The organism is Microbulbifer maximicatervae (SeqCode), assembly GCF_052468155.1.
This window is the reverse complement of record NZ_CP174335.1, coordinates 4,787,154-4,902,496: the sequence shown is the minus strand read 5'-3', so window position 1 is coordinate 4,902,496 and position 115,343 is coordinate 4,787,154. Positions and strand designations below refer to the sequence as shown.

Below are 115,343 nucleotides of genomic sequence, written 5' to 3'. Positions count from 1 at the left end.
TATTTGTCTGAGTGTATCGAGCAGTAAGACTTATCATCGAACTGAAAATCAGCACCCCGTACTCGGTGTTGAGTATCGGCAGGACGAATACTCTTTAACTGATGAGTATTTCGAGAAAATGGGTTTGCAGGTTCGCTATTTTATGCCGCCGGATAGTGTTGCCCCTTTGGCTTTTTACTTCCAAGGTGATTTGCTTGGTGATTATACGAATCTTGAGCTTATCGGCACTATCAGCACGATGGAGACCTTCCAAAAAATATATCGGCCTGAAATATACAATGCAAATTCTGTAGCGGGGACCTGCTATCAGCCCAGCTTGAAGCACCAGGATTATTCACTGACTAAAATAGTTTATGACCGGGAAGAGCGTAGCCAGCTGGCTATAAAGCAAGGGAAGTTTACTGAAGAGCAATTTATCAAGCCATACAGAAGTATCCTTGATCAGTGGGCCGCTAATTACGCGCTTTAATTAACAAATATAGATAAGATTATTTTTCATGAATCGCCTATTGCCAACTTCAAGCGCTGGAAGCTTGCCTAAACCATCCTGGCTCGCAGAATCCGAAAAACTTTGGTCTCCCTGGAAATTACAGGGCGATCAATTACAAGAGGGTAAGCAGGATGCCTTGCGCCTGACATTACAAGAGCAACAACAAGCCGGTATCGATATTGTTAGTGACGGGGAGCAGACCCGCCAACATTTTGTGACTACATTTATTGAGCACCTCAACGGCGTTGACTTCGAGAAGCGGGAAACCGTTAAAATCCGCAATCGCTATGAAGCGAGCGTACCGACAGTTGTTGGCGAAGTATCTAGGCAACAACCAGTATTTGTTCGAGATGCCAAGTTTTTACGCAAGCAAACCAGTCAAGCTATCAAGTGGGCATTACCTGGCCCCATGACAATGATTGATACTCTCTACGATAGCCACTACAAAAGCCGCGAAAAGCTCGCTTGGGAATTTGCCAAAATCCTCAATCAGGAAGCACGTGAGCTAGAGGCTGCTGGTGTTGATATTATTCAATTTGATGAGCCTGCATTTAATGTGTTTTTTGATGAGGTAAATGACTGGGGGATTGCCACTTTAGAAAAAGCCATTGAGGGGCTGAAATGCCAAACTGCCGTACATATTTGCTATGGCTATGGTATCAAAGCCAATACAGACTGGAAGAAAACTCTGGGTTCAGAGTGGAGGCAATATGAAGAAGCATTTCCAAAACTGCAAAAATCCAATATCGATCTAATTTCGCTCGAATGCCACAACTCCCATGTTCCAATGGACCTCCTTGAGCTTATTCGTGGTAAAAAAGTGATGGTGGGCGCTATTGATGTGGCAAGCAACACGATTGAAACCCCGGAGGAAGTCGCCGATACCTTGCGAAAAGCACTCAAGTATGTGGATGCTAAGGATCTCTTTCCCTGTACGAACTGTGGTATGGCGCCGCTGTCCCGTCAAATTGCGAACGGTAAGCTCAATGCCTTAAGTGCAGGTGCAGAAATTGTCCGAAGAGAGCTCTCGGTTTAGCTGTCTACAATAATTAGGTGCTCCCATGTCACTTTCCAGTTCAGCCATAGAACCATTGCGCTTTCGCGAAGCACTAGGGCATTACGCTTCCGGTATTACCGTGATCGCATCGCACTGTGAGGGTGAGCCGATAGGCTTCACTTGCCAGTCGTTTTATAGCGTATCGACGAACCCGCCATTAGTGTCATTCAGCGTTATGTCGAGTTCGTACAGCTACCCCAAAATTCGCCAGGCAGGTCGATTTTCAGTCAATATCCTGTCGGATGATCAGGTCAAGATTTCCAACCAATTTGCTCGTCAAGGCGCAGATAAATGGAGCGAGGTTGAATGGCAGGAATCGCCGCTGGGGAACCCCATTATCGCCGGCAGCCTGCATTGGCTTGACTGCGAAATTCATGCTGAACACGCCGCCGGAGATCACCTGATTGTGATTGGTGAGGTGAAGGCGTTAAACCTACAAAAAGCTGCTGCCAGGCAGCCACTTCTGTATTTCAAAGGCCAATATCGCAACCTTACTGCAATGTCCCCAGTCGGGTAATACATTTGAGCAACGGGTTGCGGACTTGCAGCTCCATCGCCTGCTTCCAGAAGAAACCCGCATGAATTAATTCGAGGAATTTATGGAATTTCTACTCTACCTGCTGCTAGGGGCTGTGGCTGGGGTGCTGGCCGGTTTGTTTGGCGTTGGTGGTGGCATCATTATCGTACCTGTGCTGGTGTTCAGTTTTACTGCCCAGGGTATCGATCCGCATGTATTGACCCATTTGGCAGTGGGCACTTCGCTAGCGACTATTGTCTTTACTTCGATTAACTCGGTTCTGGAGCATCAGCGCAAAGGCGCGGTGCTATGGCCGACTTTTGCCTGGATGAGCCTGGGTATTCTTCTCGGTGCAAGTCTCGGCTCCTTCACAGCGGCAGCTATCCAGGGGCCGGTACTGCAAAAGATCATTGGTGTATTTGCTATCACCATTGCCATTCAAATGGGACTGGAACTCAAGCCCAAGGCCAGCCGCGCTGTTCCTGGCAAGTTGGGGCTGACAGCGGCCGGCGGGGTAACAGGCTGGGCCTCAGCCATCTTTGGCATCGGCGGCGGCACACTGACGGTACCCTTTCTAACCTGGCGCAGCGTGCCGATGCAGCAGGCAGTGGCAACTTCCTCAGCCTGTGGTTTGCCGATTGCTGCCGTTGGCGCTCTTAGTTTTATGGTTATTGGTTGGCAGCAACCTGAACTGCCCCAGTGGAGTTTTGGTTTTATCTACCTGCCAGCCATGGTCGGCATCGCCATCACCAGCATGTTCTTCGCCCGTTTTGGAGCGCGCCTGGCTCACAAGTTATCTCCGCGATTGCTTAAGCGCTTGTTTGCCTTGCTGTTGCTCTGCGTGGGTGGGAGTTTTCTACTTTGAGGCATCAGTGAATTGCAGTCTATCGATTGTTATCTCGGTGTAGGCGCAGCTGCAAAAGTGGAGGGGGGCTTCAACCCTCTTCCAAATGCGATCGGGCCCAAGTTAGGAGTATTAACTCCTTACTTTCTTTTGTGTGTCGAAATCTCTAGTCGAGCACAGGACCCTAGCGAGATGAAAATGGATTGACGTATCTGGGGGTTGCACAGTTGGTGCAATTGCTCCCGCTGACTGATGTGCGCATATCTATCCGCTGTATGGAACGAATGAAAGAGGTTCTTCCTAACCCTGTCGGGTCATTCAAGCTGTTTGTGATTGCTTTAAGTGAATGGGGGTTGCTGGGGTAGGGCGAGGCCGCGAAGAATGAATTGTGCAAAGAGCGGTTTGGCACTAGCAGTTTTACAACAAAAAAGGGCTTACGTCGTGAGACGTAAGCCCTTTTCTTTGTATGGCGCGCTCGGGAGGATTCGAACCTCCGACCGCCTGGTTCGTAGCCAGGTACTCTATCCAGCTGAGCTACGAGCGCGTCGTTATGGGTGCGAACTATAGAGAGTTGATCCGTTGCCGTCAACCTCTTTTTGGAAAAAATCCTTAAAAATCCGCAACTTATCGAGTTTCTGGGCCCCTCTGGGAGCGGTCGACCAGTCTCGACAGGGCGCGAATTCTGCCGTGCCTTTCCTCAATTTGCAAGCCTTACTTTGAAAAATACTGCCTTGAGTACCGATTGCGCCAGTTATCCGGGGGCGAGGCATTAAATTCCTCGGTGTGATTGGCGGCGAACTATACTCATTACTCTACCGGGATTCCGATGATTCGCACCTTTTCCATTGCCCATTGCCAGGCCTATCTTCCGGCGGCAGGCTTCTCCAGAGATATAGTGAGAATATATGGCGGACGAGCAGGACCAAGAGCGAAAGCTGCCGCAGGGGGAGTCTCCTTCACCGCCATCGGGAAAGCCGGTTCCGCAAGGGCCGCTGAATTGGCTTCAGTACTTCCTGTGGATTTTCCTTTTAATACTGACTGTACAGTACTGCACTAACGGACAGCTTTCTGGTAAGCGGACTGAGTTAGCTTACAGTGACTTTAAGAAAGAGGTCGCCGAAGGCAAAGTTGCCAGCGTGGTTATCGAGGGGGATAGAGTCAGCGGCACTTTTAAGCCGGAGGCGGGCAAGCTGCCGGCGTCAAACACTGGCGAGAAAGAAAAAAAGGCTCCACAGCCTGAGCACTTCACAACCATTCTACCTTCCGTTCAGGACCCCGATCTGCTCCCCCTGCTGGAAAAGGAGAAAGTGGAAATCCTGGCAGAGTCCCCGGGAGGGGGCTTTATGCAGCGGATGTTGATTCTGCTTCTGCCCTGGATACTGATTATTGGGCTCCTGGTTTGGATGGGGCGGCGAATGCAGGAAAAGATGGCCAGTGGGGCTCCCGGCAGTCCCTTCGGTTTTGCTCGATCACCAGCAAAGCGGTTTGAGCGCAGTGAGTCCCAGGTGACTTTCGATGATGTGGCCGGGTTGGCAAATGCGAAGAAGGACCTGCAAGAAGTGGCGGGGTACCTCAAGAACCCGGAGCACTATCGCAAGCTCGGAGCGAAGATCCCCCGGGGCATTTTGCTAATGGGGCCTCCCGGTACGGGCAAAACCCTGATGGCGAAAGCGCTGGCCGGTGAAAGTGAAGCGCCATTTTTCAGTATTAGTGGCTCTGAGTTTATTGAGATGTTTGTAGGGGTGGGCGCTTCCCGTGTGCGGGATATGTTTGCCGAAGCCAAGAAAGATGCTCCTTCAATTATTTTTATCGATGAGATTGACTCCGTCGGCCGGGCGCGGGGAACGGGTGTTGGTGGCGGACACGATGAGCGGGAGCAGACGCTCAATCAGATCCTTGGGGAGATGGATGGCTTTGATCCCCAGGAAGCGGTGGTGGTGGTTGCGGCAACCAACAGGCCCGACGTTCTCGATGCGGCACTGCTAAGACCGGGGCGCTTTGACCGAAAAATTACTCTGGACCTTCCAGATAAGGCCGCACGCAAGGAAATTCTTGAGATTCATTCCCGCGATGTCCCATTGCACGGCAAGGTGGATCTGGAGCGGCTCGCGGCCCTGACCGCGGGTTTTGCCGGCGCGGATCTGGAAAACCTGATTAATGAGGCCGCACTGTTGGCGGGGCGAGAAGATAAGTCCGCAGTGGATATGGATTGTTTATTGAGGGCGAGGGATAAAGTGGTTCTCGGTGGCGAGCGCGAAATGGTTATCAGTGAAGAGGATAAGCGGATTATCGCCTACCACGAAGCGGGACATGCGCTGGTAGCAACGTTATTGCCGAATGCAGACCCCTTGGAGAAGGCAACTATTATTCCCAGAGGGCACAGTCTCGGCGCTACCGAGCAGATTCCCACCGAAGAGCATCACAGTATGCAGGTCAGTTATCTCCGTGATCGTATCGGCGTAATGCTTGGAGGGAGGGTCGCTGAGCGGGTGGTATTCAAGGAGGTGAGCACTGGTGCAGAGGCAGATTTAAAGCAGGCGACGCGACTGGCCCGTCACATGGTGACGCACTGGGGGATGAGTGAAAAATTAGGCCCTGTCGCTTTCCGCCGGGGAGAGGAGCATATATTTCTGGGGCGTGAGATGGCCCAGCAGAAGGACTTCAGCGAACACACCTCAGAGATTATTGATGACGAAATTATTGCTTTGATCAGCGGAATTGAGATGAAAGTAGATCAGTTGCTGACAAAAAATCGCAAGAAATTGGATGCATTGGCTGGGGCTCTTTTGGAAAAAGAAACCCTCGATGCAGCGGAAATAAATGAAATACTTTCCCATGTGGCTGCGGGTGATGATGACACATCTATTGCGCCGAAATAGCTCCTGGCTTTAATGGAAATTTATTTTTCAGGCGGACCCATTGGTCAAATTTAATGTATTTAAATGTACCAGGTTAATTGAGTTTATTAGTTTTGAATTGCCGGTAACCTGAAATATAGAAGGGAACTTTCAGGCTGATCTAAAAGAGCTGAGAGCGCATCAATTTAAAATAGACAAAAAGTTTTGTGTTTTTTGGGTGGTTTAGATACATATTGTCATTGGCTTTTTTGAAAATAATCAATCTTCTAAGTAAAAGGGCAACTTAGGGTATCGCCCTTAAATAGTGCATAATTTTATTTTTTCCATTCCCATTAATTTTTTTCTTCAAGTTGAAAGAACTTTCCAGACTAATTGAGTTATTTTTACAGACATTTACGTTAAATAGACTTCCACACACGGTTGCGAGCCTGTAACCTGTCCATGTCACAGATTCACAACGAAATCTGTGCATCTTTATCAGCGCGGTCTTGAATCGGAGCTTCACTTAGTCGGAGCCTCTTTATAGAGGTAGAGCGGTGGGGCCAGGCAGTACCGATTGCGATAAGTCCGTTGTTGTACATAAAAAAAATAAAACAATGGAGAGAAAACATGGGAAGTCCGTCAAAACCCAAGCAGCACTCTGCTCTGCTTTCCGCCTGTTCCGTAGCAACTCTTTGGTTAGCCAGTGGTATTAGCCCCAGTTTTGCCGCAGAGGGAGCAGTCGGCACCCTTATGGAAGAAGTGCAGGTAACAGCCCGTAAGCGTGCAGACGCAGAATTACTTCAGAATGTTCCGGTAGCGGCTACCGCTTATTCCGGTGACCAACTGGAGGCTCTGCAAACTAAGGATTTACAAAGCCTTTCTTTCAAAATGCCCAATGTCCAGCTGGAGGATGTGGGTACTGTAAAAAATACGGCAAATTTCACTGTTCGAGGTCTTGGAGTGAATAGCTCTATTCCATCAATTGATCCCACTGTTGGGGTCTTTGTCGATGGTATGTACCTCGGTGTGAATGCGGGTGTTGTTACCGATGTGTTTGATCTGGAGGGTATCGAAGTTCTCCGTGGTCCCCAGGGCCTATTATTTGGCCGTAATGTTACCGGTGGTGCTGTCGTTGTTAAAACAGCGCGCCCAACCGATGAGTTCTCTGCTCGCTTCAAGGTGTCCACAACGGACAATCTGGATGTGGTGACTGCGGGTTCAATCAATGGTGCCATCTCTGACGATGTTAACGGCCGTCTGACCGTTTATTACAACGATGACCGTGGCTGGTTCGAAAATGTTGCCACCGGCAATGATAATGCCGGTGCCTCTGACAGCTGGTTTATTCGCCCAAGCTTTAGTGTTCAACTCAATGAAACGGCAGAACTGCTTGTGCGGATGGAGCACGGGCGCATGGACTCCGATGGAGTTGTCGCTCAAAACCGTGGCAATGAACCTTATGTAGTTGATACTGGAAACGGTTTTATTGCCTATCCCAGCGCGACCCAGATTGCTGAGGCTTACGGTATTCCTGATTGGGACAATAGTGAGGACTCTTTTGAGGTAGCCCAGGACGAAGAGGGTTATCAAAAAGATGAGTGGACCCAGATCATTACTGAGTTTAATAAAGATGTTGAATTCGGTGATGGTACCATCACAAATATCCTGGCTTGGCGTGAATATGAGGCGCGGGGCTTGGGGGATATTGACTCCCTGCCTTTTGTCGGTTTCCATGCGGACTCAAGCGTGGACCAGAGCCAGTTGAGTAATGAGTTGCGCTATGCCGGCCGCTTCGGTCGTACGGCCATCACTGCCGGCGTCTATTGGTTCTCCCAGGATGTAACCTACTTGGAAAATCGTTTACTGGCCGACGGTGAAGGCGGCATTTTCGATTGGACCGGTGGTGGTGTGCAGGATCACAGTACTTATGGGTTCTTTACCCAGGCTGATATCGACTTGGACGAAGCTTGGGTGCTAACGCTTGGTGGACGCTACTCGAGTGAGGAGAAAGAGGCGAAGATTGCCTCTATTCCACTGAATCTCTGTACGCTGGACGGTTGTGCTGCCTACGACTTTGAAGATAGTGAAAGCTGGAATGCCTTTACTCCCAAAGTTGGCTTGCAGTGGACTGTGTCAGACGAGACGCAGCTCTACACATTCTGGACTAAGGGATTCCGTAGTGGAGGATACAACTTCCGCAATGCAGGTATAGATCCGACTACAGGGATGCCCTACACCCCGCAGGTAACGGACCAGGAAGAGCAAAGCAGCTTTGAAGTTGGGGCCAAGGTAGATTGGCTGGATGGCCGTTTGCGCACCAATATGGCGGTATTCCACAACACTATTGATGATATGCAGCGGGAGGAGAATCTCGCTGATGCATTGTCTGGTGTGGCCCAGATTATCCGCAATACCGCTGATGCCACTATTCGCGGAGCGGAATTGGAGGCGATGGCGGCACTGAGTGACAACCTGCTATTTACCTTCAATGTGGGTTATGTGGATGGCGATTACGATAAGGTACTGGGTGACCTGAATTTTGATGGTGTTGTGGATGATAAAGACCTGGGTCTAGAGATTCCTCGCCTGGCACCTTGGACTTATGGTGTAGGGTTGGTGCATGACCTGTCCCTGGGCTCTCTCGGAACCCTGACTTCCCGCATTAACTACAATCATCGCGATGAAGCGCCATATACGGATGATAACAAGGGTATGCTGTCTGAAGTAGAAATGCTCGACTTCAGTATTGGATTTACCCCTGATAGCGGCCAATATACAGTTTCTTTATTCGGCAAAAATATGCTTGATGAAGTGAATGAGGCCAATGATACCCAGCTGCCAGTGAAACTAGGCGGTATCGGTGCCAGCTTTACCCCACTGAATAAAGGTCGTGTTATGGGGGTTGAATTTCTCTACGAACTGTAGCTACAGCTAAAAATTGCTAGCTTAAAGGGTATATTTTTAAGTTAACAAACTTCGAAACGGCCAGTTCCTTTTCACAATTAAAGGTTGTGATGGGGCTGGCCGTTTTTTATTGGGTTGCGTGTTGAGTAAAAATTGCTTGATGATTTTTGGTACTCTTGTGTAGTTGGCGTGGCAATAAAAGTGAGCCTATAAAGGGGAAAAATATGCGGTTTATTGATCTGCCTACATTTGGTGGGCCTGAAGTCATGCAATTGCAGGAGATGAATAAGCCTGCTCCCGGCGCAGACGAAGTCCTTATCCGTGTAGCCGCAGCTGGGGTTAATCGTCCTGATCTTGTGCAGCGCCAAGGGCTTTATCCGGCACCTCCCGGGGCATCGTCGGTATTGGGACTGGAAGTGGCTGGTGAGGTTGTTGAAGTCGGGGAAAAAGTTGTGTGCTGGCAGGTGGGGGATAAAGTTTGTGCCCTGACCAATGGTGGAGGCTACGCAGAGTATGCAGTAGCTCCAGAGGGACAATGCCTCCCGGTCCCCGCAGGCCTTAGTCTTGTTGAGGCAGCAGCATTGCCGGAAACTTTTTTCACCGTATGGACTAATGTATTTGACCGCGCCGGTTTAAAACCGGGCGAGGTGATTTTAATCCATGGTGGTTCCTCTGGCATTGGCACCACGGCGATCCAGCTGGCCCATCAAATGGGAGCCCGGGTTTTCACTACTGCGGGAACAGAAGATAAATGCGCAGCCTGTGTGGCTTTGGGAGCGGAGAAGGCGATTAACTATCGGGATGAAGATTTTGTTTCCGTTGTGCGCGAGAGGACAGATGATCACGGAGCTGATGTTATCTTGGATATGGTGGGCGGTAGCTATATCAATAGCAATATTCGTGTGGCCGCTAACGACGGCAGAATCGTGAATATTGCCTACCTGGCTGGCGCTAAAGTAGAAGTAAATATGATGCCGGTGATGTTGAAACGACTTACATTGACCGGCTCAACTCTGAGGGCGCGCTCGCCAGAAGTGAAAGCCGGTATTGCGAAATCGCTGGAACAAAAGGTTTGGCCGCTAATTGAAGCGGGTAAAGTGCGGCCGCAACTAGCCGCTGAGTTTCCTCTGCATCAGGCGGTTGAGGCCCATAAATTACTGGAGTCCGGCACTATCACCGGAAAAATCGTTTTAACCTTGTGAGGACTTGTGGCTGCCTAGGGCGAGGAGTAAGTGGGTATCCGCTGAATAACGCCCTCAGGCACATCCCCGGGTTCACAATAGATTTTGCCGGGCAGGCGTCGCAGAGGTGGGCGGACTGTCACATCATCGCTCATCATTTCCACATAGGCTTTGTAGAGATTGCTGATATTGCGTACATACTGCACGGGCTCGGAGCCTCTCACATAGCCGTATCTCGCCCGTTTAAAGTATTGGGGCTGGGCCAGTTTCAGCATGGCGACTTCCACATTGTCGAACCACACATTGGGATCCAGTCCCAATTCTTTAGCCAGCCGTTGGGCATCGAGTAAGTGGCCGTATCCTGCATTGTAGGAAGCGAGAGTAAACCAGAGTTTATTTACGGTTGGCAAAGCGGGATTGAAGCGATCTCGCACCCAATCCATATATTTTACCCCCGCTTTAATACCTCTTTCAGGTTCGAACAGCGGCGGAGGAAATCCCATTTCCTCGGCTGTGGCAGGCATTACCTGCATCAATCCCTGCGCGCCAACTGGAGATACGGCTTTAGGGTTGAAATTGCTCTCTTGCCACATCTGCGCGACGATCATGCGCCAATCAAAATCGTATTTAAAGGCGGATTCCTTCACCAACTCATCGTAAGGAGAGAGGTTTTCTCCCGGTATTACCCGGGAACTTACTCGCTGGGTAAATCGTTTGTTCGGCTCAAAATAAGCCTGGTATTGTTTTTGATACTGGCTCGTTTTTCTGTAATTTTTCAAGAACTTATTCAAGTTCTGTAACAGGTGCCAATTTTGTCTTAATACCATCCAGCCCTGTGGACGCGGGTCACCGATAAGAGTTCCGAGTACCAGTTGTGGCTGAACGGATGCCTCAATCTTGGCTCGACCGGAGTGGGATATAGTCGCATCTACCAGCCCGTCGGCGATTAATGAGAAGATTTGTGACTGGGAAATATCTGGCGGCGCCACACGGATATCGACATCAATACCTGCTTCTTTCAGTGTTTCAGCGGTTTCAATAAATGATGAATAGGCGCGTAGAGTTAATTTACGGCCATTAAGATCCTGAATCTGGGTAATAGGGGGGCTGCCTTTACCACTGACGATTTGGTCTGTGGATTCGACATAGGGCTTGGTGAATACCATGCCCTGGTCTTCACGGGCACTGGTAATATTGAGTTCGGCCCCGGCAAAGTCACCGCGACCCGCCCTCAACCAGTCGGCAAGGTCTTCTTCGTAGGGGACAACAATAACCTGGAGCTGGAGTTTGTGCTTATTGGCAAAAGCCTGGGCCAGGTCGTAGTCAAACCCCATTAATACCCCTTTCCATAAGAAATAGGTTGTCGGCCCATTGTAAGTGAGTAGCCTGATTACCCCCGATTTTTTAATACCCTTCCAATCGGTAATGCGTTCTTCCTGGGATTTAACCAGGTTGCGGGTCAAAAAATTATCGAGAGTGGTATGCAGGCGTTTGGAGTCTTTGCGTACGCCCCAGGCAATATTTTGTACTTCAGATACATCTGCACCAATCCGCATGTCATCGCGGTAATTGCGCAAATCCTGGGCTGAAAAATCTTCCAAAATAGCAACGCGGTTCTTTTGACCGTTAATGATATCTAACAGTGTATCCCGGTTACCATTGATATCAATTTCTTGAATAGTTAGGTTTGAGTTTGGATTTTCGGCAACAAGTTGCTCTGCAGTTTCTTTAATAGAGGAGCCGGCGGGGATAATAAATTCCAGGTCCTTTAATTTGCTCGCATCTGAAATATCTGGACCCTCTGGACCAGTGACGAGTACTAACCGCGAATGGCGAAGAGGAACCGTGAAGTCAATAATTTCTTCACGGGCGTCAGTGACAGTCAGGTTATAGGCGATTACATCTGCCTGGCCATCGATCAGCATTTGCACCGCGTCATCGGGCGTTTCAGCTTTTATCCACTTGGGTTCCAGCTTTAACTGTTTTGCCAGTTTGTTGGCCAGTTCGAAGTGACGGAGACTCACCACATCGTCACGAGGTAGCAGGTCCTCGGAAGCACCGGTTAAATTAACGAACCGAATTGTGCCGTGTTTTCTTATGTCCCTAAGGTCACCGGTTTCGATGTAGTTGACTTGCTGTTCTTTAGCGGGGGTTACTTCAGGCAGTTGCCCTGATCGCTTGTCGGCATCCTGCGCTTCGGCAGCTGACATGGTGACTGATTCGGCTACTCCAGATTCACGATCTGGTTCCGTGCAGGCCGCAAGGGCAAGCAGTAGTGCTGAAAGTAGTATCAAGGTCCACTGGTTGAGGTGGATAGCAGTAGATTCACTATCCATATATTGCTCCGAAGGCACTTTACCTCAACCATTATAGTGTCGCTTGATTTGCGCTCTTTAATTGTTAAAGAAATCAGTTTTCGATGGTTTTAACTTCTGCAGTGAAGTTCCCTTTGGCCAGCTTAACATGGACTTGCTGGTCGGTATCCAGTTCTGAACTATCGCGAATTGCGCGATTTTCTGAATCCAGAACAATGGCGTAGCCTCGCTGCAATACTGCCAGGGGACTGATGTTTTGTAGTAATTGGGCCCCGTGGGAGAGTTTGTCGCTGCCGCGCTGTAATATCAGTTGCATCGCACGCTCCAGGTTTCCCTTGAGTTGGATTAACTGCTTTCTACTGTTGTCGAGTCGGCGCGTCGGTAGGTTGTGGGCAAAAGCTCTGGAGGCGGAATCCAATTGGGATTTGCGACTTTGGATTTGCTGTTGGCAAGCTGCTACCAGGCGCATCTCCAAATGATCCAGGCGCTGGGCCTGGTTGAGGAGCTGCTCCTTGGGGTGGCGCAAACGGTTGCGTCGCAATTGAACCTGTTGAGATAAATGCTTCAGCTGGTTGTCCATGGCGCGGTGCAATCTGCGCTGGACCTGGTCAAGCCGCTGTAAAATTTCTGCAGCATTGGCGCTGGCTATTTCCGCTGCGGCAGAAGGAGTGGGTGCGCGCAGGTCTGCGGCTAAATCTGCAATAGTCGTATCGGTTTCGTGGCCGACTGCAGAAATAGTGGGAATAGGACTTGCGGCCAGTGCGCGGGCGACAATCTCTTCATTAAAAGACCACAGGTCTTCCAGGGAACCTCCGCCGCGACCGACAATTAATAAATCGTGGCGACCACTGCGGCCCGCTTTTTCAATCGCTGCCGCGATTTGCTGAGCGGCACCCTGACCTTGAACGGCTACCGGCCAGATTTCAATTTGTGCAGAAGGGTGTCTCCTGCCCAATACGTGAATCATATCCCGTATTGCCGCGCCTGTCGGCGAAGTGACAATGCCGATATTGGTTGGCAAAAACGGAAGAGAGCGTTTTCTGCTTGTTTCGAACAGGCCCTCAGCATTCAGTTTTGCTTTGAGCTGTTCCAGCTGGCGCATCAGGGCGCCAAAGCCGGCCTCCTCCATATGCTCAACGATTAACTGAAATTCTCCGCGCCCTTCGTACAGGCTCACCCTGGCCCGGATTAAAACCTCGCGACCATTTTGCGGCCGAAAGGCGACACTGCGATTGCGACCGCGAAACATGGCGCAGCGCACCTGGGCCCGCGCATCTTTAAGGCTAAAATACCAGTGCCCGGAGCTGGGTATGGAAAAATTGGAAATCTCTCCACTGATCCATAGAAGGGGTACACTGCTTTCCAGAAGATGTTTAACTTCCCGATTCAGGTCACTGACCGACAGCACGCTGCGCTTGGCATTTTGACTAGGGGGAATTGTCTGCATCGGTGAATCTCGTCGGGCGTATTGGGCGGAGCAATATTGCAGTATCGCCCTGATAGGTAAAGAGCTTTACTGTACAAATCCGTTTTTCTGCAAATTGATGTTTGCGCTTTGGGCGCGTAGAGGTATAATCGCGCCGATACCCAATCCCGCCTATTCGAGGTTTGAGTGTCAACAATGTCTGAATCCAATCTGCGCATCGCGCGCGAAGCCCTCACTTTTGACGACGTCCTACTTGTGCCCGGATATTCCGAGGTCACGGCCAAGGATGTGAGTTTAAAAACCCAACTCTCCCGCAACATTACCCTGAACATCCCCATTGTGTCCGCTGCTATGGATACAGTGACGGAAGCTCGCCTGGCCATTGCGTTGGCCCAGGAAGGGGGTATCGGCATTATTCACAAAAGTATGTCGATAGAAGAGCAAGCTCTTGCCGTTCGCGCGGTGAAGAAGTTTGAAGCCGGTGTTGTAAAAGACCCTATTACTATTGAGTCCGATGCCACTGTGCGCGAGTTGATCGCGCTGACCAGTCACCACAATATTTCCGGTGTGCCGGTAATGGATCGTGGCGATTTGGTAGGTATCGTTACCAGCCGCGACGTTCGCTTCTTAACTGATCTCGATGTCAGTGTCGCCAGCATCATGACGCCGAAAGAGCGTCTGGTGACGGCCCACGAAGATGCGAGCTCCGACGAAGTACGCGAACTGCTGCATAAACACCGTATCGAAAAGGTACTGGTGGTTAACGACAACTTTGAGTTGCGCGGCCTGATTACTGTTAAAGACTTTAACAAAGCAGAGCAGTACCCGAACTCCTGTAAGGATTCCGACGGTCGCCTGCGTGTGGGCGCGTCTGTGGGCACCAGCCCGGACACCGATGATCGCGTAGCTGCATTGGTAGAAGCCGGCGTTGATGTGCTGGTAGTAGATACCGCCCACGGTCACTCCCGCAACGTGATCGAGCGCGTGCGCCGCATTAAGGAAATGCACCCCCAGGTGGACGTGATCGGTGGCAACATTGCTACGGCTGATGCAGCGCGTGCACTGGTTGAGGCCGGTGCGGATGCGGTTAAAGTGGGTATTGGCCCGGGTTCTATCTGTACCACCCGTATCGTAACGGGTATCGGCGTACCCCAGGTGACGGCAATTGCAGAGGTTGCCACAGCCCTTAAAGAATTTGGTGTGCCCATGATCGCCGACGGTGGTATCCGTTACTCCGGCGATATCTCCAAGGCAATTGTTGCCGGCGCCTCATCAGTTATGATGGGTTCCATGTTCGCCGGTACCGAAGAGGCGCCGGGCGAAGTTGAGCTCTATCAGGGCCGTACTTACAAGTCCTATCGTGGGATGGGTTCTCTCGGTGCTATGTCTCGCACCCAGGGTTCTTCCGATCGCTATTTCCAGGATGCGAGCAAGGGCGCTGAAAAACTGGTGCCGGAAGGTATCGAAGGTCGAGTGCCTTATAAAGGCCCGCTGTCAGCCATTGTTCACCAGATGATGGGTGGTTTGCGTTCAGCCATGGGTTACACCGGCAGTGTTGATATTGAGACCATGCGCACTCGTCCTGAGTTTGTGCGGGTCACGGCAGCCGGTATGGGTGAGTCCCATGTCCACGACGTTCAAATTACCAAAGAAGCCCCCAACTACCCGGTGGGCCGACGCTAAGCCTTCGACCTTCTCCAGGTGAAAAAATTTAGACGGAACAAGCAGCAAACGGACCTTTAAGGTCCGTTTGCCGTTATTTAATCCAGTTATCGAGTAAGTCATGAGCCAAGATATCCATTCCAGCCGAATACTCATTCTCGACTTCGGGTCCCAGTACACACAATTGATTGCCCGCCGTGTCCGCGAGCTAGGCGTATTTTCTGAAATTCGCGCTTTCGATATGACCGAAGAGGAAATTCGTGAGTATCAGCCCAAGGGCATTATTCTCGCCGGCGGCCCCGAGTCGGTACCGGAGGAGGGCTCCCCGCGCGCGCCGGAAGCGGTTTATAACCTGGGCGTGCCGGTACTGGGCATTTGCTATGGCATGCAGACCATGGCCCATCAGCTTGGAGGCACCGTACAGGGCAGCGATATTCGCGAATTCGGCTATGCCCAGGTAAAAGTTGAAGGCCAATCCAACCTGTTGAGCGATATCAAAGATCATATCGCTGATGATGGCAGTTCCCTACTGGATGTTTGGATGAGTCACGGCGACAAGGTAGTGGCGATGCCTGAGGGCTTTGAACTGCTGGCTTCCACCGATTCCTGCCCAATTGCCGGTATGTACCACGCTGAGAAGAATTTCTTCGGTGTACAGTTCCACCCGGAAGTGACTCATACCCTGCAAGGCATGCGTATTTATGAGCACTTTGTGATTGATATTTGCGGGTGTGAGAAGCTCTGGACTCCCGCGAACATTATTGAAGACTCTATTGCTAAAGTCCGCGATCAGGTGGGCGAGGGCAAGGTGCTGCTCGGTTTATCCGGTGGTGTCGACAGCTCTGTGGTAGCCGCTTTGCTGCACAAGGCTATTGGCGATCAGCTGACCTGCGTATTTGTAGATAATGGCCTTCTGCGTAAAAACGAAGGCGACCAGGTAATGCAGATGTTCGCCGACAATATGGGCGTCCGCGTTATCCGTTCTGATGCGGAAGAGGATTTCCTTGGGCGCCTCCAAGGTGAAAAAGACCCTGAGGCCAAGCGCAAAATCATTGGTAATACCTTTATTGAGATTTTTGATCGCGAAGCTTCCAAGTTACAGGACGTGAAATTCCTGGCTCAGGGCACTATTTACCCAGACGTTATTGAGTCTGCCGCCGCAAAAACCGGCAAGGCCCATGTGATTAAGTCTCACCACAATGTGGGCGGTTTACCAGAGGATATGCAGTTTGAGCTGGTAGAGCCCCTGCGTGAACTGTTCAAAGACGAGGTTCGTAAGATCGGCCTGGAGCTGGGCCTGCCTTACGACATGGTTTACCGTCACCCTTTCCCGGGACCGGGTCTGGGCGTGCGGATTCTCGGTGAGGTAAAGCGGGAGTATGCCGATATTCTGCGAGAGGCAGATGCGATCTTTATCGAGGAGCTGCACAACGCCGATTGGTATCACAAGACCAGCCAGGCCTTTGCCGTATTCCTTCCGGTAAAATCTGTGGGTGTTGTCGGTGATGGCCGTCGATATGAATACGTGGTTGCTCTTCGCGCGGTAGAGACTGTGGACTTTATGACAGCGCGTTGGGCGCATCTCCCCTATGAGCTGATTGAGAAGGTTTCGAACCGCATTATCAATGAGATAGAGCACATCTCTCGTGTGGTCTACGACGTTTCCAGCAAGCCTCCCGCGACAATTGAGTGGGAGTAACTGCAGAATCGAGAGGGGGTGCTTAGCACCCCTTTCTTTTTTTGTTTTGGGCTTCGCGTCTCATTTTCCACAACGGCCCCTTCTCTCTATTCGATCTTTAATTGGTACGGATTGTCGCTAAACGCTTAGCTAAGTTTTCTCTAACTCGTTGATTTTTTGAGCGTTTCCCGGGTTGTTTATTTTTTCTTCATATTGTCACATAGACCAAATGGCGGGCCTTTGCGGCCTACTACTCTAAGTTAGTCACAGAGATATCCACAGAATCTGTGGGTAGTGGATAATCCTGGTTAGATTGGGATTGAACTCGTGGGATAAGTTGAGGGAGTGGGAGGCGGGCACCTCCCACAGGGGCAGAGTTAGATTTCTCGACGGAAGCTAATTAGTGCGGCCGTGACCGCCACATTCAAGCTTTCCACATCGTTTTGCATGGGGATACGCACCAGTTCATTGCACTGAGCTGCGACGGCATCGCTAACACCGCGGGTTTCATTGCCCAGCACAAAAATTGTGGAGACTTTACTGGAGACCTCTTTTAAGGTCGTCTGGGCGTGGGATGACAGCCCGCAAACCTGAGCCCCCGCTTCGCGGAACTCCCCCAGGGTAGCTGCCAATTTGTCACAGCGCAAAACCCGGGTTTTAAACAGGGTGCCTGTGCTGGCTTTGATAACGAGGGGGTCTATCTGTGCACAGCCTTTCTTTGGCAGGATGATTCCATCAATGCCGCCGGCACAGGCTGAGCGAATAATCATGCCCAGGTTTTGAGGGTTGGTTATGCCATCCAGGGCCAGAAGTTCATAGGTGTTTTTGTGCTCTGGGGCTGCAACCTTCTGTAAAAAGTCCTCCGCTCTGCCGTAGTGTGGCAGGGCCAGGTCGAGGGCTACACCTTGGTCCTGACGGGAATTCTTCGAAATCCGGGACAGGCCCTTGCGATCCCAGTAAGCAATTTCAATCTGACGCTCTTCCGCCAGGGTTTCCATTCGCTGGATTAGCTGGTCGCGCCGGTTGCTGCTGGCCAGATGTAATTTATGGACGGGTACAGATAAATCCTCGAGAGCCTCGAGTACAGGCTTGCGCCCATAAATTGTAAGGAGGCTATCGAAGAAGGCTTTTTTTTCCAGGTATTCGGAGGAGTCTTTCACCGCGTTGGCTCACTCAGCAGTTCGATCAATCTGGCTGCGCTCTCAGGTGAGAGCGAGCCGCGCCGCGCCAACTCTACACAGGCGAGGCCCAGATGGCGATAGCAAAGTGCCAGTTGGCTATCTACTGAAGCAAGGCTTTCCACCTGGGCACCAACGGTTTCCACATCCCCCCTGGCAATGGGGCCTGTCAGCGACCTCTCTGGTCCCAGCGTCAAATTGTTTTGCAGGGTCTGTGAAACAATCGGCGCCAGCAGGCGAAGAGCGCTGTCCCGCTCTATGCCGGCGGCTGCAAAGCTCTGTAAACTCAGGTCCATTAGGGTGGTGAGGTAGTTGGAGGCGATCACTGACCCAGCGTGGTACAGAGACTTGTTAAGGGGATCAATAGCCAGTGTTTCACAGCCAATGGCTGCAAAAGCCGCAGAAATAACCTCTACCGCATGACTATCCCCTTCGACAGCGACGCTGGTTTTGGCAAATGTTTGCAGCGAGGTTTCCGGTTCGGCAAAACTGTGGACCGGGTGGGCACTGGCAACCAGGGCGGGTCCCAAGGGGGCTAGTTCTTTAGAGCTGAGAGCGCCACTGCAGTGGAATATAATAGTGCGCTCATCGACCAGCCCGCTATCGGCAAGCCTCTGCGCAAATATAGCGATTTCACTATCGATACAACCAATCAGCCATAGGTCTGCTGACGGCATTGCTGAGAGGGAATCAACAGCATTGCCTGCACCGATAAATCGACAGGCACTTTGTCCACTCTCGAGACTGCGGTTATAAATTGACTGCACCCCAAATACACCGCTCTCCTGCCACAGCCGCCCCAGGGTTTTACCAAGGCGACCTGCGCCAATAATATTGAGGCTTTGCATCAGCTACCAGCGAGGCAGTCGACGTAGGCGTTAACGGCATTCTCCAGGCCCATGCTGATAGCATCGACAGTAAAGGCGTGGCCTATGGAGACTTCCTGCAAGCCCGGTAATGTGCGATAGCGCGGTAGGTTAACCAGGTTGAGGTCATGGCCGGCATTAATCCCCAGCCCCAACTGATGTGCGTGCTCAGCGGCGGCACAGTGGGCAGAAAAAATTGTTTCCAGCTCTGGGCTCTGTTTGGTTACGGCTTCGGCATAGGGGCCTGTGTAGAGTTCAATACGGTCAGCACCGACCTGTTTGGCCAGGCTGATTTGGTCCAGGTCTGGATCCATAAACAGACTGACACGTATTCCGGCATTTTTAAGTTGATCAATTATCGGAACTAATCGATCGCCATCTTGCTTGAGGTCAAAGCCGTGATCAGACGTGAGCTGATCATTGGTGTCGGGAACCAAAGTGCATTGGTCTGGTTTGGTTTCCAAAACCAGTGGTATGAGGCCGGGGTAGTCCCCCAGGGGAGCGGCGAAGGGGTTGCCTTCAACGTTGAATTCTATGTTCTTGCGGCTGGCGCAGAGTTCTGCCAGGTCGCGCACGTCGCCGGGGCGAATATGTCGTTGGTCTGGACGGGGGTGTACGGTCAGCCCCTGGGCTCCGGCGTCGAGGCAAGTGCGCCCGTGGGCGACCACATCGGGAAAGTTGCCTTCGCGGGAATTGCGAATTAAGGCGATTTTATTGAGGTTTACACTGAGAGCTATCACTGCTTATTCTCCCTTGCTGTGTTCAGCGACACTGTTGTCGCTGGAGGTAACTCGTTTTGCTGAAAGTATGCGGATTGGAATGTTGGGGGCCTCTGGGTGTTGGCGATAGAGGCCGCGGGGTTCCTGTTCGATTTTTTCTACGATATCCATACCCTCGATAACCTTGCCAAAAACCGCGTAGCCAGGCTTGTTCTCGCTGGCATCCAGGCGGGTGTTATCGACTAGGTTTATAAAAAACTGAGACGTGGCGCTATCGGGGTTGTTGGTCCGTGCCATGGAGAGAGTGCCGCGCAGGTTTTGCAGTCCGTTAGCTGATTCATTGGCGATAGCGTCGCGAGTTTCTTTCTTCTGGAAGTCGAAAGTGAAGCCCCCAGCCTGGACGACAAATCCTGGCACAACGCGGTGAAAAATAATGCCATCATAGAAGCCGCTATCGGTATAGGTGAGGAAATTCTCTACTGTGACAGGAGCTTTCTTGGGGAACAGCTCGACGCGAATAATGCCCAAGTCGGTCTTAAGCTCCACCTGAGGGTTTTGAGCAAATATTGGAAGACTGAACAGAGTACAAAAAAGAAAAGTGAGTAACTTACGCATCATCCGTGTCCTTTGAATGTCCGGGGTCAATCGGTTTACTACTGTGTCAGCGTATGGATAAAGAGAAAGGATAAATATTTGGGTATCGCTGCCTGCGGGGTGCTTCTCAGCACTCCCGCAGTCGTATAGTAAGCGATTTTGGTTGTAGCGAGGGAGATCAGTTGGCCCACTCGGAATTGCGTTTGCGCGGGCGCACATGGGGGGCAATCATCGCCAGAATAGCGCCTAATGCAACGGATAGGGCACCATACAATTGCCATTTGCGGGCATCGCTACCGGATAGGCGCTGAATTTCCGCTTCCGCCATGCTTTTTTCCTGTTTCAGCAACTCGTACTGATGCAGGAGCTTTTGATGGCGATCGTTGAGCGAAATTGCGTCGGCAGAAAGGGACTTCAGGCTCTTGAGTTCGGCGGCCAATTCCTGGCTCTGCTGCTGGGCAGAGGTCAGGGCGCTATTCAGTTCGCCGTTTTCTGTCTCCAACCGGCGAACTTCACCCCCCAGATTACCTTCCATTTTTTCAAAGCGGGCCAGGTTGGCTTCTGCGGTTGCCAGCTTTAGTTTTGCCACGGGCTCACTGACAAGGTATTGGCGTCTGATCCAGCCCTCAGTGCCGTTGGGGGTGCGCACTTTTGCCCAGCCGTCCGAGGCGGCATCTTCGAGCAGAGCCAGCTCGGTACCACTGGCCAGGCCGCGGTGCAGAATCCGGAATTCATTGCCTTTGCCAGAGCGCATGGGCACGTGAAGTTGGTCGGTAATATAGCGGGTCTCCGCTGCAAGTGCTGCTGGTGCTGAGTTCAACAGCGCTACAGCGAGCACACCGGACAGTAATTTCTTCATTGTGATGCAGCTTGTTAGTTAGAGTTTTTATCAGGGCAGTACAAGCTTGTAGGGCTTGACTGTAACCGATGCATAGACGCCAGCTTCGATATAGGGGTCACTGTCAGCCCAGGCTTTGGCCTCTTCCAAAGAGGGGAACTCAGCAATTACCAGGCTGCCGGTAAAGCCAGCTTCACCGGGCTCTTCGCTGTCGATGCTGGGGTTTGGGCCGGCGGCCAGGAGGCGGCCTTCATCTTTTAGAAGGTTGAGCCGGGCCAAATGACCGGCGCGGGCTTTTTTGCGTAAAGGGAGACTATCGCTAACATCTTCACTGATGATTGCGTACCACATTGTTTTTAATGCTCTTGTTAGTTTTTTTAAGGTGTTATTGCGCAACCATCACTTCTTCCAGTTTCAACCCGGTCAGCTTGCCGATACGGGAGAACAGGAAAAAGAGTGCACCCATCAGAATCAGGGTTGATGGGATCGCAATAACCAGATATCCATAGGCGGTCATTTCGCCAAGTTCGGTGTTATAGGCCTCTGTGCCCGGCGGGCTGGTAACGATCATTTTGGCGAGAATGTAATTCAGTGCCGAGGAGAAAAAGAATGACCCGGCAACGATCCACGAAGTCTGGCGCAAGGTGCGGTCGAAGGCTGGCTGGTTACCATTGGCCTGTAATGACTCGGCGATTTTTGTCGTATTCAGAATTTGATCGTTGTAAAGCAGGGTTTTGACCAGCGGCCAGCGGGTATAAACGGATAGTGCCGTGGCAACACCCAGTAGGCCAGGGATTGCAGCTTCCTTAATCGCAATATACTGCGGGTCCAGCTTGAGCAAGCTGATGCCGCCAGTGAGCAGGATGCCAATAAATCCGAGGGCTGAGAAGAAATTGACCTTGCCCAGGCGCAGCAGGTCGCGAAGGCCATAACCCAGTGGGAAGGCCAGGGCCACTATCAATGCCCAGGTTGGGCCCAACCAGTCATCCCCGGAAAGTTTGGTCAGTATCAATGTCGGAATAATGACATTGAAGGCGATATTGCTGAGAAACCCTTCCTTTTTAGGCTTCTCGGGAGATGTCGTGGTCGAATTCGTTTCGGTCATACTCAATTCCGGTGATAATGCCCGCTGGAAACTGATGGGGCTGATAGCCCGTTCAATTTCCCCGCTGACAAAACTACTGTCAGACTTCGGCCCTGGCGAGTCACCTGTGAGTGACTGCTAGTTCGGGCCTTATCCCTGAAAACGCCGAGTGCCGCATAGACAGCGCAATAGGGCGATTGTTCCTGAAAAGACGGATATGGCGATCTTTTTCATCGTCGAACTGAGTGAGAGCCTGTTGTTGAAGACCCTTTCAGCCGATTTGAATACAGACCTGGTAGATCTGCACTGCCACAGTACCGCGTCTGACGGTATTTTAAGTCCTGCGCAGCTGGTGTCGAGAGCGAAATCCCAAGGTGTGACGATGCTCGCCCTGACCGACCACGATACGGTGGATGGTGTGCCTGAGGCTCAACAGGAAGGTGACTGTTTGGGCGTAGATGTGGTGGCGGGGATTGAGTTCTCCAGTCTTTGGGGGCGCAGACCCGTACATATTGTAGGCCTGAACATCAATCCCGAATCGGGGCCTTTGCAAGAAGCCATTCAGCTGCGTGAACAGTTGCGCGAGGAGCGGGCAGAGCGTATCGCGGAGAAGCTGGAAAAACGCGGCTTTAGCGGTGCCTTGGAGGGTGGACGTGCCCTGGCGGGCGACTCGGTATTGGGTAGGCCCCATTTCGCACGATGGCTGGTGGAAGCTGGGCATATAGACAATACCGGTAAGGCGTTTAAGCGTTACCTGGGGGCTGGCAAAGTAGGAGATGTGAGAGTTGAGTGGCCCCAGTTGAGTGAGACCATCGCCACTATTCACAGTGCCGGCGGTTGTGCTGTATTGGCCCACCCGCTTAAGTACGGATTGACCCGCACCCAGTTATTGCGACTGCTGGGAGCCTTTCTTGAAAAAAATGGGGATGCGATAGAGTTGCTGTGCGGTCGGCAAAACCCGACACAGACCCGAGAGTTAAAGAAATTGTTACTCTCGGCTGCGGAAGCGGCGGGCAAATCAATGCCATATTGCTCTCTTGGCAGCGATTTTCACCAGCCGGAGCAGCCCTGGCGTGAATTGGGTTGTGTCAGGTTGCCCGCAGACGTCGAGCCGGTGTGGAATCTGTGGCACACTCTGCACCGGGAACAGCGGGGTCACGTTTCGCTGCCCTAATTCCGGCTTGTGAATTGGGGGCCATCGTCCGGCTTTAAGCCTGGTGGATGGCAGTGAGGTATTTTCAATCGGTAAGGCTTTTGGGGGGCTTTGTGGCGCAGTTTTTTCAGATTCATCCGGATAATCCTCAAGGCCGCCTGATCACTCAGGCAGCAGAGATCGTCGCCCAAGGGGGCGTTATTGTTTTTCCCACCGATTCAGCTTACGCCATAGGCTGTCGACTGGGAGAGAAGCTGGCGGTTGAGCGTATTCGAGGAGTGCGCCAGCTGGACAAGCAGCACAACTTCACATTGATGTGCCGAGACCTATCGGAGCTGGCGACCTATGCCAAGGTCGACAACCAGATGTTTAGGTTGTTAAAGAATCATACGCCGGGTTCCTATACCTTTATTATGCCGGCGACCGCCGAGGTGCCGCGCAGGTTAATTCATCCGAAGCGCAAGACCATCGGTATTCGCGTGCCGGATAATCCCATCGCCCTGGCCCTGATTGAAGAATTGGGCGAGCCGTTGATGAGCTGTAGCCTGATTATGCCCGGCGAAGAACAGCCCCTAACCGAACCTTACGATATCCGCGATACCCTGGAGCACCAGGTGGAATTGGTTATCGATGGCGGTTTCTGCGGGTTGGAGCCCACCACCGTGATCGACCTGACGGGTGATGAGCCCCAACTGATTCGTCAGGGATGTGGGGCAACTGACGAAATACTCGGCTGAAAGCTGCGGCGCCGTGTATAATCGCGCGTTTGCACGATTGAGGGTGGGGCAGGGTGTCCAGTGATGAGTTACTAGCAGAGGTCGAGGAGCAAGTGCTGGCCGAGGTTGCGGCGAGCGATGATGAAGCTTCTGCCCAGGCTGGCAATGCGGAATCGCAGGGCCAGGACTCGGATGAGGATTCCCCCCTGGCCTTGGTGCAGGGCGAAATCTTTAACGACCTCCCGCAGGATCTCTTTATTCCACCAGATGCTTTGGAAGTTGTTCTGGAGGCTTTCGAGGGGCCTCTGGATCTCCTGCTATACCTGATTCGCCGCCAAAACCTGGATATTCTCGAGATCAACGTCTCCGACATTACCCATCAATATATGGCGTATGTGGAGATGATGACGGCAATTCGCTTTGACTTGGCCGCCGAGTATCTGGTAATGGCCGCTATGTTGGCGGAAATAAAGTCGCGGATGCTGTTGCCGCGACCGCCTGAAGCGGAGGAGGAAGAAGGCGAGGACCCCCGGGCGGCTCTGATTCGCCGTTTGCAGGAGTATGAGCGTTTCAAAACTGCGGCTGAGGATCTCGATGAAATCCCCCGTGTTGGCCGGGATGTCCATCAGGCCAATGCAGAGGCTCCCGATCGCAGTATCACACGCCCCGACCCTGAAATTGACTTGAAAGAAGTCCTGGTCGCCCTGGCTGATGTGCTGCGGCGTGCGGATATGTTTGAGAGCCACCAGGTTGAGCGGGAGAAGTTGTCCACCCGCGAACGTATGACCCAGGTGCTGGATAAGATCCGCCACGGCCAGTTTGTGCCCTTTGTAAGCCTGTTTACCGTTGAGGAGGGTCGCCTCGGTGTCGTAGTGACCTTCCTGGCAGTGATGGAGCTGGTAAAAGAGTCACTGGTGGAGCTGGTGCAGAATGAAGCTTTTGGCCCGATCCACGTGCGCGCTCGCGCTGCTACCCACAGCAGTGAAAGCGAAGACGGTGCTGACAGCGAGCTTGAGGATCAGACTCTCGAAGAGGTTGAAGATCCAGAGGGCGCTGTAGAGGCCTCGGATAAAGCGTCGGAAATGTATTCGAGTTAGAAAATAGAAGATGACAATCGCCCCCGAATTACTGCGCAAAATCGTCGAAGGCGCCCTGTTGGCCGCTGGCCAGCCTCTCAGTGAAGAAAAACTGTTGTCTTTGCTGGACGAGGAAGAGCAACCCTCCAAGACTACCCTGAGAGATGTGCTTGAAGAAATCGCCCAGAGTTGTGCTGACCGAGGGTTTGAACTGAAGAAAGTCGCGAGTGGTTGGCGTTTTCAAGTGCCGGAAGACCTGGCTCCATGGGTGAATCGGCTGTGGGAGGAAAAGGCGCAACGGTATTCCCGTGCAACCTTGGAGACCCTGGCCATTATCGCTTATCGACAGCCGGTAACCCGTGGTGATATCGAGGATATCCGCGGCGTTGCGGTGAGTTCGCATATTGTTAAAACCCTGCTGGAGCGCGGTTGGATTAAAGTTGTGGGGCAGCGGGACGTGCCCGGTAAGCCGTCTCTCTACGCAACAACCCGGGAGTTTCTCGATTATTTTAATTTGAGCACCCTGGATGATTTGCCGACTCTGGCGGAGATCCGCGATATCGAGAGTCTGAACCAGATTCTGGAGCAGGAAGGTTTGCCTCCAGAGCCGGTTCCCGAGGAGGGAGAGTCCGAGGTGGACAATGGTGCTTTGGAAGATTCTGAGTCAGAGCAAGACACCGAGGCAGAATCCTCTACTGAAGCCCCTGCGGCTGAACACGAAGATATAGACGATGCCCTGGTAGAGGCTTTGGCTGAGGAAGTTGCTGCTGAAGCATCAGGCGCCGAGACCGAGACCGAGACCGAGACCGAGACCGAGACCGAGACCGAGACCGAGACCGAGACCGAGACCGAGACCGAGACCGAGACCGAGACCGAGACCGAAGTAGATGCCGATGCAGTGCCCGCCGAGATGGATGGAGAGGAAGATCCAGTGGAAACTGCGGCAGCAGAGATCCAGTGGGAAATGGAGCAAGAAGACTCTGAAGATGATTTGGAGTTGCATATAGATGTTGATCTTAGTGAAGAGAGTGAACTTCACAGTGATGAGGAAAGCAGCGCTGAATCGCTGCAAGCAGAAGAAGAGAGCGAGGACTCTCTAACGGCAACGTTACCACCCAGCAGTATGTTTGCCGAAGACGACACAGCTGAAGAGGTCGCCGAGGAGTCGGTGGAGGCAAATGCTGATGTCGATGAAGATTCCAAAGAAGTAGTACAAGTGGAAAGCACCACCCCATGAGTGATGGTACCCCGCCAGCAGGCGAGAAATTACAGAAAGTATTAGCGCGCACCGGCCTCGGTTCGCGCCGTGAAATGGAGCGCGCAATTGATGCGGGCCGCGTAACCGTAAATGGAAAAGTGGCGGAGCTCGGCGAGCGCGTAACTGACGCGGATCATATCGAGTTTGATGGTAGCCGGCTGCCTTCGGCAGAGCAGAATCGCTGCCGGGTAATACTCTACAACAAACCGGTTGGGGAAATATGCTCCCGCCACGACCCGGAGGGCCGCCCGACGGTCTACGATCGCCTGCCGAGACTGAAAACCGGCCGCTGGATTTCTGTTGGGCGCCTGGATTTCAATACCAGTGGTTTGCTGCTGTTTACCAATAGCGGAGAGCTGGCCAATAAATTAATGCATCCCTCCTCGGTAATCGACCGCGAATACTTGGTTCGAATCCAGGGTGATGTGGATGAGGAAATGAGGCGGCGTCTGCTCAAGGGCGTGTTGTTGGATGATGGGTCGGCGCGCTTTACCGACATCGTAGAGAGTGGTGGTGAAGGTAAAAACCGCTGGTTCTACTGCGTAGTGATGGAGGGCCGCAACCGCGAGGTGCGTCGTCTGTGGGAGTCCCAGGGAGTTAGAGTTAGCCGCTTGAAGCGTGTGCGCTACGGCAGCGTCTTTATTCCCTCCCATGTGCGCGTCGGGCAGTGGATTGAGATGGAGCCCCGCGAGATCGATGACCTCTGCGTAACGGCGGGAATGCCGAAGCTGGGCCAGCGCCCATTGACCCAGGGTGAGAAACAAAACCTGGAGCGCCAGCGCAGGAAGTTGCGCAAGTCACCGGCGCCAGCCGCGCGACGCAATCGACCGAAGTCGGTTTAAACAGAAAAAGCCCGCAAATTGCGGGCTTTTTTGTATTTCAGTAATCGCTACTCTTAATTGCTGAGTGTTACTGCTGGTTTTCCGGTGTTTCTCCTGCTTCCTCTTCATTCTGGTCTCGCAGTTCACTGGGGACACCCTGAGGGCCATCACCCATTGCATCATCTACATCGGATGGAATATCTGAAACTGAATCGGTGGAGGTTCCGTCGGAGGTGCTATTTTCCGGTGCTGTTTCAACCAGGTTTTTAAGTTTTTCCAACCCTTGTTCATAAGACTCTCCCACCATTTTTTTCACTGCCAGGCCCATCCAGCGTTCTCTGGGACCACCGCCGGTATCGCTGTGGAAGTTCCAGGTAAGAAGGGTGCCGCCATCCTTTGGTTCCAGCTGGAACTCTGCCGTGGCCTGGCTGCCATCACCAAAATCCAGCTTGGTGGCGACTACAGAATCTCGCTTGCTGGCGAAGATAGTTTGGCTACCGCTTCCGGCTTTGGAGTTTTCGCCGCGCCAACTCATTTTGGCGCCGACGCCTTCCTGGGGACCGCTGTACTCATAGAGTACCGAGGGGTCGATATGGCGCCATGGGGACCACTCGTTGAATTTGTGGAAATTATTAACGTAGGGAAAAACCACTTGTGGCGGTTTGTTGATAAATACGCTGCGATGAACAGTGACTTCGCGTGGGAATAAGTATCCCGCGAGCACGAGAATTACCAAGGCAATAAGAATATAAATAATCCAGCGCATAGCGGGTTCCTTTGCTATTTGCGGGTGCAAGGAAGCAACCGCCAGAAAACTCTGGCGGTAGAGATGCTTATATTAGCTGCTGCGATGCTTAATCGTCGGCAATATGTAGCAGGGGGAGCTTAATCTCAACACACAGGCCCGCATCCCGGCTGTTTTTGGCACTGATGCTTCCCTGGTGATGCAGGATGGTGCGCTGGGCGATAGCGAGTCCCAGTCCAAAGCCACCACTTTCCCGGGTGCGTGCACTATCTGTGCGGTAGAAGGGGCGGAAAATAGCCTCCAATTCCTCATCTGCCACGCCGGAACCTGAGTCGATGACTGAGATGGTGCAGGATTCTGAGGATTCTTTAATCGACACCTTGACCCGACCGTGCTCGGGACTGTACTTGATCGCGTTGCGCAGGATGTTCTCCAGGGCAGCGGTCAGGGAGCTGCCCCGGGTTGCGACAAGGAGCTCTTCCCCTTCGGAGCGAATTTCAAATGATAGGTCTTTGTCGGCAGCCTCACTGTGGAGGTCTTCCGCCAGGGCGCTTATCAGGGCATTCACTTCCACTACGTCATCCAGGGGGCGCTGTTCCTGGCTGCTAATAGGAAGTGATAGCACGTCGGCAATAATATCTTCCAGGTAGTCCGCTGCCTTGCCGATTTTATCCAATTCTGTGTCGAGCCCGTTTATTTGCTTTTGGCGGGCGATGGCCAGTGCCACTTGCAGGCGCGCTAGTGGCGAGCGCAGTTCGTGGGAGACATCCTTGATCAGGCGGCGCTGCTCGGACATCGATTCTTGAAGCTGGGCGGTCATGGAGTCGAAGTCCAGGGCCAGGTCAGTCAGTTCATCATTCCGAGACTTTAGGGACGGGGTCACGCGGTAGTCCAGTTCGCCGGCAGCGACGCGCTTGGTGGCGGCGCTCAGCTGTTCCAGTGGACGGCTCAGGTAGCGGGCCAACCAGTAGCAGGCTAGACCCGAGGCAATCATGGAGAGCAGCAACATCGGCCAGAAATTGCGCCACAGGAAGCGCAGCAATAGGCCTTCTTTGCTATCTCCAGCAACGACGACGATCCGCAGGGGGTCTCCGGTGCGCAGCGGTAGGAAGAAGCCTACAGTGGGCTTGTTATTTACCAGTTTGTGAGCTTCGCGATTGCGGTAATCAAGACTGTCGATCAACGAGCCCATATTTGATGGCACTTCGCGACCGAGGATGTCGTTGCCCTGTTGATCAACCGCATAAACCCGCCGTTTGACTTTTTTGGGGGCTTTCTCGAGCCAGTGCTGGAATTGTTCGGGACCGTGACGGCGGGCGATTCGCATATTTCGCATGACCTCGCGAAATAGGGCGGGGCCCTCCCAGCGTTCCTCTTGTCGGGGATCGCCGAATTCACCGAAGTGGGTAATGTAAATGGCGGCTACAACCATCACCATGGCGGTGATCCAGGCCCCAAAGAACATTTTCCAGAAGAGACTGCGCATCGTGGAAAACCTATTGCTTGCTCTGGGTGAGCATATATCCGGCACCTCGGATATTGATAATTAGGTCGCGGCTGGCACCTTTATCCGCGAGCTTCTTGCGAATGTTACTGACATGGACATCGATGGAGCGGTCGTAGGGCATCAGCTTACGGCCAAGGGCACTTTCAGTGAGAACCTCTTTGCCAACCACTTCGCCGGCATGCTGAACCAGTACCTTGAGCACGGCGAACTCTGCGCCGGTCAGAGCCAATGCCTGATCGTTCCAATAACCCTGATGCTCTGCAGGCAGTAGTCGAATCTGGCCGCTGCTAAGAGTGTCGTCGCTCTCTTCAGCTTCGACTCGGCCGCGGCGGAGTACTGCGCGCAGTCGGGCCGCCAATTCCCTGGGATTGCAGGGTTTGGGCAGGTAGTCGTCGGCACCCATTTCCAGGCCGACGATACGATCCACAGTGTCCCCTTTTGCAGTAAGCATCAAAACCGGTAGGGAGCGGCTTGCTGTTGAAGCCTCCTCCCTAAGTTTGCGCAGTACTTCAAAGCCATTATGAACGGGCAGCATGACGTCCAGAACCAGAGCGTCAAAGCTCTCGCTCTGAGCGAGCTCTAGTCCCCGGCCACCATCATTGGCTGCAGTTACTTGAAAACCCTCTCCGGTAAGGTACTCCCTTAGCAAGTCGGTGAGTTCGGTGTCATCGTCGATTAAAAGGATGCGGCTCATGGCGTTCTCTCAGTTTCTGTGTGGCCATTATATGCAAAGCGCTGGCGCTGGTTACCGCTGGCGATAGGGCTTTTTACCGTTCTTAACAAATGTTTACCGGTGTTTTCCCCCGTTTACACAAGCTGGGCTTACTATGTAGTCACTGAACGCGAACATGAGGACGTAGGAATGAAACACTGGAAACAAGCAATGGGAAGCTTGGCCTTGGTAGGTGTTCTGGTTGCCCCTGCGGCACTTGCTTTCGGCGGTGGTGAAGGTGGTCAGGGGCGCGGATTTGAATATATGGTCCGCCAGCTTGAGTTGACCGAAGGCCAGCAGGCACAGTTAAAGGCCAACCGGGAGAGCAACCGCGAGGCGAGAATGGCACAGCGCGAGCAAATGATCGAGCTGCGCAAGGAATTAAATGCGGCGATTGAGTCGGGCGCTGACCAGGCGACACTGGATCAATTGGGTGAAGAGCTAGGCAAGCTAAAGCTTCAGGAGATGCAGAACCGCAACGAAATGAAAGAACAGTTTAAGGCCATTCTGACTGATGAGCAGAAGGCCAAGCTAGAGCAGCTAAAGAGTGAGCGCAAAGCGCGCCAAATGAAACGGCGCGATGAAAGCTCTGCAAGCCAGGATTAAGAGTCCTAGGCCCCCCAAACCAAAGACTCCTTGTGCGATCCGCTGGGTGCACCCTTCCCCAAGGCCCAGCAGGTTCATAACCCTTAGCCCCCGCTGCCCCGGGGGCATTTTTCTTTATTCCTGCCGAAACCTGATCAGATAGGTAACTTGCTGAGCCCGGTTATTGCTGGGAGAATACGCCGCCTTGTAATTTAGTATGTAGCGGCCCGGATTGGGCGGAGAGGGTTGACTGTGAGTAAAATCGGCTTGTTCTATGGCAGTGATGAGGGTAATACCGAGTCTGTAGCTTTGCGCATCGGCGCCCGCCTTGGCGAAGACAATGTAGACCTGTTTGATATTGCCGATGTCACCCAGTTGGATATTGCTAATTATCAGTATCTTATCTTTGGAATCCCTACCTGGGATTTTGGTCAGATTCAATCTGACTGGGAAGAGTTCTGGGAGGATGTGCAGGAAATCGATTTTAGCGGAAAGACCGTCGCTTTATTTGGCCTGGGAGACCAATTTGGGTACGGCGACTATTTCTTGGATGCGATGGGCATGCTCCACGATGTTATTGTGGAAAAAGGAGCCACTATAGTCGGTCACTGGTCCACTGAAGGCTACGAGTATGAAGCCTCAAAAGCTGAAGTCGAAGGTGAAGCAAGGTTTGTCGGCCTGGCTATTGATGAAGACCAGCAGGAAGAGATGACCACAGAGCGGCTGAATCGCTGGTGTCGGCAAATAGCTGAAGAGCTTGCGCTTGACAGTGATGTTATTGAGCTGGATGACTGATTCGTTATGAAGAACTCCCTGTTGTTCAGCGAGTTTTGGCCCTGGCTGGCAGAGCATACAAATTGCATCGTCAGGGCCGGAAGTAGTGATTCGGTAGTATACGATGATGATGACTACCACTGGCGCTTCACCGCTGAAGATGCCCGCACCAAGTTGGTCCAGGTAATGCGCGGTAAACGACCCGTCGCCGAGCTGTTTATTGAGTCTGAACATATAGCCGCTGTGCGTATTTCTCCCGGGGAGCGGGGGGAGTACAACTTTGACCTGATAGCAGAAGTCCAGGGGCGCGAGCAGGTTGTTTATTACTTTGTTCTGACTCACTCACTGGAAGATGCGGATACGAAACAAAATCCCTCCTCAGCCGCTCTCCATTAAAAACATTTTGATGTTGTGGAAGTTATGCTAATCAGGCCTGTATAACTTCCGGATTAAATTTCTAACTTAAATTCTATCCCTCTCTTTTATTTCCCTTCACAACCATTAATTTGAAAATTTTTTTACAGTCGGTGCATTTTGTAAACTGTATTTATTATAAAAAGCGCTTGTTGTGAGTTCTTAACAAAGGTTTACCACAGTTATCCCCCGTTTACACGGCGCCCACTTACTATGTACTTACTGAATGCAAACGAGAGGGTTGAACGATGAAAAACTGGAAAACTGTAGTAGGTAGTTTGGCTTTGGCTGGCGTTGTAGCAGTACCAGCCGTCGGCATGGCATGTGATGGTAAAGGACGTATGGAAGGTCGCGGCCATGGACCAGAAAAAATTGCTAAAGAGCTGGACCTGACGGAAGCTCAAAAGGATCAACTGAAGGAGCTTCGCGAGTCCAACCGTGAAGGAAAAATAGCTAAGCGCGAAGAAATGCACAAAGCGTATGAAGAGTTGCGTGAAGCAATTCGTTCCGGTGCCGATCAGCAAACACTGGCAAGCCTGGGGGCGGAGATTGGCAAACTGGAAGTCGCTAAAATGCAGAGCCGCAACCAGATGCGTACTCAATTTGAGTCTGTATTAACAGATGAGCAGCTCGCCAAGCTGGAAACCCTGAAGGCTGAAAAAAAGGATCGTCATATGAAGAAGTGGAAGGCATATCGCGATCATGGTTGAGTGGGTAGTCTGCTTGAGGTGACTGAACAATTGAAAATATGTAGCCCCTAATTTACTGGGGCTACATTTTAATTGTATTCTTTACCCTTCGTTAGACTGTTTTTCGCTAGCTCCAATACCAATATGTTGATCCAGGAATTCTAATAGTTCTGTATAGAGCTTCATTCTATTTTCTTCGGTATAAAAGCCGTGTCCTTCTTTTTTTACAAATAGAGTTTTAATCGGTTTGTTTTCTTTTTTAAATTCCTTTACTAGCATTTCTGCATGCTCTATAGGGGCTCGCTCGTCCTCCTCTCCATGAATCAAGAAAACTGGCAAATTAAGTTTGCCGGCATTGTGTACAGGAGAGTTGACTTTTAGAAAGTCCTTATCTTTACTAAGTGTCTTTTTAAGGTAAGAAATGCCGCGATCTCTTCTCTTAATATCCCCTTTTGTGTACATCATCTCCAAATCGTATACGCCTACATAACCTACAGCACATTGGTATAAATCAGGGTTGCGGATAGGATTCATCAGAGCCGAATAACCCCCAAAGCTAGCGCCATAGATGCAAATTCGTTCAGGGTCCGCATATCCTTTCTCTATGGCCCAATGAACGGCGTCGGCAATATCTTGTTGAATTTTTCCTCCCCACTCCCTGAGTCCTGCTGAATAAAATCCTTGGCCATAACCAGTGGAGCCACGAAAGTTAACTTGAAGTACAAGATATCCATTTTGAGACAGAATTTGCGCATTGCGATCATACCCCCAATAATCACGTGAGTGAGGGCCGCCATGAGGTAATACAACCATTGGATTTGATTTGTTCGAGCCTTTAGGAAAGGTAAGGTAAGTCCCAACTTGTAATCCGTCTTCGGTGGTAAAGGTGTCGGCGAGCATCGGATTTAATTGCTTGGGTGGTAGCCACTCAGCTGATGATGCTAAGAAATCAACCGACTTGGTTTTCAGGTTAACAAGGTAGTAGTCACCAGGCAAACGGTCACCATACACTTTTAGCACCCCAAAAGAACTATCGGTAGTAAAGCTTGTAAATTTTATATGGAATCCATTAAAAGCTTTCTTTAAACCTCTAAATAATGGAGCAAAACCATCGCTTTCATCAAAAAAATATTCTGTTGGGTAATCAGGTTGAAGGTATACACCTAGAGGTTTATATGAGTTCGGGTAATAAATGATATCGTCAATGTCCGATCTTTCATGTTGAAAGACTGTTGAGTAGTTCTCAGATCCAGGCTTTAACTTTATCAGGGCTTCTGTTTGAGCGTTCTGACTCATACTTAAGTATGAGTCACCAGTTTCTGCGTCAAAGCCTACTGGAGTACCTAAATCTAAAGCAGGGTTCTTGACTCTATGCCATTTTCCCTTTTCCCTGAAAAATAGCTGATGGTTACCATTTTTGTCTGTGCCATCTGCATAGAGAAGGTTGCCTGCACCATCAGTGTAAGCGCGACCCTCAATTTGCGGTAACCCGATAGAACTTTTTTTCAGCCCCGTATATATGTCAAGTCTGATAACTTCACCTTTGGACTCCTGATTCCTTGCCCAAGGGAATGTAGATATAAGTATTTCCTTTTTCTTTTCAGGGAGGGGGTCGATAATAGTTGCATGTGCATAGGTTGACACAGCCTTTTTGAATCGGGTTCCAGTTTGGCGCTCGCCGGCAAGGTGCCCAAAAATATTTTTCCCTTTTGATCCGTCGTAATTAATAGCATATAGAGATCCATAATTGACAGGGGCCTCTAAAGCTGCCTTTCGTGACATTACTTCGGCGACAACTCTTTCGTTATTTGCCCAGTAGAAGTTGCCAACTTCTTCTTTGCCTCTGAAGCGTAAAAAGCCGGTGAACTCTAGGGGGGTTATAGACATAAAAACTAGTACTCGCTCACCCTCATGTAATTTCCTTATTGCAAGATGTGAACCTGTTGGAGATATTTTTACTTCTTCAATATCTGCATGTCGTATAAGACTTTCTAGTGGTACCTGACTTGAGAAAACTAAAGTAGGCCAAAGAAAAAATAAAAATAGAATTTTACGCATAATTTCATCCTTCTAATTTGCGCTACAAATTATGCGTTAGATGGGGCAGGGGAAAAAGGGCGGGCTCTATCAGCCCGCATGGAAAATTTGCTCAAGTGGTGCAAAAGTTCTAATTACTTACTAAGTCTTCACTCTCTCGTTCAGATTTATATTGACTAAACCAATAAAGAATAGAGGCAACCTTTGCCACTAACTGACTTGGCCTGGCAGCGATACTGTGGGATGCCCCCGGAATGCGAACCATGGCAGCGTCAACGTTATTAAGTTTTAGTGCTTGATAAAACTGTTCTGTTTCTGACATCGGTGTGCGGTAGTCCTCTTCCCCGGTTAAGAGCATAGTGGGAGTAGTAACGTTTCCGACATAGGTGAGCGGTGAGCGACGGCGGTATTCCTCAGGTTTCTCCCAGGGCATCCCTGAAAACCAATAGCTGGTAAAGAATCTGGAATAATCGGCAGTTAAGACAAAGCTTTCCCAGTTGATGACAGGCTTGGCGACAACAGCGGCCCTAAAACGGTCAGTTTTACCAATGATCCAGGCTGTCAACGTGCCTCCGCCACTGCCACCAGTAACAAATAACTGCTCTTCATCAATATAACCTTGAGAAATTACAGCGTCGACGCCAGAGATCAGGTCGTCGTAATCCTGGCTCGGGTAGTTATGGTGAATTAAGTTGGCAAATTCATGGCCGTAGCTGGTGGAGCCACGGGGGTTAGTGTACAGAACAACATAACCAGCAGCGGCAAATAACTGGACTTCGGCGGCAAATCTGGGGCCGTAATTAGAGAAGGGACCACCGTGAATTTCCAATAGAAGGGGATACTTCTTCTCGGGGTCGAAATTGGGTGGGTAAGCGACCCAGCCCTGAACATCTCGGCCATCAAAGCTCGATTTGTAGTTGATCTCCTCAATATTTGCCATCTCGCGCAGTGGCATCAGGTCGCCATTGAGCTCGGTGAGTGCCTGGGTTTTGCCGTTGCGCGCTAGAGCCAGTTCGGCGGGATTCTGAGGGGTCGTTTGTGTGTAGGCGATGTCCCCGCGTTTGGAGACTGCAAAATTGGCACTGGAGTATGGGCGTCCCAGTGAAAGGCCTCCAGCGTCGCTGGCCATTAGGGTTTCGCTGGAACCAATTTTCTTGATGGCAATTTTGGTGGAGCCGTGATCGTCGTAGCTATAGGCAATTCGCTTGCTATCGCCCAGCCAGTGGAAGTTGGAGATGCTGCGATCCTTGGCAGTTTTTATTTTACGGGACTTCCCGCTATTGAGATCCAGGACGCGCAGAGTATGTTGTTGGTATCCGAGCTTTTGATCCTCAAAGCCTAAATAGGCCAGCTTCGTACCATCTGGAGACATCTGCGGGTGAAGGTCGGGACCATAACGTTCGGTAATTTGCTCGATACTGCCGTTTTGTAGGCTCACCTTGTAAATTTCCGAGTTCATCAGCTCGATTTCGTGATCGGGATGACGATTGGCTGAGAAGTAAATTGCATCGTTATTTTTACTCCAGGCGAGACTGCTGTGGTGATCGTACTCGCCTTCGGTAAGTTGGCGAGGGGTACCGCCCTCTCGAGGGATCACAAAAACCTGTATATGCCCCTGCTTTAAATAGCCCATGCCATCTGAACGATAAATGCTGCTGTCGATAAACTGTGGTGGCTTAGCCCACTCTGCGCCTTCCGGGGCACTGGGGAGCTTTACTGGCAGAGGTTTGCTTTCCGGTACGAACATAGTGAAAGCTATTTGCTTACCATCCCGTGACCACTGGATATTGGAGGGGGATTTTGGCAGGTGAGTAATCTGCAGATTCTGGCCATTATCTAACCACAGCAGGTGGATCTGCGGGCTGCCACTGCGGGTGCTGATAAAAGCGATGGTCTTCCCGTCTGGGGATAGCTGTGGGGAGTAATCGGAGTAGTCTCCAGAGGTCAGAGGGCGGTGATCTTTGCCATCGGTACCGATACGCCAAAGGTTCGCGCGCTTGCCGTCTTTCATTTTGTTCATTGAGTTGCGGACGTAATAAATACTTTTCCCGTCACTGCTGAACTGAGGGCTACTCGCGTATTCGAGGTTAAATACATCCTCGTAACTAAAATTGGGTAGTTGGTTATCAGCGAGCGCAGGGCTGGCGATAAACATCGTTGCGACAATTTTTATTAGCCGGTTCATGATCTTTAGGCTCCTCCTTCTTGTTTCCTAGAGGATACCTGAGGAAGGGGGGACAAAGGGAGTGATCCGTTGACTGGTGTGCTCGACGGGATAATCTGTGATGGAGCAACAGGGTGGCTGACCTGCTACTCCGTTATTTGGCCGAATATACCTGTAAAATTTTGAATTAGTTGGTTGCCAAGTCCTCGCTTTCATTTTCTCTATCGGGTTTGTGTTGATCGAACCAGTAGAGGGTCGAAGCTACTTTAGAGATTCTCTTGCTGGGTCTATCGGAAAAGTTATGGGATGTGTTTGGAAGGCGCACCATAGCTGCCTCTACATCATTTAACTTTAGTGCTTGGTAAAACTGTTCGGTCTCAGATATTGGGGTACGATAATTGTTTTCTCCAGTCAACAGCATGGTCGGTGTAGTGACATTGCCAATATATGTGAGTGGAGAGCGGCGTCGATACTCCTCGGGGGCCTCCCAAGGCATCCCGGAAAACCAGTAGCGAGTAAATATTTTGGAGTAGTCGGCAGTTAGAACAAAGCTCTCCCAATTGATTACCGGTGCGACAACTACCGCAGCCCTAAATCGTTCAGTTTTACCGATAATCCAGGCTGTCAGTGTGCCGCCGGCACTCCCACCTGTGACAAATAATTGATCCTCATCGATATAGCCTTGGGCGATAACTGCATCGACACCTGCCATTAGGTCATCGTAATCCTGGCTAGGGAAGTTGTGATGGATCAGGTTGGCAAACTCATTGCCGTAGCTGGTAGAGCCGCGAGGGTTAGTGTAGAGCACGACATAGCCTGCGGCGGCAAATAGTTGCATTTCGGCAGAAAAGCGCGGGCCGTAGTTAGATAGTGGGCCACCGTGAATCTCAAGTAACAGGGGGTATTTATTTTGGGGGTCGAAATTTGGGGGGTAGACTATCCAGCCTTGGATATTGCGACCATCGAAGCTGGATTTATAGTTGATCTCTTCCACATGGGCCATATTGCGTAGAGGTATCAAATCACTGTTGATCGCCGTGAGAATTTTTATCTTGCCGCCACGAGAAATTGCAAGTTCTGCGGGAACTTGAGGTGTGGTTTGTGTATAAACTACGTTTCCACGTTTGGAGACAGCAAAATCTGAAAAACTATAGGGCGCGCCTAGTGTCAGTCCACCGGCGTCATCCGCTATCAAGGTTTCCTTTCCGCCAATTTTCTTAATGGCAATTTTGGTTGAGCCATGATCGTCATAGCTGTAAGCAATACGCTTACTGTCAGCGAGCCACTGAAAATCGGAAACGCTACGATCGCTGGCAGTTTTTATTAGCTGGTTTTTTCCACTAGCGAGGTCGATCACTCGCAAAGTGTTTTGGTGGTAGGAAAACCGCTGATCTTCATAGCCTAAATATGCCAGCTTTCTTCCGTCGGGTGAGATTTGAGGTTGAAAATCGGGGCCAAATCTCTCGGTTACTTGCTCAATATTTCCATCGTTGATATTTACCTTGTAAATTTCTGAATCCAGCAGTTCAATTTCATGATTTGGGTGGCGATTTGCTGAAAAGTAAATGGCCTTATTATTTTTGCCCCAGCTGAGTTGGCTGTTGTGCTCGTAGTCCCCACTAGTGAGCTGACGGGGAGTGCCTCCTTCACGGGAAATCATGAAAACCTGTGAATTACCCTGCTCTAAGTATCCCTGGCCCTCAATGCGATACAAGCTCTTGTCGATAAACTGAGGTGTTTCCTCCCACTCGCCCCCTTCTGGTGGTGTGGGAAGCTCCACTGGCAGCGGTTTGTTCTCGGGCACGAACATGGTGAAGGCTATATGCTGACCATCGTGGGACCACTGGATATTTGATGGGGCTTTGGGTAGATGGGAAATTTGCTCACTTTTACCATTGTCCAGCCACAACAAATGTATCTGGGGCTTTCCACTCCTGTCGCTGATAAAGGCAATGGTTTTTCCATCTGGAGATAGATGTAGCGAGAGGTCGTGAAAATCTCCTGAAGTTAGGGGGCGATGATCTTTGCCATCATCGCTGATATACCAGAGGTTTGCCCTTGTGGTATCTGCCATTTTGTTCAGGGAGTTGCGTACGTAATAAATATTTTTATCGTTAGTGCCAAACTGTGGGTCGCTGGCGTACTCCAGGTCGAAAATATCCTCGTAGCTAAAATTGGGTGAATGTTCATTTGTATTTGCGTGGGTGGAAAATGCCGGGCTTGCTATAACTGCCGCAGCGATAAACGTTATAAACCTATCCATGGTCCGTGAGCTCCTTTTTATTGTTGGATTCAGCATATCGAAGGGATTGTGCCAGAAGGGATAAATACGCTGAAATGCAGTATTGAGAGAATAGTCAGTTTATTTGGCGTATAAACCTTTTGGTGTTTTACTTTCCCAGTGAGGAAAGTTGGGGCAAGTCAAAAGCAAACTTTATACTTTCTCCTTTTTTGAGCCCGCAAACTAAGCCAAGTTAATCGAAATGGTAGCTCTGTTAGTACTTTCCGATAAATATCTTTGAGAGTATCAAACTGGTCGACCCCAACCATTTCGTCACACTGTGCGAATAGTAGTTTTTCGGGTTCTAATTCGGTAACCACAATTCTGGTGGGCACGGTACTAATGGGATCTGGGTGTGTATTGGGCTAATGGCACAAAGGGCGACCTACCCCTACGATAATAGCGGCTGTATTGAAAAGGAGGTGAGCTACGGTACTTGGTGGCTTTAGGTTTCACTCTGCCATGTGTTGGCCGTTTCCTCTACGAAACTTCGATAGCTTCGCGGACCTTGCGGCAAAAGTGCGGCTTGAGCCTCGAGATCTTCCTGATGGATTGGGTGGCCGTTTGTTTTGAACCAGCGATGCATGACCAGAAGATCGAAATTCAGCCACGGAGGCACCATGGTTTCGATGCTGTTGGCAAAGTCTTCCGGCGTTAGGTCAGGGTAGATGACGGCGCGACCAAGTGCTATGGACCAGAGTGCAGCGGTTTCATTGCCGTTAGGGGCATCCAAACTCGACAAAAGAAATACTTCGTTCTTCGCCCTTATGTCTAAGAGTGCTGTAGCTGCTGCGAGCGCAACATCACGGGTATCGATGCGTGCAACCGGGTGGGGCCCCAACGGCGTTGCATAAGCACCTGCAGTGATCACATCCTTCTGAACAAGATCATTCTGAGCGAAGTAGGTGGGCCGTAGTATCGTGTGCGCGATCCCACTTGCTCGCAGCGCTGTTTCAATGGCGAATTTTCCACCCGCATGGGGAATCATCGGTGCGCGAACTGCAAGATCGCTCGATAGATAAACGATGTGCCTGGGGGGTGATTCAGCGGCGATCGCCAGTGTGGAGAGGCCTTGATGAGTCTCCTTGGGACTATTTGCGATGAGAAGAAAGACACTCTCAACTCCCTTAAATGCGGACCTCAGGGTGGAAGGATCGTCCATATCGGCAATGACTGTATCAATATCATCGGGGAGACTTGCGGCATAGGCAGTCGATCGTGTGGCGACCCGGATCTTTGCTCCACTCGCATATAAGATCGGAATGAGGGCCCGGCCGACGTTTCCTGAGCCGCCAAAGATGAGGACAGTCATCGATGTGATCCATTGATGCTCAGGGCCAGACTGCGCAAAAGAATGCGCGAAAAGGTTTGTCGGCGTGCCACCCTACCGGGGCATTCAATGGTGCGAAGAAGCTGTCGCCGGCGTGGAAGGCCTCCTCGCCGTTTGACGTTGTGACCCGTACCGACCCCTCCAGCATACATATCAGCTCGCTCCGACTGAAATCTGTGATATCGCAACGACAAGGGCCGGATATTAATGTGCCGACCTGGATCCTGCCATCACCAGACTCGTATGCCAGATGCCGGGCTTGGTGTGGCTCTAGAGTGCTGAGACTGGTCTCTTTGCAGTCGTCTTCTGAAATGTTTGGAAGCGGGCGCACGACTCTCAGCTTAGACGGATCAGTCTCTGCAGGATACTCATCATTGAATAAATTGATAAAGTACTTGCGGTAGTATACCGGCATGTCCCATGCGCAATTAAGGCCTTGCGGGAGGAAAAACGGCTCTCCAGCAGAGATAACTTCTTTGTGTCCTGTTTCGTCGATAATGCCGACGTGGCCCTCGATCAGAAGCATGAACTCAAAGAGTGGATAGGGATTGAGCCCTGTGCTGCTTCCGCCAGAGCAATCCCAGGTCCCAGTGCAGAGGCCGTTGCGCTCAAAGGCTTTATACCCTCGCTGGATAGGTGTCGGGCCGGTAAGAAAAGAGGGAGGGATGACAGCCCAGGACTCAAGGCCTTCGCCACTTGGGTTGTGCGGGTCCAACTTGATTACGCTTTTCATGGCGTCTTTCTCGAGGGCTCGAGTTGGTGGCAGGAGCCGCGCGACTCGAGAATCAGTGAGCGGTTGGTGGTCGTCGGCGCGATTCACTAAGTATCTCTGCCGCAACTCATTTAGTAGTCTAATCCAACTTGGCGATAGATGTTGCTCTCGATAAATTGTGTCGGCCCGAGCCACCCTGCACGGTCTGGAGCAATGGGATGTTGTATTGGCAGAGTTGGCAAATACGCTGAATAGTAATATTCAAGAGGTAGCCAGTTTTTGGCAAGATAAACCTACTGGAGTTTTACTGCCCCAGCCATGAAAGCCGGGGCCTCTCAAAAGAATACTTTGAGCTTTCGCCCTTATGAGCCTCTAGGTTGAGTCGGATTAATTTAAGTGAGTAACTCTTTTAAGACTTCCCGATAAATATCTTTAAGGATATCCAAGTGGTCGGCCTCAACCCTTTCGTCCACTTTATGGATAGTGGCATTTACTGGTCCCAGTTCTACGACCTGGGCTCCGGTAGGGGCAATAAAGCGGCCATCGGAAGTGCCGCCGGCGGTCGATAGCTCCGTTTTTTCCCCGGTGATGGTGAGAATTGCCTGCTGGGTTGCCTGAACCAGTGGGCCTGCGGCAGTGAGAAAAGGCAATCCGGATAATTTATAGTTCGCTTCATACTTGAGGTTGTGCTTATCCAGGATTGCGCGGGCCCGGGTCTCAAGATCTTCGGCGGTTAATTCAGTGGAAAAACGCCAATTGCAGAGTAAATCCACTTCGCCGGGAATAACATTGGTTGCACCGGTGCCGCCATTGATATTGGAAACCTGGAAGCTGGTTGCGGGGAAGAATTCATTCCCCAGGTCCCACTCTTCGGCAGCGAGTTCAGCGAGAGCAGGGGCCAGGGTATGTATCGGGTTCTCGGCCAGGTGAGGGTAGGCTACATGGCCCTGGGTGCCGAGAACTTTTAGTTCCAGACCGAGTGAGCCCCTGCGCCCATTTTTGATGATATCGCCAACCCGCTCACTACTGGATGGCTCGCCGACGATACAGCAGTCAATCTTTTCTCTCTGCTCCTCGAGCCACTCGACAACCTTAACGGTGCCGTTTGTTGCGGGGCCCTCTTCGTCGCTGGTGATCAGAAATGCTATGCGACCACTGTGGTCTGGGTGTGCCGCAACGAACTCCTCACAGGCAACCACCATGGCTGCCAGGGAACCCTTCATGTCCGCCGCACCGCGGCCATATAGAAAACCGTCGCGAATTTCAGGCTCGAAGGGCGGGCAGCTCCAGTTTTCTTCTGGGCCTGTGGGTACCACATCGGTGTGTCCGGCAAAGGCGAGTAGGGAGCCTTCACTAGAGCCATCGCGTACAGCCCAAAAATTATCGGTGTCGTCTCTGCGCAATTTTGTTACCTGGAATCCTATTTTTTCCAGGCGCTGGATCATAAGGTCCATACACCCCGCATCTTCTGGGGTAACAGAGCGGCGGCGAATCAGGTCGAAAGCGAGTTGGAGGGTGGGAGTCACTTGGGCTTTCCTTGTATAGGGAGATGGGCCGCAAAGAAGCGGCTAGAGGGGTGGGGTGCATCGGTGCGGAACTGAAGTTCCGCACCGTGCAATTTTAATTGCTGTGTAGAGCTTCATTGAGCTCGATAGCACTCTTGTTGGTGAGACATTCCACTGCACCATTAGTGGAGTTGCGGCGGAATAGTAAATCGGATTTTCCGGCCAGGTCTCTGGCCTTGATGTGCTCTACCAGCTTGCCGCTGTCATCGAGCAGGGCGATTTTAGTTCCAGCGGTAATGTAGAGCCCCGCTTCTACTGTGCAGCGGTCGCCAAGGGGAATGCCGATGCCGGCATTAGCGCCGAGTAGGCAGTTATCGCCTACCGAGATAACGATATTCCCGCCGCCGGAAAGCGTGCCCATGGTGGAGCTGCTGCCACCGAGATCGGAACCGGCGCCGACAAATACCCCGGCGGAAATACGGCCTTCAATCATACCGGGCCCTTCGGTGCCAGCATTAAAGTTAACAAAGCCCTCGTGCATGATTGTGGTGCCTTCCCCAAGGTATGCGCCCAGGCGCACTCGAGCGGTGTGTGCGATACGAACCCCAGCCGGTACTACGTAGTTGGTCATTTTGGGGAATTTATCCACGCAGGAGACATCCAGGTATTCACCTTTGAGTCTTGCATCCAGTTGTCGCTGCGGTAATTCCTCGAGATCAATGACTCCCTGGTTGGTCCAAGCGACATTAACCAGCTTGCCAAAAATACCGTCGAGTTTGGTCTCGTGGGGTTTTACCAGGCGGTGGGAGAGAAGATGTAGCTTTAGGTAGGCCTCCGGCACGGACTGCGGGGCTTCGTCAGTAGCCAAAATAACTACTGCGAGTGGTCTTTGGGAATTGGCGAATTGCTGCAGGATTTCCGCCTGGTCAGCGGCGCCTGCACTGTGGAGAGCATCGGCTAATTTCTGTAGTTGGGTGGAGTCCAGAGGCAGACTGTGATTTCCCTCTGCCACGCCGAGAGTTTCAGTAACCGCGTTAGCGATTTCTGCGCTAGGTTTAAACAGGGGTTTGGGGTAGTAAACTTCGAGCCAGTCGCCCTTGCTGTTACAGGTGCCGACACCAAAACCGATGCTGTAAATATTGCTCATGGTGGTTTTCTCCTAATTCGACTAGCTTTGCAGTTGTTCGAAGGTCGCCTCTTTAAAACCGAAAAGGGTTTCCTTTGAGGTGGTGGTGACCGGGCGTTTGATTAAGGTAGGGGTCGCACTGGCCAGATCTAAGGCGAGTGCATTGTCCATTTCGTTTTTCTGTTCATCGCTCAGTTCACGCCAGCTCGTTGAGCGGCGATTCAGGACCTCTTGCCAGCCAAATTTATCCAGCCATGCTTGAAGGGGGACATCTTCCATGCCGTCTACGCGAAAATCGTGAAAGCGATAATCGACTCCATTTTTCTCCAGCCATTTGCGGGCTTTTTTTACGGTGTCACAGTTTTTAATGCCGTACAGAGTAATCACGGTTACGCCTTTTGGGTTTTCTTGGGGTTTTTACGGTTGGGGTAGCAGGTTGTGCAGATTTCACAGACGGTGCCGTCGCAGCCCCGTGCAGAGCAGAACTCGCGACCGTAGAAAATAATCTGCAGGTGCAATTTATTCCACTTGTCTCTTGGGAACAGCCGCTTCAGGTCTTTTTCCGTCTGGGTGACATTTTTGCCATTCGTCAGGCCCCAGCGTTGGGCCAATCTGTGAATGTGAGTATCGACGGGAAACGCCGGGTGCCCAAAAGCCTGTGACATAACCACGCTCGCCGTCTTGTGTCCGACCCCGGGTAGGGTCTCCAGCGCGGCCATATTCTCGGGCACTTCGCCGTGGTATTCGTTGATCAGGATCTGCGAGAGCTTGCTGATGGCTTTGGATTTTTGCGGTGAGAGGCCACAGGGGCGAATGACTTTTTGGATCTCCTCTACCGGGACCTGCGCCATATCGCTAGGGTTGTCTGCCAGCTGCCAGAGCGCAGGGGTTATCTGGTTGACACGCTCATCGGTGCATTGCGCGGATAGGAGTACCGCAACCAACAGGGTATAGGAGTCTTTGTGATCGAGAGGAACGGGAGTTTCCGGGTAGAGTTCCTCCAGGCGCTGTAAAATATAAGTAACGCGCTCTTGCTTGAGTAGATTTTTTACTGCCATTGTTAAGATATGCCTGGGCGTGGAGTTCCTGTATGTGCTCGAGTTGTCAGTTGTTCTTGAAAAGTGAGTTGGCCTTACCTGCAAAATGCCTTTATACGGTGCGCTGCGTCGATGCACTCTTGCAGTGTCGCTACCAGTGCCAGACGCACATACTCGCGACCAGGGTTCAAGCCGATGCTATCGCGGGCGAGAAATGCACCGGGAAGTACCGTGATATTTTGCGCCTCATAGAGTTCCCTGGCAAAACGCTCACCATCCCCGACCTTGGGCCACAGGTAAAAGCTTGCCTGTGGCTGTTGTACCTCGAGGCAGCCGTCGAGAATTTCGAGAACTGAAGAAAACTTTTTACTGTAAAGCGAGCGATTCTGGCGGACGTGTTCCTCATCCTGCCAGGCTGCGATCGAAGCATGTTGATTGGGCAGCGGCATGGCGCAGCCGTGGTAAGTTCGATAGAGCAAAAACTTTTGCAGTAGATCGGCATCACCGGCGACGAAGCCCGAGCGAAGCCCGGGTAAGTTCGAGCGCTTTGATAGGCTGTGGAATACTACACAGCGGCGAAAGTCTGTTCGCCCGATTTCCTCGCAGGCCTGTAATAGTCCTACCGGCGGTGATGACTCGTCAAAATACAGCTCCGAATAACATTCATCGGAGGCGATGGTGAAATCGTAGCGGTCTGCCCTCTCTATCAGCTGTTTAAAATCTTCAGCTTCGAGAAGAGCGCCGGTGGGGTTGCCGGGAGAGCAGAGGTAAAGTAATTCGCATTGCTGCCAAACCGATTCCGGCACCGAGGTGAAATCTGGTTTGAATTGGTTTTCTGCTACACAGTTAATAAAGTGCGGCTGCGCCCCGGCGAGAAGGGCCGCGCCCTCATAGATCTGGTAGAAGGGATTGGGCATCAGGACTTTGCTGCCTGCGGAAACGGTCGCCTGGGCGAATGCAAAAAGTGCTTCCCGGGTCCCGTTGACCGGCAGCACCTGGCTATCTGCGCTCACATTGGATAGCTGAAAACGCTGGCTCAGCCAATTGGCGATCGCCTGCCGCAGGGGCTCTATTCCCTTGGTCAGTGGGTAGGCGGCAAGCTTGTCCAGGTGTCGAACAAGCTCTGCACTGACAAACTCCGGTGGCGCATGCTTGGGCTCACCGATGGACAGTGCAATATGCGGCTTGTCCGCCGCTTGGAGGCCCTCTTTCAGGGCTTGCAGCTTGGTAAATGGATAGGGCTGCAGCTGTTCCAGATTTGGGTTCATGGTCGTGAGCGGGCCTCGGGCTTTTTTTCTGTTAGGCGTCTTGGTTGTTCAGTTCCAGGCAAATGGCTTTTTCCAGTGCGCCGTTGGCCTCGATGTCGGTAAGTGGTGATCCCTCGGCGTCGGTAATGTGAAAAATATCTTCGACTCGTTCGCCGAGTGTCGAAATTTTTGCATTGTGCAGGCGCAGATCGTGGGAAATAAAAATTCGCGCGATGCGGGCCAGCAAGCCGGGTCTGTCGGCACTGGTAATTTCCAGGGTGCTGTAATGATCGCCGGGTTCAGTTGAGAGATGAGCCTGGCTCTTCAATTCAAACATTTTAAGGCGGCGGGGCGTACGTCGCTGAATGATCTTTGAGTAGTCCTCAACCAGGGCTAATTCCTGCTGTAGTGTGTCGCGAATCTGCGCTAGGCGCTGGGGTTCGTCCAGTAGCGGTTGGCCCGCTTCATCCAGCACGTAAAAAGTATCCAGCGTATAACCGGAGGCAGAATTGTACAGGCGCGCATCGTGAACGTTCAGGTTGAGCATATCCAGCCCGGTAACCGCTGCGGCAAATACGTTGGCTCTATCAGGTGTGTAGACAAAAACCTGGGTAGCGCCGTCGTGCTCGCCAGGCCCTGAGTTTCGCGTTAAAACCAGGGTGTCTTTTTGGCTGGTGTCGGGGCTGCTGTGCAGATCGTGGATGGCCGAAGTGTGCCAGGTGATATTGTCAGCGGTCTCGCGAACAAAATAATCATCCCCCATTTGCGCCCAGATATTTTCCACCGAAACTTGCGGAAGTCCCATAGCGTCCAGTTTTTCCATTGCCTGGCAGCGGGTTTCCTCGATAATTTCTTCCCGGTCGATGGGGTTTTCCAGGCCTCGGCGCAGGGCATGCCGGGTGGCCTGGTAGAGCTGGCGCATCAAGCTGGCCCGCCAGCTGTTCCAGAGCTCCGGGTTGGTGGCATTGATATCTGCGACTGTGAGGGCGTACAGGTAGTCCAGGTGTTCGCGGTCACCCATCTCGCGGGCGAAAGCGTGCACGACTTCGGGATCACTGATGTCCTGCTTCTGTGAAACCTGGCTCATCAATAGATGCTTTTCTACCAGCCAGCAAACCAGACGCCGGTCGCGGGCGGGCAGGTGGTGGCGCTGGCAGAATTCCGCCGCATCCACAACGCCCAGCTTGGAGTGGTCGCCACCGCGCCCTTTGGCGATATCGTGGTAGAGACCGGCGATATACAGCAGTTCCGGTTGGCGCATGCGCTCGAGAATTTCCGCTGCAATCGGGAATTTTTCCCGCGCCTCGGGGCTCCGGAAGCTGCGCATATTGCGCACAACTTGCAAAGTGTGGGCGTCCACGGTGTAGATATGGAATAAGTCGTGCTGCATTTGCCCGGTTACTTGCCCAAATTCTGGTAGGTATCGCCCGAGAATGCGGTAGCGGGTCATTCGGGATAGCTGGGTTGACAAGCCCCGGGGCGAGCGAAGCAGCTGCATAAACAACTGGGTATTTTTCGGATCTGCGCGGAACTGGTCGTCGATCAGGTGTCGGTGCTCGCGAATCAGGCGGATGGTGGAGGCCCGTACTCCGCTAATATCCGGGTTGTTGGCCATCAGCACGAAGATCTCTAGCAGGGCCGAGGGCTCCTGGTTAAATACCTGGGGGTGGGTAACCTCAATATTGCCGTCGCGCAGCTGGAATCGCTCATTTAGCGGAATGACCAGTTGGCTGCCTTTGCGCTGAAGGATGGCTTCGCCGAGATATTGGAGAAGTACATCGTTCAATTCCTGCAGTGCCATCACGATGCGGTAGTAGTTGTGCATAAACTGCTCAACGGCGAGCTGGGTGTCGCTATCTACATAACCGAATTGCTTCGCCAGTTCTCGCTGGTAGTCAAACAGCAGTCGCTCTTCCGCACGGCCGGCGAGCAGGTGTAAGCCGTAGCGCACACGCCAGAGGAAGGTTTCCCCGGACTGTAATATGGCGAACTCTTCCTCGGTAAAAAATGCCTTTCCCTGCAGTTGCTTCAGGGTGCGCACTTGGAAAAAATATTTGGCAACCCAGGCAATTGTCTGGATATCCCTCAGGCCCCCGGGAGAGTTCTTAATATTGGGCTCGAGAATATATTCAGCAGCCTGCTGATTGCTGTGCCGCTTTTTCTGTTCGGCGAGCTTGGCTTTGAAGAATTCTTCGGTAGGCCAGAGCCTTTTGTGTTCCATTTGTGCAGTTAGTTGCTCGCCAACAGTGCTGTCACCGACAACTGTGCGGGATTCAGTGAGGTTGGTGGCCACGGTGATGTCCTTCGCGGCCAGCTCCAGGCACTCTTCGATATTTCGTACGGAGTGGCCGATATCCAAGCCCAGGTCCCATAAAAAGGCCACCAGGCGCTCTATGTTGTCGATGGTATCCGGGGTTGGGTGATCGTTGGAGAGGATGAGTAAATCGATATCGGAGTGGGGGTGTAGCTCTCCGCGCCCGTAGCCGCCCACAGCGAGAAGCCCTATACCGTCTCTCCACTCGAACTGGTGCCAGGCGTAATGCAGAAGGCAGTCCACAAACAGGGCGCGCTCGTGTACCAGTGTGACAACGTCCTCTCCCTCGCGAAAACGCTCTGCCATTTGCCGTTCGGCTGCGCCGACAGCATCTTTGAATATCTCCAGAGTGGGTTTGTCGCCGGAGCTTAAATCCCTGCGAAAACGAGACTGATCAAAGAAAAACAGGGGGCGTTCAAAGTAGGGAGGGCTGACCGGCTGCATGGGAAGTCCGTTTGGCTCTTGGGCTGCCGCAGGTGGGGGCGGCTTGGGTTCGGTTTGCGGAGATTCGCTACTATGGTGCCGCGAGTATTGCAATTATTCCTCGCGGCACTGTCAGTACGGCTTTAGAAGTTCTCCTCGCTACGTGCTGTGAGTACTTCTACCCCGTCGCTAGTCACTGCCATGGTATGTTCCCATTGGGCAGAGAGACGGCGGTCCTTGGTTACCGCAGTCCAGCCATCTCCCAGCACGCGCGTGGCCGCTTTGCCTGCGTTAATCATGGGTTCAATGGTGAAGGTCATGCCCTCTTTGAGCACTTCACCAGTTCCCGGCTGACCGTAGTGAAGAATTTGTGGGTCTTCATGGAAGACATCGCCGATGCCGTGTCCGCAGAAGTCGCGTACCACTGAGTAATAGTTTTTCTCAGCGTGCTGCTGGATGACGTGGCCAATATCGCCGAGGGTAGTGCCGGGGCGGACAATTTCGATGGCCTTGTACATGCACTCCTGGGTGATTTGTACCAGGCGTTCAGCGTGGGCGGCGGGCTTGCCGGCAAAGAACATCTTGCTGGTGTCACCGTACCAGCCATCTTTGATAACGGTCACATCGATATTAATGATGTCGCCCTTCTTGAGAATTTTGCTCTCGGAGGGGATACCGTGACAGACCACTTCGTTGACGGAAGTGCAGATAGATTTTGGGAAGCCGCGATAACCGAGGCAGGCCGGGATCGCTTTCTGTACCTTCACGATGTGTTCGTGGCAGCGTCGATCCAGTTCTTCGGTAGTGACTCCTGGAACGACATACTCGCCAATCATTTCCAGCACCTCTGCGGCGAGGCGGCCTGCGGTGCGCATCTTGGCGATTTGTTCTGGGGTCTTAATGGCTGAGGTCATGCGTATCCTTTGTTTCTGGGTTGGGGCGGGTAGCGCCCAAGAGGCGGGCTATTGTAGCGGATTGCTGGCTGTAGGACACATTTTGCCGCTATTGGCGCAAGGATGGCTCAGGCGTCCCGCCAATAGCATTGAGGCGTGATCATTTGCGCGAAATCGGCGCCAATTCTTCACTATGGGGTGCACTTGTGGTATAAAGCGCGCCGCCTGGGGATGCTCCCTGGGCGAGTAAAAGCCGCACACGCATCGACACATGTGTCTGGGTGCCCTGAAAGGGGTTGACGCATGGGATACGTGGAGGACTAACCCGTATATATAGAGGTTTATTATGCCGCAAGTAAGTATGCGCGATATGCTGCAGGCTGGTGTTCACTTTGGTCACCAGACCCGCTACTGGAACCCGAAGATGGGTCAATTCATCTTTGGTGCCCGCAACAAGATTCACATCATCAACCTTGAGCACACTGTACCGGCTTTCAACGAAGCCCTGCAGATCATCAAGGGCATGACTGCTCAAAAGAAAAAGATTATGTTTGTTGGCACCAAGCGTGCTGCACAGAAGTCTATCAAAGAGCAGGCAGAGCGTTGTGGTCAGCCTTACGTCAGCAACCGCTGGCTGGGTGGTATGCTCACCAACTACAAAACCATCCGCGCTTCCATCAAGCGTTTCCGTGAGCTGGAAGCCCAGTCTCAGGACGGTACTTTCGAGAAGCTGACCAAGAAAGAAGCTCTGATGCGTACCCGTGCCATGGATAAGCTTGAGCGCTCCATCGGTGGTATCAAGGATATGGGTGGCCTGCCTGACGCGATCTTCGTAATCGACGTTGAGCATGAGCGCATCGCTATCCAGGAAGCTAACAAGCTGGGTATCCCCGTAATCGGTGTTGTCGACACCAACAGCGATCCCGCTGGTGTTGATTACGTGATCCCCGGTAACGACGACGCTATCCGCGCAATCAAGCTGTACACCACAGCTGTAGCCGACGCAGTACTTGCTGGCGCTGCAGAAGCTGGTAACACCGTTGCGAAGGACGAGTACGTCGAAGCTAACGATGACGAAGCCGCTGCAGAGTAATTTGCAGGGCTAAGTGGTGTAACACAGTCGTTTTACACTGCGAACTCAAAAAGGGGCCCGAATTACGGCCCCTTTTTTCTAATTTTTAGTGACAGAACCCCGAGGATTGAATCATGGCGATTACCGCGTCTATGGTAAAAGAACTGCGCGAGCGTACCGGCCTGCCGATGATGGAGTGTAAGAAAGCTCTGACGGCTGCTGATGGTGACATCGAAAAGGCGATTGAAGACCTGCGCAAAGCCTCCGGCCTGAAGGCCGCTAAGAAAGCTGGCCGCACCGCTGCTGACGGCGTTGTTGCCGCTAAAGTTGCAGAAGATGGCAGCTACGGCGTACTGGTTGAAGTGAACTCCGAGACTGACTTCGTTGCTCGCGATGAAAACTTCCAGGCGTTTGTTGCCAAGGTTGTGGAGAAGGCATTTGCCGATCGCCAGCAAGACGTAGCTGCCCTGATGGAAGGCGAGCTGGAAGCTGCTCGTGAAGCACTGGTTCAGAAAATCGGTGAGAACATCGGCGTGCGTCGTATCGAGCTGGTTGAAGCTCCAGTTGTAGGTGCTTACGTTCACTCCAACAACCGCATCGCTGCCCTGGTAGCTCTGAGCGGTGGAGAGATCGAGCTGGCTAAAGATGTTGCCATGCACGTGACTGCGGTTAACCCGCAGGTGAACAAGCCGGAAGATATGCCTGCTGACGTCCTGGAAAAAGAAAAGGACATCATCAAGGCTCAGCCGGATATGGAAGGCAAGCCGGCTGAAATCGTAGAGAAAATGATGGGTGGCCGCATCAAGAAGTTCCTGAAAGAGAACAGCTTGGTAGAGCAGCCTTTTGTTAAGAACCCGGACGTAAGCATTGGCAAACTGGTTAAAGATGCCGGTGCCGATGTGGTTTCCTTTGTTCGCTACGAAGTGGGTGAAGGTATCGAGAAGGAAGAGGTGGATTTCGCAGCGGAAGTTGCGGCCCAGGTTAAGTCCTCTTCTTAATCGCATATTATTGGGTGCCCTCGGGCACTCAATCGCAGTGGGGTGCTTCCGCTGGGGTTTCTTGCCCACAGTGGAGCACCCCTCTGTGTAAATGACTGAAATTGTTGTAATGTTCAGCGGCAAGGCCTGGCCACTAACAGGTACATTGAAGGGGACTAACGAATGCCCGGTATTAAAGACCGCAAGTATAAGAGAATTTTGTTAAAGCTCAGCGGCGAAGAGCTGATGGGTGATCAGGGTTTCGGTATCAGTCCCAAGGTGCTGGACAAAATGGCCCTGGAAATTGGGCAGCTGGTTGGTATCGGGGTCCAGGTGGGCCTGGTTGTTGGCGGTGGTAACCTGTTCCGTGGCGCTGCGCTGAGTGCGGCCGGCCTCGATCGTGTGACCGGTGATCACATGGGAATGCTGGCCACGGTAATGAACGCCCTGGCGCTGCGCGATGCCCTGGAAAGATCTGACATCTCCTCAAGAGTGATGTCCTCGATTCAAATGAGCGGTATTGTCGATCACTACGATCGCCGTGCGGCTATTCGCTACCTGGAGCGTGGCGAAGTTCTGATTTTTGCTGCCGGTACCGGCAACCCTTTCTTTACCACTGATTCTGCAGCTTGCCTGCGTGGTATCGAAATTGAGGCTGAGCTGGTTTTGAAGGCCACCAAGGTCGATGGCGTCTACTCTGCTGATCCCAAGCTCGACCCGACAGCAACTCGCTATGACCAGTTGACTTACGATGAGGTTCTCGACAAGAAGCTCGGCGTGATGGATTTGACCGCTATCTGCCTGTGTCGCGAGCACAATATGCCTGTACGTGTATTCCGCATGGATAAGAGCGGGGCGCTGTTGAATATTGTGGTTGGCGGCGTGGAAGGCACCTTAATTGAAGAGGAAGTGAAATCGTGATTGAAGATATAAAAACAGACGCGAAAGCTCGTATGGGTAAGGCACTTGATGCCCTGGCTGGAAATTTCAACAAGATTCGCACCGGCCGTGCACACCCGAGTATTCTCGATGGCATCCACGTTTCCTATTACGGTTCTGATACTCCGTTATCTCAGGTTGCCAATGTTACTGTTGAGGATGCGCGCACTCTCTCCGTAACTCCCTGGGAGAAAAACCTGGTCCCGGACATCGAAAAGGCCATTATGAAGTCCGATTTGGGCCTCAACCCCAGCACAGCTGGTGCGGTTATCCGTATTCCAATGCCTATGCTGACCGAAGAGACTCGCAAGAACTTCACTCGTCAGGCAAAAAGTGAGGCAGAGACCGCGCGGGTTTCCATTCGCAATATTCGTCGCGATGCGCTGGCGGACGTGAAATCACTGGTTAAGGATAAGGAAATTTCTGAGGACGATGAGCGTCGCGCAAGTGACGACATTCAGAAAATTACCGATCAGTTTGTCGCTGATGTGGACAAAGCACTGGCAGCGAAAGAAAAAGATCTGATGGAAATTTAATGAGCATCGGTGGTACCGAGCTACATGCTCCCGGCCCACGTCACATCGCCATTATTATGGATGGCAATGGGCGCTGGGCTGCCCGAAAGGGCCTTTCCCCTTCAGCCGGCCACAAGGCTGGTGTCGAGCGTATCCGCGACCTGCTTTCAGCTTGTAAAGCTCGCGGCGTTAAAGCGCTTACTCTGTTCGCCTTCTCCAGCGAGAACTGGCAGCGCCCTCCGAAGGAGGTCGAGCTGCTGATGAGCCTGTTTAATTCCTATTTGCGCAAAGAGGCCCGGCGGATGCGGGAGGAGGGGGTTCGCCTGAGAGTTATTGGTCGACGGGACCGATTTTCTCCACGCTTGCAGCGCGCTATAGCCGAAGCGGAAGATATCACCCGCGAAGGGACTGAGGGCGACCTGATAATTGCTGCTGATTACGGCGGGCGCTGGGATATAGCTCAGGCGGCCCGCAGATTGGCTCAAGAGGTTGCCGATGGTACGCGCTCCCCAGAGTCGATTACTGAGGATGTACTTGGTAAGTACGTACGACTTCAAGATCTGCCACCGGTAGACCTTTTGATCCGCTCCAGCGGTGAGCAGCGTATTAGCAACTTTATTCTCTGGCAGGCCGCTTACAGTGAGTTCTATTTTACTGATACGCTTTGGCCCGACTTTGACGAAGCCGAGCTGGATAAGGCTATCGCAGAATATGAGTTACGTGATCGCCGCTTCGGCGGTCGCGCGGAGGGGGATGACGCGATCGCTCAGGCGTGATCCGGGCAAGTCTGCGGCGCCAGGCTTGCGATACAAATTGGTTGGAAATCTTTGCCGACACGCTCTTGATCTGTACAGAGTATCCAGACAGAGTGGTCAAGTTACTAACAAAGGGGTTTGCGGTGCTAAAACAAAGAATAATTACTGCTTTGGTGCTATTGGCACTGTTTATGGGGGTATTGTTTTTACTTCCAATGCAGTGGTTTTCACTGATATTTGTGGCGGTTATCTTGCTGGCGGGCTGGGAGTGGGCCAACCTCTCGAATTTGAATCGAGCCTTGCGCTTCGTTTTTTTGGCCGCATTGGGGTTAACCCTAATGGTCACGGCTCAATACGTCTTTTCAATGAATTTTGATGATCCAGATATCGACCGCGGCCGCCAGATTCTGGCCGTGGCCTGTGGTTGGTGGGCGCTCGCTTTCTTGTGGGTGCAGAGCTACCCGTCCAGTGCTGCTCTGTGGGGCAACCGGTGGGTACGCGGCCTGATAGGCCTTGTTGTGTTAGTTCCAACCTGGTTGTCACTGGTAGTTTTGCGGGGCTTGGATCACGGCGCCTGGCTGGTTCTTTATGTGGTAGCGATCGTTGCAGCGGCGGATGTCGGTGCTTATTTTGTCGGCCGCAAGTTTGGTAAGCGGAAGTTGGCTAGAGAAGTTAGTCCGGGCAAGTCCTGGGAGGGCTTTTTCGGTGGCTTGGGTGCTTGCTTGATTTTGGCCCTCGTAACTTCCTACCTATTTGAGCTTCCACTGAAAAATACTGTCTTATTCACTTTTGGTGTCTTGGTTACTGCACTGGCTTCAGTTATTGGGGACCTGGTGGAGAGCATGTTTAAGAGGCACAGAGGGGTTAAGGACAGTAGTCATATGTTACCGGGGCACGGTGGCATCCTCGATCGGATAGATAGCCTTTCCGCGGCTCTTCCAGTGTTTACGATGGCCGCACTTGCGAGCGAGCTGCCGAAATACTTGTAGAGGCGTTTCCGCTCCAGTTTTGTGTTTTATTCGCTAGCGCCCAGCTTAATGCTGGGCGTGCAATTGTTTGGTGGCAGCAATATTGCTATCAGAGGTACGAAAAGGGCCTATGCAAGTAATTCCCCCGCAACAAATTACCGTTCTCGGCTCCACTGGTTCGATCGGCGTGAGTACTCTGGATGTGTTGGCGCGACACCCGGAAAAATATGCTGTTTTTGCCCTTACCGCCCGTGAAAGGGTTGCCGACCTTGCTCAGCAGTGTCGGCGGTTTAAGCCTCAGTATGCTGTTGTTGTCGATGAGGCGCGAGCTGAAGAGTTGCGAGTATTGCTTGGCGATGAAGTGGATACGGAAGTCCTAAGTGGGGTGGAGGGCTTGTGTCGTGTTGCCTCCGATACTCAGGTCGATATAGTCATGGCGGCGATCGTGGGAGCTGCGGGATTGCGCCCAACCTTGGCGGCAGTAGACACGGGCAAGAAAGTGTTACTGGCGAACAAAGAAGCGCTTGTTATGGCGGGCCCAATATTTCAGAGGGCCTTGAATAAGAGTGGTGCGCAACTGTTGCCGATTGATAGTGAGCACAATGCAATCTTTCAATGTTTGCCATTCCCTTGTGAGGATCTCGAAGCTGCGGGCGTGGAAAAAATACTGCTTACGGGCTCGGGCGGGCCATTTCGCACACGGGCTGCGAGCGAGTTGGGGGCGGTGACGCCGGATGAGGCTTGTGCACACCCCAATTGGTCGATGGGCCGGAAGATCTCTGTTGACTCCGCCACAATGATGAATAAAGGGCTCGAGTTTATAGAAACGTGCTATTTGTTTAATGCGCGCCCTGAGCAGATTGAGATAGTCGTGCACCCCCAGAGTATTATTCACTCGATGGTGCAGTACCGGGATGGCTCTTTACTGGCGCAGATGGGTAATCCGGATATGCGCACGCCTATTGCCCATGCCCTGGCTTTTCCTCGGCGCATTGATGCAGGGGTGCCAGCTTTGGATTTGATTGCGCAAGGCAGGCTGGATTTTGAGGCTCCGGATTTTAATCGTTTTCCTTGTCTGCGTTTGGCGCGAGAGGCTGTTAATGAGGGAAAAAGTGCTCCAACAGTCTTAAATGCAGCGAATGAAATTGCAGTAGAGGCCTTCCTGGGGAGGCGTCTAGCATTTACTGATATTGCATTGGTGGTAGAAAAAGTGATGAATAGAGCCCCCGTTGTTGAACTGTCGGGACTCGAGGCAGTCGAAGCCATTGATTTCAATGCGCGAGAACTGGCCAAGCAGGCGCTTGCCGCCCTCTAAACACATTGCCCGGCGTATAATGGCCGCTAAATTGCGTATGACAAGAAGTTGTAGCTGAGTATGGATCTAATTCAGACGGTAATCTGGGCCTTGGTGGCTCTCGGTGTACTGGTATCTTTCCACGAGTTTGGGCACTTTCTTGTAGCACGTCTATGTGGTGTGAAGGTGCTGCGCTTTTCTGTGGGGTTCGGCCGCCGGTTGATCTCCCGCTATGATCGCCACGGTACCGAATTCACTATTTCCGCTATCCCCCTCGGTGGTTACGTAAAAATGCTCGATGAGCGCGAGGGGCCTGTAGCGGCTGAAGAGCTGGATCAAGCGTTTAACCGCAAGAGCGTATGGACGAGGATGGCGATTGCCGCTGCCGGCCCTGCCGCTAACTTTCTTTTGGCGATAGTCTTTTTCTGGGCTGTGTTCCTCGGTGGAACAGCGGGCCCGGTTCCTATTGTGAAATCCGTTGAGCCTGGGAGTATTGCTGCGTCGGCAGGCCTTGAGTCCGGGCAGGAAATTGTTGCTGTTGATGGTGAGGCTACCCCTACTTGGCAGGCCCTCAATTGGCGCCTGGCAAACCGCCTGGGTGATAGTGGCACCATAGAATTCTCTGTTCGCTATCCGGATTCCAACCTCGAATACCATATGGTGGCGGATATTAATCGCTGGCTTGCCGGCCGCGAAGTTCCCGATCCGCTCGGGGAGATTGGTCTGCAGCTGTGGACTCCACCGGTGAGTATGACTCTTCATAATGTGGTGGAGGGAAGCCCGGCAGCCTCAGCTGGGCTCAAGGCTGGAGACAAGATTGTCTCGACCGATGGCCGTGACTTTTCATCTTTTCAAAGCTGGACCGATTATGTGAGAGCCCGCGCTGGTGTTCCAATGGATATCACTGTCGAGCGTGGAGGCGAACCGCTGACGGTGTCCGTAACACCGGCGGAGATCAAGCTGGACAGCGGTGAAACCATAGGGCAGGTCGGAGTGCAGCCGGTATCAGAGACTTGGCCGGATGATCGAGTACGGATTTACCACTATGGGGTGGGTGGCGCTTTAGTTAAGGGCTTGCAGGAGACCTGGGATAAAACAGTCTTTACCCTGAATAGCTTGAAGAAACTATTATTTGGTCAACTTTCGACCAAAAACTTGAGTGGCCCCATTACCATTGCTAAAGTGGCGGGTACTTCCGCGGAAGCGGGATGGCAGTCTTTCCTGTCATTGCTGGCGTTGCTCAGTATTAGTCTTGGTGTACTCAATCTGTTGCCTGTCCCGGTACTCGATGGTGGTCACCTCCTTTACTACGGTATTGAGGCGATCAAGGGGTCCCCTGTGTCAGAGAGGGTGCAGGTGATTGGTTTACAAGTGGGCATGGCCCTGGTGCTCTGCATTATGGGGCTGGCTCTGTACAACGATATTTTACGTTTGTAGTGCCCTGGATTGGCTTTTTTCCGGGCTGATAATGTGAGTGAGATTTTTTGTAGGTGTGAGACGTTTTGTCTTGGCACGATTTTGTTGTGAGTAAAAGCGACTCGGAAGCGGTATGAAGTATTTGCTGAAAGCGATCTTTCTGGGCCTGGTGCTGCCTCTCAGCGCTTTGGCACAGTCGTTCGTTCTCAGCGATATCCGAGTAGACGGGTTACAGCGGGTTTCTGCAGGTACAGTTTTTTCAGCACTTCCGATTCGGGTAGGCGACGAAGTTGAGCCTGGCGAGATTCAGGATGCAACCCGAGTATTGTTTCGCACTGGTTTTTTTGAAGATATTCAGATTGGCCACGAAAACAGCGTTCTTGTTATTACCGTGAGAGAACGACCGGCTATATCAAAGATAGATATATCTGGGAACAAGGCGATTGCCACTGAGGATCTACTGAAGGCGATGAAGGAATACGGTCTCGCCGAAGGCCAGATTCTAAAGCGTTCGACCCTTAGGGGATTGACCCAGGAGTTTGAACGCCAGTACGTAGCGCAGGGTCGATATGGCGCTAGTGTCAAAGCGGAGCTCAAGGAGCTGCCGCGCAACCAGGTTGAACTGTGGGTTGCTGTCGATGAAGGGGCTGTTGCTGCGATTGAACATATTAATGTCGTAGGAAATCGTGCCTTTTCTGATAAAGAGCTGGAAGAGATTTTTGAGCTTAAAACTACTGGCTGGCTCTCTTGGTTGCGCAGTGATGATAAGTATTCTAGTGAGAAACTCACTGGTGATTTGGAGCGCTTAAAGTCCTATTACCTGGATCGTGGATATCTTGATTTCCAGATTGATTCGACTCAGGTATCTCTAGGGCCGGACAAGAAGAGTGTATTCATTACCATTAACGTGGTTGAGGGTGGTGTTTACACGGTTAGTGAGGTGGAAATTGCTGGAAACCCGGTAGTAGCGGAGGAGGAAATCAACCGCCTGCTATTGGTGCGAGAAGGTCAGCGGTTCTCGCAAGCGAGGGTGACGACTACTTCAGACTATATTGCTAAACGCTTGGGCAACAAAGGTTACGCTTTTGCCGAAGTGAATGGTGTTCCTGAGGCCAATGAAGAAGAGAGTACAGTAAAAATTACCTTCTTTATTGATCCGGGAAAGCGCACTTATGTGCGACGTATTAGTTTTCGCGGGAACACTCGCACCGCAGATGAAGTCTTGCGGCGTGAACTGCGCCAGATGGAGTCAGCTTTGGCTTCCTCTGCGCGTATAGAGCAATCCAAAGTGCGTCTTGAGCGCCTTGGATACTTGAAGGTAGTGAAAGTTGAAACAACTAAGGTGTCCGGCACCTCATACCGGCCCGATGTTGATTACATGGTAGAGGGGCAACCCTCTGATTCTGGGGGAGCGGGGCGCTAGTTGGCGCTGTAACTCCTGGATTACGAATAAAAACACCTGGAATTAGTAGATGAAACATTTCCTGAAAGCGGCTTCTCTTAGCCTGGCACTGCCTCTCAGTGCTTTAGCACAGTCATTTGTAGTTGATGACATCCGTGTGGAAGGGCTGCAGCGCGTCTCTGCCGGTACCGTATTCTCAGCTCTCCCTGTGCGAGTGGGGGATGAGGTGGAGACTCTGGAAATCCAGAGCGCCACTCGGGCGCTGTTTCGCACTGGTTACTTTGAGGATATTCAAATCGGCCAGGAAAATGGTGTCCTGGTTATCACTGTGCGCGAACGGCCTGCAATTTCCAAGATCGAAATTACAGGCAACAAGGCGATTGCAACAGAAGACTTGTTGAAGGGCATGCAGGAGAATGGCCTTTCAGAGGGGCAGATCTTCAAGCGCGCTACCCTTGAGGGGTTGGCCCAGGAGCTACAGCGCCAATATGTTGCCCAGGGACGCTATGACGCCAGTGTTAAAACTGAAGTAAAAGAGTTGCCGCGCAATCAGGTTGAGCTTCGCGTAATTGTCGATGAAGGTTCAGTGGCCGCAATTAAGCACATCAATATTGTTGGTAACAAAGCGTTTTCCGATGAAGAGCTTGGAGAGATTTTCGAGCTGCAAACTACCGGTTGGTTGTCGTGGTTGCGCAGTGATGACAAGTATTCCCGAGAAAAATTGACCGGCGACCTGGAGCGTCTCGAATCTTATTATTTGGATCGTGGGTACCTGGATTTTAAAATTGATTCCACACAGGTTTCCCTGAGCCCCGATAAAGAGAGTGTATTTATCACCGTCAATGTGTTTGAGGGCGATGTTTATACCATTAGTGAAGTGGACCTGGCCGGTGATCCTGTAGTTCCAGAGGAAGAAGTTAAGCGCTTGCTACTGGTGCGGGAAGGGCAGACCTTCTCCCAGGTTCGCATGACAACAACCTCGGATTATATTACCAAGCGCCTGGGGAATGAGGGCTATACCTTTGCTGAGGTTAATGGCATCCCCGAGCCGAATAAAGAAGAGAAAACGGTAAAAATTACCTTCTTTATCAACCCCGGCAAGCGGGCTTACGTTCGCCGAATTAATTTCCGAGGTAATACTCGCACTACGGATGAGGTTTTGCGCCGCGAGATGCGTCAGATGGAGTCAGCTTCTGCTTCCTCTGCCCGTATAGAGCAGTCTAAAGTCCGCCTTGAGCGCCTGGGTTACTTCAAGGAAGTAGAGGTGGAAACCAGTGAGGTGCCGGGTACTTCTGACCAAATTGATGTTGAATACACGGTTGAAGAGCAACCCTCAGGCTCTATCGGCGGCACTATAGGCTGGGCCCAGAGCAGTGGCTTGGTACTGGGAGCCAATGTCCAGGAAAATAACTGGTTAGGTACGGGTAAATCCGTAGGTATTGGGTTAAATGCTTCTACTTACCAGACCTCTGTTAATTTCTCTTACCTCGACCCATATTTCACACCGGATGGTGTGAGTCGGGGCTTTAATGTTTTCTATACAGAGAACGATTACTCTGAGGTTAACCTCTCTGATTACAACACTACGACTTATGGCGGTGGCGTTAATTTTGGTTACCCGATGTCAGAAATTTCCCGTGTCGGCTTGAATATTAATTTCAGTCACCTGGAATTGTCAGCTTCGAGTTCTTCCGTTCAAGAAATAGTAACTTCTCCTACTCCTGTGGATGGGGTTACCAAAACCGTTACTTTAGATGATTACGAGCAAATCCTTTTAGATGAAGAAAATGGAGTTACAGCTGATCTCTCCATGACTGCGATGGAGGATCTTTTCCCTACCGCTAATGGTTTTATTGATCGCTATGGGGATGCGTTTAATAATCTTGGATTAACAGCTTCTTATGCGCGTTCTACCTTGAATCGAGGTATTTTGGCAACGCGAGGTGCGTCCCAGAATCTATCTCTCGAGTTTACGCTTCCGGGTAGTGACCTTGAGTATTATAAGCTTGTGTATACCGGCCAGTATTTCCGTCCATTAACGAAGAGTTTGACTCTGCGTTTACGTACGCGTTTGGGCTATGGTGATGGTTTTGGGGATCTTGATGAGCTGCCGTTCTTTAAGAACTTCTATGCCGGTGGTTTTGGCTCAGTGCGCGGCTTTGAACGCAACACTCTGGGCCCTCGTTCAAGCCCGGCTGAATTTCTCTCCGGACTTAATTACGAAGGCCAGGTGGATGGCACCTTGCCCTGTGCGACGGCGGATGGAGAAATTACCGAATATTGTTATTTAGTAGACTCTGATGGGGATCTACTTGTTACTGATTTTGGCGCTGATGCCGACCCCGCTGGTGGAAATATCTTAGTTGAGGGTAGTGCAGAAGTTATATTCCCATTGCCCTTTGTTAAAGATCAGCGCTCCTTACAAACCGCTTTCTTTGTTGACGCGGGTAATGTATTCGATACCAACTGTGGTGATACCCAAATCAACTGTTACGATGTGGACTTTGGTAAGATGAATGTCTCTGCGGGGATAGGCTTGACCTGGATTACCGGTTTTGGCCCGCTGACATTTAGCTTGGCGAAAGCCCTCAAGAAAAATGATGATGACGATGTGGAAGTATTCCAGTTCACTCTGGGTAACAGCTTCTAAATTTGTCAGATAAAATGAATTAGGCGTATATCAGCGCAATTAAAATAAAATCTATTGGAGAGACCGACGTGCTTAAGAATGTAAAAATTGTTGCAGTATTACTTGCAGGTATGACCTTGTCCGGCGCAGCGCTGGCGCAAACCAAGGTCGCGGTACTTAACCTACAGGCTGCGATCATGAGCACTGATGCAGCTAAGACCAAAGTAAACTCCCTGAAGACCAGCTCTGAATATTCGAAGCTGCAGAGCAGTGCCGAGTCAATTCGTTCTGAACTGCAAAAAATGGCTGAAGATGCCAAGAAAAATAGTGTGACCTGGTCCGATGAGCAAAAGACTGAGTACCAGCGCAAGATGAATTTCCAGCGCTCAGATTTTGAGACAACGGTGAAAAAATTGCGTGCAATGGAAGCTCAAGTGGGTCAAGAGATCCAGGCTTCTATGGGACCAAAGGCCAGAGATGCCCTGGACGCACTGATTAAAGAGCAGAAGCTTGACGTAGTGCTCGATTCCAATACTGCCTACTATGTAAGCCCCAGCGTCGACTTGACAGAGGCTGTTGTTAAGCGTATGAACGCAGCCAAGTAAGTCGATAGCCTTCTATGAAAGATAGCTTTTCTCTTGCCCAGTTGGCGCAAGAGCTGGGGGCCGACTTGCGGTTGGCGCCCGGTTCAGATTCCAATCAAAAAGTTCAGGGTTTAAATACACTGCAGGATGCCGGTGCAGAGCACTTGGCTTTCCTCGCAAGTCCCAATTATCGACGCTTTCTGAAAACGACCAAGGCCGCCGCAGTGCTGGTGTCGGAAGAGTTTGTTGAAGAGTGCCCGGTAACGGCTTTATGTGTTGCGGACCCCTACCTGGCCTTTGCTCGAGCAACAGCCCTGTTCGATACAACTCCCGAAGCCCCCATTGGTATTCACCCCTCTGCAGTAGTTCACCCTACGGCAGAGATTGGTGCTGGTGTCAGCGTGGGACCCGGCTCTGTGGTCGAGGCCTTCGCAAAATTGGAGCCTGGAGCGATTGTTGGTGCTAACTGCTATGTTGGCGAGGGCAGTTTAGTCGGTGCAGGAACACGCCTGTATGCCGGCGTTGTTTTTCATCATAACTGCTCTATCGGTGCACACGGTATTATTCACAGCCAGACGGTTATTGGAGCCGATGGTTTCGGGTTTGCACCCAATAAAGGCAGCTGGGTGAAAATTCACCAGCTTGGTGGAGTGCAAATTGGCGAAGATGTGGAAATTGGAGCCAATACCTGTATAGACCGTGGGGCTTTGGGCGATACGGTGATTGGGCGAGGAGTCAAGATCGACAATCTGGTCCAAATCGCGCACAATGTGAAGATTGGTGACTACACGGCCATAGCTGGGTGTGCCGTAATTGCCGGTAGTGCTGAGATAGGGAAGCATTGTCTTCTCGGTGGCTGTAGCCGTATTAACGGACACATAACGATTGCAGATGGCAGTCAGGTGTCGGGTAACACGTTTGTTACTAAGTCGATAAAGGATACTGGTAGCTACTCTGGAGCGCTATCCTTTGCCGATAGTTCTACCTGGCGTCGTAATGCTGTGCGTTTTGGTCAGTTGGATCAAATGGCGCGCAGATTGAAAGATTTGGAAAAACAGGTTCAGGCATTGTCCCAAAAGAGTGGGACAGACGATTGAACTTTAGTTATTAATTAATTTGGCTTTGTTGTTTTCGGGGCGTTTTACGCCCCGAAGTGGTTTCTGGGGGCATTTGGAATGATGGATGTACGTGAAATTCGCGAGTATCTGCCGCACCGTTATCCTTTTTTGTTGGTGGATCGTGTAGTAGAACTCGAAGAAGGGAAGTATATAAAAGGCTATAAAAACATTTCTGGAAATGAAGAAGTTTTTAATGGCCACTTTCCGGAAATGCCTATTTTCCCGGGAGTGATGATTGTTGAAGCCCTGGCTCAGGTCTCGGGAATCCTCGGCTTTAAAACGTTTGGCAAAAAACCGGAAGATGGATATCTGTATCTGTTCGGTGGGGTTGATAAGGCGCGCTTTAAGCGTCAGGTGATCCCGGGTGATCGCCTTGAGCTCGAGTCTGAAGCGGTATCTGTTCGCAGAAATATCTGGAAATTCGCTTGTAAAGCCAGTGTTGATGGCGAGCTGGCGGCTTCTGTTGATATCCTATGTGCCGTGAAAAAGGTTCAGTAATTCTGTAAAGCTCGCTGGAGAGTTAGGTTCAGGATTTTCCGGGTAGCCTTTGTTTTTAAGGGTACAGGTTACCCAGTACGATTAATGCCGAGGAGTAGATCCCAGAATGCAGACAAGTATCCACCCTACAGCTATTGTCGACTCTACGGCAGTAATTGGTTCCGGGGTGAGTATTGGTGCTTACACCATTGTTGGAGCCGGCGTAGAGATAGGTGATGGCTGTGATATTGCCTCTCATGTGGTGCTTAGTGGGCCGACCAAACTGGGGAAGAACAACCGAATCTACCAGTTTGCTTCCGTAGGGCAGGATACCCCGGACAAAAAGTATCGTGGTGAAGAGACGACACTCGTTATTGGCGATAATAACGTGATTCGCGAGGGGGTTACGATCCACCGTGGTACCGTTCAGGACCGAGGTGAGACCACTATTGGTGACGAAAACCTGATCATGGCCTATGCCCATATTGGCCACGATAGCGTCGTTGGTAATCACACTATTATGGTGAATAACTGTGGTTTGGCCGGTCATGTTGTTGTTAAGGACTGGGCGATTCTGAGTGGTTATAGTTTGGTTCACCAGAACTGTACTGTGGGAGAGCATGCTTTCCTGGGAATGGGCGCTGCTATCGGTAAAGACGTTCCTGCTTATGTTATGGTTGCCGGAAACCCTGCCGAAGCAAAGACCATTAACTCAGAAGGGCTGCGCAGACGGGGCTTTTCTAGAGAAGATATTGCCCTGATCAATAAGGCTTACAAGACCGTTTATCGTCGCGGTCTCACTATGCAAGAGGCGCTGCAGGCCTTGATGGAGTTGCGCGAACAATCTCCAGTTATTCAGCCGTGGATAGAGTCTTTGCAGTCTTCCACTCGCGGCATTGTTCGCTAATTCACTTCTCTCTGGAGCTGTTTTGTGCAGCTCCGATTGCACTTTATGCAACTCCCATTTAATTCCAACATAAACAGCTCCCCAAGAGGAGGGATATAGGCGTGTCAGAAAAAAATAAGCCGATACGAATTGGTATCGTTGTCGGTGAGGCGTCAGGAGATATCCTCGGTTCTGGTTTAATGGCCGCATTAAAAACTCGGCTTCCCAATGTAGAGTTTGGGGGGATTGCCGGGCCGCGCATGCTGGAACTGGGTGCTAAAAGTTTATTTCCTATGGAGCGGCTGTCGGTAATGGGGCTGGTAGAGCCTTTGAAGCGCCTTCCGGAACTGTTGAAAATCCGCAGATCTCTCCGTCGCCACTTTACTGATAGCCCGCCCGATCTATTTATTGGTATAGATTCCCCGGACTTTACATTGACTCTTGAGGCTGCACTCAAGGCTGAGGGTATCCCCACCGTCCATTATGTCAGTCCTTCGGTTTGGGCCTGGCGGCAGGGTCGAATTAAAAAGATTGCGCGGGCTGTCGACCACATGTTGACCCTGCTTCCATTTGAAGCGAATTTCTACCGAGATAACCAAGTACCGGTGACCTTTGTTGGCCACCCTTTGGCTGATGAAATTCCCCTGCAAGTGGATGTCGCCGGCGAACGCAAAGCATTGGGCTTTGAGAAAGACGACCGGGTAATTGCCCTTTTGCCTGGCAGCCGTGGAGGTGAGGTTCGCATGCTGGGGCCGTTGTTTCTGCAGACGGCCCGATGGTGCCACCAGCGTCACTCGGATATTAAATTTGTTATTCCCGCTGCTAACAAGCAGCGTATGGATGAGATTCAAGAGGAGCTAAAAGATTATCCAGAACTCCCTATTACTTTACTTGAGGGGCAATCGAGACGAGCCGTTTCTGCGGCAGACTGTGTGCTCATTGCATCGGGTACAGCAACCCTAGAGACAATGTTGCTTAAAAAGCCCATGGTCGTTACCTATAAGCTGGGCAGGTTGACGTCATTGATCGTCTCACGGATGCTGCACACCCCATGGGTTTCGCTACCAAATTTATTAGCCCAAAAAGAACTGGTGCCAGAAATTTTGCAGAATGATGCCATTCCAGAGAATCTTGGTGCGGCAGTGATGCAGTACTTTGAAGACCCGCTTCTTGGGGATCATTTAGAGCGCGAGTTTTTCGAGATGCATCAACAGTTGAGGCGAAATGCTTCTGAGCGGGCTGCCGATGCCGTGGTGGGGCTACTGGAAGCTAAGCCGGAATCTGCCGAGTAGTAATAAATTATGAGTAGTAAAACAGAATTGCCCCCCTATGTCTGCCCTTTCAAGGGTGATTTGATTGCAGGTGTCGATGAGGTTGGGCGCGGCCCTTTAGCTGGTGATGTGGTTGCAGCTGCTGTGATCCTTGATCCCGGCAAGCCAATTGCCGGGCTTGCAGACTCCAAAAAGCTGACTGAAAAAAAGCGCGAGCAGTTATTTGATGAGATTTGTGAGCGAGCACTCAGTTACTCCATAGCTCGTGCAACAGTTGAGGAAATTGACCAGCTAAATATTTTGCAGGCAAGTTTACTGGCGATGCATCGTGCAGTTGCACAGCTATCCGTGCAGCCTGAATTTGTGTTGGTGGATGGCAATAAAAAACCGAACTGGGATTACCCTTGCGATACCGTTGTAAAGGGCGATGGTCGTGTCGCTGCAATTGGGGCGGCATCTATTTTGGCTAAGGTGACCCGTGATAGGGAAATGGTGGTGCTGGACTCTGAATATCCCGGTTACGGCCTTGCAGGTCATAAAGGGTATCCCACCAAGGCGCATATGGAAGCTTTACAGTTGCAGGGGCCCACTCCAATACACCGCACCAGCTTTGCACCGGTAAGGCGCTTGCTAGAAGAGGTTGAGAGATAAACGGTTGTAGCGCTATTTATCGATTCGCTTGATTCTGGCCCGGGTAATCATCTTGTCTGAGACCTCCTCAATTTCCACCAGGTAATTGAGGATGTACAGGCTGATATTGCCGTCGGGGATGCTCTCCAAGTGTTCCATTGCCAGGCCGTTAAAAGTTTTTGGCCCGTCAGTGGGCAGTTCCCAGCCCAGGGTACGATTAATATCGCGAATAGAAGTGCCGCCTTCGATCATGTACCAGCCATCTTCTATGGCGACTATCTCCTCGTCATCGCTGGGTACTGGACTTGCGGTGAAGTCGCCGACAATTTCCTCCAGCAGATCTTCTAGGGTAACGATACCCATTACCTCTCCGTACTCATCAACTACCAGCCCCATGCGGCGCTTGGTTTTCTGGAAGTTCATCAGCAGTGTGGGGAGTGGTGTTGCCTCGGGTACGAAGTAAGGTTCATCGGTGAAGGAGTGGAGCCGCTCTGCTGTTAAATTTTCCGGTCCGTCGCGCAGTATCTGCGCCGCTTTTCGCAGGTGAAGTATGCCTACTACTCGATTGATGTCACCGCGATATACGGGGAGGCGAGTGTAGGAACTTTCCGCTAGCTGCTGCAGGATCTGTTCGGCGCTGTTTTCCAGGTCAACGCCCATGACTTCATTGCGCGGAATCATGATGTCTTCAACGGTTGCCTGGTCCAGGTCCAGCACGTTGAGCAACATGCCCTTGTGCTTGCTGGGAAGCAGGGCGCCTGATTCGAATACAACGGTTCGGAGTTCTTCGGGGGCCAGGTGTTCCGCTTCGCTATTCGCTTTTGTTTCGACTCCCAACATACGCGCCAGGCCGTTGGATATGCCACCAATCAACAGCACCAGGGGAGTGAGCAGCCATTGCAGTGGGCGCAAAATAAATGAGGCGGGGAAAGCAATTTTTTCCGGGTGTAGAGCGGCAATAGTCTTTGGTGTGACCTCAGCAAAAATCAGCAGGGCAAGAGTTAAGACTATGGTGGTGAGTATTTCTCCATAAATTTGCGCGAATACCGAGCCGGCGATTACAGACACAAGAACGTTAACGAGATTGTTGCCGATTAGAATTGAACCGATCAGCTTGTCCGGGCGTGCGAGTAGCTCGGTGGCGCGCTTTGCCCCGCGGTGCCCGCTTTTGGCTTGGTGCCGCAGACGATAGCGGTTAAGCGCCATCATGCTGGTTTCGGAGCTGGAGAAGAAGGCGGATATCAGTATCAATAGGGCCAGCAAACCGAATAGCAGGCCCGTGGGCATCTCGTTCAAGGGAGAACTCTTTTTATTTCCAAGCGGAGATATTGGAACATATTGCCGACCTCCGCAAGCTTTGCAGTCGTATATTCGATTACCCGCGCTGGAGAATGACTTCCATAACCAGCTTACTACCAAAATAGGCAAGTAGTAGGGCGGCGAAAGCGCTTAAGGTCCAACGCACAGCGGTATTGCCTCTCCAGCCCAACCTCCAGTGTCCCCATAGGAGTATGGTGTAAAGAACCCAGGCGACCATAGAGAGGATGGTTTTGTGTATTGGCCCCTCTTCAAACAAATTGCCAACAAAGACGAAACCGGTCAGCAGGGAGGCGGTGAGCAGTAGTTGCCCGAAAGTGATCAGGCCGAACAGCAGTGATTCCATACTCTGCAATGGTGGCAGAAGACGGGTGGCGCCTACCGGCCTGTGGTTGTGCAGCTGCTGGTTAAGGTAATAGAGATAGATCGCCTGCAGGGTAGCCAGGGTCAGCAGCGAATAGGCAGAAATAGACAGTAGAGCGTGTATCGCAATGCCGGCAGAGATCTGTTGATGTGGCGTTACGGTGCCCCAAATATGGGATGCGGCAAATTCGGTGGCGGCTCCCACAGGTGCAAAAATAAGAATAAGTAGCGTAAGTGGCCGGCCAACGGCCAGGATCAATAATAGAAAGTTAACTACCCAGGAAATCAGCGAGAGCATTGCCAGCAGGTCAAAGCGATAGCCCTCGGGTGAAAAGAGAACGTGTCCCAGGGATATTCCGTGGGTAACAAGTGCACCCGCCAAAAGGCTGAGAAGCAGCTTGGAATTCGGCTGTTGACTTCGGGCCAGAGCCGCACCTGCAACTATGGTTGTGGCCAGGTAGAGAGCGATAGCTGTCCAGTGGGCGAAAGCCGCCATGGGTAAATCCGTGTCTTCATTATTGCGTTAGGGCAGGAGTGTGTCATAGCCAGTTGAAACAAGGAAGACTTGCGATATTTCGGCTGTGGCGAGACCTGGGCTATACTGCCGCGCCTCAGAGAGGGAGTTGCAGTTTGCTCCCCCCTAATTTCGCGCCCCTCCGCACTGGGGTTGAGTCCGTAAACGGAGAGATCGAGACGAATTTATGTTCGATAACCTGAGTGACCGCTTATCGGCGGCCTTAAAGAAAGTTACCGGTAAAGCGCGCCTTACGGATGACAATATCCGCGATACTTTGCGCGAAGTGCGCAAGGCGCTGTTGGAGGCGGATGTCGCTCTGCCAGTGGTTAAGGCATTTGTTCAGCAAGTGCGCACCGCTGCGGTAGGACAGAAGGTTAGCAAGGCTCTCAACCCGGGCCAGCAGTTCGTCAAGATTGTTCAGGATGAGCTGGTTAAGGTGATGGGTGCGGCTGCAGAGCCTCTCAACCTCGCCGTGCAACCTCCGGCGGTAATCCTGATGGCGGGCCTCCAGGGCGCTGGTAAAACCACCAGTGTGGCCAAACTGGCCAAATACCTGCAGGAGCGTGAAAAGAAAAAAGTCATGGTGGTGAGTGCGGACGTCTACCGCCCCGCCGCTATCAAACAGCTGGAGACCCTGGCCGGTGAAGTGGGGGCACAGTTTTACCCCTCTACAGCTGAGCAGAAACCGCTGGATATTGCCAAGGGTGCTGTGGACGCTGCCCGCAAACAATTTGCCGATGTGCTGATTGTGGATACTGCTGGTCGACTGCATGTGGACTCCGAGCTGATGGATGAGATCCGTGAGCTGCACAGTGAGTTGGACCCGGCGGAAACCCTGTTCGTGATCGACGCAATGATCGGTCAGGATGCGGTAAATACCGCAAGTGCCTTTAATGATGCACTGCCGCTGACCGGTGTGATTCTCACCAAGGCCGATGGCGATGCCCGTGGTGGTGCCGCTCTCTCCGTGCGTCACGTCACTGGCAAGCCAATCAAGTTTATCGGTGTTGGTGAAAAGACCGACGCCCTGGAAACCTTCCACCCGGATCGTATTGCCTCCCGTATCCTGGGTATGGGTGACATTCTGTCTCTGATTGAAGAAGCAGAGCAGAAGATTGATAAAGAGAAAGCCGAAAAGCTGGTTAAGAAGGTCCAGAAGGGTAAAGGCTTTGACCTGGAAGACCTGCGCGATCAGCTGCAGCAAATGCAAAACATGGGTGGCTTTGGCTCCCTGTTGGAGAAAATGCCCGGCATGGGCGGTGTAGCGCAGGCTGCGCAACAGGCCGATATGGGCAAAGAATTTAAGCGTATGGATGCCCTGATTTCCTCCATGACGCCGGCCGAACGCCGCAATCCTGACCTTCTTAACGGTTCGCGCAAGCGCCGCATCGTTGCCGGTTCAGGCACCCAGCTGCAGGACTTGAATCGCCTGCTCAAGCAGCACAAGCAGATGGGCAAGATGATGAAGAAGCTCAAAGGCGGCGGCATGGGTAAAATGATGCGCGGCCTCGGCGGCCTGCCCGGTATGGGCGGTGGTATGCCTGGCGGTATGGGCGGTATGCCCGGAGGCCTGCCACCGGGCCTCAAAAAGAAGTAGAGAACCGCGGTTCTCCGGGCGGCTTGGCGACCCTATACAAATCTGGGGTGGTACATTAGAATACGCCGCCTTTCTGCCGGCCCTGCTGCCGGTACAAAGTTGTTGTGGTGACCGCTTAGTGCGGTTGCCTAGTGTTGAACCTATAGGAAAGTTACATGGTAACCATTCGTTTGGCCCGTGGTGGTGCTAAAAAGCGCCCGTTTTATCATCTGACCGTTACCGACAGCCGCAAATCTCGCGACGGTCGTTTTATTGAGCGTGTTGGTTTCTTCAACCCGGTTGCCCGTGGTCAGGAAGAGCGTCTGCGTGTTGATCGCGAGCGTGTTGATTTCTGGCTGGGTCGTGGCGCACAGGTTTCCGACCGCGTCGGCAAGCTTCTGAAAGAATCTGCTTAATTTGCGCGTAAGTGGTGCTCCTGTGACAGATAACGGAAAACCTTCCGAAGAGTTGGTCACGGTTGGGCGCGTTACTACCGTTTATGGTGTGCGCGGCTGGGTCAAGGTTCACTCCTATACCGAGCCGATGGACAACATCCTGCAGTTCCCTAATTGGCGCTTGCAGGGGCCGAAAGGTTGGGAAGCTCTCGAAATTGACGCTGGTAAGCGTCACGGCAAGGGCTTGATTGTGCATGTGAAAGGCATTGATGACCGCGATTTGGCGGCTCGACTTTGCCAGCGCGATATTGCTGTAGCTCGTGAACTGATGCCTGAGCTTGAGCATGGTGAGTATTACTGGCACCAGCTCGAAGGGTTAAAGGTTGTCAGCCATTTCGATGGCGAAGATCACGACTTTGGTACCGTCGCTCGCATGATGGAAACTGGCGCCAACGATGTAATGGTGGTGCGCGGTGGAGCGGATAAGCGCGAGCGCTTGATTCCCTATCTACCTGATCAGTTTATTACCAATATTGACCTGGAAGTCGGTGTAATAACCGTCGACTGGGACCCGGCTTTTTAAGGCGTAGGAGCGATGACAAAACGAATCGCTCTGGTAAGCATTTTTCCGGAGATGTTTGCCGCATTGACCGAGTATGGCGTCAGTGGACGGGCTGTGAAAGATGGCCTATTAGAAGTTCGCTGCTGGAATCCTCGGGACTTTACCAGTGACAGGCACCGGACTGTGGACGATCGCCCTTACGGCGGCGGACCGGGAATGGTGATGTTAGCTGAGCCTCTTTACCAGGCTCTCGAGGCTGCTCGAGCTTGGGCTGGTGAAGATGGTGAATCTGTACGCAGTATCTACATGTCTCCCCAGGGTCGACAGCTCGATCAGGGTGGAGTGGAGCAGCTGTCTGCAGCTGGCAACCTGGTGTTGTTGGCGGGGCGCTATGAAGGTGTGGATGAGCGTATCGTCGAATCTATGATCGACGAGGAGTGGTCAATTGGTGACTATGTCCTCAGCGGTGGCGAACTGGCTGCTATGGTGATGGTGGATGCTATTACCCGCTTGATTCCCGGCGCACTTGGACACAACCAATCGGCGGTTGAGGACTCTTTCTCCTCTGGCCTGCTGGACTGCCCACACTACACCCGACCGGAACAATATCGGGGAGTAGCGGTACCGGAAGTTTTGCTTTCTGGCAACCATGAAAGAATACGCCGCTGGCGCCTGAAACAGGCATTGGCGCGCACGCAACAGCGACGCCCGGACTTATTGCAAGGGTTGGAGCTGAGCGATGAGCAGAAGTTGTTGCTGGATGAGATCCAGCGGGAACAGAAGCTCGAAGAAAATTGAGGCCGAATTCGCCGGGAGGCGCGAGTAGTTCGGTGAACTAGCTGAGAAGCTACACAATCTGTATTTGGGAGCGATCCAAATGACTAACAAAATTATCCAGCAGCTGGAGCAGGAACAGCTGAAGAGCGAAGTACCTCCCTTCGCACCGGGCGACACTGTAATCGTTCAGGTAAAAGTAAAAGAGGGCAACCGTGAGCGTCTGCAGGCGTTCGAAGGCGTGGTTATCGGTAAGCGCAACCGTGGTCTGAACTCCTCCTTCACCGTGCGTAAAATTTCCCACGGTGTTGGCGTTGAGCGTACTTTCCAGACTCACAGCCCGATGGTTGACAGCCTCAAGGTTAAGCGTCGCGGTGACGTGCGTCAGGCCAAGCTGTACTACCTCCGCAGCCTGACTGGTAAAGCTGCACGTATCAAAGAGAAGCTCAACTAAGCTCTCCTTGACCGCAGAAAAAGGCCGAAGCGTACGCTTCGGCCTTTTTTGTATGTGGGTTACGAGCAGCATATTTGGTGCCCCTGATTGGGCCTGCTTGCCTTAACTGACATAAATGGACACGGGCTTGCCCTGGCGCGGGGATACAGTCAATTTCGCTAAAGCGCTCACGTCTTGCGGTGTTTTGCGTAGTCCAAGGTGACTGGATATGTTAAAACGTGCCAATTAGGTTCGCAGCGGCAAAGAGCTGCCATACTGGCTGGAACTGAAGGCCGATGATTAAGTCGAAGCCCAATGAGAATTTAAGGAGCAATTGGTAATGACGCTTATCAAGAAGCCGCTGGCAATCGCTGGCGCGCTACTCAGTCTGGTGGGCTCTGCAGCGTTGGCAGAAGTCGATACTGACGTTGTAAAAACCATCAAGACACGCCTTGAGGCGAGTAATCCCAAAGCAACCTATGGAGAGGTGCGGGAGAGTCCAATTGAGGGGCTTTACGAAGTGGATGTCGATGACGGCAACACGACCCTGTTCGTCTCTGCTGATGGTAATCACTTTGTTTACGGCGATCTCTATCAGGTGAAGGCTGGCGGTGTTGCCAACCTTTCCGAGCAGCGTAGAGCGACGCGCCGCGCTGCGGTTATGGGCGCCCTTGATACAGAAGATATGATTGTCTTCTCCCCAAAAGGTGAAACCAAGGCAAGCGTTTATGTATTTACCGATGTGGACTGCGGTTACTGCCGCAAGCTGCACCAGGATGTGCCCGAGCTGAACAAGCGCGGTATCGAAGTGCGCTACCTGGCATTCCCGCGTGGTGGCCTGAATTCCCTGGGGTATCGCAAGCTGGCAACTGCATGGTGTGCGGAAGACAGCAACAAGACGCTGACTGCACTTAAGAACCGTGAAAATGTGCCTTTGGATGTCTGTAAGACAAACCCGGTGGCAGCTCAATACAAGCTGGGCAACGAGGCTATCGATGTGCGCGGTACGCCGACTATCGTGATGGAAGATGGTCGGGTTGTTCCCGGTTACTTACCACCGGATCGCCTGCTTAAAGAGCTGGGAATTTAAGCCCGGCTGATAGCTAAAAAACCGGCAGCCGAGAGGCCGCCGGTTTTTGTTTTTAAGCAGGGTTTTTAATTTCTACTTTTCTCGGCTGGGTCATATTCTCCGGCGCGAGGATATCGTTCAGTTCCTCCTCACTCAGTAACCCCTCATCAAGGATTAACTGCTTCACACTGGCACCGGTAATTAGTGCCTGCTTGGCGATGCGGGTGGCATTTTCATAGCCAATAAACGGGTTTACCGCAGTAATCAGGCCGATGCTGTTCTCAACCAGTTGCAGGCAGTGCTCTTCGTTGGCAGTGATGCCGCTCACACAACGATCCGCAAGCGTGGTCATGGCTTGGGTCATCAGGCGCATGGACTGTAGCAGGTTAAAGGCGATTACTGGCTCCATTACATTGAGCTGCAGCTGGCCGGATTCAGCAGCCAGGGTGATGGTGAGGTCGTTGCCGATCACCTGGTAGGCAACCTGGTTAACCACTTCGGGAATAACCGGGTTGACCTTGCCGGGCATAATGGATGAGCCGGGTTGCATCGGCGGCAGGTTAATTTCATTGAGGCCAGCGCGAGGGCCGCTGGAAATCAGGCGTAAATCGCTGCAAATTTTCGAGATCTTAACGGCGATGCGTTTCATGACGCCGGAGAACATCACGAAGGCGCCCATGTCGGAGGTGGCTTCCACCAGGTTTTCTGCGCAGATAAAATCGATGCCGGAAATTTCTGACAGCGCGTTAACAACCAGCTGGCGATATTCCGGGTCGGTATTAATGCCGGTGCCGATCGCGGTACCACCCATATTGATCTCTTTGAATAGGGCGACCAGTTCCTTAACTCTGTCGACATCTTCGCGCACAGTGGCGGCGAAGGCGGCAAACTCCTGGCCCAGGGTCATAGGTACCGCATCTTGGAGTTGGGTGCGCCCCATTTTAATTACTGAGGCAAACTCTTTGGCCTTCTTGTCGAACTCAACGCACAAGCTCTCCATGGACTGAACCAGGTCGCTGTAGCTGAGCAGAATGGCCAGGTTTATCGAGGTTGGATAAACATCATTGGTAGATTGCGACAGGTTTACATGGTTGTTGGGGTGTACTTTTTTGTACTCGGCTTTGTTGTGACCGAGTAATTCCAGTGCGCGGTTGGCAATCACCTCATTGGCATTCATATTGGTAGAAGTGCCGGCGCCGCCCTGAATCATATCTACCAAAAATTGATCGTGCAGTTTGCCATCGATAATCTCGTCACAGGCAGTGGCAATGGCATCTTGCAGTTTGGGCTCCAGGTAGCCGAGCTGTCCATTGGCGCTGGCTGCAGCTTTTTTTACCATCGCCAGTGCTTTTACCAGGTTGGGGAAGTGATTCAGGGTAATTCCGGTAATCTGGAAATTTTCCAAAGCGCGCAAAGTTTGAATGCCAAAATAGACATCGGCCGGTACTTCGCGCTCACCCAATAAGTCTTTCTCCAAGCGGGTTTCTGCACCTGCACTAAAAACCGGCATTGGTTTGAGTGTGTGGAAATCGTTGGTCATCAGTTTCTCTTCTCTTCATCGTATGGGCCTGTGTGGGGTGGGGTAATATCTCCACCTCCCGCAAGCCTCGTGTTGGGGTAATTAAGTAATTAATTGGGAAGTATTTTTAGAGTGGTGTCGCGAAGAAACTCTGCGGCCCCTCTGTAGAGGTTGCGCGAATATTCTCGCGGATGTTTTTGTTTATCTCTTCGGACTCAGGACCAAAAACACCACATAATTTCAGTGCATTTTTTATGCTGATGTTGTGACCGAGAGATTCGAGAACTACTTTTGTGCAGACGGGCTCACGCCTGTCACTGGCGGATGCTCCCAGCTTTAATCCGGATAGATAGCTGACTCGGCTTTTATAAGTAGGGTATAAAATAGTTTGTGCGATTTCATTGTGAGTCAGTGATTCATAGCCAACCAAAAAAATACGATCGGCAAGAAAGAGCAGCATGCCTTTATAGCGGGATTTATACCACTCATCCCTGTCCGGGTAGCGCATTCGTTCGAAGCGCTGAAAATAATACCCATCACCATCCGACTCAATATGCAACAGGCTGCGAATAATATGGTCGGAGAAGGTCATGGAGTAGTGGTACTCGAAATAGAAGCCTAAATATTTATCGGCCCGCCCCTGGGACTCCCGCATCAGAATATCAATATCGCGATTGTAGGGCCTGGCGGGGAGGCTGTCGGAGACGGGCGCGTTGCGTACGCGAACAATTTGGCTGAATTGCTCGTGGGGCATCACGATTTCATGGGGCTCTACGCCAAAAAAATGACATATCTTTCCCAGGGTATACTGGGAGGGTTGAGTGTTACCGTTGAGATATTTATTGAACTGGGCACGGTTCACCCCAATTCGCCGGCATACCTCGGCTATGGATGGGTAGAAGCTGCACAGAAGGCGGAGGTTTTGCGAAAAATCGTTGCTCATCGGTATTTTGCTTCTGGATAGAGGTTATCCCTTCAATCCCTGTTAATCACTCGATCCCTTTTTAAAGGCGAAGCCATATGGCCTCGCCAATAGTTTCAGTTTTTATCAGTTGGGGTGATTGCACTCACCGCACAACGGGCGCTGTAATAGGGTTTTAATTTCCGTATCGGAATGGCCCATTGCCAACAGGTGGTTGAGCTTTACAAAACAGGCTTCGCTGGTCATATCCAGACCACCTATAACACCGGCATCAAGCAGTGCGGAGCCCGCAGCGTATTTACCCAGATCCACCTGGTGCTCCAAACACTGGGACACTGCTACACAAATAGTGCCGAGCTTTGAAGCCTTCTCAAGCTGCTCAGTAAACGCACTGTCGTCAGTCGGCGCATTGCCGGTGCCGTATGTTTCAATAATCAGGCCCTTGGGGCGGCTCTTTAAAATTTTCTCAATCAGTGAGGGAGATATACCGGGAAATAGTTTCAGTAAAATCACTCCGCCATTGGCATTGGTGGGAACCTGAAACTGCGGTTCACCGGTGGGCACTAGCAGGGCGTTGTGGTCGATATTGACCTGGATACCCACTTCCCCGAGGCAGGGATAATTGGGGCTGCTAAAAGCATCCAGTGAGCCAGAGCTGACCTTTACTGCACGGTTGCCGCGTAGAAGTTTGCCGTTGAAGTAGAGGCAGACCTCCCTGATATCGTCGGACCCGCTTAATAATAGCGCCGCAATTAAGTTGTTATAGGCGTCGCTACGCATCTCCCGCAAGGGAATCTGGGAACCGGTGACGACCACGGGCTTTTCTATGCCTTGCAGGGCAAAGGACAGTGCTGAGGCGGTGTAGGCCATGGTGTCGGTGCCGTGCAACACCAAAAAGCCTGAGTACTGGCTATAGTTGTCGCGTATCAGGCTGGCAATGTGATACCAGTCCTTTGGTCGCATATTGGCGCTATCCAGCAGTGGGTCGAGTGCCTGGAAATCGTATTGTGGAAGCTGGCCGATAACATCTTGTAAGAGGCGGCCCAGAGCGCCTTCCAGGTCGGCGTCAGGCACATAGCCCGATTCGCTTCGGCGCATTCCCAGGGTTCCGCCTGTATAAAGGATTAGGGTTTTCTTCATTACTCGACCACTATCTGAGTCCGGATTCAGTACGCCCCTATTTTGTGCAAAGGCGCGGTGGATGCAATTTCGCAGGTTGCTGTTACCTGATGCTAGTAGATGCTTCTATAGCATCTACTGAGGACGCTGTTGGTTTCAAGAGGTGATTTTGGGTGACAGAAGTTTCGACTCTACTCTAGCTGGAAGCGGTGCCTTTATGGCGCAATTATATTGACTTTTTTACGTTCCGCTCGGTAAGGTTGATGATCTTTTGTCAATTTTATTTGCATTTATTGCGCGGCTTCCTGTGGTGGCACTTTCTATGTAATCGGGGGTAGATCCCGGTCTGGTTCGCTGCCCCTATAGTTGCGCGGAGGAACATTGTGAGCGCAACAGTGGAAGAGACTGCGGAGGCGGAGGCTCAGGTGGTTGTAAAAAAGGCACCCCGTGCCGTGCGGATCGGTATCTGTGGCTTGGGTACTGTCGGCAGTGGAACGGTGAATGTATTGGCGCGCAATGGGCGGGAAATTGCAGCCCGTTGCGGTCGCGCCCTGGTCATTGAGCAAATAGGTGCGCGCCGCGATAACGCACACTGTGATACCAGCCAGATAAACGTTACCCGGGAAATTTTCGATGTCGCCAATAATCCCAACGTGGATATTTTGGTGGAGCTTATCGGTGGTACTACGGTAGCCAAGGAGCTGGTGCGCACAGCGATTGAAAATGGCAAGCATGTTGTCACCGCCAACAAGGCGTTAATTGCTGAACACGGCAACGAGCTGTTTGAGCTGGCCGCAAAGCACAATGTCACTATTGCCTATGAGGCGGCAGTAGCTGGCGGTATTCCTATTATTAAATCCCTGCGCGAAGGATTGGTGGGCAATCAGGTGCAGTGGCTCGCCGGAATTATTAATGGCACCGGCAATTACATCCTCACTGAGATGCGGGAAAAAGGGCGGAGCTTTGATGAAGCTCTGGCCCAGGCCCAAGCTTTAGGATATGCGGAAGCGGACCCCACTTTTGATGTGGAAGGTATCGATGCTGCTCACAAGCTGGTGATTATGGCTTCCCTGGCATTTGCTATGCCCCTCGCTTTTGACAAGGTGTACACCGAAGGCATCAGCCGGATCTGTAGTGAAGATATTCGCTACGCCGATGAGCTGGGATACCGTATCAAGCATCTGGGGATTGCGCGTCGCACTGACAAGGGCGTGGAGTTGCGGGTGCACCCGACTTTAATCCCCCAGCGCCGCCTGATCGCCAATGTAAACGGCGTTATGAATGCGGTGCTGGTCAGCGGCGATGCTGTGGGACCAACCCTGTATTACGGCGCTGGTGCGGGCGATGAAGCCACGGCATCGGCAGTGATCGCCGATCTTGTTGATGTGGCCCGCACTCTTGAGGCCAAGCCGGAGCACAGAGTGCCGGCAGCGGGTGTCGCCCTTGCGGATCAAGGGGGAACCCAGGTTCTGCCGGAAGAAGATGTTATTACCAGTTATTACCTGCGTATCGCCGCCCACGACAAGCCTGGTGTTATGTCTCAGGTAGCCACCATTTGCAGTGATCAGGGCATTAGCATCGAGGCTCTGATCCAGCACGAACCGGTTGAAGGTGAAGCACTTGTCCCGGTGGTGATTTTGACCAGCCGGGCTGATGAAGCCAGCCTCCGCCAAGCGGTTGCACAAATAGAGGCGTTGGAAACGGTCGAAGGTGAAGTCGTCAGGATTCGTGTCGAGAGCCTCGGATAAACCCCGCGGGCGCCGAGTGACATAATCCCGGGCTCGGTGCCCCAATCAATAAACTCCCCAGCCAGCGATAAGAGCCAAGAAATACTGTGAAATTTGTCAGCACACGCGGCAGCGCGCCGTCTCTCTCCTTCGCCGATACTGTACTAACAGGCCTTGCCAGCGATGGAGGCCTCTATGTTCCCGAGACTTTGCCGAAGTTTTCTCGCGAGGAAATTGCCTCTATGGCGGGGCTCGATTACGAGCAGCTGGCCTTTCGCATTATCCAGCCGTTTGTGGGGGATGATCTCAGTGATGAAGAGCTGAGCGGTATTATCGGACGTTCCTACAAGCACTTCCGCCACAAGGCTATTGCCCCGCTGGTGCAGACGGACACCAATGAGTGGGTGCTCGAGTTGTTTCACGGGCCCACCCTGGCATTTAAAGATTTTGCCTTGCAGTTCCTCGGTCAACTTTTTGATCACCTGCTGAAAAAGCGCGGTGAAAGAGTGGTGGTAATGGGAGCAACTTCTGGTGATACCGGTTCGGCCGCGATCGAAGGTTGCCGCCATTGCGACAATATCGATATTTTTATTCTGCACCCCCATAACCGTGTGTCTGAAGTCCAGCGACGCCAGATGACCACAGTGCAGTCGGATAACGTATTTAATATCGCTCTCGAAGGTAATTTCGACGATTGCCAGAATATGGTGAAAGCGAGTTTTGCCGATCAATCATTCCTGCCCGATGGACGCCGCCTGGTAGCGGTTAACTCCATTAACTGGGCGCGGATTATGGCGCAGATCGTCTATTACTTTTATGCCGCCCTGCGCCTGGGGGCGCCGGATAAAACCGTTAACTTCTCCGTGCCCACCGGTAATTTTGGCGATATTTTTGCCGGTTATCTGGCGAGGCAGATGGGATTGCCTATCGACCAACTGGTAATTGCGACCAATGCCAACGATATTCTGCATCGTTGCATCAGCGGCAATGACCACACTCCCAAACCACTGGTGCACAGCTTGTCTCCCAGTATGGACATTATGGTGTCGAGCAATTTTGAGCGATTGCTGTTTGATCTCTACGGTCGCGATGGTGCGACGGTTGCTGAATTGCTCGCGGATCGCAGCCAGCCCATGCATTTGAGTGAATCGGCCCTGGGCAAAGCGAGGGAAGTTTTCTCCTCCAGCCGGGTGGATGACAAGCGCACGGTTGAAGTGATTGGCGAGACCTTCAGCTCCTGCGAATATCTGCTCGATCCGCATACAGCTATCGGGGTTGAAGCCGCACGACAGGTACGTCACTCCACCGAACAGCCCATGGTTTGCTTATCTACCGCACACCCGGCAAAATTCCCTGATGCCGTGGCCCAGGCCCTGCCAGAAAAAGAGATTCCCCTGCCGACTCATATGCAGGATCTCTGGCAGCGGGAGGAGCGCTTCAAGGTATTGCCCAATAACTTGTCCCAAGTACACGACTATATGGCGACGATGCTGTCAGAAGGCAGTTAATCGGCACGCTGTCGTGCAATAAGCGGCAACCGATTAGCTATTTGTTTGCTGAGAAATACATTGAGTACAAAAATTCAGCGGCGGCCAGTGGATTTGTCTACTGGCCGTTTTGCTTCTGAAACACCAAAAATATTGCAGCGTGTCCTGTTGGGGCGGGGAATTGTCAGCGAAGAAGCGCTGGATCACAGTCTCTCTCAATTACAGAGCCCGCAGAGTATGCGAGGGCTGGAGGCTGCCGTTGCCTTGCTGGTGGATGCTATCCACGGGCAAAAGAAAATCCTTATCGTGGGGGATTTCGATGCGGATGGAGCCACCAGCAGCACCTTGGGGGTGTTGGCCCTGGGTGCAATGGGCGCGCCGGGGGTGGAGTACCTGGTGCCGAACCGCTTTGACTTCGGCTACGGGCTGACTCCAGAAATTGTCGAGGTAGCCAAAGGTTATCAGCCCGATCTGCTGATCACCGTAGATAACGGTATCAGCAGTATCGAGGGCGTGGCAGCGGCAAAAGCTGCTGGTATGAAAGTGATTGTGACGGATCACCACCTGCCCGGCAGTGAGCTGCCGCAGGCGGATGCCATCGTAAACCCGAACCAGCCGGACTGTGACTTTCCCAGCAAGAACCTCGCTGGGGTGGGGGTGATCTTTTATCTGCTCAGCCGTTTGCGCACGGCCCTACAGCAGAGTGGGTGGTTTGAGCAGAGCGGTATTGCCCCGCCCAATATGGCCGAATACCTGGATTTGGTCGCCTTGGGTACTGTGGCCGACCTGGTCCCGCTGGATCACAACAACCGGATTCTGGTTCACCAGGGCATCGCCCGTATCCGCGCCGGCCGCTGCCGGCCCGGTATTGCCGCCCTGATGGAGGTTGCCGGGCGCGACCAGCGCAGGCTCTCTACCACAGATATTGGTTTTATTTTGGGGCCGCGAATTAATGCGGCTGGTCGTCTCGACGATATCGGCACCGGTATCCGCTGCCTGCTCACCCGCGATCCCAGTGAAGCGCGGGAGCTGGCCGGCGAGCTGGACGCCCTGAACCGGGATCGCAAAGCGATCGAGCAGGGGATGCAGCGGGAGGCAATGGCGGCCCTGGATGAGTTGCGCCTGGAGGGCGAAATTCCCTGGAGTTTGTGTCTGTACGATGCCAACTGGCATCAAGGTGTGGTGGGTATTTTGGCCAGCCGCATCAAAGAGAAATTCCACCGCCCGGTGATCGCATTTGCTGAGGGTGATAACGGCCTGGTGAAGGGCTCTGCGCGTTCGATTCCCGGGCTGCATATTCGCGATGCCCTGAGTGACGTAGCCGCCTCTCACCCGGACCTGATCAGCAAGTTCGGTGGCCACGCCATGGCGGCGGGGCTGAGCTTACCCCAGGAAAACCTGGAGGCTTTCCGCAAGGCTTTTGAGCAGGTGGTGCGCAACCGCCTGAATGAAAACCAGCTGCACGCGGTTATCGACTCTGACGGTGAGTTGGAATCTGGGGATTACACTTTGCACACGGCAGCCATGTTGCGCGCTTGTGCGCCCTGGGGACAGGCGTTTCCAGAGCCGGTATTCGACGGTGAATTCCTGTTGCTGCAACAGCGCATCGTCGGCGAGCGCCATTTAAAAATGGTGGTGGCGCCGCCCCAGGCGCCGCAACTGGCGCTGGATGCTATTGCTTTTAATGTGGACACCGAGCAGTGGCCGCAGCCCACGGAAAGAGTGCGCTTGGCTTTTAAGCTCGATGTTAATGAATTTCGCGGGCGGGAATCCCTGCAATTAATGGTGAGCCTGTTAGAAGCGGTATAGGGCGCACTTTGTATTTGGCTGTTGGGAAAAACACGGAGTTTTTTGCAACAGCTCCCAAGTTGTTTGGAAGTAAAAAGTAGTGAAACGTAAACAAGTCCAGGCCGAAGTCCTACTGTTATTAGCCGCTCTCTTCTGGGGCGTTGCCTTTGTGCCACAAAAGATTGCCATGGCGGATATTGAGCCGCTGGCATTTAACGCATGGCGTTTTATTCTCGGCGGTTTAATCCTGATCCCCATCGTTTACTGGTTGTCCTCCCGTCGCGATGCCCAGCCCGGTGAAGCCGAAGGGCAATCGGTGAATCACACCTGGCGGGCCTGCCTGCCCGGTGGCGCACTGTTGGGTTTTTGGCTGTTTCTAGGCGCGGCACTGCAACAGGTGAGCCTGCTGTATACCACTGCCGGCCGCGCTGGATTTATTACCGGTTTTTATTTACTGCTGGTGCCTGTAATCGGTTTGTCCCTGGGGCATAAAACCAATCGCTGGACCTGGATGGGAATTGGTCTCGCTTTGTTCGGTCTCTATTGGTTGGCGGACTTCAGTGAAGAATCCCAGCTGGTGGGCGACTTAATGGTATTTGCCAGTGCCTTTGTTTTTGCCATCCAGGTGTTGACGGCGGATCGATTGGTAAAACGCTACGACGCTTTGCGACTCGCCTGTATCCAGTTCCTGGTGTGTGGCCTTTTGTCCGCCGTAGCTTCGCTATTTACCGAAGAGGCGACACTGCAATCGGCGATCGATGCGGCTTGGCCTATCGCCTATATGATGATTTTCTCCACGGCACTGGCGTTTACTTTCCAGCTCTTGGCCCAACGCTACGCCGCGCCTTCTCACGCTACCGTAATTATGAGCCTGGAGGCAGTTTTTGCCCTGGCGGCGGGCTGGCTATTCCTCAATGAAATGCTCAATACCACGGAGTTAATTGGCTGTGGTTTGATGCTGGCGGGGATGCTGGTCAGCCATTACGGCAACCACAGCGGTACTCACCACTAGGAATATCAATGGAATTATCGACACTGGCACTCTTTGTTCCCGCAAGCTTCTTTGCCTCGGTCACACCGGGGCTCTGCATGATGCTATCGCTCAGTCTGGGAATTACCCTGGGCGTGCGCCAGACTCTGTGGATGATGGTGGGGGAGTTGATCGGTGTTGCGTCGGTGGCGATTACCTCTGCACTTGGTGCTGCGGTATTGATGGTTCAGTATCCGACTTTATTCCAGCTGTTCAAATACTGCGGGGCCGCCTATTTAGCCTGGATAGGCGTGCAGATGTGGCGCTCCCGGGGGCAGCTGGCTCTGATGGATCAGGGTGATACGGTCGATGCTAGCCGACCATCGCGAAGAGCGCTGGCGCTACAGGGTTTTGTCACTGCTGTGGCCAACCCCAAGGGCTGGGCGTTTTTTATTGCGTTATTACCGCCATTTATTAACGATGCCAAACCATTGGTACCGCAGCTCTCAGTCTTGTTAGCGATATTGCTATTTTTGGAGGCGTTGTGCCTGCTGATCTATGCCAGTGGTGGCCAGGCCCTGAGTCGACTACTGGAGCGGTCTGAAAATGTGCGTTTGGTTAATCGGATTTCTGGTACTTTGATGCTATCGGTGGGAGCCTGGTTGGCGTTATCCTGACACGGCTATTTATCGCTTTATGGAGGATGTTCTGTGCTGAAAAAACGGTTGTCTTTCCTGTGGGTATGGGCCCTGATTATCTCAGTGGAGGCTTGCGGCCAGTCGAGAGAGGAGAAAGCGATGGAGAACGAGGTTGAGAACACGCCCGGCGCGGCGGAACCCGAAGTTGCGCCCACGCCTCCCGCAGCCACTATGACCCCAGGGGAAATGGTGTGGATTTACCGCAGCAGCGGCAGCAAGCAGTGCGAAGGGGGTGGCATGACCCTTCAACAGAGCTTGGCCAAATTGCGTGACAGTGGGGTGATGGTACAGGAGTCCCGCTGTGGAGTCCGCACAGACCGGATGTATCCAGCCGTATGTGGCGCACCCACTGGAGATATCCTGATGCACCTGATCGGTATGGATGCCCTGGATGCCTCACTTGAGCTGGGGTATAACCCCGCTGAGAAAGTGCAGTATCAATTTGCCGCCTGCCGGGATAACAGCGCCTGAGCCGTGATCTGAAGGGGGCGCTGTGAATATATCCCAAGCCGCAGAGAGTTCGGGCCTCAGTGCCAAGGCCCTGCGCCATTACGAAAATATTGGTCTGGTGGTGCCCGGTCGCTCCGCTAATGGCTATCGGGATTACTCCACTGCCGATGTCGAAACCCTCTGCTTCGTGCGCCGCGCGCGGGCCTGTGGCTTTACCACTGAGGAGGTCCGGGCGCTATTGGGGTTGCGGGATAACCCGGAGCGCCACAGCCGCGAAACCAAAGACCTGGTCAATCACAAGCTCGGGCAGCTCGAAGAGCAGTTGCAGACCCTGCTGGGGATGCGCGCAACCTTGCGGGCCTTTGCCGATAGCTGCGCCGGCAATGAGTCCCCAGACTGCGCAATTCTGGAAAAGCTCTCGGGACAGACCGCCTAGTAGAGGATTTGCCGCCATATCAGCCCCTATCTGACTGGAAGGACCCCCGCGCGCTGCGGTAGAATGCGCGCCGCTTTTTATTTTGTCCGGACACCGAAAGTTCATGGAAATCAATCCCCTCATCAATCAATTAAAAGACCTCGAAGAGCGCACCGACGTTCTTAGGGGGTATCTTTGACTACGCCAGCAAGAAAGAACGCCTTACCGAAGTAGAGCTGGAGCTGGCTGAGCCGAGCGTTTGGGACGACCCCAACCGCGCACAGGAACTGGGGCGCGAGCGCTCCTCCCTGGAAACGGTGGTCAATACCATCGAAAATCTCGACTCCGGCATCGCCGATTGCCGCGAACTGCTGGAAATGGCCGTCGAGGAAAATGATGAGGACTCCGTAGGGGAGGTCTCCACTGAGATCGAAGGCCTCCAGCAGCAGCTGGGGATTTTGGAATTCCGCCGTATGTTCTCCGGCGAGAACGACGAGAACAATGCCTACCTGGATATCCAGGCCGGCTCCGGTGGTACCGAGGCCCAGGATTGGGCGGAAATGATCCTGCGCATGTACCTGCGCTGGGGTGAAGCCCACGGCTTCAAGACCACCCTGGAAGAGGTCTCCGCAGGGGAAGTTGCCGGTATCAAGAGTGCCACTGTGCATTTCGCCGGCGACCACGCCTTCGGCTGGCTGCGCACAGAAACCGGCGTACACCGCCTGGTGCGCAAATCGCCGTTTGATTCCGGCAACCGCCGTCACACTTCTTTCAGCTCGGTATTTGTGTCACCGGAGATCGATGACAATATCGAGATTGAAATCGACAAATCCCAGGTGCGTGAAGACACCTACCGCGCGTCCGGTGCCGGTGGTCAGCACGTGAACAAAACCGATTCTGCGGTGCGTTTGACCCACACAGAATCCGGTATCGTCGTACAGTGCCAGAGCGAGCGCTCCCAGCACCAGAACCGCGATAAAGCCTGGAAAATGCTGCGCGCAAAAATGTACGAGCAGGAAATGCTCAAGCGCAACGCAGAGAAGCAGGCCATGGAAGACAGCAAGGCCGACATCGGTTGGGGCAGTCAGATCCGCTCCTACGTGTTGGATGACCAGCGTATCAAGGACCTGCGCACCAATGTCCAGACCAGCAACTGCCAGGCAGTACTGGACGGAGACCTGGACCAATTTATCGAAGCCAGCCTTAAAGCCGGCCTCTGATTTAAAGTCTCCACTCTCACCGCGCCCCTCGTCGATGAGGGGCAATATCAATCACAAAACTGATAGATCACCATGACTGATATCCAGCAAGACGAAAACAAACTGATCGCCGAGCGCCGCACCAAGCTTTCCGCTCTGCGCGAGAAGGGCAATGCTTTCCCCAACAGTTTTCGCCGCGAGAACCTCGCTGCCGACCTGCAAGCTGAGTTCGGCGATAAACAGAAAGAGGAGCTGGAAGAACTGGGTAAACGGGCGTGCGTAGCAGGGCGAATCCTGGCTAAACGCGGACCCTTTATGGTGATCCAGGATGTGTCTGACCGCATCCAGCTATACGCCGATAAAGCGGCACAGAAAGATATTAAAGAGCGCTTCGGTGCCTGGGATATCGGTGATATTGTCGGTGTAAAAGGCACACTGCACAAATCCGGCAAGGGCGACCTCTACGTCAACTGTGAAGAGTACAGCCTGCTGACCAAAGCACTGCGCCCGCTGCCGGAAAAATTCCACGGCATCGCCGACCAGGAAATGCGTTATCGCCAGCGATACGTGGACCTGATCGCGACGCCGGAAGCCCGCGAAGTGTTCCGCGTGCGCTCCAAAGTGATCGAGTACATTCGCGACTTCCTCAACGGCCAGCAGTTTATGGAAGTGGAAACGCCCATGTTGCAGGTTATTCCCGGCGGTGCCAGCGCGCGTCCGTTCGTTACCCACCACAATGCGCTGGATATCGATATGTACCTGCGTATTGCCCCGGAGCTGTACCTGAAGCGTCTGGTCGTGGGTGGTTTTGAGCGGGTTTACGAGATCAACCGCAACTTCCGCAACGAGGGCCTATCCACGCGCCACAACCCTGAATTCACCATGCTTGAGTTCTACCAGGCGTACGCGGACTACAACGACCTGATGGACCTCACCGAGAAGATGCTGCGCGGTATCTGTGAAGATGTACTGGGCTCCACCACTGTGGAATACCAGGACAGCAGCTACGACTTCTCCAAGCCGTTCGCGCGTTTGTCTGTGTTCGACTCCATCCTGCACTACAACCCGGAACTGACTGCGGCCGATATCGACAATATCGAATCCGCCCGCGCGGTAGCTGAGAAGCTGGAAATCCCGCTGAAAGATAGCTGGGGCCTGGGTAAGGTACAGATCGAGATCTTCGAGAAGACTGTAGAGCACCGTCTCGACCAGCCGACCTTTATCACTGAGTACCCAACCGAAGTGTCTCCGTTGGCTCGCCGCAATGATGACAATCCGTTTGTCACCGACCGCTTTGAGTTCTTCGTTGGCGGCCGCGAGATTGCCAATGGTTTCTCCGAGTTGAACGACGCGGAAGATCAGGCCGAGCGCTTCAAAGCCCAGGTTGCGGAGAAAGATGCCGGTGACGACGAAGCCATGCACTACGACGCCGACTATATCCGCGCGCTGGAATACGGCCTGCCGCCCACCGCTGGTGAGGGCATCGGTATCGACCGTCTGGTAATGCTGTTTACCAACTCTCCGTCGATTCGCGACGTACTGCTGTTCCCGCATATGCGCCCTGAAGCGAACGACTAATCGCTTCTCACTGCCGGGTAGTTTTACCTACCCGGCAGTATTTCCTCTCCCTATGCCGCATATTTCCTCACTCTGAAACTTCCCTCAGCTCTATCTATCCTTATTCATTGGTGCTCTATCGAGCCTCGAATGATTTGGAGCGGTTACTGCTATGAAACAGGGACAGGCGAAAGCGAAAAGCGCAAGGCAAATATTGGCGCTAACGCTCTGTAGCTTTATCTCCTGTACCGCCGCTGCGCAAAGTTCGGAGCCTGCAACAGCTGCCAGCCTAACTTCCAAAGAGCCCGATGACTGGCGCTTCCTCGCCACTCCCTACCTTTTCCTCCCGCTTCGCACTAAAGGGACTTCTACTGTCGCTGACACCAGTGTCGATATTGATCTGGATTTAAGCAAAACCCTGGAGCTCCTCAACGCTGCATTTTCTGTACGTCTGGAAGCCTGGAAAGGGCGCTTTGGGGTAGTGGCGAATCTCTACTATGTGCATCTCAGATTGGATAAGGGGGCAACCATAACCCCGCCGCGAAACCCACAGCTAGATATCGATGTAGATATTGATGTAGAGGTGGATGCTCGCCAGGGCTGGATAAATGCCCTAGCCGGTTACCGGATTTTAGAAGGGAACCTGGCTAATAGTGGGCGAAAGTACTTTGTAGATGTGGGAGCGGGTTTGCGCTGGAACCGATTAAAGCAGGAAGTGAAAGCACGAGCGGGAATTAATATAGGCCCCAGGCCCGAGTTCAGGAATCGCCTCGGAGGCAAACAGAGTTGGTGGGAACCTACACTATCTGCGCGAGGTGCAATCGGAATTACTGAATGCCTAACCATTGCTGTACGCACTGAACTGGGAGGCTTTGGCGCTGGGGGTGATGACTTACAGTGGAATCTGTTAGCCGGAATCGACTGGCGTGCCAGGAAAACCACTTCACTGCGTTTTGGGTATCAGTATTACAGTATTGACTATTCCGATCGACTGTCTGATGGGCGTTTTGCTTATGATATTACTCAACATGGGCCGTATATAGCGGCGACTTGGCGGTGGTAGTTAAGCGAGTTCAGTTTTTGAAGAAACTAAGATCATTAGAGTCATAAGTTTAAAATCAAAGAGTTAGATATTTAATTGGTGCTTGTGATAGTGGCCATATAGAGCGCATTTTTTTATTTGGCTCTATGGTCCCACTTATGCTTGCCTCACTGGCTTCATAATAAAAAGTAAATGTGAGGAGCGAATTTACATTTTAAACCGTAGTAAAGATAATAGTGGTTTGGGCAGCTATTATATAAATGTTAGATTTGAAGAGCATATATGGAAATTCCACCTGTCCTAGATCTTAAGGATTACTCGGAACTAAATCATTTTGATAAAAAGCAACTCAAAGAGCTAATTGATGAATGTGAATTTATTATTGATGATCAGTATGATTAGCTTTCATCAGAGGACTATTCAAGTGTAGAGGGGCTTCTTGAGTACCTTCAGTATAAAGTCGGTGGAGAGGCTGCATTAAAAGCGATAAAGAAAAAGGCTGTCGAGGATGTTCACCAATGGGTGTATATTCATCCAAAAAATCTAACTCCAGAAGATGATAAAAGAGCTGTCGAAAGTGGGTTAATTGCAATTCGATTGGGGTGTGGATGGGTAGTTGATGCATATGAGGCTACTACAAATATACCAGGTCACGAAATTGAATGGGCAGCAATATCGTCCATGCCAAGCGTGATTTGTGAAGACTCGAAGGCATTTTCTCAGCTTAAATTAAATTTAGGTAGAGAGCTGACAGAGGAGGAGGTTATGAGAGTTGCAAGCCTTTCTGAAAGCTTGGTCAATAGTTATATGGCAAATGATGGAAAAATGAGGGAGTGGTGATCTAACAGAGTAGGCCATGATCCGCTGCTTCGTAGTTTTGATCTCCACTCCGGTTCGCAAGCGCTAACTAGTAAAAATATTCTCATGACATTAAATGATTTAACAGTAAATTTTTCTCATATTAACCAGGGAGACCTTCTATCCGATTGGGAATGGCTTATTGGTAAGGGTAAGTTACCTATAGTTATTACCGCTCTTGGCGATGCGTTTATTCAAAACGTAAAAACCAATGAAGTGGAGTTTTTGAGTACTACACTTTGCCAAGTCGAGTTCATCGCAAAAGATGGAGAAGAGTTTCTCTCAAAATTACAAGACTCTGAATTTGTTAGCGGTTTTATGGGGGCAAAATTTGTACGTAGCTTGATTGAATCAGGTAAGTCACTTTCTAAATATATGATTTACAGCATTAAGATACCTCTATTTCTTGGTGGTGAAATTGACATAGAAAATTTTGAGATAACTGATATCGAAGTCCACTTCTCAATATCAGGACAATTTCATAAAAAAGTTCAGGGTTTGCCAGAGGGCACTCCAATTGAAAGTGTTACCTTGGTCAAGCCAAAAAGGAAGTCTTGGTGGAAGTTTTAGGGCTAACAAGGTAGTACAATCGACTGCAAAGGTATCATCTAATTGAAATGGTATACGTAGATACAACGATGGATATATCTCAGTATTACGATGAAGCTAAGGAAATAGGAAAGCTAGTAGAGCCCCAGGCACCTTATGTTTTGGCTGTATTAGATTATACTCCTGAGGAGGATCATCCATCCTCGTGGGTACCCAAAGTTCAAAACGCTTTACTGAATTTCTATAAGGAATTTCCATCTTCAGATGAAGCAGAAAAAGCGCTTAACTTGTACATTCAGGGCGCCATAATGGAAGATAGAGCAGAGCATAACTTACTGGTTAAAATAGGAGCTTCCTGCTTGGTTTTAGGAGTGGCTATCGGATGGGTTATTTGGAGTTAACTTCCTATAACTGGCGCATGCTGTTTGCTGATGTTGCGGCTAGACAGTGTGCTCTATGCTCAAGTTTAAATGTCTAGGTAGAGAGTGGAAATAATTAAGTATCCTTTGACTAAAACTGTACTATTTACAATTTTATATACGATACTGAACATAGTTTCTATCAATGTTCAGTTTGTTCCTGGAATAATTACATGGGTTTTTTTGGGGAGTTGTTGGCCCATTGATAGCCATAGGGGCTGTATGGTTTTATCACTGCAAATCGATGGGTGGAGAAAAGTATTGGGTACAACTGTCCATCGGCACTACCCTGTATTATTTGGCGCTAGGTATAATATCGTTTAATTATATAGGCGGTTTATGGGCGTCGATGTAGCTTAATAGTTAATTAAGTAATGCAGCCATTAACATAGCATTATACATATTTTGTGAGGTTGCTGCGCTTATTGTTGTTAGTATTTACACAGTCCAGGCTGTGTCTGACTGCGATGTTAGTAGTGAACAAATTATCTAAGGTCTTCGAGAATATGGAAATTGATAAAAATGGTGCCCGAAAAAGAGCTGATGAAATTAAGCCCTATCGCTGTAAAAATCTGATAGCTGTTCTCGAGTGCCCAATGGATATGAAGAACATTGGAACAGTCATAAGAAACGTCAATGCGTTAGGCGTTGAAAAAACGTATATTGTTGATCCACGCAACCTATTGCCCAATGAATGGCAGGAAATGAGAGAAAGAAAGTCACTCTCAAAACCATCTGTCTCTGCGATCAAATGGAGCTTCGTAAAGCGTTTTGATAGTACCGAGGAATGCCTGGATCATTTGGCAAAAAATAGATTTATCTCGATTGTCACCTCTCCCCATGTAAAAGGAAAAGACAACTTTATATTGCATGAGGCTGATTACACTCAGCCAAAACTGGCTGTTTGGTTTGGTAACGAATCTAGAGGTATAAGTGATCTTGCAGTCGAAAATAGCGCTTTCTGCGTATCCATTCCAATGTTTGGAATGATTGAAAGCCTGAACCTCGGAACAACTTCTGGAATTGTATTATATGAAGTTACTAAGCAGCGCCGCGAGTACCAGGAAAAGTACAAGAGAGCAAACCGTAGCGACTAATAGAATGATGGAGTTGATGTCCTATTTTTGTGTTTTTTACACTGTGGCTGCATTCTTTTCCTCAAATGGATTAAGAAACTTTCCTTATTGAATAGGCACCTACCTTTCGGTCGCAATTACTCTTGGGTAACTCATAAAGCAAGCAAAAATTATTTCGTCCTTAAAAGCACCCCAAAACGATAAGGTCAAAGTTACTTTAATATGAGCAGAATAGAGTTTAAGGAACTAACCCAAGCGAATCGAGGTGAGCTGTTAGCTGTACTCAATGAGGATTCACTTAGGGAGCACTTAATTAAACATGAATATTTTGATGACCAAAGCCTTAATGGGTGGATCAAGTTTAAGTTAGAAGTAGACTCCCTGCCTGGGTGCCGTGTTCGACTAATTTACATCGGTGGAGTATTAGCTGGGTGGTGTGGTATTCAACCTGACGATAGCGGCTTTGAGATGGCTGTTGTCATATCTCAACAGTTTTGGGGTTTTGGACTCTCAGTATTCAAAATAATGATCGGTTGGGCTAAGGAGTTGGGGCATAAAGAAATAGTGTGTCATTTGCTTGACAGTAGGCCAGAATACAGAGCTTTGAAAAGAATATCCAAAACAGTACATAAAACCGAGCTGTTGGGTCGATGTTTTACGACATACTGTATCGAACTCGATAAATATGCATAGAATAAACTATAACTGGTCGGTGTATCGTTTCTTTCTTGTTATATGAAAAAAATAAACTATGGCTTGGATTTTGGTTTCAGATATTTTTGGTCGTACAAAAGCGTTAGAGCGATTTGCAGCTGATCTTCCTGGTAGTGTAGAGATAGTTGATCCGTATAATTCAGAATTGATGAATTTCGATTGTGAAGTTGAGGCGTATTCACACTTTACATCAAAGGTTGGACTCGATAAATACGTTGAAAAATTATCAGAGAGAATCAGCGCATCATTTGGTCATGTGAGTTTAGTAGGTTTTAGTATTGGTGCATCGGCCATATGGAGGTTATCTGATCATCAAGCTTTGAGTAATGTTTCAGGGGCAATTTTATTTTATAGTTCACAAATTCGCCATTACGTCAAAATTGATCCTATATTTCCTACGCGCTTGATATTCCCGGTGATGGAGTCTCATTTTTCTGTATTAGAGGTCATACAGACGTTGAAGCAGAAAGAGCAAGTGGAGGTTCATCATTCCACTTACCTTCATGGTTTTATGAATCCCCATTCCAGAAATTACAATGCGGAAGGCTATGTTAAATATAGACAGGTGGTGTGTGGTACAGCACTTAACAATTCTATCTGTACAGATTTCAACTTGATGCATTGATCTGGGTGGTTAGCGTGATAAAAATAATCTAGATTCTAGTAAGAGGTTTTTATCATCTTGTTCGTGCTTGTCAAAAAGAGTATGCTCCTTGTTGTTCATTTCTGAGTCTAGAGTTCGAGCGCATTGAGTTAATCGAGAGGTTTGAGCTAAATCATAAAAGCCTATGATACCCCTGGTTTATTCTCTACGGTCAAAAGGTATTTGCGTGAGATATTTCTTATTGGTTAATTACATTAATTGTTATTTTGGCTGTTGAGGAGGTCGTGTTTAAAGTCTCTGGTGCAGCATCACAATCATTGGAGGGGATGAAAGAATGAATTTTCTAAACTAAACGAAAAAACGCTCTAAATGGTACTGTTTTCTGGCTTTGCCTATAAGCTTAGCAGTTTGGTTTTCTGCTTTTTGGCTAAGTCTTGGTGGCTGTCCAATCTCTCGATTTGTTTGTTTTTTTGATAAATGTAGTGTCAACTCTAAAGGAAAGTTATGAGAGTCTTTATAGTATTTCTTGCTTTGATCTGGTGTTCGAGTGTTTTTGCGAAAGATGAGCACAAATATAGCTTTGTTAATATTAATGGAAATAATATCGCATACCTGTGTAAAGGGTCAGGTGACCAAGTAATCTTGATGGTCTCCGGTATGGGGTTAGATGCTCATAGTACCTACAAGAATACATACCATAATTTTGAGTCAAAGAATTCTATGTTGTGCATGTACGACAGACCCGGGACAGGTAAAAGCAAGCATTCTGAGTTGAAACTGCGAACTATGGATGAGCTATCGGATGAGTTAGGGGAGTTTATAGAGAAGAAGCAGTGGAGTTCTGTAGTAATAGTCGCGCACTCTTTTGGTGGGCAGATAGCAAGAGCCATTGCACATAAAAAACCCGAAGTTGTCTCAGGCCTGTTGTTAGTAGATACATCCCATGAATCCTGGCTAGAAAATTTGAAATCATCTCTCTCCCCTGAAGGGTGGAGTATTATGGAGAGGATTATAGCGTGGGAAAAGCAGCATCACTCCTATGAAGATTTCGAAGAATCAGCACGAAATCATAAAAGATATCAGCTAGTAAATAACATTCCCATTACTGTTATGAGTCGGGGAATGCGGCACAACCAAATTAGGCAAACAGGAATGAGTTATGCTGATGTTGATGCATATAATGACACCTGGAATCAATCACAAGCGGCTTTATTGGAAATAAATGAAGATGTAAAGCATGTGGTTATGGAGTATTCGAGTCATTTATTTGACGAAACAGACCCTTGGATTGTACTTAAAGAGATTGAATTACTGGAGAGCAAGGTCCTGAAATAATTCTCATAAAATAACCATGAGCCTATTTATTAGTGGTCTACGAGATTTCTCTCGAGCTAACCTTGGCTGAATTGGTTCAGGTCACATCTGACACATTCTCTTGAAAAAGAGGGCTTTCCGGTTTTGATGAAGGTGCCTAAACCTAAAAGAAAAACCAAGGTTAAATTCCATGATTCATACTAATGACCGCATCATCAAACATAAGACCGGATTACTAAATTTGGCAGAAGAATTTAGCAATATATCCAAAGCTTGTAAGATGCTGAGTATATCGAGAGACACCTTCTATCGGTACATGGAAGCCGTTTTTGGTGGCAGCGTGGAAGCTCTTTTTGAGAAGAACCGGCGTGTACTCAATCACAAAAATCGTGTTGATATAGTTATTGAATAGGCAGTTATAACCTATGCCCTCCAGGAGCCTGCCCTTGGGCAGGTTTGAGTTTCCAATGAACTGCGTAAACGCGGTGTGCTTGTGACCCCTAGTGGTGTTCGGGGTATCTGGTTACGGCATGACCTGGCTAACTTCAAATTGCGATTAAAGGCACTTGAGGCCAACGTAGCTGCAGAGGGGCTGATCCTCATATAGTTACAGGTTCAGGCTTTGGAGAGAAAACGGCATGGTGATGAAGTTTGTGGTGAAATTGATACTCAACACCCAGGTTATCTGGGCTCGCAGGATACCTTCTATGTAGGAGCATTTAAGGGCGTTGGACGTGTTTATCAGCAAACCTATGTCGATACATATGCAAAGGTAGCTCATTGCAAGTTGCATACTACCAAAACACCAATCACCGGGGCGGGCCTTCTGAATGATCGTGTGCTGCCGTTTTACGCCATGCATGATCTACCGGTGCTGCGTATCCTAACTGATCGTGGTACTGAATATTGTGGCAAGTTGGAACAGCATGACTACCAGCTATATCTAAGTGTGAACGAAATAGAACACGCCAAGACAAAAGCCAGGCATCCGAAAATCAACGGCATCTGTGAGCGCTTCCATAAAACGATTCTACAAGAGTTTTACCAGCCTTCATTACGCTGCAAGATCTATGGATCAATAGAAGAGTTACAAAGGGATCTGGACGAATGGCTCGTATGTTACAATAGTGAGGGTACCCATCAGGGTAAAAAGTGTTGTGGCCGCACACCGATGGTAACACTTGAGGATAGAAAAAGCGTCTGGAAGGAAAAATTTGTAAACTGAATTTGACCTGACAGAACACCTTCTGAAAAATCGCTAACTGTCAGATCAAGTCTGAATTACTACACATTAATTTTGTGGGATGACTCTACCTATTAGTATGGAATTCCCTTCTAATTCGGCTGGGCTTTATCTTTCGTTGGGTACATTAGTAGCTAATTTAACTGGCATAGTCGCTAATAAATATAATTATCCACAATCCACCAAAAATAGAAATTACTTTTCGATCCTGTGCTTTTGGCTAGCTCTTTCATTTCACTAAGGCTATGTCTATCGAAATAGCTCTGATCCAAAATTACCCCTAGGGGCCTGGTGAGTGTGTTCAAGTTTTCTCGTGGATCATCTTCGAGCAACAATAGTTCAGCATTAAAGCCTGTGGAAACGGAGCCCACCTTATCGCTAATACCCAGTGCTTTTGCTGGGTGATGGGTTGCTGCTCGCAATACATCTTGAACAGGAATCCCCACCTCCACTAATCGTTGCATTTCTTGAATAGTGCCCAAGCCGTTGGGCGTATAGAAGGTTCCGCCGTCAGACGCTATCAGTATCTCAATATCGGCTTGGTTTAGCTGCTTGGCCATATCCCCGAAAATGTTGGATTTACCCTGCCAATCCTGTTGTGCTTTAGCATTATGTATCCCATTAACATTCTGCTCACCCATTGCTTTTATCGCGGGGTGATTGAGATCGAGATCATCAGCTATGCTGTGCCAGTAGTCTGGCCCATGCTGCGCGACCTGTGCTACGTTGTCATATACGATTAATGTAGGGCTAACTGGTACGTTGCTATCTAGTAGTTGCTGCACAATTTCATCGAAACTCTCCTGCTGATAATCGTAGTTCAAATGTGCCTGAAAGATCATTTTCACATGCTCTAATGACTGCGGTTTAGCCGATAAGTATTCATTGAGAGTAATACCAAAAGGCGGGTGGCCAGCTAAAGGCATGCCGAGCTTTTGCGCCTCATCAGCTATAGCGAAGAAAACCTCACGGGATAAACCGTCATAAACTTTAACTTGCTGGTACCCCTGTTGATATTGCTGGCGAACCAGCTGGCGAGCCTCTTCTTTACTACCAATAAACTTGTGGTGTCGGCCACTGGCATAGTGGGAATGTTGATTAACAGGTGCACCGGATAACACCATATGAGGCCCGACTATATCGCCAGTATCGACCCATTTTTTAAGAATACGCTGAGGGGAATTGCCAGCCATAACTCTTGTGCGAGTGACTCCGTGCGCTAATATAGCTAATAGATCGGACCGCCCCCATACATGGCTGTGCATATCGATTAAGCCTGGCATCACATATTTACCCAGGCCATTAATCCTCAGCTCGCCTTCAATCTCAGGTATTACATCGCTAGTTATTTGGGTAATTCTTCCATCTTGAATGACGAGGTTTTGGTTACTTGCGGCTGTATTATGCTGGGTGTCGATGACTGTGATATCGGTAACTACAATGCGAGCATTCTGTTCAGCTAACCCGTAGGAAGAGGGAGGGATGTACCATGCACATCCCCAAGATCCGAGCGCAGCAACGCTAATGAACACTAAAATAGCTACCGCTGCTTTCCATGAACGAGCAAAATAGGAAGAAAACCTCATAATGACCTCTTGTGTATCAAAGAGGCCAAAATGCCAAAATTATCAGCTTCTAGCGTCCGAAATCCAGATTTTGCACGTCCAAAGTAACCATTATTGAGGTTTTTCTGCTAAATACTGACTAGGAGTCATCCCAAGGTGGCGCTTAAACAGGCTGTTGAAGCTGGATTTAGAGTTAAAGCCCGCTTCAAGTGCAATATCGAGGAGACGAACTTTTTTGTCCGAATCACCCTCTTTTGCTGAATCAAGTTGCGAAACTACATCTGCCAAACGCTGGGCATTAACATAGTCATTAAAGTTACTGCCATAGCCCTGATTAATGGCCCAGGAAATATCTTTCTCTCCAAGCCCTGTATGTTGTGCCAAGTCCCGGAGGGATAGCCTTGGTAGGCGATAGAGCTGTTGACTATGAACCTGTTTGTTAAGCTCCTTGAAAAGCGTATCCGCCTGAGTCGTTTCGTCAGCTTTGCACTTTCCCTTGTCACAACCCTCTATTACGGATAAGCCCAGGGCTTGTTCACCATCTGTTAAACCCGCAAATAGCTGCGGTTCCCTAACCGCGCGAATTACAAGCAAAGCAACAATCAAAAAATAGCTCAGCTGCATAACAAGGTACCATCTGAGCAAAAGAGTAGTGGGTAAGTAAGGTTGCAAGTTATGCCGCACTGCATCCACCAGTGCAACGCCAACCAGAACCCATAGGATACGCTTAACCCAATCAGCTCTCAATTTGTTAGCATCGGAGCGGTTTTGGGGCAAGATATGTTGATATCGAATAAGCGCTTTTATACTTAATGAGAAATAAACAATCTGACTTAAAGTACCGGCTGCTAAAACCCACTGGGGCCAGTGATTAAATAATAAACTGATTGCTGCTGGTACTAAGTGTACCCAGTGTTTACTTTGTTGTTGATAACTGGCGGATATTAATTGTGCAACTACGGCAAAAAATAATGGGCCCATCAATAATGAGAACGAAGGCGTGATTAAATAACCAAGATTAACTACTTTCGTTTCTTCTATAAAATTAAATGTCATCAATAATGCAGTGGCGCCTAACAAGTATCGCATTGCTGTAAAACGGGTTTGCGCCCAAAGTAATGCAATACCTAGAATCGATAGGGTGATAAAGGCTATCTGTAAAAAATTAGATGCGGAGTAATTTACCATGTTTGCTCAAATAATAATCTATAAATCGATAAGCAGAATTTCTTAAATGGGAACATCGTTCGAAACTTCCTGTATTTGATCATACTGGATGACTACTTATGGAGCCTCTGAACAAATCTGTAGGCCCAGAAGGGTGGGGGTTGAATGCCACAGCTGCTGCGTTTCAACCAGGTCATTTTCGGTGAGCTGTGCCTAACGTCTGCAGCCTTCAAGATCCGCAGGGGTATTATGGAGCTATTCAGAGTCACTCTAAGTGTAACTTCCCAAAGTATGGCGGAGTGAAGCTGAGATCGATTACTCGAAGTACACGAGTATACCTCTGCTTGTTGCGAGTCTTATTCAACACGACAAAAATATTCTCTAAACTCCCATTTTGTTACCGGCAATGAGTAGCAGTTATTTTCGTATTTTAAAATCCGTGTCTCATCAGAAGTGGAGAGTTCGTCGTAATATGTGATACGAATCGTATCGGCACTCAAGACTTCGATCGTATGTGATGAAAATGTCAATACCTCCGGCTTTTCCCCTATGATGTAAGTTGCAAACGAATCTACTCGAACTACATTCACGAGACGCCCAAAGAAATTGGAGCGGAAGAGCATTTGGGTTTTCTCGGGTATGTCCTCCACGCTGTTCATGCTGGCTAAAGTCTTTTTTTCATTTGATTGCCAAGTTCCCACATAGAAGAGGTTTTCATCTGCTATGACAAATGGTGTAAAAAGAAGTAATGTCAAAGTTAAATATAGTTTCATGTTCTTACTTTTAACATTTGTGCCGCAGTAAATCTGATCTTTATTATCCCGATTGTTATCTTGGAATCAATTGGAGTAAAAACCGGAAGACCTATGTAGGAGTAGAATGTGGTAGCGATCCTGTCCGATCGTACCAGGTTCAGGCGCTATAAATATAAAGATGTACAGTAAAAATAGGCTTCAGGGATGCTGAATGAATCGTGTGTTAGGTCGGCTGGAACCTAATGACCCATGATTTTGAAAAAATAATCGAAGTTTTAGAAGATCTATTTCAGTCGCTAATTGTTTAAGCTGTAGCAACTGCAAATGTGTAGAAGCTGGCAGGTAACGCAAAGATATTTTGGGGTAGGGGGGGGAGTAAATTGAGGGCAGGGAGAATGGCTGCGGATGATTCCGCAGCCATTGGGACTTATTTCCAGTTCAGGATAACCTTACCGGATTCACCAGATCCCATGGTATCGAAGCCTTGTTGGAAGTCATCGATTGAAAACTGGTGAGTAATAATTGGGGTTAAATCCAGGCCGGATTGAATCAGGCTGGCCATTTTGTACCAGGTCTCAAACATCTCACGGCCGTAAATGCCTTTGATCATCAGGCCTTTAAAAATAACCTGCCCCCAGTCGATCGCCATTTCACCTGCAGGGATACCGAGCATGGCAATTTTGCCTCCGTGGTTCATCGCCGCGATCATATCGCGGAAGGCGACGGGTACGCCGGACATCTCCAGGCCAACATCAAAGCCTTCGCTCATTCCCAGCTCGTTCATCACATCGCTGAGGTTTTCCTTGGCAACGTTTACGGCACGGGTGGCGCCCATCTTGCGTGCCAGGTCCAGGCGGTATTCATTGATATCGGTGATAACTACATGGCGTGCGCCAACATGTTTGGCGACTGCTGCGGCCATAATACCGATAGGGCCGGCGCCGGTAATCAGTACATCTTCGCCTACCAGGTCGAAAGACAGGGCCGTGTGTACCGCATTACCGAGGGGGTCGAAAATAGAGGCGAGATCGTCAGAAATGTTATCCGGGATCTTGAAGGCATTGAGCGCGGGGATTACCAGATACTCGGCAAAAGCTCCGGGGCGGTCTACACCGACACCGTGAGTGTTGCGGCACAAGTGGCGGCGGCCGGCGCGACAGTTGCGGCAGTGGCCACAGGTAATATGGCCTTCACCGGAAACACGGTCGCCCACCTGGAAACCTGCAACTTCCTGTCCCATACCGACAACTTCACCCACATATTCGTGACCAACCACCATAGGGACAGGAATCGTCTTTTGAGACCATTCATCCCAGTTGTAGATATGCATGTCGGTACCGCAAATCGCGGTTTTGTGAATCTTGATCAGCAGGTCGTTGTGGCCCGGTGTGGGGATTTCCACATCGGTAAGCCAGATTCCCACTTCAGATTTCAGCTTGGATAGTGCTTTCATTGTTTTTAAAACTACAAATGGCAGGGCGCGGTGCCGCTCCGGTGAATTCCTTGTGAGAATTACCGTATCAGCACCGCTGTTTGGTTTAGATAATATTCAGTTCGCGGCCAACTTCAATGAAGGCATCGATACACTGGTCGAGCTGCTCGCGGGTGTGGGCGGCGGACATCTGGGTGCGGATGCGGGCCTGGCCCTTGGGCACTACCGGATAGAAGAAGCCCACTACGTAGATGCCGCGCTCCAGCATCTTGTCAGCCATTTTCTGCGCCAGCGCAGCATCGCCAATCATCACGGGGATGATCGGGTGGTCGGCGCCGGCCAGGGTAAAGCCTGCTTCAGACATGCGCTTGCGGAAGTAAGCGGAGTTGTCGCGGAGTTGTTCACGCAGCTCGCCGCCTTCAGTCAGCATATCCAACACCTTCAGGGAGGCGGTGACGATCGCTGGGGCTACGGAGTTGGAGAACAGATAGGGGCGCGAACGCTGGCGCAGCATATCGATAATTTCCTTGCGACCAGAAGTAAAGCCGCCGGAAGCGCCGCCCAGGGCCTTGCCCAGGGTGCCGGTAATAATATCGACGCGGTCAATCACATCGCAGTATTCATGGGTGCCACGGCCGTGGTCTCCGAGGAAGCCCACTGCGTGGGAGTCGTCCACCATTACCAGGGCATTGTATTGGTCGGCTAAGTCGCACACGGCTTTGAGGTTGGCGATAACTCCGTCCATAGAGAAAACGCCGTCGGTGGCGATCAGTTTGGTCTTGGCGCCAGCGGCGTCTGCGGCCTGTAGCTGCTTCTCCAGTTCCGCCATATCGTTGTTGGCGTAGCGGTAGCGCTTGGCTTTACACAGGCGCACGCCGTCGATGATGGAGGCGTGGTTGAGGGAGTCGGATATGATGGCATCTTCCGGGCCCAGCAGAGTTTCAAACAGGCCGCCATTGGCGTCGAAGCAGGAGGTGTAAAGAATGGTGTCTTCGGTTTGCAGGAACTCAGACAGGCGCGATTCCAGCGCTTTGTGAATGTCCTGGGTGCCGCAGATAAAGCGCACCGATGCCATGCCGAAGCCGTACTGTTCGAGCCCTTCTTTGGCCGCTTCAATCAAGTCCGGGTGGTTGGCCAGGCCCAGGTAGTTGTTTGCACAAAAATTCAGTACCTGGGTGTCGTTGTTCACCTGGATCTCAGCGGCCTGCTGGGAGGTAATAATCCGCTCGCGTTTGTACAGGCCGTCTGCATCGATCTGTTTGAGTTCGCTGCGCAGGTGCTCAAAGAATTGTTCTGGCTTTGACATGGTATTGTTTTTAGCTCCTGTCGGGTGCTCTTGGCACAGGGTAACGGGCGCGAGCTCGCGGCGCCTGTTGGTTCTACTTTATCCCGCCAGTTCACAGGCCTCATGGGCCGAAATAGGGTGCTCACTGGCGCGGCAACTGGTGGCAAATTTTAATGCCTCTTCGGCAGTGTCGAACAGTAGTTGCCACAACAACTGACGATCACCTCTTCTCACCGCGCGTACTGCCGTGTGGCTTCTTTGGCTGGCAATTTGAATTTCGATAATGTCTTTACTGGAAAACGGTGATTCGGACATGGTCCCTCCAATGGTAAAACTATGGAGGACTGACGTGGAAGCGGCGAAGTGATGTTCGCTAATCCGGTTGGTTTGCTCTGGTAGAGCCCCATCCTCCCCGCAGGCCTTGTGTGCCGCAGAGAGAGAACCACCTTGCCCCGGTCGGCAGGTTGGCGTTGGCGTCAGCCACTCTCGTGATGTGCGAGCAAAGATAACGGGGAGGGGATTAGCAGTCAACAGTACCGCCCCCATTAGAGGGCGGTGCAGAAGTTTATGCGGGAAGCTGCACGGATTTCAGTTCGATAAACTCACCGAGACCGGCCTCACCAAACTCGCGTCCGTTGCCGGAGCGCTTGTAACCGCCGAAGGGGGCGTCGTAGTTAAACTCACCGCCGTTGACAAAGCACAGGCCCGCTTCAATGCGACGAACGATAGGCATGGCGCTTTCGGCGTCTTTAGCCCATACGCCACTGGACAGACCGTATTCGGTATCATTGGCAATGGCGACGGCTTCATCCATATCCTTGTAGGGGATCAGGCAGGTCACCGGGCCAAAGATTTCTTCCCGGGCAATGGCCATATCGTTGTGAACGTCGGCAAATACCGTGGGTTTCACATAGAAGCCTTTATCCAGTTCGGTGGGTAGATCGAGGCCGCCAGTCACAAGGCGGGCACCTTCTTCGATCCCTTTCTTGATGTAGCCGCGCACGATTTCCAGTTGGCGAGCGGAGGATAGGGGACCCATAAAGGCATTGGCATCAGTGCCCATGGCCACTTCTTCAGCCACCTGCTTGGCAACTTCCACCGCCTCTTCATAGTGCTCAGCGGGAACCAGCATACGAGTGAGTGCGGTGCAGGTTTGGCCACTGTTGATGAATACATCTTCGCAGCCCCAGCGAACCGCTGCTTTGAGATCCGCGTCCGGGGTGATAATCAGAGGCGATTTACCACCCAGCTCCTGGGTTACCCTTTTAACTGTGGGCGCTGCAGCCTTGGCAACTTCAACGCCTGCACGGGTGGAGCCGGTAAAGGACACCATATCGATTCCCGGGTGCGATGACAGCTCTGCACCGACGACTGAGCCAGCACCGGGGATCAGGTTAAATACGCCTGCAGGAACACCGGCTGCTTCGATAATCTCCGCCATGACGAAATCCTGTAGCGGAGTGGTTTCCGAAGGCTTGGTAATCATGGTGCAGCCTGCTGCGAGGGCTGGCGCTACTTTGCCGACAAATTGGTGCAGAGGATAATTCCAGGGGGTAATAAAGCCACACACGCCAATCGGCTCCCGGATTAATACCGAGTGGGCCGCCTTTTCGGTCTCTTCCATGATTGAAGTGCGACCGGCGTAGTAACGCATGGCGTAGATAGGGCCATCCACATGCAGCCAACGGGTGATATGGGCGGGGCAACCCAAGGTTTGTGAGATCGCCTGGATCAAGTCTTCCTTGCGTTCTTCCATACCGTCAGCAATGGCATTTAGCAGTGCTGAGCGCTGATCTGCGCTGGTATGGCGCCACTTGCGAAAGGCGCTGCGGGCAGCGGCAACGGCAATATCCACATCCTCAGCAGAGCCTTCTACCACCTGGCAAATCATTTCCTCAGTGGCGGGGTTAATTACAGGATGGGAACTGGTGCCAAGGGGCTCGCGCCACTCACCATTGATAAACAGTTTGTCGGTATGCAACTTGCTGAAATCTGTCATGTCACGCTTCCGTTTGCTTCGCGCCAGTTCAAGGGGCGGTGATTTCGATAATTGTTGGTGTTTTGCGTTGCAGGGCTTCTGCGACTGCCGTAGCTAATTGCTGTGGTTTGTCGATGCGACAACCTTCAGCGCCAAAAGATTTTGCCAGTGCAACAAAATCCGGAGTGCGAAGGTTAACACCTTCTTGAGGTACTTCTGCGGCATCCATAAAGTCGCGAATCTCTCCATACCCGCTGTTATTCCAAACCAGTATTGGCAGGGGCAGTTGCTGTTCTACTGCAACGGCCAGTTCACCGAGAGTAAACATCAGGCCTCCATCGCCAATCAAGGCAACTACATCCCGCTCGCTGGACAACTTGGCCCCGATCGAGGCGGGCAGGGCAAAGCCCAGCGTGCCGTAACCGGTGGTGCAGGTAATATGGCTGCGAGGGTGGTACAGCGGCAAGGCGTGGTTAGTGTTATAGGCCAGTTGTGTGGAGTCGGTAACCAGAATTCCCTCATCGGGCAGGGCTTCGCGCAGAGCTTCAACCCAAGGGAAGCGCTCCTCTGAACCTTCCCACCACTCTTTGCGGCAGTTACTGATTAATTGTGAAACTTCCTCTTCTGCGCGCTGTTTTGAGCTCTCTTCGCACTGAACCAGGGCTTCGCTTAATTGCTGAAGGCTTTCTGCTGCATCCGCGCAGATGGCCAGGTCCGGCTGGGCGTTACAAACCAGTTGAGCCGGATCAATGTCGATGCGGATCAGCTTGCCTGAGAAAGCGTAATCCTCTTTCACCAGATTGCGATCGGTTTCCGAAAGCTCTGTGCCAACGGCCAAGACCACATCGGCAGCTTCTACTCGCTCACGCACGCAGTCGAAACTGAGATTGGCTCCGCCACACAGAGGAAGTCTTTCATCGACAACGCCTTTGGCGGCCAGAGACAGGAAGACTGGAGCTGCAATTTTTTCTGATACCTGTGTTGCCGCTTTTCCAGCAGATTGCGCGCCACCGCCCAGGAGAATCACCGGGCGTTCGGCAGCTTGCAGCCACTGGGAAGCAGTCGCGATAGCTGTCGCGTTGGCTGCCGGTACCATGGCATTGGGTGCCGCGCGGTAATCGTCCAGATTGCCGGACATAGGCGCCGGGAATAAATCGATAGGGATTTCGATATGGACAGGGCCGGGGCGGCTGGACTGCAACAGCTGGAATGCCCGTGCCATCACTTCCGGTAGTTGTTCTGCCTGGGTCAGGGTGTGCTGCCAGATACAGAAGCCTCGACTGGCATCGCTTTGGCGGGGTAGCTCATGCAGGCGCCCACGGCCCATGCCAAGGTCTTCCCGGCGATTGACGGCGGAAATAACCAGCATAGGAATTGAGTCTGAGTAAGCTTGCGCCATCGCAGTGGCTGCGTTGGTCAGCCCCGGCCCAGTGATCAGGAAACAGACACCGGGTTTGCCGCTGGCACGGGCATAACCGTCTGCCATAAAGGCGGCGCCCTGCTCATGCCTTGGCGTGATATGCATCAAGTCGCTACCGGGCAGGCCGCGATACAGTTCAATGGTATGTACGCCGGGAATCCCGAAAACTTTTTCTACCTGGTATTCGCGCAGCAGGCGCATCAGCACCTGGGCGCATGTGGGCGCAGAGAACATAAGCACCATTTTCCTTATTCGTGTAAAAATGCAGTGAGCCTAGCGGCCCACCAAAAGCCGTGCAAGCACCCGCAGAGTCTGCACCTTCACAGGCAATATCGCAGGAAAATTGAGATTCACCCGGCACTGCGGCAGGAAACTTTGTACGCTTGGGTTACTTTGCCTGCCAGTAGATTTTGAGGAATTTGACGAGGTGGCTGCCGCACAATAGCCTTCCGGCACTTCGCTGAATAAACTTTGAGCTAGAACAACCGAGGAAGTATCACCATGGAAATCGATCAATGGCGTCGGGAATACCAAATGGGTGGTTTAAGGCGCTCTGAATTGAAGCCGACCCCCGTGGAGCAGTTTCGCAAGTGGCTTGCAGAAGCTGTTGAAGCAGAATTAGTTGATGCCAGCGCCATGTGTCTTGCCACCACTAACGCGGACGGGCACCCCTCGCAGCGGATTGTTTTGCTGAAAGGCTTCGATGAGAAGGGTTTCGTTTTCTATACCAATTTACAGAGTGACAAGGCCCGAGATATGGCCGTTAACCCTCAGGTGTCGCTGTTGTTTCCCTGGTGCCGTCTCGAGCGGCAGGTGATTGTTTATGGGAAGGTGGAACCTGTTTCCCGCGAGCAGGCAGAGGCCTATTTCCAGTCGCGCCCCCTGGATAGCCAGTTGGCCGCGTGGGCTTCGCACCAGAGCCGGCCGCTTTCGTCCAGGGAGGAACTGGAGCAGCAGTTTGATAAAGAGAAGGCTCGCTTTGCCGGTAAAACAATTCCATTGCCAGAATTTTGGGGCGGTTACTGTGTAGTGCCCAATGCTGTTGAGTTTTGGCAAGGGGGTGAAAATAGATTGCACGATCGTTTTATTTATCGTTGTGAAGAAAACGGAAACTGGAATATAGAACGTCGCGCCCCCTAATTATTATATTTATCTTTTCGTGGCTCAGCCCTTTGGGCCACAACTAACCGCTTAATCACGCTTCACTTTGTGAGTACCTATCCCCTGATATTGTTTTATAGCGGTGTCTTATCTGGCAATTTGTGGTCAAGGCCGCTTAGAATAATGCGCCATAAATATAGCTAAAACTATTGTATTAAAAATTATAAAGATTCGATCGTTTTTGCAATTCGAATCCAAGGGTAGGTAGGGGAAATATGGCCATTATTGGTATCGACTTGGGAACCACTAATAGTGCTTGCGGGGTACTGACCGACGAGGGGGTAAAACTAATCCCCAACCGTTTGGGTGAAATTTTGACCCCGTCAGTTGTGGGGCTTGATGATTCTGGCACTCTGCTAGTCGGCAAAACGGCTAAAGAGCGTCTTATTAACCACAGTAGTACCACTGTGGCTGCGTTTAAGCGCTTGATGGGCACTGACCACAAAGTTTCCCTGGGGAAACAGAAATTTAGTGCAACAGAACTCTCCTCGTTAGTTTTACGTGCGCTCAAAGAAGATGCTGAAACTTTTCTTGGTGAAGAGGTAACCGAAGCGGTAATCAGTGTCCCAGCTTATTTTAATGATAATCAGCGCCATGCCACTAAGTTGGCAGGAGAGCTTGCGGGATTAAAAGTAGAGCGCCTTATTAACGAGCCAACTTCGGCTGCCATTGCTTACGGTTTACATGACAAGCGCGAAGGAAACTTCCTTATTTTAGATCTTGGGGGTGGCACCTTCGATGTTTCCATCCTGGAATTTTTCGATGGCATTATGGAAGTTCATGCCAGTGCCGGAGACAACTTCCTTGGTGGAGAGGATTTCGTTGAGGCAATGATCGATGATGTCCTGGCTGAGTTTGATATTAAGAAAGAGGCTTTAAGCCCTCGCGATTTGCAAAACTTATATATGCAAATGGAAAGCGCCAAACGTCGAGTCAGCCAGCTGCCTGAGCAAAAACTTGAATTACAACTTGATGGACGCTCCCTGCAATTCCAGGTGACTCCAGAGTGGTTTGAGAAACTCAGCACACCTCTGTTGTTAAGAGCGAAGCGGCCAATTGAGCGGGCAATGCGTGATGCTGATTTGCCCCCACAGAAAATTGATGAAGTGGTATTGGTTGGCGGTTCGACGCGCATGGCCCAGTTTCGTTCAATGGTTGGTCGAATGTTTGGCCGTCTGCCATCTTGTCATTTGGACCCGGACACTGTCGTTGCGATGGGGGCGGCTATTCAGGCTGGCTTAAAAGAAAAGAACTCAGCACTGGATGATATTGTTCTGACTGATGTATGCCCTTACACCTTGGGAACGGGTGTTATCAATGAAGATAATCCGCAGCTCGGTGCCTACTTTATGCCTATTATCGAGCGCAACACGGTTGTACCAGTCAGTGTTGTAAGGCGAGTGTGGACTGCTCGGGATGATCAAACCCAACTTTGTGTAGACGTATACCAAGGAGAGAATCGCCTGGTATCTAAAAATGTGTACCTGGGTGAGATGACGGTTCCTGTGCCGAAAAAGCCTAAAGGGGAAGAAGCGGCAGATATTCGCTATACCTACGATATGAATGGGCTTTTGGAAGTGGATGTGACCGTGGTCTCCACGGGTAAAACCTTCAACAAGTTAATCGAGTTTACGCCGGGAGCTCTCACCGATGTACAAAAGGCTGAAGCCCTGCAAAAACTGGCAAAACTGAAATTTCACCCCCGTGAAGATGAAAAAAACCAGGCAATCATTGCTCGTGGTGAGCGCTTGTATGAATCCAGTCTTGGCGAGCAGCGTGAGTATATTGCCAAATTACTGTCATCCTTTGATAGCGTCCTAGAAAGGCAAAACCCTACAGAAATTATTAAGGCTCGAACTGAGGTTAGTGAAATTCTGGATCGCTTGGATGGTGAGGATTGGATTTGATGAATCCCTGGGCCATTCTTGAAATTAACCCCATCACTGATGCTCGGGCGATTAAGCGCGCTTATGCAAAAAAACTAAAGCAAACCCGCCCAGATGAAAAGCCGGAAGAATTCCAGGCACTTCATACAGCTTATAAGCAAGCATTGAAGCTGGCTGAGCAATTGCAAGAGGAGACTGCCGGGCATGCGGAAGCCTCCTTGGAAACTCCTTCACTTGGGCAGGCGGGAAATACAAGCCATGAGAAGGTTAACAGTGAAAGGATAGCTGTATTAGAAGGGGCGCAGGAAGTAGAAGTGCGGCCTTCCACTGATGAAGTGTCAACTCCGCTTGCAGCTGAAGAACACCCAGCGAAGAAAGAGGGCGTTTCTGACCCCTTGGAACAGAGCGAAGGTGTATCCCCTGATACGCAGACAAGTGAATCTCGGGAAGCGCAAGATCCGGATAGAGATTTGCGTATTGAAGAATTTCGGCGGGTGCTTAAGCAAGTTGATGAGATGCTCAATAATCACTTGGAAATGAGCCTGGAGAGGAGTTGGGACTTTCTCACCAAGAGTCCCTATATGCTGGATGAGGAGTATAATTGGAACTTAGGTCTTTCTGTATTTGAACGCTTTGCTCAATTTAATCAAAATGCTGTAGAGGGGGGGAAATCCGCAAGGTTTCGCCCACAAGTAACGCCGAACATCCTGCAGTACTGTGACCAGCTGTTCGATTGGCGAGGGAATGCGTCTTACCTCTACCAAGCGCTTGACGAGAAGTTGTGCAATAGCATATTTAATAGCTTGGAAGTCCATGAGTCCCGTATTGATCCTTTGCAAGGGCTTCGTGGCGGGGGCAAGGTAGAGGCACAAAGTGAGGCTGAATTTGAAGAGCGCTATGAAAAGTACTTTTTTGGTGATGTTGTACCTAGAGGCGTTGCATTCTTTTTAGACTTGGTTATGACTTATATGGCCGTAGGCTCTCTTGCAACTGCGGCGATGATGAAAATCTTTGGATTGCCGGAAGCTGTAGCAGCCGCAAAAGTCATACCTTTTTGTTTTGGAGCCTACCTGTTATTTGCTTGGTTGTTTGAGTGTTCCAAACTTCAGGCAACACCTGGCAAGTATATAATGGGCTATCGAGTAACCAGTCAAAAATTTGGGCGGATTGGATACTTGCGAGGGCTTTGGAGAACTGTGAGCTTTGCTTTCACTAGTGCATTTGGGCTTTTTGCATGGATTATCAACTTCTTCCTGGTTAACAAATTATTGCATGATCGGTTAAGTCGCACTTATGTTATTAATATGCGTAAGACTCATGAAGAGCATTTACGCCGTTTGAGAAAAGCTTAGCTTTGGAGCGGGGATTGGTTCCCGCTCTTCCCTTATCTATAAGTACTTCTTAATGTAAGTTGACTTGTATGTTTAAGAGGCTGGTGCTTGAATATAGCTAGATTTCTCCGAAAACTCTTAGTTAAATGAATTTGAATTTTTTATTTAAAAGGAGTACTTTCGCGGAATAAGCTTTGCTTTAAAGGCTTTCTCTATCCCTCGATCATAGCCTGGATTAACAACACTACCGTGATTCTCGTTATCAAACACACGTTTTCTTAGGGTAAGGCTATTGTAGTTACGGGACTTCAGTCTTTTTACTAGTTGAGAAAAGTCTTTTACTGCACAAACTGAGTCGATTTCACTGCAAGTCTCCTCACCACCAATAAATAAATACACACTTTTTCCCAAATCGGCATTGCGTTCTGCATAGGCCAATTCACTATCTAAAATTTGCTTATCAGCCCACCAAATACTGGGGCTTCCAATAACATATCGGTCAAAGCTATTGGTGTGGTTAAAAAGTGCATGGAGAGCCAGAAGCCCACCCAGGGAATGGCCCACTAGGGTTTCGTCTTCTTCGTTACCTTTAAAATTATTATTGATAAAGGGTTTGAGTTCCTCTTCGATAAACTCAAGAAAGTGATCGGCGCCTCCACCGAGTTCGGCACCTTTGATCACACCAGGCACGGGGGTGAAATCCATTACTCGCTGAGAAAAATTCGGGCTGTCAAAAGCGTGGGAGATACCTACCAGAATTACAGGGGGCATTTTGACATTGCCAAACTCATCGGGAACCTGTTCCTGAAGAAGGTTAGGGGCTGTCATAGGGAAATGCAGAAAGCCATCGGTCATATAAATGACTGGATAGCGATCGGTGTTTTCCGGGGTGTACGAGAGAGGCAGCATTATGTCAATAATGTACTCACGCTCTAGTAAATCAGAGTAAAAGTTGTAGGACAGTATCCCCGGGCGGGTGAAAGTTGTGGGTTCGGCACTGCCGGCCACTGCCAGCTGGCAAAAGGCACTAAGAATACCTATCACTAATAATCTAATTATTTTCATTGCTATCCCTGAGGGGCGCTGAAACTTACCTGTTATCGCCCTGCTTACTAGAGGTATCTATATGAAAGCCTAACAGATAGATAATGGGAATCGCTAGCTGGGGAGGGGGTTACTGCCGCAGGAATCACTCTGCATAGCAAGTTTTTGCCCAAGAAGTGGTCGTGATCACAGAAATAGGGACATTGTGCGTGGGAACCACGTCCACTGAAAAGAAGATGGGCGGGAAGGGGATGTCCCCTCCTTGGTTTAGGCAATGACGTTTTTAGTGTTGTATAGGTGCTGGGCCATCCGCAGAGAGCCGATTTCACCGGACCTTCCCACTAGTTTTGGTGCAACGATATACCGTTCAATATTACTTTCTGAGACTTGGGGAAAGTAACCACCGGCTAAGGCTAGGAATTTTTGTCTTATGCGATTGAATAGGTGCGCCTGTATCATCACTCCACCCCCCAGTATGATCCGCTGTGGTGAGTAGCAGCTGGTAAGGTTGACACACATAGTGGCCAGATACTCCGCCTCCAGGTCCCAGGCCGGGTGGTGTTGTTCCAGGTGTTGGCCACGCAGTCCCCAACGCTCCTCTATCGCAGGACCTGAGGCCAGTCCTTCAAGGCAGTTGTTATGAAATGGGCAGTTGCCTTTAAAAGAATCCTTTTGGCTGTCTCTAGGCATCAACATATGCCCAATTTCCGGGTGCATAGATCCATTGATCAGCTGCCCGTCGATCATAATACCGGCGCCGATACCGGTACCGATGGTGACGTAGACAAAGTTCTTAACATCTGTAGCGGCGCCGCAGAGGTGCTCTCCAAGGGCGGCGCCATTAACATCTGTATCGAAAGCAACTGGTACCGACAGGGCTTGGCTGAAGTAGCCAGCCATATTGGTATTGGACCAGCCAGCTTTAGGTGTTTGGGTGATATAGCCATAGTAGGCGGATTCTGGGTCCAGGTTTACCGGACCAAAGCTGGCTATGCCCAGCGCAGAAACAGTGCCGTGGCGCTGACTGCTTTCGTGAAAAAACTGAGCGACCTTGGATAGCGTATGTTCTGGATCGGTGGTTGGGAAGCTGGCTCGCTCACGGATGTCATTAATCCCAGCGGCTACCACACAGTTAAATTTGGTACCACCGGCTTCAATTCCGCCGAGCAAGGTATCTACCGCATTGCCTTGCATTTCCATCCTAATCCGCTCCCCGGGTTACATAAGTTATTCGTATTATCAGTTGATGGTTTCCGAAATTACACTACTGATAGTTTATAGCTGGTTATATTGTTTCTTAAAGAAAAAAACCGAGCGCCGGTGGGGGCCAGACGCTCGGGGTTTGCAAAGCTATGGGCAGAACTGCAAACCACTTACTAGAGTAGGGAAGAACAACGATCAAAAAGCGTAATTGAAACTGACGCTGGTGGAGCGGCCACTGATAGCCCGTCCGCGTACTATGTCTCCAACTTCTGCGTAAGACTCTTCAACTTCGGTAACAACAAATTCATCGGTTAGGTTGTTTACATTAAAGGAAACGGTAAGGTCTTCTGTCAGGTAATAAGAACCAAACAGATTGACCAGGACATAACCTTCCTGTTTCAACTGGTTGGAGTCAGAAACAAAATATTCTGTAGACCCTTGGAGGCTTGCACCAAATGTAAAGTCATCGCCAAAGTTATATTGCGGTGTAATCGTGTAAATGAAATCTGCTTGGCGGCGCGGCGTATTACCTACGACAGAACTGTCGTTGGCATCTTTTGAAATTTCGGCGTCGGTCCAGGTGAGGTTTCCATTTACGGAAAAGTCTCCATAACTGTAGGCTGCTTCCAGCTCGATTCCTTGGGCTTCATACTCGCGTACAAACGTTAAGCCGCTAGTGATTTCTGCATTGGTCTCTTCAGTGACCGTATTGAAGTAAGTTGCAAAGAAATCCAGATCGCCGGTTGAGAGTTTGTATCCAATTTCCAGCTGGTCCACAGAGTCGAAGCCATCGGTGGTGTCGGTTAGGCTTCCGTCACTGTTGAGGGCGCCGCTAATTTGTAGAAGCCGATCGGCAATTGCTCGACCACCCTCGCTGTAGCGGGCAAAAATAGCCATGCTGTCGTTGAGAATATAATTTCCACCGAGAGAGAAAGAGGTGTTGTCTGCATCGTAGTCAACGAGCTGGGTGGATCCATTGGCCATTGTGATGACGCCGCCGGTGAATCCAAAGGCATCGGAAGCGCTAGCACTTTCCACATCGCTGATAATACCATCGCCATTCAGATCGTAGTCTGTATCACCACCGCAGCAGCTGGAAACCAGGGAGCCTTTGGCATTGACCATATCGTGGCGGGCACTGACATCGAAGGTAAAGTCGCCGATGTCGATCGCCACATTCATATAGGGTGCATAAGTTTCATATTCCAGGTCCCAGGCCCAGGAAAGAAAGCTTGCAGACCAGACCCCATCATCTACCAGTACATCTCCGTTGGCATTGGCAGTTATGGTGAGGTTTTCAGAATTGCTGCCGTCAACAGTTTGAACTAGGGCATTCCAACTATTCCAGCTGGTTTTGATATTTTGGTTGGAGTAATAGAACCCACCGGAAACAACAATATTATCGCCAATTAATTTGTCGACTTTAAAGTCGTTAACTATCAGACCCAAATCGTGTATTTCTGTATCAAAGAGCAGGTCGACATAGGCGAGGCCTTCGGCCTCTTCACCATTGGCATAAGTCACCGTTGTGCCGGCGCTACAGTCTATGGCCTCTCCGCTACTGCCTACGGCATTTGCACAAATGGTATCAGCCATATCCTGTGTGGATTGTGGTCCGTAATCGCCGAAAGTATCGGTAAAGGGGGAAATAAAGCTGCCGCTAACATCAGAAATTCTGAATTTGTCGGTAACAGTCCAGCCATCATTAAATTCGAATTTGGTTTCAAAGCCATAGGCTTCCACCAGAGATTCGATACCGTCGGATAAGTCGCGGGTTACCGGATTGCCGTAGGCATCAAAAGTGGAAATGTATCGATAATTATCGGAATGTAGGGTTTGGCTGCTGGCATCGAAGTTGGCAACCGTGCCGAATTCACCATCGCCCTTATAGGTTACAGGGCCAGGAAGATAAGTTGTTACCCGGTCATCGAGATGTTTGTAATAGAGGCGGACATAACCGTTATCAAACTCTTTGGTGAGGTTGGCCTTGAGTTGGCCGCCGGAATCCCCATCAAAGCCGGTCTCGCGGATGCCTTCTCCCTCTCTTAAAAATCCGCCGACATAGAATCGCAAAGTGTCATTCAAGTGGTGGCCATAGCCAAAGTCCAGGCGGGATTCATCGTAGTCCGCACCAAACGAAAGTCCTACATTACCACCTTCTTCTTCGCCGGTATTGCTGATCATATTGATCACACCGCCAGGTGAATTACTGGCAAAGGTGGAGGCAGAGCCGCCGCGTACGCTTTCTATACGTGCGAGAGAGGAGTCGGTGCGAACAAAGTTGTCAGTGTTACCGAAATTAATATCGCCGTATTCTAATACAGGCAATCCGTCTTCCTGGATTTGCATATATTTGGAGCCGCCAGTTGCCAGGGGAATACCTCTAACGGTGATATTTGCATTGCCGCCCCCACCGGAGGATTCCGCCCGAATACCGGGTAAGCTGCGGAACAGCTCTGCGGTAGAGCGCGGGGCGTACTTCGCCATTTCCTCAGTGTCCAGTGCACTAACGGATACGCTGGATTCCATCTTGGTAACCGGTCGGGCGGTTGCGGTAACCATCACCTCTTCAATTTCCGGCATTTCCTCAGCTGTTGCCGGTACCGCTACGCTGGAGGCCATGGCAACTGCCAGGGCTATGGAGTGTGGTTTAAAGTGTTTCTGTGTCTCTGAACCTGCTTGGAAGCCCTCTGCAATCACGGTGCTCTCCTCAATCATCTCTTATGGTTATTAGATTTTTCACGGCCCGTTCTCTGCGGACTCGAGACTCTCTTCCTGTTACCGCATGGGTGGGACCTCTCCCCGCGAACACATTTATTAAATCACTGTGATTTAATAAAGGCAATACGAAAATTTGCGGAATTTACGCATTGGAATTAGCAAATAAATAAGTAGACCAAAGAGAAGTAGTGATTTTTGCGGTATCTATCTTTGCTTTTGGTGACAGCGCTGCTTGTCTTTCTAAGTAACACTGGTTGCGAGAGAAGGGGATACGGGGCAGTAGATGCTTCTGGTGAGCATCTACCTAAGGATTTGGTTGCGATTCCTGCCTGCTAGTCTTTGGCCAATCCCAGTTGTCCATCGCCCATAAACTCGATGCGTTTGGGGTCGCAGATACCGCCGATAAAGTTGCCCTCGGCATCGTCCCTATTAAAAGCCAGCAGATACCAATGTTGGTCCGGCCCCTGGATAACCCGGCCGGAATAGAGTGATCCCTGCTGGTCTGCGCCGATAAAGCCATCTCCAACGACTTCGTATGGGCCATTCAGATCATCGGCGATAAAATATTTTGTGCCAGTCAGTGGTGTACCCTGCATGGATTGTCGATGGGCAGCGCTGTGGAACTTTGTCGATACTGAGCAGAATAAGTAGTAGCGGCCATGGATGTATTCAATTTGCGGTACTTCCATTTCGCCATACCAGCCGGGAGCCAGTACCGGTTGCCCCACTTTCCAGTGAATTAAGTCCGTTGAACTGGCATAGCCAACTGCGCCACGCCCATCAGGGCTGCCCTGGTTACAGCGCGCAGTGACATACATATGGTAGAGATTCTGCGAGGGGTCCTTAAAGATCCATGGGTCACGCCAGGATGCATCGTGCCAATATTCAAGGTTCAGGCCATCGTAGAAATTGGGATCTAATTCCACCAGGGGGTTGTTGGGGTGTTTTTCCCAGCGTAATAAGTCCTTGGAAGTTGCCAGGCAGACCCGCTGAATCAGGCCTTTCTCCGAATATTTAGTACCGGTATAAAACATATACCAGGTATCGCCTTCTCTGTGTACACAGCCGGTCCAG

At 51.0% G+C, this 115,343-nt stretch carries 101 protein-coding genes, 1 tRNA gene, 2 pseudogenes and 1 riboswitch (2 of these 105 cut by a window edge); of the genes and pseudogenes, 62 read left to right on the top strand and 42 right to left on the bottom strand.

Features of this window, described 5'->3' with window-relative positions:
* From ACJJIY_RS21105 to ACJJIY_RS21090, 4 genes are all read left to right on the top strand, one after another.
* On the top strand, nt 1-469 hold the end of the coding sequence (locus ACJJIY_RS21105; RefSeq protein ID WP_444896507.1) for a DUF1852 domain-containing protein. 509 nt of this gene lie to the left of the window's left edge; 469 of the gene's 978 nt are visible here — the last part of the coding sequence; the start codon falls outside the window, past its left edge; it ends in the stop codon at nt 467-469.
* A gap of 28 nt (nt 470-497) precedes the next feature.
* Nucleotides 498-1,526, top strand: coding sequence for a methionine synthase (locus tag ACJJIY_RS21100; protein ID WP_445358760.1), 1,029 nt, complete (start codon nt 498-500; stop codon nt 1,524-1,526).
* Nucleotides 1,527-1,551: 25 nt separating this feature from the next.
* Entirely contained in the window at nt 1,552-2,064 is a 513-nt protein-coding gene (locus tag ACJJIY_RS21095) for a flavin reductase family protein (protein WP_445358759.1), read from the top strand.
* An 82-nt stretch (nt 2,065-2,146) separates the two neighbouring features.
* Nucleotides 2,147-2,929: a sulfite exporter TauE/SafE family protein gene (locus ACJJIY_RS21090; RefSeq protein ID WP_445358758.1), complete on the top strand. Its 783-nt coding sequence runs from the start codon at nt 2,147-2,149 to the stop codon at nt 2,927-2,929.
* 446 nt (nt 2,930-3,375) lie between these two features.
* Here ACJJIY_RS21090 and ACJJIY_RS21085 read toward each other — a convergent pair.
* Nucleotides 3,376-3,452: transfer RNA gene (locus ACJJIY_RS21085), tRNA-Arg, on the bottom strand.
* A gap of 361 nt (nt 3,453-3,813) precedes the next feature.
* Here ACJJIY_RS21085 and ftsH point away from each other — a divergent pair.
* The 3 genes from ftsH (at nt 3,814) to ACJJIY_RS21070 (ending at nt 9,854) form a co-directional block, all read left to right on the top strand.
* Nucleotides 3,814-5,787 carry an ATP-dependent zinc metalloprotease FtsH gene (ftsH, locus tag ACJJIY_RS21080; RefSeq protein WP_445358757.1) on the top strand — a complete coding sequence of 658 codons (1,974 nt, stop codon included), beginning with the start codon at nt 3,814-3,816 and terminating at the stop codon, nt 5,785-5,787.
* A gap of 588 nt (nt 5,788-6,375) precedes the next feature.
* Nucleotides 6,376-8,673, top strand: a complete 2,298-nt coding sequence (locus ACJJIY_RS21075) for a TonB-dependent receptor (RefSeq protein WP_444896515.1) — start codon at nt 6,376-6,378, stop codon at nt 8,671-8,673.
* 203 nt (nt 8,674-8,876) lie between these two features.
* Nucleotides 8,877-9,854 (top strand): NAD(P)H-quinone oxidoreductase, encoded by a 978-nt coding sequence (locus tag ACJJIY_RS21070; RefSeq protein ID WP_444896516.1) that lies wholly within the window; start codon nt 8,877-8,879, stop codon nt 9,852-9,854.
* A gap of 14 nt (nt 9,855-9,868) precedes the next feature.
* Here the strand turns inward: ACJJIY_RS21070 and ACJJIY_RS21065 are convergent, their stop codons facing one another.
* Both ACJJIY_RS21065 and xseA read right to left on the bottom strand, forming a co-directional pair.
* Nucleotides 9,869-12,169, bottom strand: a complete 2,301-nt coding sequence (locus ACJJIY_RS21065; RefSeq protein ID WP_444896517.1) for a transporter substrate-binding domain-containing protein — start codon at nt 12,167-12,169, stop codon at nt 9,869-9,871.
* A gap of 73 nt (nt 12,170-12,242) precedes the next feature.
* Nucleotides 12,243-13,595: an exodeoxyribonuclease VII large subunit gene (xseA, locus tag ACJJIY_RS21060; protein ID WP_444896518.1), complete on the bottom strand. Its 1,353-nt coding sequence runs from the start codon at nt 13,593-13,595 to the stop codon at nt 12,243-12,245.
* 174 nt (nt 13,596-13,769) lie between these two features.
* Here xseA and guaB point away from each other — a divergent pair, with 174 nt between their 5' ends.
* Both guaB and guaA read left to right on the top strand, forming a co-directional pair.
* The gene (gene guaB / locus ACJJIY_RS21055) at nt 13,770-15,257 is read left to right on the top strand and encodes an IMP dehydrogenase (RefSeq protein ID WP_108734048.1); all 1,488 of its coding nucleotides are present in this window, start codon (nt 13,770-13,772) and stop codon (nt 15,255-15,257) included.
* A gap of 100 nt (nt 15,258-15,357) precedes the next feature.
* On the top strand, nt 15,358-16,935 hold the full coding sequence (guaA, locus tag ACJJIY_RS21050) for a glutamine-hydrolyzing GMP synthase (protein WP_444893162.1): 1,578 nt from the start codon (nt 15,358-15,360) through the stop codon (nt 16,933-16,935).
* 356 nt (nt 16,936-17,291) lie between these two features.
* Here the strand turns inward: guaA and rlmB are convergent, their stop codons facing one another.
* The 7 genes from rlmB to ACJJIY_RS21015 all read right to left on the bottom strand — a co-directional run bounded on the left by rlmB (nt 17,292) and on the right by ACJJIY_RS21015 (nt 22,214).
* Nucleotides 17,292-18,074 (bottom strand): 23S rRNA (guanosine(2251)-2'-O)-methyltransferase RlmB, encoded by a 783-nt coding sequence (gene rlmB / locus ACJJIY_RS21045; protein WP_282933708.1) that lies wholly within the window; start codon nt 18,072-18,074, stop codon nt 17,292-17,294.
* Nucleotides 18,071-18,940, bottom strand: a complete 870-nt coding sequence (locus tag ACJJIY_RS21040) for a Rossmann-like and DUF2520 domain-containing protein (protein WP_444896519.1) — start codon at nt 18,938-18,940, stop codon at nt 18,071-18,073. The genes rlmB and ACJJIY_RS21040 overlap by 4 nt, the downstream gene beginning before the upstream one ends.
* Entirely contained in the window at nt 18,940-19,698 is a 759-nt protein-coding gene (locus tag ACJJIY_RS21035; RefSeq protein WP_444896520.1) for a pyridoxine 5'-phosphate synthase, read from the bottom strand. The genes ACJJIY_RS21040 and ACJJIY_RS21035 overlap by 1 nt, the downstream gene beginning before the upstream one ends.
* A gap of 3 nt (nt 19,699-19,701) precedes the next feature.
* Entirely contained in the window at nt 19,702-20,292 is a 591-nt protein-coding gene (locus tag ACJJIY_RS21030) for a peptidylprolyl isomerase (RefSeq protein WP_444898217.1), read from the bottom strand.
* Between the two features lie 157 nt (nt 20,293-20,449).
* Nucleotides 20,450-21,130 (bottom strand): TIGR04211 family SH3 domain-containing protein, encoded by a 681-nt coding sequence (locus tag ACJJIY_RS21025; protein ID WP_444896521.1) that lies wholly within the window; start codon nt 21,128-21,130, stop codon nt 20,450-20,452.
* Between the two features lie 30 nt (nt 21,131-21,160).
* Nucleotides 21,161-21,460 (bottom strand): YciI family protein, encoded by a 300-nt coding sequence (locus ACJJIY_RS21020; RefSeq protein WP_108734042.1) that lies wholly within the window; start codon nt 21,458-21,460, stop codon nt 21,161-21,163.
* A 34-nt stretch (nt 21,461-21,494) separates the two neighbouring features.
* Entirely contained in the window at nt 21,495-22,214 is a 720-nt protein-coding gene (locus ACJJIY_RS21015; RefSeq protein WP_282933704.1) for a VC0807 family protein, read from the bottom strand.
* 196 nt (nt 22,215-22,410) lie between these two features.
* On the opposite strand from ACJJIY_RS21015, the gene ACJJIY_RS21010 reads away from it, so the two are divergent.
* From ACJJIY_RS21010 to rluB, 5 genes are all read left to right on the top strand, one after another.
* Entirely contained in the window at nt 22,411-23,367 is a 957-nt protein-coding gene (locus tag ACJJIY_RS21010) for a PHP domain-containing protein (RefSeq protein WP_445358756.1), read from the top strand.
* Nucleotides 23,368-23,459: 92 nt separating this feature from the next.
* Nucleotides 23,460-24,083, top strand: coding sequence for an L-threonylcarbamoyladenylate synthase (locus tag ACJJIY_RS21005; RefSeq protein WP_282933701.1), 624 nt, complete (start codon nt 23,460-23,462; stop codon nt 24,081-24,083).
* Nucleotides 24,084-24,136: 53 nt separating this feature from the next.
* Nucleotides 24,137-25,159, top strand: a complete 1,023-nt coding sequence (locus ACJJIY_RS21000; RefSeq protein ID WP_445358755.1) for a segregation and condensation protein A — start codon at nt 24,137-24,139, stop codon at nt 25,157-25,159.
* A 10-nt stretch (nt 25,160-25,169) separates the two neighbouring features.
* Nucleotides 25,170-26,375, top strand: coding sequence for an SMC-Scp complex subunit ScpB (gene scpB, locus ACJJIY_RS20995; protein ID WP_445358754.1), 1,206 nt, complete (start codon nt 25,170-25,172; stop codon nt 26,373-26,375).
* On the top strand, nt 26,372-27,238 hold the full coding sequence (rluB, locus tag ACJJIY_RS20990) for a 23S rRNA pseudouridine(2605) synthase RluB (RefSeq protein WP_444907630.1): 867 nt from the start codon (nt 26,372-26,374) through the stop codon (nt 27,236-27,238). The genes scpB and rluB overlap by 4 nt, the downstream gene beginning before the upstream one ends.
* 67 nt (nt 27,239-27,305) lie before the next feature.
* Here the strand turns inward: rluB and ACJJIY_RS20985 are convergent, their stop codons facing one another.
* The 3 genes from ACJJIY_RS20985 to ACJJIY_RS20975 all read right to left on the bottom strand — a co-directional run bounded on the left by ACJJIY_RS20985 (nt 27,306) and on the right by ACJJIY_RS20975 (nt 30,163).
* On the bottom strand, nt 27,306-27,983 hold the full coding sequence (locus tag ACJJIY_RS20985) for an SRPBCC family protein (protein WP_444925562.1): 678 nt from the start codon (nt 27,981-27,983) through the stop codon (nt 27,306-27,308).
* An 88-nt stretch (nt 27,984-28,071) separates the two neighbouring features.
* On the bottom strand, nt 28,072-29,448 hold the full coding sequence (locus ACJJIY_RS20980) for an ATP-binding protein (RefSeq protein ID WP_444914385.1): 1,377 nt from the start codon (nt 29,446-29,448) through the stop codon (nt 28,072-28,074).
* A 10-nt stretch (nt 29,449-29,458) separates the two neighbouring features.
* The gene (locus ACJJIY_RS20975; protein WP_445358753.1) at nt 29,459-30,163 is read right to left on the bottom strand and encodes a response regulator; all 705 of its coding nucleotides are present in this window, start codon (nt 30,161-30,163) and stop codon (nt 29,459-29,461) included.
* Nucleotides 30,164-30,331: 168 nt separating this feature from the next.
* Here ACJJIY_RS20975 and ACJJIY_RS20970 point away from each other — a divergent pair, with 168 nt between their 5' ends.
* The 4 genes from ACJJIY_RS20970 (at nt 30,332) to ACJJIY_RS20955 (ending at nt 32,664) form a co-directional block, all read left to right on the top strand.
* Complete coding sequence (locus tag ACJJIY_RS20970; RefSeq protein ID WP_445358752.1) at nt 30,332-30,787, top strand: Spy/CpxP family protein refolding chaperone; 456 nt, start codon at nt 30,332-30,334, stop codon at nt 30,785-30,787.
* 231 nt (nt 30,788-31,018) lie between these two features.
* Nucleotides 31,019-31,561 carry a flavodoxin gene (locus ACJJIY_RS20965; RefSeq protein ID WP_445358751.1) on the top strand — a complete coding sequence of 181 codons (543 nt, stop codon included), beginning with the start codon at nt 31,019-31,021 and terminating at the stop codon, nt 31,559-31,561.
* 6 nt (nt 31,562-31,567) lie between these two features.
* On the top strand, nt 31,568-31,936 hold the full coding sequence (locus ACJJIY_RS20960) for a hypothetical protein (protein ID WP_445358750.1): 369 nt from the start codon (nt 31,568-31,570) through the stop codon (nt 31,934-31,936).
* A gap of 266 nt (nt 31,937-32,202) precedes the next feature.
* Complete coding sequence (locus ACJJIY_RS20955) at nt 32,203-32,664, top strand: Spy/CpxP family protein refolding chaperone (protein ID WP_444914382.1); 462 nt, start codon at nt 32,203-32,205, stop codon at nt 32,662-32,664.
* An 81-nt stretch (nt 32,665-32,745) separates the two neighbouring features.
* On the opposite strand, the gene ACJJIY_RS20950 is transcribed toward ACJJIY_RS20955, so the two are convergent.
* The 5 genes from ACJJIY_RS20950 to ACJJIY_RS20930 form a co-directional block, all read right to left on the bottom strand.
* On the bottom strand, nt 32,746-34,701 hold the full coding sequence (locus ACJJIY_RS20950; RefSeq protein ID WP_445358749.1) for an alpha/beta hydrolase family protein: 1,956 nt from the start codon (nt 34,699-34,701) through the stop codon (nt 32,746-32,748).
* Nucleotides 34,702-34,810: 109 nt separating this feature from the next.
* Complete coding sequence (locus ACJJIY_RS20945) at nt 34,811-36,865, bottom strand: alpha/beta hydrolase family protein (RefSeq protein WP_445358748.1); 2,055 nt, start codon at nt 36,863-36,865, stop codon at nt 34,811-34,813.
* A 166-nt stretch (nt 36,866-37,031) separates the two neighbouring features.
* Complete coding sequence (locus ACJJIY_RS20940; protein WP_445358747.1) at nt 37,032-39,107, bottom strand: S9 family peptidase; 2,076 nt, start codon at nt 39,105-39,107, stop codon at nt 37,032-37,034.
* Nucleotides 39,108-39,570: 463 nt separating this feature from the next.
* A complete protein-coding gene (locus ACJJIY_RS20935) occupies nt 39,571-40,437 on the bottom strand; it encodes an SDR family oxidoreductase (RefSeq protein ID WP_444896527.1) in 867 nt (288 codons plus the stop codon).
* A gap of 19 nt (nt 40,438-40,456) precedes the next feature.
* A complete protein-coding gene (locus ACJJIY_RS20930; RefSeq protein WP_444896528.1) occupies nt 40,457-41,188 on the bottom strand; it encodes a cupin domain-containing protein in 732 nt (243 codons plus the stop codon).
* Nucleotides 41,189-41,345: 157 nt separating this feature from the next.
* Here ACJJIY_RS20930 and ACJJIY_RS20925 point away from each other — a divergent pair, with 157 nt between their 5' ends.
* The gene (locus ACJJIY_RS20925; RefSeq protein WP_413662825.1) at nt 41,346-41,489 is read left to right on the top strand and encodes a hypothetical protein; all 144 of its coding nucleotides are present in this window, start codon (nt 41,346-41,348) and stop codon (nt 41,487-41,489) included.
* A gap of 70 nt (nt 41,490-41,559) precedes the next feature.
* Here the strand turns inward: ACJJIY_RS20925 and dapE are convergent, their stop codons facing one another.
* The 7 genes from dapE to map form a co-directional block, all read right to left on the bottom strand.
* Entirely contained in the window at nt 41,560-42,693 is a 1,134-nt protein-coding gene (dapE, locus tag ACJJIY_RS20920) for a succinyl-diaminopimelate desuccinylase (protein WP_444896529.1), read from the bottom strand.
* 94 nt (nt 42,694-42,787) lie between these two features.
* Nucleotides 42,788-43,819 carry a 2,3,4,5-tetrahydropyridine-2,6-dicarboxylate N-succinyltransferase gene (dapD, locus tag ACJJIY_RS20915; RefSeq protein ID WP_445358746.1) on the bottom strand — a complete coding sequence of 344 codons (1,032 nt, stop codon included), beginning with the start codon at nt 43,817-43,819 and terminating at the stop codon, nt 42,788-42,790.
* Between the two features lie 21 nt (nt 43,820-43,840).
* The gene (locus ACJJIY_RS20910; protein ID WP_108734022.1) at nt 43,841-44,185 is read right to left on the bottom strand and encodes an ArsC family reductase; all 345 of its coding nucleotides are present in this window, start codon (nt 44,183-44,185) and stop codon (nt 43,841-43,843) included.
* Nucleotides 44,186-44,187: 2 nt separating this feature from the next.
* Nucleotides 44,188-44,856, bottom strand: coding sequence for an endonuclease III (gene nth, locus ACJJIY_RS20905; protein WP_444896530.1), 669 nt, complete (start codon nt 44,854-44,856; stop codon nt 44,188-44,190).
* A 74-nt stretch (nt 44,857-44,930) separates the two neighbouring features.
* Nucleotides 44,931-46,103, bottom strand: coding sequence for a succinyldiaminopimelate transaminase (dapC, locus tag ACJJIY_RS20900; protein ID WP_444896531.1), 1,173 nt, complete (start codon nt 46,101-46,103; stop codon nt 44,931-44,933).
* 31 nt (nt 46,104-46,134) lie between these two features.
* A complete protein-coding gene (locus tag ACJJIY_RS20895) occupies nt 46,135-48,840 on the bottom strand; it encodes a [protein-PII] uridylyltransferase (RefSeq protein ID WP_444896532.1) in 2,706 nt (901 codons plus the stop codon).
* A 122-nt stretch (nt 48,841-48,962) separates the two neighbouring features.
* Nucleotides 48,963-49,733, bottom strand: a complete 771-nt coding sequence (gene map, locus ACJJIY_RS20890; RefSeq protein ID WP_282933678.1) for a type I methionyl aminopeptidase — start codon at nt 49,731-49,733, stop codon at nt 48,963-48,965.
* Nucleotides 49,734-50,058: 325 nt separating this feature from the next.
* Between map and rpsB the strand changes: the two genes are divergently transcribed.
* From rpsB to rnhB, 16 genes and pseudogenes are all read left to right on the top strand, one after another.
* On the top strand, nt 50,059-50,805 hold the full coding sequence (gene rpsB, locus ACJJIY_RS20885) for a 30S ribosomal protein S2 (protein WP_282933677.1): 747 nt from the start codon (nt 50,059-50,061) through the stop codon (nt 50,803-50,805).
* A 113-nt stretch (nt 50,806-50,918) separates the two neighbouring features.
* Nucleotides 50,919-51,782 carry a translation elongation factor Ts gene (tsf, locus tag ACJJIY_RS20880; protein WP_444896533.1) on the top strand — a complete coding sequence of 288 codons (864 nt, stop codon included), beginning with the start codon at nt 50,919-50,921 and terminating at the stop codon, nt 51,780-51,782.
* Nucleotides 51,783-51,944: 162 nt separating this feature from the next.
* On the top strand, nt 51,945-52,682 hold the full coding sequence (pyrH, locus tag ACJJIY_RS20875) for a UMP kinase (RefSeq protein WP_282933675.1): 738 nt from the start codon (nt 51,945-51,947) through the stop codon (nt 52,680-52,682).
* Nucleotides 52,679-53,236: a ribosome recycling factor gene (gene frr / locus ACJJIY_RS20870; RefSeq protein WP_282933674.1), complete on the top strand. Its 558-nt coding sequence runs from the start codon at nt 52,679-52,681 to the stop codon at nt 53,234-53,236. The genes pyrH and frr overlap by 4 nt, the downstream gene beginning before the upstream one ends.
* Complete coding sequence (gene uppS, locus ACJJIY_RS20865; protein WP_444896534.1) at nt 53,236-53,991, top strand: polyprenyl diphosphate synthase; 756 nt, start codon at nt 53,236-53,238, stop codon at nt 53,989-53,991. Before frr ends, uppS begins: the two co-directional genes overlap by 1 nt.
* A 122-nt stretch (nt 53,992-54,113) precedes the next feature.
* Complete coding sequence (locus ACJJIY_RS20860) at nt 54,114-54,959, top strand: phosphatidate cytidylyltransferase (RefSeq protein WP_444896535.1); 846 nt, start codon at nt 54,114-54,116, stop codon at nt 54,957-54,959.
* Between the two features lie 109 nt (nt 54,960-55,068).
* Nucleotides 55,069-56,253 carry a 1-deoxy-D-xylulose-5-phosphate reductoisomerase gene (gene ispC / locus ACJJIY_RS20855; RefSeq protein ID WP_445358745.1) on the top strand — a complete coding sequence of 395 codons (1,185 nt, stop codon included), beginning with the start codon at nt 55,069-55,071 and terminating at the stop codon, nt 56,251-56,253.
* Nucleotides 56,254-56,313: 60 nt separating this feature from the next.
* On the top strand, nt 56,314-57,669 hold the full coding sequence (rseP, locus tag ACJJIY_RS20850; protein WP_445358744.1) for an RIP metalloprotease RseP: 1,356 nt from the start codon (nt 56,314-56,316) through the stop codon (nt 57,667-57,669).
* A 112-nt stretch (nt 57,670-57,781) separates the two neighbouring features.
* Nucleotides 57,782-59,059: pseudogene (bamA, locus tag ACJJIY_RS20845) on the top strand (outer membrane protein assembly factor BamA); the annotation flags it as partial.
* A 61-nt stretch (nt 59,060-59,120) separates the two neighbouring features.
* Nucleotides 59,121-61,700, top strand: a complete 2,580-nt coding sequence (gene bamA, locus ACJJIY_RS20840; RefSeq protein WP_445355964.1) for an outer membrane protein assembly factor BamA — start codon at nt 59,121-59,123, stop codon at nt 61,698-61,700.
* Nucleotides 61,701-61,768: 68 nt separating this feature from the next.
* Nucleotides 61,769-62,284: an OmpH/Skp family outer membrane protein gene (locus ACJJIY_RS20835; protein ID WP_413662813.1), complete on the top strand. Its 516-nt coding sequence runs from the start codon at nt 61,769-61,771 to the stop codon at nt 62,282-62,284.
* Nucleotides 62,285-62,298: 14 nt separating this feature from the next.
* A complete protein-coding gene (lpxD, locus tag ACJJIY_RS20830; RefSeq protein WP_444896538.1) occupies nt 62,299-63,360 on the top strand; it encodes a UDP-3-O-(3-hydroxymyristoyl)glucosamine N-acyltransferase in 1,062 nt (353 codons plus the stop codon).
* Between the two features lie 78 nt (nt 63,361-63,438).
* Nucleotides 63,439-63,879: a 3-hydroxyacyl-ACP dehydratase FabZ gene (gene fabZ / locus ACJJIY_RS20825; RefSeq protein ID WP_108734005.1), complete on the top strand. Its 441-nt coding sequence runs from the start codon at nt 63,439-63,441 to the stop codon at nt 63,877-63,879.
* Between the two features lie 106 nt (nt 63,880-63,985).
* Nucleotides 63,986-64,765: an acyl-ACP--UDP-N-acetylglucosamine O-acyltransferase gene (lpxA, locus tag ACJJIY_RS20820; RefSeq protein ID WP_444896539.1), complete on the top strand. Its 780-nt coding sequence runs from the start codon at nt 63,986-63,988 to the stop codon at nt 64,763-64,765.
* 101 nt (nt 64,766-64,866) lie between these two features.
* Entirely contained in the window at nt 64,867-66,036 is a 1,170-nt protein-coding gene (gene lpxB / locus ACJJIY_RS20815; protein WP_445358743.1) for a lipid-A-disaccharide synthase, read from the top strand.
* Nucleotides 66,037-66,045: 9 nt separating this feature from the next.
* The gene (rnhB, locus tag ACJJIY_RS20810) at nt 66,046-66,666 is read left to right on the top strand and encodes a ribonuclease HII (RefSeq protein WP_444896541.1); all 621 of its coding nucleotides are present in this window, start codon (nt 66,046-66,048) and stop codon (nt 66,664-66,666) included.
* Between the two features lie 12 nt (nt 66,667-66,678).
* Here rnhB and ACJJIY_RS20805 read toward each other — a convergent pair whose 3' ends face one another.
* Complete coding sequence (locus tag ACJJIY_RS20805) at nt 66,679-67,941, bottom strand: HlyC/CorC family transporter (RefSeq protein ID WP_444896542.1); 1,263 nt, start codon at nt 67,939-67,941, stop codon at nt 66,679-66,681.
* 79 nt (nt 67,942-68,020) lie between these two features.
* On the bottom strand, nt 68,021-68,821 hold the full coding sequence (locus tag ACJJIY_RS20800; protein ID WP_445355966.1) for a cytochrome C assembly family protein: 801 nt from the start codon (nt 68,819-68,821) through the stop codon (nt 68,021-68,023).
* 205 nt (nt 68,822-69,026) lie between these two features.
* Between ACJJIY_RS20800 and ffh the strand changes: the two genes are divergently transcribed.
* The 6 genes from ffh to ACJJIY_RS20770 all read left to right on the top strand — a co-directional run bounded on the left by ffh (nt 69,027) and on the right by ACJJIY_RS20770 (nt 73,672).
* Nucleotides 69,027-70,439, top strand: coding sequence for a signal recognition particle protein (gene ffh / locus ACJJIY_RS20795; RefSeq protein ID WP_444893186.1), 1,413 nt, complete (start codon nt 69,027-69,029; stop codon nt 70,437-70,439).
* Nucleotides 70,440-70,594: 155 nt separating this feature from the next.
* Nucleotides 70,595-70,834 (top strand): 30S ribosomal protein S16, encoded by a 240-nt coding sequence (gene rpsP / locus ACJJIY_RS20790; protein WP_108733998.1) that lies wholly within the window; start codon nt 70,595-70,597, stop codon nt 70,832-70,834.
* Between the two features lie 22 nt (nt 70,835-70,856).
* A complete protein-coding gene (rimM, locus tag ACJJIY_RS20785) occupies nt 70,857-71,396 on the top strand; it encodes a ribosome maturation factor RimM (protein WP_108735295.1) in 540 nt (179 codons plus the stop codon).
* Nucleotides 71,397-71,408: 12 nt separating this feature from the next.
* On the top strand, nt 71,409-72,173 hold the full coding sequence (gene trmD / locus ACJJIY_RS20780) for a tRNA (guanosine(37)-N1)-methyltransferase TrmD (protein WP_413662806.1): 765 nt from the start codon (nt 71,409-71,411) through the stop codon (nt 72,171-72,173).
* Between the two features lie 73 nt (nt 72,174-72,246).
* The gene (gene rplS, locus ACJJIY_RS20775; protein WP_282934563.1) at nt 72,247-72,603 is read left to right on the top strand and encodes a 50S ribosomal protein L19; all 357 of its coding nucleotides are present in this window, start codon (nt 72,247-72,249) and stop codon (nt 72,601-72,603) included.
* Nucleotides 72,604-72,922: 319 nt separating this feature from the next.
* Entirely contained in the window at nt 72,923-73,672 is a 750-nt protein-coding gene (locus ACJJIY_RS20770; RefSeq protein WP_444925537.1) for a DsbC family protein, read from the top strand.
* Between the two features lie 52 nt (nt 73,673-73,724).
* Here the strand turns inward: ACJJIY_RS20770 and aspA are convergent, their stop codons facing one another.
* The 3 genes from aspA to ACJJIY_RS20755 all read right to left on the bottom strand — a co-directional run bounded on the left by aspA (nt 73,725) and on the right by ACJJIY_RS20755 (nt 77,232).
* Nucleotides 73,725-75,191: an aspartate ammonia-lyase gene (gene aspA / locus ACJJIY_RS20765; protein WP_444914360.1), complete on the bottom strand. Its 1,467-nt coding sequence runs from the start codon at nt 75,189-75,191 to the stop codon at nt 73,725-73,727.
* Nucleotides 75,192-75,297: 106 nt separating this feature from the next.
* On the bottom strand, nt 75,298-76,113 hold the full coding sequence (locus ACJJIY_RS20760) for a helix-turn-helix domain-containing protein (protein WP_444941118.1): 816 nt from the start codon (nt 76,111-76,113) through the stop codon (nt 75,298-75,300).
* Nucleotides 76,114-76,218: 105 nt separating this feature from the next.
* Nucleotides 76,219-77,232, bottom strand: a complete 1,014-nt coding sequence (locus tag ACJJIY_RS20755; RefSeq protein ID WP_445358742.1) for an asparaginase — start codon at nt 77,230-77,232, stop codon at nt 76,219-76,221.
* 404 nt (nt 77,233-77,636) lie between these two features.
* Here ACJJIY_RS20755 and ACJJIY_RS20750 point away from each other — a divergent pair, with 404 nt between their 5' ends.
* The 18 genes and pseudogenes from ACJJIY_RS20750 (at nt 77,637) to ACJJIY_RS20665 (ending at nt 95,303) form a co-directional block, all read left to right on the top strand.
* Nucleotides 77,637-78,959, top strand: a complete 1,323-nt coding sequence (locus ACJJIY_RS20750; RefSeq protein ID WP_444928233.1) for a homoserine dehydrogenase — start codon at nt 77,637-77,639, stop codon at nt 78,957-78,959.
* 86 nt (nt 78,960-79,045) lie between these two features.
* Nucleotides 79,046-80,446, top strand: coding sequence for a threonine synthase (gene thrC, locus ACJJIY_RS20745; protein ID WP_445358741.1), 1,401 nt, complete (start codon nt 79,046-79,048; stop codon nt 80,444-80,446).
* 60 nt (nt 80,447-80,506) lie between these two features.
* Nucleotides 80,507-82,234, top strand: coding sequence for a single-stranded-DNA-specific exonuclease RecJ (recJ, locus tag ACJJIY_RS20740; RefSeq protein WP_445358740.1), 1,728 nt, complete (start codon nt 80,507-80,509; stop codon nt 82,232-82,234).
* Nucleotides 82,235-82,313: 79 nt separating this feature from the next.
* Nucleotides 82,314-83,225, top strand: coding sequence for a DMT family transporter (locus ACJJIY_RS20735; RefSeq protein WP_444893194.1), 912 nt, complete (start codon nt 82,314-82,316; stop codon nt 83,223-83,225).
* Between the two features lie 8 nt (nt 83,226-83,233).
* Nucleotides 83,234-83,860, top strand: coding sequence for a LysE family translocator (locus tag ACJJIY_RS20730; RefSeq protein WP_445358739.1), 627 nt, complete (start codon nt 83,234-83,236; stop codon nt 83,858-83,860).
* A 33-nt stretch (nt 83,861-83,893) separates the two neighbouring features.
* Nucleotides 83,894-84,352 carry a hypothetical protein gene (locus tag ACJJIY_RS20725; protein ID WP_445358738.1) on the top strand — a complete coding sequence of 153 codons (459 nt, stop codon included), beginning with the start codon at nt 83,894-83,896 and terminating at the stop codon, nt 84,350-84,352.
* 22 nt (nt 84,353-84,374) lie between these two features.
* A complete protein-coding gene (locus tag ACJJIY_RS20720) occupies nt 84,375-84,767 on the top strand; it encodes a MerR family transcriptional regulator (RefSeq protein ID WP_445358737.1) in 393 nt (130 codons plus the stop codon).
* Between the two features lie 103 nt (nt 84,768-84,870).
* Nucleotides 84,871-85,966, top strand: a protein-coding gene (prfB, locus tag ACJJIY_RS20715) for a peptide chain release factor 2 (RefSeq protein ID WP_444893198.1) whose coding sequence is annotated in 2 segments (ribosomal slippage) — nt 84,871-84,942 and nt 84,944-85,966 — 1,095 coding nt in all. Because the reading frame shifts where the segments join, the coding sequence is not laid out codon by codon here.
* A gap of 72 nt (nt 85,967-86,038) precedes the next feature.
* On the top strand, nt 86,039-87,523 hold the full coding sequence (gene lysS / locus ACJJIY_RS20710; RefSeq protein ID WP_444886817.1) for a lysine--tRNA ligase: 1,485 nt from the start codon (nt 86,039-86,041) through the stop codon (nt 87,521-87,523).
* A gap of 151 nt (nt 87,524-87,674) precedes the next feature.
* Nucleotides 87,675-88,565, top strand: a complete 891-nt coding sequence (locus ACJJIY_RS20705; RefSeq protein ID WP_445358736.1) for a hypothetical protein — start codon at nt 87,675-87,677, stop codon at nt 88,563-88,565.
* A 501-nt stretch (nt 88,566-89,066) separates the two neighbouring features.
* Nucleotides 89,067-89,384 (top strand): hypothetical protein, encoded by a 318-nt coding sequence (locus ACJJIY_RS20700; protein WP_444896555.1) that lies wholly within the window; start codon nt 89,067-89,069, stop codon nt 89,382-89,384.
* A gap of 84 nt (nt 89,385-89,468) precedes the next feature.
* Entirely contained in the window at nt 89,469-89,972 is a 504-nt protein-coding gene (locus ACJJIY_RS20695; RefSeq protein ID WP_444896556.1) for a T6SS immunity protein Tdi1 domain-containing protein, read from the top strand.
* 68 nt (nt 89,973-90,040) lie between these two features.
* Nucleotides 90,041-90,352 (top strand): hypothetical protein, encoded by a 312-nt coding sequence (locus ACJJIY_RS20690; RefSeq protein WP_444896557.1) that lies wholly within the window; start codon nt 90,041-90,043, stop codon nt 90,350-90,352.
* Between the two features lie 524 nt (nt 90,353-90,876).
* Nucleotides 90,877-91,467 carry a TrmH family RNA methyltransferase gene (locus ACJJIY_RS20685; protein ID WP_444896558.1) on the top strand — a complete coding sequence of 197 codons (591 nt, stop codon included), beginning with the start codon at nt 90,877-90,879 and terminating at the stop codon, nt 91,465-91,467.
* A gap of 201 nt (nt 91,468-91,668) precedes the next feature.
* Entirely contained in the window at nt 91,669-92,139 is a 471-nt protein-coding gene (locus ACJJIY_RS20680) for an N-acetyltransferase (protein WP_444896559.1), read from the top strand.
* Between the two features lie 58 nt (nt 92,140-92,197).
* A complete protein-coding gene (locus tag ACJJIY_RS20675; RefSeq protein WP_444896560.1) occupies nt 92,198-92,785 on the top strand; it encodes a dienelactone hydrolase family protein in 588 nt (195 codons plus the stop codon).
* Nucleotides 92,786-93,268: 483 nt separating this feature from the next.
* Nucleotides 93,269-94,099 (top strand): alpha/beta fold hydrolase, encoded by an 831-nt coding sequence (locus tag ACJJIY_RS20670; RefSeq protein WP_444896561.1) that lies wholly within the window; start codon nt 93,269-93,271, stop codon nt 94,097-94,099.
* Nucleotides 94,100-94,268: 169 nt separating this feature from the next.
* A pseudogene (locus ACJJIY_RS20665) lies at nt 94,269-95,303 on the top strand (IS481 family transposase).
* Nucleotides 95,304-95,476: 173 nt separating this feature from the next.
* On the opposite strand, the gene ACJJIY_RS20660 reads toward ACJJIY_RS20665, so the two are convergent.
* The 8 genes from ACJJIY_RS20660 to ACJJIY_RS20625 form a co-directional block, all read right to left on the bottom strand.
* A complete protein-coding gene (locus ACJJIY_RS20660) occupies nt 95,477-96,907 on the bottom strand; it encodes an amidohydrolase family protein (protein WP_445358735.1) in 1,431 nt (476 codons plus the stop codon).
* A gap of 90 nt (nt 96,908-96,997) precedes the next feature.
* Nucleotides 96,998-98,074 (bottom strand): helix-turn-helix domain-containing protein, encoded by a 1,077-nt coding sequence (locus tag ACJJIY_RS20655; RefSeq protein ID WP_445358734.1) that lies wholly within the window; start codon nt 98,072-98,074, stop codon nt 96,998-97,000.
* 335 nt (nt 98,075-98,409) lie between these two features.
* Nucleotides 98,410-98,826, bottom strand: coding sequence for a hypothetical protein (locus tag ACJJIY_RS20650; RefSeq protein ID WP_444896564.1), 417 nt, complete (start codon nt 98,824-98,826; stop codon nt 98,410-98,412).
* Between the two features lie 409 nt (nt 98,827-99,235).
* Nucleotides 99,236-100,261 carry an L-threonine 3-dehydrogenase, zinc-binding type gene (tdh, locus tag ACJJIY_RS20645; protein WP_445358733.1) on the bottom strand — a complete coding sequence of 342 codons (1,026 nt, stop codon included), beginning with the start codon at nt 100,259-100,261 and terminating at the stop codon, nt 99,236-99,238.
* Nucleotides 100,262-100,346: 85 nt separating this feature from the next.
* The gene (locus ACJJIY_RS20640; protein WP_108732492.1) at nt 100,347-101,546 is read right to left on the bottom strand and encodes a glycine C-acetyltransferase; all 1,200 of its coding nucleotides are present in this window, start codon (nt 101,544-101,546) and stop codon (nt 100,347-100,349) included.
* A 78-nt stretch (nt 101,547-101,624) separates the two neighbouring features.
* Complete coding sequence (locus ACJJIY_RS20635) at nt 101,625-101,840, bottom strand: hypothetical protein (RefSeq protein ID WP_108732493.1); 216 nt, start codon at nt 101,838-101,840, stop codon at nt 101,625-101,627.
* A 58-nt stretch (nt 101,841-101,898) separates the two neighbouring features.
* A riboswitch (SAM-I-IV-variant riboswitch) is annotated at nt 101,899-102,025 on the bottom strand.
* Between the two features lie 65 nt (nt 102,026-102,090).
* Nucleotides 102,091-103,524, bottom strand: coding sequence for an aldehyde dehydrogenase family protein (locus ACJJIY_RS20630; protein WP_444915999.1), 1,434 nt, complete (start codon nt 103,522-103,524; stop codon nt 102,091-102,093).
* A 28-nt stretch (nt 103,525-103,552) separates the two neighbouring features.
* The gene (locus ACJJIY_RS20625) at nt 103,553-105,157 is read right to left on the bottom strand and encodes a 5-guanidino-2-oxopentanoate decarboxylase (RefSeq protein WP_445358732.1); all 1,605 of its coding nucleotides are present in this window, start codon (nt 105,155-105,157) and stop codon (nt 103,553-103,555) included.
* Between the two features lie 267 nt (nt 105,158-105,424).
* Here ACJJIY_RS20625 and pdxH point away from each other — a divergent pair, with 267 nt between their 5' ends.
* From pdxH to ACJJIY_RS20610, 3 genes are all read left to right on the top strand, one after another.
* Nucleotides 105,425-106,063 (top strand): pyridoxamine 5'-phosphate oxidase, encoded by a 639-nt coding sequence (gene pdxH, locus ACJJIY_RS20620; RefSeq protein WP_445355978.1) that lies wholly within the window; start codon nt 105,425-105,427, stop codon nt 106,061-106,063.
* Nucleotides 106,064-106,299: 236 nt separating this feature from the next.
* Nucleotides 106,300-107,991, top strand: coding sequence for an Hsp70 family protein (locus ACJJIY_RS20615; protein WP_445355979.1), 1,692 nt, complete (start codon nt 106,300-106,302; stop codon nt 107,989-107,991).
* The gene (locus tag ACJJIY_RS20610; protein WP_445356307.1) at nt 107,991-109,322 is read left to right on the top strand and encodes an RDD family protein; all 1,332 of its coding nucleotides are present in this window, start codon (nt 107,991-107,993) and stop codon (nt 109,320-109,322) included. Before ACJJIY_RS20615 ends, ACJJIY_RS20610 begins: the two co-directional genes overlap by 1 nt.
* A gap of 144 nt (nt 109,323-109,466) precedes the next feature.
* Here the strand turns inward: ACJJIY_RS20610 and ACJJIY_RS20605 are convergent, their stop codons facing one another.
* The 4 genes from ACJJIY_RS20605 to ACJJIY_RS20590 all read right to left on the bottom strand — a co-directional run.
* Nucleotides 109,467-110,366: an alpha/beta hydrolase gene (locus ACJJIY_RS20605; protein ID WP_445358731.1), complete on the bottom strand. Its 900-nt coding sequence runs from the start codon at nt 110,364-110,366 to the stop codon at nt 109,467-109,469.
* 246 nt (nt 110,367-110,612) lie between these two features.
* A complete protein-coding gene (locus ACJJIY_RS20600; RefSeq protein WP_444916585.1) occupies nt 110,613-111,545 on the bottom strand; it encodes an ROK family protein in 933 nt (310 codons plus the stop codon).
* A gap of 198 nt (nt 111,546-111,743) precedes the next feature.
* Nucleotides 111,744-114,248, bottom strand: coding sequence for a TonB-dependent receptor (locus tag ACJJIY_RS20595; RefSeq protein ID WP_444957186.1), 2,505 nt, complete (start codon nt 114,246-114,248; stop codon nt 111,744-111,746).
* 353 nt (nt 114,249-114,601) lie between these two features.
* Nucleotides 114,602-115,343, bottom strand: partial view of a glycoside hydrolase family protein gene (locus tag ACJJIY_RS20590; RefSeq protein ID WP_445358730.1) — the 3' portion only. 245 nt of this gene lie beyond the right edge of the window; 742 of the gene's 987 nt are visible here — the last part of the coding sequence; the start codon falls outside the window, past its right edge; it ends in the stop codon at nt 114,602-114,604.

What these genes read in the sequence shown, in the direction of transcription:
- bamA (WP_445355964.1), top strand. Translation starts at nt 59,121, where the DNA reads ATGAAACATTTCCTGAAAGCGGCTTCTCTTAGCCTGGCACTGCCTCTC.
- ACJJIY_RS20630 (WP_444915999.1), bottom strand. Translation starts at nt 103,524, where the DNA reads ATGACAGATTTCAGCAAGTTGCATACCGACAAACTGTTTATCAATGGT.
- fabZ (WP_108734005.1), top strand. Translation starts at nt 63,439, where the DNA reads ATGATGGATGTACGTGAAATTCGCGAGTATCTGCCGCACCGTTATCCT.
- ACJJIY_RS20975 (WP_445358753.1), bottom strand. Translation starts at nt 30,163, where the DNA reads ATGAGCCGCATCCTTTTAATCGACGATGACACCGAACTCACCGACTTG.
- ACJJIY_RS21020 (WP_108734042.1), bottom strand. Translation starts at nt 21,460, where the DNA reads ATGTGGTACGCAATCATCAGTGAAGATGTTAGCGATAGTCTCCCTTTA.
- ACJJIY_RS20605 (WP_445358731.1), bottom strand. Translation starts at nt 110,366, where the DNA reads ATGAAAATAATTAGATTATTAGTGATAGGTATTCTTAGTGCCTTTTGC.
- ACJJIY_RS20800 (WP_445355966.1), bottom strand. Translation starts at nt 68,821, where the DNA reads ATGGCGGCTTTCGCCCACTGGACAGCTATCGCTCTCTACCTGGCCACA.
- ACJJIY_RS20705 (WP_445358736.1), top strand. Translation starts at nt 87,675, where the DNA reads ATGAAACAGGGACAGGCGAAAGCGAAAAGCGCAAGGCAAATATTGGCG.
- ACJJIY_RS20755 (WP_445358742.1), bottom strand. Translation starts at nt 77,232, where the DNA reads ATGAAGAAAACCCTAATCCTTTATACAGGCGGAACCCTGGGAATGCGC.
- ACJJIY_RS21065 (WP_444896517.1), bottom strand. Translation starts at nt 12,169, where the DNA reads ATGGATAGTGAATCTACTGCTATCCACCTCAACCAGTGGACCTTGATA.
- ACJJIY_RS20695 (WP_444896556.1), top strand. Translation starts at nt 89,469, where the DNA reads ATGACATTAAATGATTTAACAGTAAATTTTTCTCATATTAACCAGGGA.
- tdh (WP_445358733.1), bottom strand. Translation starts at nt 100,261, where the DNA reads ATGAAAGCACTATCCAAGCTGAAATCTGAAGTGGGAATCTGGCTTACC.
- ACJJIY_RS20945 (WP_445358748.1), bottom strand. Translation starts at nt 36,865, where the DNA reads ATGAACCGGCTAATAAAAATTGTCGCAACGATGTTTATCGCCAGCCCT.
- ACJJIY_RS21015 (WP_282933704.1), bottom strand. Translation starts at nt 22,214, where the DNA reads ATGACCGAAACGAATTCGACCACGACATCTCCCGAGAAGCCTAAAAAG.
- trmD (WP_413662806.1), top strand. Translation starts at nt 71,409, where the DNA reads ATGACAAAACGAATCGCTCTGGTAAGCATTTTTCCGGAGATGTTTGCC.
- ffh (WP_444893186.1), top strand. Translation starts at nt 69,027, where the DNA reads ATGTTCGATAACCTGAGTGACCGCTTATCGGCGGCCTTAAAGAAAGTT.
- lpxA (WP_444896539.1), top strand. Translation starts at nt 63,986, where the DNA reads ATGCAGACAAGTATCCACCCTACAGCTATTGTCGACTCTACGGCAGTA.
- ACJJIY_RS20935 (WP_444896527.1), bottom strand. Translation starts at nt 40,437, where the DNA reads ATGACTGTCCTCATCTTTGGCGGCTCAGGAAACGTCGGCCGGGCCCTC.
- ACJJIY_RS21090 (WP_445358758.1), top strand. Translation starts at nt 2,147, where the DNA reads ATGGAATTTCTACTCTACCTGCTGCTAGGGGCTGTGGCTGGGGTGCTG.
- ACJJIY_RS20760 (WP_444941118.1), bottom strand. Translation starts at nt 76,113, where the DNA reads ATGAGCAACGATTTTTCGCAAAACCTCCGCCTTCTGTGCAGCTTCTAC.
- dapD (WP_445358746.1), bottom strand. Translation starts at nt 43,819, where the DNA reads ATGAGCAATATTTACAGCATCGGTTTTGGTGTCGGCACCTGTAACAGC.
- rnhB (WP_444896541.1), top strand. Translation starts at nt 66,046, where the DNA reads ATGAGTAGTAAAACAGAATTGCCCCCCTATGTCTGCCCTTTCAAGGGT.
- lpxD (WP_444896538.1), top strand. Translation starts at nt 62,299, where the DNA reads ATGAAAGATAGCTTTTCTCTTGCCCAGTTGGCGCAAGAGCTGGGGGCC.
- dapC (WP_444896531.1), bottom strand. Translation starts at nt 46,103, where the DNA reads ATGAACCCAAATCTGGAACAGCTGCAGCCCTATCCATTTACCAAGCTG.
- map (WP_282933678.1), bottom strand. Translation starts at nt 49,733, where the DNA reads ATGACCTCAGCCATTAAGACCCCAGAACAAATCGCCAAGATGCGCACC.
- ACJJIY_RS20600 (WP_444916585.1), bottom strand. Translation starts at nt 111,545, where the DNA reads ATGGAAATGCAAGGCAATGCGGTAGATACCTTGCTCGGCGGAATTGAA.
- ACJJIY_RS21025 (WP_444896521.1), bottom strand. Translation starts at nt 21,130, where the DNA reads ATGAAGAAATTACTGTCCGGTGTGCTCGCTGTAGCGCTGTTGAACTCA.
- ACJJIY_RS21030 (WP_444898217.1), bottom strand. Translation starts at nt 20,292, where the DNA reads ATGCGTAAGTTACTCACTTTTCTTTTTTGTACTCTGTTCAGTCTTCCA.
- tsf (WP_444896533.1), top strand. Translation starts at nt 50,919, where the DNA reads ATGGCGATTACCGCGTCTATGGTAAAAGAACTGCGCGAGCGTACCGGC.
- ACJJIY_RS20955 (WP_444914382.1), top strand. Translation starts at nt 32,203, where the DNA reads ATGAAAAACTGGAAAACTGTAGTAGGTAGTTTGGCTTTGGCTGGCGTT.
- ACJJIY_RS20680 (WP_444896559.1), top strand. Translation starts at nt 91,669, where the DNA reads ATGAGCAGAATAGAGTTTAAGGAACTAACCCAAGCGAATCGAGGTGAG.
- ACJJIY_RS20610 (WP_445356307.1), top strand. Translation starts at nt 107,991, where the DNA reads ATGAATCCCTGGGCCATTCTTGAAATTAACCCCATCACTGATGCTCGG.
- ACJJIY_RS20770 (WP_444925537.1), top strand. Translation starts at nt 72,923, where the DNA reads ATGACGCTTATCAAGAAGCCGCTGGCAATCGCTGGCGCGCTACTCAGT.
- ACJJIY_RS20950 (WP_445358749.1), bottom strand. Translation starts at nt 34,701, where the DNA reads ATGCGTAAAATTCTATTTTTATTTTTTCTTTGGCCTACTTTAGTTTTC.
- pyrH (WP_282933675.1), top strand. Translation starts at nt 51,945, where the DNA reads ATGCCCGGTATTAAAGACCGCAAGTATAAGAGAATTTTGTTAAAGCTC.
- ACJJIY_RS20650 (WP_444896564.1), bottom strand. Translation starts at nt 98,826, where the DNA reads ATGAAACTATATTTAACTTTGACATTACTTCTTTTTACACCATTTGTC.
- ACJJIY_RS20660 (WP_445358735.1), bottom strand. Translation starts at nt 96,907, where the DNA reads ATGAGGTTTTCTTCCTATTTTGCTCGTTCATGGAAAGCAGCGGTAGCT.
- ACJJIY_RS20730 (WP_445358739.1), top strand. Translation starts at nt 83,234, where the DNA reads ATGGAATTATCGACACTGGCACTCTTTGTTCCCGCAAGCTTCTTTGCC.
- ACJJIY_RS20970 (WP_445358752.1), top strand. Translation starts at nt 30,332, where the DNA reads ATGAAACACTGGAAACAAGCAATGGGAAGCTTGGCCTTGGTAGGTGTT.
- ACJJIY_RS20690 (WP_444896557.1), top strand. Translation starts at nt 90,041, where the DNA reads ATGGATATATCTCAGTATTACGATGAAGCTAAGGAAATAGGAAAGCTA.
- rluB (WP_444907630.1), top strand. Translation starts at nt 26,372, where the DNA reads ATGAGTGATGGTACCCCGCCAGCAGGCGAGAAATTACAGAAAGTATTA.
- ACJJIY_RS20960 (WP_445358750.1), top strand. Translation starts at nt 31,568, where the DNA reads ATGAAGAACTCCCTGTTGTTCAGCGAGTTTTGGCCCTGGCTGGCAGAG.
- ACJJIY_RS20640 (WP_108732492.1), bottom strand. Translation starts at nt 101,546, where the DNA reads ATGTCAAAGCCAGAACAATTCTTTGAGCACCTGCGCAGCGAACTCAAA.
- nth (WP_444896530.1), bottom strand. Translation starts at nt 44,856, where the DNA reads ATGGCAGTAAAAAATCTACTCAAGCAAGAGCGCGTTACTTATATTTTA.
- ACJJIY_RS20615 (WP_445355979.1), top strand. Translation starts at nt 106,300, where the DNA reads ATGGCCATTATTGGTATCGACTTGGGAACCACTAATAGTGCTTGCGGG.
- ACJJIY_RS21010 (WP_445358756.1), top strand. Translation starts at nt 22,411, where the DNA reads ATGGCGATCTTTTTCATCGTCGAACTGAGTGAGAGCCTGTTGTTGAAG.
- ACJJIY_RS20625 (WP_445358732.1), bottom strand. Translation starts at nt 105,157, where the DNA reads ATGTTCTCTGCGCCCACATGCGCCCAGGTGCTGATGCGCCTGCTGCGC.
- ACJJIY_RS21100 (WP_445358760.1), top strand. Translation starts at nt 498, where the DNA reads ATGAATCGCCTATTGCCAACTTCAAGCGCTGGAAGCTTGCCTAAACCA.
- ACJJIY_RS21070 (WP_444896516.1), top strand. Translation starts at nt 8,877, where the DNA reads ATGCGGTTTATTGATCTGCCTACATTTGGTGGGCCTGAAGTCATGCAA.
- aspA (WP_444914360.1), bottom strand. Translation starts at nt 75,191, where the DNA reads ATGACCAACGATTTCCACACACTCAAACCAATGCCGGTTTTTAGTGCA.
- ACJJIY_RS21075 (WP_444896515.1), top strand. Translation starts at nt 6,376, where the DNA reads ATGGGAAGTCCGTCAAAACCCAAGCAGCACTCTGCTCTGCTTTCCGCC.
- ispC (WP_445358745.1), top strand. Translation starts at nt 55,069, where the DNA reads ATGCAAGTAATTCCCCCGCAACAAATTACCGTTCTCGGCTCCACTGGT.
- ACJJIY_RS20685 (WP_444896558.1), top strand. Translation starts at nt 90,877, where the DNA reads ATGGAAATTGATAAAAATGGTGCCCGAAAAAGAGCTGATGAAATTAAG.
- ACJJIY_RS20675 (WP_444896560.1), top strand. Translation starts at nt 92,198, where the DNA reads ATGGCTTGGATTTTGGTTTCAGATATTTTTGGTCGTACAAAAGCGTTA.
- rpsP (WP_108733998.1), top strand. Translation starts at nt 70,595, where the DNA reads ATGGTAACCATTCGTTTGGCCCGTGGTGGTGCTAAAAAGCGCCCGTTT.
- ACJJIY_RS20670 (WP_444896561.1), top strand. Translation starts at nt 93,269, where the DNA reads ATGAGAGTCTTTATAGTATTTCTTGCTTTGATCTGGTGTTCGAGTGTT.
- xseA (WP_444896518.1), bottom strand. Translation starts at nt 13,595, where the DNA reads ATGCAGACAATTCCCCCTAGTCAAAATGCCAAGCGCAGCGTGCTGTCG.
- rpsB (WP_282933677.1), top strand. Translation starts at nt 50,059, where the DNA reads ATGCCGCAAGTAAGTATGCGCGATATGCTGCAGGCTGGTGTTCACTTT.
- pdxH (WP_445355978.1), top strand. Translation starts at nt 105,425, where the DNA reads ATGGAAATCGATCAATGGCGTCGGGAATACCAAATGGGTGGTTTAAGG.
- rseP (WP_445358744.1), top strand. Translation starts at nt 56,314, where the DNA reads ATGGATCTAATTCAGACGGTAATCTGGGCCTTGGTGGCTCTCGGTGTA.
- ACJJIY_RS21095 (WP_445358759.1), top strand. Translation starts at nt 1,552, where the DNA reads ATGTCACTTTCCAGTTCAGCCATAGAACCATTGCGCTTTCGCGAAGCA.
- ACJJIY_RS20980 (WP_444914385.1), bottom strand. Translation starts at nt 29,448, where the DNA reads ATGCGCAGTCTCTTCTGGAAAATGTTCTTTGGGGCCTGGATCACCGCC.
- ACJJIY_RS20895 (WP_444896532.1), bottom strand. Translation starts at nt 48,840, where the DNA reads ATGCAGCCGGTCAGCCCTCCCTACTTTGAACGCCCCCTGTTTTTCTTT.
- guaB (WP_108734048.1), top strand. Translation starts at nt 13,770, where the DNA reads ATGTCTGAATCCAATCTGCGCATCGCGCGCGAAGCCCTCACTTTTGAC.
- guaA (WP_444893162.1), top strand. Translation starts at nt 15,358, where the DNA reads ATGAGCCAAGATATCCATTCCAGCCGAATACTCATTCTCGACTTCGGG.
- ACJJIY_RS20655 (WP_445358734.1), bottom strand. Translation starts at nt 98,074, where the DNA reads ATGGTAAATTACTCCGCATCTAATTTTTTACAGATAGCCTTTATCACC.
- ACJJIY_RS21040 (WP_444896519.1), bottom strand. Translation starts at nt 18,940, where the DNA reads ATGCAAAGCCTCAATATTATTGGCGCAGGTCGCCTTGGTAAAACCCTG.
- ACJJIY_RS20635 (WP_108732493.1), bottom strand. Translation starts at nt 101,840, where the DNA reads ATGTCCGAATCACCGTTTTCCAGTAAAGACATTATCGAAATTCAAATT.
- ACJJIY_RS20985 (WP_444925562.1), bottom strand. Translation starts at nt 27,983, where the DNA reads ATGCGCTGGATTATTTATATTCTTATTGCCTTGGTAATTCTCGTGCTC.
- scpB (WP_445358754.1), top strand. Translation starts at nt 25,170, where the DNA reads ATGACAATCGCCCCCGAATTACTGCGCAAAATCGTCGAAGGCGCCCTG.
- ACJJIY_RS20930 (WP_444896528.1), bottom strand. Translation starts at nt 41,188, where the DNA reads ATGAAAAGCGTAATCAAGTTGGACCCGCACAACCCAAGTGGCGAAGGC.
- ftsH (WP_445358757.1), top strand. Translation starts at nt 3,814, where the DNA reads ATGGCGGACGAGCAGGACCAAGAGCGAAAGCTGCCGCAGGGGGAGTCT.
- ACJJIY_RS20940 (WP_445358747.1), bottom strand. Translation starts at nt 39,107, where the DNA reads ATGGATAGGTTTATAACGTTTATCGCTGCGGCAGTTATAGCAAGCCCG.
- uppS (WP_444896534.1), top strand. Translation starts at nt 53,236, where the DNA reads ATGAGCATCGGTGGTACCGAGCTACATGCTCCCGGCCCACGTCACATC.
- lysS (WP_444886817.1), top strand. Translation starts at nt 86,039, where the DNA reads ATGACTGATATCCAGCAAGACGAAAACAAACTGATCGCCGAGCGCCGC.